Source organism: Streptomyces sp. NPDC089424 (assembly GCF_044749345.1).
Lineage (GTDB): Bacteria > Actinomycetota > Actinomycetes > Streptomycetales > Streptomycetaceae > Streptomyces.
Map to the genome: position 1 here is coordinate 1 of NZ_JBIVHU010000008.1, position 115,343 is coordinate 115,343.

The following is a 115,343-nucleotide window of genomic DNA, read 5'->3' on the forward strand; positions in this document are numbered from 1 at the left end:
GCCCGGTTACATTCCGAACCCGGAAGCTAAGCCTTTCAGCGCCGATGGTACTGCAGGGGGGACCCTGTGGGAGAGTAGGACGCCGCCGAACAATTCTTAGAAGAGTTGGACCCTGAACTTCGGTTCGGGGTCCAACTCTTTTTTGTTGTGCGTCACTTGAAGTTCACGTTGCGCAACCACGATCCGCAGCATGGGTACTGCTGCAATGCTCAGGGCCGCCGGCGTAGGAGTCGGTGACGAGGTCATCGTGTCGGCGTTCGGGAACGTCGAGGTCTGCGAAGCGGTGACCATGGCGGGCGCGCGCCCGGTGTTCGCCGACATAGACCCCCTGTCGTACGGCCTCGACGCGTCCGCGGTCGAGGCGGCCGTAAGTCCGCGGACATCGGCAGTCGTTGTGGTCCATCGGTTCGGCAGGCCCGCGGATGTCGCGGCGCTGCGTGGGGTGGGGCAGCGGCACGGGCTTCTGGTGCTGGAGCAGGGCGAGTCCGAGGCGCCGTGCGACGAGGTCGCGCAGCGCCGGCAGCGAGCCGCCTACCTGGACGCCAAGTTGCGCGGGGTGCACACGCCGGACGGCGGTGTCGGGCACACCTATCAGCAGTACGTGGTGCGGGTGCCCGGGAACGGGCGGCCCGACCGGGACGCGTTCGCGCGGTCCCTCCGGGCCAGGGGAGTCGAGTGCTGGGTGCCGGTGAAGACGCCGGTGCACCGACTGCCGGCCTTCCGTGAGTGTGTGGCGCTGCCGGAGACCGAGCGGGCCGCCGAGGAGACGCTCGCGCTGCCCGTGGACGGCGCTCTGACGAAGCGTGACATGCAGCGGACGGTGTCCGCGTGCAATGCGCTGGGCGGGCTGTTGCAGCCGGCTTTCTGATCGTCCCCTGGGCGGGACGGCGGTGGTTGGGAGCAGCGGTCTGTTCGGGGTATGATCTATTCCGTCGCCGCGAGGGAGACCTCAAGACGGTGACCGGCCCCTATAGCTCAGTCGGTAGAGCGTCTCCATGGTAAGGAGAAGGTCAACGGTTCGATTCCGTTTGGGGGCTCCGACGCAGAAGGCCCCCGCCCATTCGGGCGGGGGCCTTCTTGCTTTTCAGGCGTTGCTCAGGCCGTTGTGGAGGCCCGGGACACGCATCGCCAGGATCGCCATGTCGTCGGACGGGGCGTCCGAGGCGAAGCGCTCCACCGCGCGCATGATGCGTGCCGCCACCGCGCCCGCTGTGAGGCCGGTGCAGGTGGTGAGGACGTCGGCGAGGCCGTCGTCGCCCAGCATGCGGTTGCCCTCGCGGCGCTCGGTGACGCCGTCCGTGACGCACAGCAGGACGTCCCCGGGGTCGAGGGTGACGGTCTGCTCGTAGAGGTCCAGGTCCTCCAGGACGCCGAGGAGCGGCTGGGGTTCGGCCGCGGCTTCCACCGTGCCGTCCTGGCGCAGACGCAGGGGGAGCGGGTGGCCCGCGCAGACGACCTTCAGCTCGGCGCTGCCGTCCTCCTGCGGGCGCATCTCGCCGTAGAGGAGGGTGAGGAAGCGGCTGCGGGCGCCCTCGTCGAGGATGGCGGAGTTGAGGCGCTGGAGGACCGCAGGGCCGCTGAGGCCCTCGCGGGCCAGCAGGCGCAGGGCGTGCCGGGCGAGGCCCGTGACGGCCGCCGCGTTCGGGCCGGTGCCGCAGACGTCACCGATGGCGAAGCCGTAGGCGCCGTCGCGGATGGGGAACAGGTCGTAGAAGTCGCCGCCGACCTCGTTGCCCTCGCCGGCCGCGCGGTAGATGACCTCGACCTCGACGCCGTCGATCACGGGGAGTTCGGGCGGCAGGAGGCTGCGCTGGAGGGCCTGGCTGATGGCCGTGCGCTCGGAGTAGAGGCGGGCGTTGTCCAGGGCCAGGGCGGCTCGGCGGGAGAGGTCCTCCGCCAGCTCCAGAATCTCCTGGCGGAAGTGCTCGTCGGTGGGTTTGCCGAGGGTGAGCATGCCGATGACGCGGTTGCGGGCGACCAGGGGCAGGACGACGGTCTCGCCGCCGACCGCGGACGCCGTCGCGAGCGTCGTACCGATGCCGGAGCTGACCGTGGCGGGTTCGCCGAGGCCCAGGCTGCGCATGGAGGTGCGCAGGGCGGCCTGGTGGGCGGCGTCCGCCGGCGCGGACCAGACGCGCGCGCCGGGCGTCGGTACCGGGTCGGGCGGGTCGATCTTGGACAGCAGGGACTTGATGCCGTCGATCAGTTCCTCGTCCTCGTGCAGGACGTACGAGAGGTAGGGCTCCGAGGCCTGGTCGGCGATCGTGTAGACCGCGCACCAGGTGGCCAGCGTCGGGACCGTCATCTGCGCCATGAGGGCGAGTGTCTGGTCCCGGTCCAGGGTGCCGGCGAGCAGGTCGGAGGCCTCGACGAGGAAGCTGAGCGAGCCGCGGCGCAGGCGTTCGAGCTCGCCGAGGCGGGCGGACTCGACGGCCAGGGCGATGCGGTCGGCGGCGAACTGGAGGCGCAGGGCCTCCTCGTTGGAGTACCTGCCGGCGCCCTCCGCGGCGACGCCGAGGGAGCCGGTGAGGCGGCCCTCGACCTTGAGCGGGACGGTGACGACCGAGCGCATGCCGGTGCCGTTGAGGAGGGGCACGGCGCCGGGGACGGCGGTGAGGTCGTCGTGGACGGCCGGCATGCGGGCCGAGCCGTAGCGGCCGGGGCCCGCCTCGACGGGGACGCGGGCGAAGCGCTGGCGGGCGGAGGGCAGGCCCGTGGAGGCGCGGACCTCCAGCTCCGTCTCGTCGTCGGTGGCGAGGAGGAGGAACGCGGAGTCGCCGTCGAGCATGTCGCGGGCGCGTTCGACCGTGCGCTGGAGCAGGCCGTCGAGGTCGTCCGGGGCCGGGGAGCCGATGAAGACCTCGAAGGGGTCGGTGCTCTGGCCCTCGGAGGAGGTGGCCGCGTCGGACGCCGCGATGCGCATGGGCGTCTGCAGGACGGCTCGTTCGTGGTCACGGACGAGGAGGCAGACGGTGGAGGGCTCGCCGTCGGTGTCGCGGACGCGGAGGTGGGAGGCGTACACCGGGACGACCCGGCCGCCGGCGTCGCGGATGCCGTAGCTGCCCTCCCAGCGGGAGAGTTGCAGCGCCTCGGCGATGCCGGTGCTGGTGCCCGGGGTGTGCGGCCAGGCGGCGAGGTCGGTGAGGGGCTTTCCGGTGACCTGTTCGCCCTGGTAGCCGAAGAGTTCCTCGGCGTCCTCGTTCCAGGCGGTGATGGCGCCGCTCCGGTCGATCTGGACGACGGCGACGCGGACCCGGCCGTCGGCCAGGGGGAGCAGGTCGGCGGGGAGGGACGGGCCGGCGGTGCGGGTGCCCACGGCGCGTTCGGGGAGGTCGAGTTGGAACCAGACCTGCTTGTGCGTGGGTGTGTAGTCGACGCCCCAGCGGCCGGCGAGGGCCGCGCACAGCTGGAGGCCCCGGCCGCCCTCGCGGTCGGGGCTGCCCATGTTGACGGCGGAGCCCTGAAGGGGGACTTCGCGTTCCGGGTAGTGGTCGGCGACCTCGATGCGGACGCCGCCGTCGAGGCGCAGGCACAGCACGTCGGCGGTGGTGCCCGCGTGGACGACGGCGTTGGTGACCAGTTCGCTGGTGAGCACCACGGCGTCGTCGACGACGTCGGCGTACCCCCAGCCCTGGAGCGTGTCGCGGACGAAGGAGCGTGCGGAGGCGACCGAGCGTCCGACGGGCTCGAAACTGGCGGCCGCGCGCGCGGTGATCACAAAACTCCTCGATCTGCTCTCGATGTGCTGGGCTGCCGTGCCGGCCGGCTCGCCGCGCGTCTGTGTCGGCAGGCCGCTCGTCGGCCCGGGGTCCGGGGGCTGTCCCCCGGGGATCAGTCCGGTGGTCATGTGTGCGGCCGCCCCTCCGATGCCCGCTCGTTCTCGTGCCACCGCCCAGGCCGGACGGAACCGGTGCGGCTGGACAGCCGCATGCAAGGTTACTTACCTTCGCGGTTCATGCGGATGCCGGTCTGCAGTGTTTCCGTCCGGAGGGTGTGCGGACGATGTGCGAAGCTGCCGAACTGTTATGGCCTGGTTCAGCCGGGGTGAAACACTGGGCAGGCTTGTGATGGAGGTACGGCCAGGGCGAGTGCGGTGCGCCTTCGGTGGGCAGCAGCCCCTGGTGCGGTCCGTCACCTCCTGGTGGGATCGACGGCTGGTGCCACCGGGTGCAGATACGCAGTAGTGATCGATACGTCGAGCAGCAGTGCACAGCAGTAATGGTCGACCCCTGCGGGAGGGACACAGTGGAGTCTGGCGCAGCGACGCGGGGCACGAAGCCGCGCGCCAAGGGCGGACAGTCCCCGAGCAGCCGGAACGGGACCACTGAGGTGGACACGGCTGCCCTGAACCGGCTGAAAGCGGCCCTGGTGTCGATGCGGGACGGCAACTTCCGCAAGCGGCTGACGGTGTCCGGGGACGGCGTGATGGCGGAGATCGCCGCCATCTTCAACGAGGTCGCCGACCGGAATCTGCACCTTACGGGTGAGCTGTCGCGGGTGCGGCGTGTCGTGGGGCGCGAGGGCAAGCTCACGGAGCGGCTGGAGACGGGCGCCTGTGAGGGGTCGTGGGCGGCCGCGATCGACGCGTCGAACGCGCTGGTCGACGATCTGGTGTGGCCGGTGTCCGAGGTCAGCCGGGTGCTGTTCGCGGTGGCCGAGGGTGATCTGGCGCCGCGGATGGAGCTGCGGACGAACGCGCCCGACGGGAGCGGGCACCCGCTGCGGGGCGAGTTCCTGAAGGTGGGGCGGACCGTCAACAACCTGGTCGACCAGCTGTCGACGTTCACCGACGAGGTCACGCGCGTGGCCGGTGAGGTGGGCACCGAGGGCAAGCTGGGCGGGCAGGCCCAGGTGCGCGGAATGTCCGGTTCGTGGAAGGATCTGACGGAGTCCGTCAACACGATGGCGGACCGGCTGACCGCGCAGGTGCGGGACATCGCGCTGGTGACGACCGCGGTCGCGAAGGGTGATCTGTCCCGGAAGGTCACGGTTCATGTGGCCGGCGAGATGCTGGAGCTGAAGGAAACCGTCAACACGATGGTGGACCAGCTCTCGGCGTTCTCCTCCGAGGTGACCAGGGTCGCGCGTGAGGTGGGCACGGAGGGCGAGCTGGGCGGACAGGCCCAGGTGCCCGGGGTGGCCGGGGTGTGGAAGGAGCTCACCGACTCCGTCAACACCATGGCAGGCAACCTCACCGCGCAGGTGCGCGGTATCGCCGAGGTGACGACGGCCGTGGCCAACGGTGATCTGTCCCGCAAGGTGACCGTGCAGGCGCGCGGCGAGGTGGCGCAGCTGGCCGAGACGATCAACCAGATGACCGAGACGCTGCGGATCTTCGCGGACGAGGTCACCCGCGTGGCCAACGAGGTCGGCGGGGAGGGGCGGCTCGGCGGGCAGGCGAACGTGCCGGGCGCGGCGGGGACCTGGAAGGACCTGACGGACTCCGTCAACACGGTGTTCCGGAACCTGACGACCCAGGTACGGGACATCGCCGCGGTGACGACGGCGGTCGCCAGCGGTGACCTGTCGCAGAAGGTCACGGTCGACGTGGCCGGCGAGATGCTGGAGCTGAAGAACACCGTCAACGGCATGGTGGACCAGCTGTCCGCCTTCGGTTCCGAGGTCACGCGCGTGGCTCGGGAGATCGGCGACGAGGGTGAGCTGGGCGGCCAGGCGCAGGTGCCGGGGGCGGCGGGGACCTGGAAGGACCTGACGGACTCCGTCAACACGGCGTTCCGCAACCTCACCGGACAGGTGAGGAACATCGCGCAGGTGACGACGGCGGTCGCCAACGGTGACCTCTCGCAGAAGGTCACCGTGGACGTCTCCGGCGAGATGCTCGCGCTGAAGAACACCGTGAACACGATGGTGGACCAGCTGTCGTCGTTCGCCGACCAGGTCACGACGATGGCCCGGGAGGTCGGCACCGAGGGACGGCTCGGCGGCCAGGCGCGCGTGGACGGCGTGTCGGGCACGTGGAAGGAGCTGACCGACTCCGTCAACTCCATCACCGGCAACCTGACTGCTCAGGTGCGCCAGATCGCCCAGGTGACGACGGCGGTGGCGCGGGGTGACCTGTCGCAGAAGATCACCGTGGACGCGCGCGGGGAGATCCTGGAGCTGAAGAACACCGTCAACACGATGGTCGACCAGCTCTCCGCCTTCGCCGACCAGGTGACACGGGTGGCCCGTGAGGTGGGTACGGAGGGCCGGCTGGGCGGTCAGGCGCAGGTGCCCGGCGTCGCCGGTGTGTGGCGCGACCTGACCGACTCCGTGAACGGCATGGCCGGCAACCTGACGGCTCAGGTGCGCCAGATCGCGCAGGTCGCGACGGCGGTGGCGCGGGGTGACCTGTCGCAGAAGATCACCGTGGACGCGCGGGGGGAGATCCTGGAGCTGAAGAACACCCTGAACACGATGGTGGACCAGCTGTCCTCGTTCGCCGAGGAGGTCACCAGGGTGGCCCGAGAGGTGGGCACCGAGGGCAAGCTGGGCGGCCAGGCCGAGGTGCAGGGCGTCTCCGGCACCTGGAAGGACCTCACGCAGTCCGTCAACTTCATGGCGAACAACCTCACCGTGCAGGTGCGCAGCATCGCCCACGTCACCACCGCCGTCGCCAAGGGCGATCTCTCGAAGAAGATCACCGTCGACGCCAAGGGCGAGATCCTCGAACTCGTCACCACCGTGAACACGATGGTCGACCAGCTGTCGTCGTTCGCCGACCAGGTGACGCGGGTGGCGCGCGAGGTGGGCACCGAGGGCATCCTGGGCGGTCAGGCGCATGTGCCGGGTGTCACCGGCATCTGGAAGGACCTCAGCGACAACGTCAACCTGATGGCCAAGAACCTGACCGTCCAGGTGCGCAACATCTCGCAGGTGGCGGCGGCGGTCGCCAACGGCGACCTGACGCGCACGGTGACGATCGAGGCGCGCGGCGAGGTGGCGCAGCTCGCCGACACCTTCAACACCATGGTGAAGACGCTGAGTTCGTTCGCCGAACAGGTCACCAAGGTGGCCCGCGAGGTGGGCACGGACGGCATCCTGGGCGGTCAAGCGCATGTGCCGGGTGTGGCCGGTACGTGGAAGGACCTCACCGAGTCGGTGAACCAGATGGCGTCCAACCTGACCGGCCAGGTGCGCAACATCGCGATGGTGACGACGGCCATCGCCAAGGGTGACCTGACGAAGAAGATCGACATCGATGCCCGCGGTGAGATCCTCGAACTGAAGACGACCATCAACACGATGGTCGACCAGCTGTCCTCCTTCGCCGAGGAGGTCACGCGGGTGGCCCGCGAGGTGGGCACGGAGGGGCAGCTGGGCGGTCAGGCGCGGGTGCGCGACGTCGACGGCACCTGGCGGGACCTGACGGAGTCCGTGAACGAGATGGCCGGGAACCTGACCCGGCAGGTGCGCGCCATCGCGCGCGTGGCGACCGCGGTGACCCGCGGCGACCTGAACCTGAAGATCGACGTGGACGCCTCCGGCGAGATCCAGGAGCTTCAGGACTACATCAACAAGATGATCGCCAACCTGCGCGACACCACGATCGCCAACAAGGAGCAGGACTGGCTCAAGGGCAACCTCGCACGTATCTCCGCGCTGATGCAGGGCCGCCGGGACCTGGAGGACGTCGCCTCGCTGATCATGAGCGAGCTGACGCCGGTGGTCTCCGCGCAGCACGGCGCGTTCTTCCTGGCGCTGCCGCCGGCCGACACCACCGGCAAGGACGACCAGTACGAGCTGCGGATGCTGGGCTCGTACGGCTACTCGATGGGCTCCATGCCGACGTCGTTCCGGCCCGGTGAGGCGCTGGTCGGCACGGCCGCGCAGGAGAAGCGCACGATCCTCGTGGAGAACGCGCCCAGCGGCTATCTGAAGATCTCCTCCGGGCTCGGGGAGGCGCCGCCCGCCCAGGTGATCGTGTTGCCGGTGCTGTTCGAGGGCAAGGTGCTCGGCGTTATCGAACTGGCCTCGTTCACACCGTTCACGCAGATCCAGAAGGACTTCCTCAACCAGATCGCCGAGATGATCGCGACCAGCGTCAACACCATCTCCGTCAACACCAAGACGGAGGTGCTGCTGAAGCAGTCGCAGGAGCTGACCGAGCAACTGCGCGAGCGCTCCGCCGAGTTGGAGAACCGGCAGAAGGCCCTCCAGGCGTCCAACGCCGAACTGGAGGAGAAGGCCGAGCTGCTGGCCCAGCAGAACCGGGACATCGAGGTGAAGAACACCGAGATCGAGGAGGCGCGCCAGGTCCTGGAGGAGCGCGCCGAGCAGCTCGCGGTGTCGATGCGCTACAAGAGCGAGTTCCTCGCCAACATGTCGCACGAGCTGCGTACGCCGCTGAACTCGCTGCTCATCCTGGCCAAGCTGCTCGCCGACAACGCGGACGGCAACCTCACCCCGAAGCAGGTCGAGTTCGCCGAGACGATCCACGGGGCCGGCTCCGACCTGCTCCAGCTGATCAACGACATCCTGGACCTGTCGAAGGTCGAGGCGGGCAAGATGGACGTCTCCCCGACGCGGATCGCGCTCGTCCAGCTCGTCGACTACGTGGAGGCCACCTTCCGGCCGCTGACGGCGGAGAAGGGCCTGGACCTGTCCGTGCGGGTCTCCCCGGAGCTGCCGGCCACGCTGCACACCGATGAGCAGCGGCTGCTCCAGGTGCTGCGCAACCTGCTCTCGAACGCGGTGAAGTTCACCGACTCGGGCTCGGTGGAGCTGGTCATCCGCCCCGCGCGCGACGACGTGCCGAAGGCGATCCGGGAGCAGTTGCTGGAGGCCGGGTCGCTGACCGGTCCGGAGGCCGGGCTGATCGCGTTCTCGGTGACCGACACCGGCATCGGGATCGCGGCGAGCAAGATGCGGGTGATCTTCGAGGCGTTCAAGCAGGCGGACGGCACGACCAGCCGCAAGTACGGCGGCACGGGCCTCGGCCTGTCGATCTCCCGCGAGATCGCGCAGTTGCTCGGCGGTGAGATCCACGCGCAGAGCGAGCCGGGCCGCGGCTCGACGTTCACGCTGTACCTGCCGCTGTACCCGAGCGAACTGCCCCCGAACGGCTACCAGCAGCTGCCGCCCGCCCCGCCCGTGGCGGAGCTCACCGAGTGGCCGGAGCCGGCCGAGGTGGCGGTCGAGAGGCCGGCCGAGACGCCGGCCGAGGTGAAGTCGTACCGCGAGACCCAGAACGGCGCCGCGGCGCTCTTCCGGCGGCGCCGCCGGAGCATGCCGGGGATCGAGCGGCGGGCGCTGCCGCAGGAGCCGTGGCAGGGCGGTGAGACGGTGGCGGAGGCGCACCCGCGCGCGGGCATCCGGTTCGGGGGTGAGAAGGTACTCATCGTCGACGACGACATCCGTAACGTGTTCGCGCTCACCAGCGTCCTGGAGCAGCACGGGCTGTCGGTGCTGTACGCCGAGAACGGCCGTGAGGGCATCGAGGTGCTGGAGCAGCACGACGACGTGGCGGTCGTCCTGATGGACATCATGATGCCCGAGATGGACGGCTATGCGACGACGACGGCGATTCGCCGGATGCCGCAGTTCGCCGGGCTGCCGATCATCGCGCTGACGGCGAAGGCGATGAAGGGTGACCGGGAGAAGGCGATCGAATCGGGTGCGTCGGACTATGTGACGAAGCCGGTCGACCCCGATCATCTGCTGGCGGTGATGGAGCAGTGGATGCAGGGCGAATGAACGGTGGATGTCGTTGGGGAGTTGCTGACTCAGAGTGCGCGTAGCCGTGTACGAGCGCGGGATTCGGGGAACCTTCTGGTCCCTTGCTGCGTTTCTGCTACGTGCACAGTGACATCGCGGTGACAGGGTGTGGCGACAAGCGGGGTGCGGCTACGATGACCGGCACGAGGATGGGCGGCGCAACGGAGTCGTCCCACGGGGCGGCGCCCGGTGCACTGCCGGGGCGAGGAGGGCGGGCCATGGTGCAGAAGGCCAAGATCCTCCTGGTCGATGACCGGCCGGAGAATCTGCTGGCGCTGGAGGCGATCCTCTCTGCGCTCGATCAGACGCTGGTGCGGGCATCGTCCGGGGAGGAAGCGCTCAAAGCACTACTCACGGACGACTTCGCGGTCATTCTGCTGGACGTCCAGATGCCGGGAATGGACGGTTTCGAAACCGCCGCGCACATCAAGCGGCGCGAGCGGACCAGAGACATCCCGATCATCTTCCTCACCGCGATCAACCACGGGCCCCATCACACCTTCCGGGGCTACGCGGCCGGCGCGGTGGACTACATCTCCAAGCCGTTCGACCCGTGGGTGCTGCGCGCGAAGGTCTCCGTCTTCGTCGAGCTCTACATGAAGAACTGCCAGCTGCGCGAGCAGGCCGCGCTGCTGCGCCTCCAGTTGGAGGGCGGCGGCAAGGGCGCGGTCGGCGGCAAGGAGGCCGCCGGGCTGCTCGCCGAGCTGTCGGCGCGCCTCGCGGCCGTCGAGGAGCAGGCCGAGGCGCTCTCCAAGCAGCTCGACGACGAGGCCGCGGACGCGGCGGCGGTGGCCACGGCCGCCCATCTCGAACGCAAGCTCACCGGACTGCGGCGGGCGCTGGACGCGCTGGAGCCGGGTACCGGCGGGTCTCCTTCCGTGCCCTCGCAGAACTGACGGCGGGCCGGGCAGAGTTGCCCGCCCGCCCACCGGAGTTCACGTCACCGTCCCGCCGTGGCTCTTCCAGGTCCCCCGCTCGTGAGCCCGCGTCAGTTTCGTGCCTGCGCAAGGGCGACACGAACGGGTGAACCGGTAGGCGCGCGTGTCCACCGGCGACTCCACCGGTAATCTCACACCTATGGCCTCACGTCCCTCCGCAGCCAAGAAGCAGCCCGTCAAGAAGGCTGCCGCTTCCGCGAAGGCCCCGGCGAAGAAGGCCGCTGCGAAAAGGCCCCCCGCGAAGAAGGCGCCCGCGAGGAAGGCACCGGCCAAGAAGGTCGCGCCCAAGCCCGCGCCGAGCCCGACCGGGGGCGTCTACCGGCTGGTGCGGGCCCTCTGGCTCGGCCTCGCGCACGCCGTGGGAGCCGTCTTCCGCGGCATAGGGCAGGGCGCCAAGAACCTCGACCCCGCCCACCGCAAGGACGGCGTCGCGCTGCTGCTGCTCGCGCTCGCGCTGATCGTCGCCGCCGGCACCTGGTCCAACCTGCGCGGTCCCGTCGGCGACCTCGTCGAGATCCTGGTCACCGGTGCCTTCGGCAGGCTGGACCTGCTCACCCCGATCCTGCTCGCGGTCGTCGCCGTGCGCTTCATCCGCCACCCCGAGCAGCCCGAGGCCAACGGCCGCATCGTCATCGGGCTGTCCGCGCTGCTCATCGGCGTGCTCGGCCAGGTCCACATCGCCTGCGGCTCCCCCGCGCGCAGCGCCGGCATGCAGGCCATACGGGACGCCGGCGGCCTGATCGGCTGGGGCACGGCGACCCCGCTGACGTACGCCCTGGGCGAGGTGCTCGCCGTACCGCTGCTGGTGCTGCTCACGGTCTTCGGGCTGCTGGTCGTCACGGCCACACCCGTCAACGCCATCCCGCAGCGGCTGCGGCTGCTCGGCGTGAAGCTCGGTGTCGTCCGTGACGCCGAGGCCTACGAGGACGAGTACTCCGACGACGACGAGCGCTACGACGAGCAGTGGCGGGAGGCGATCCCCGCCCGCCCGCGCGGACGCGCGCAGGCCCCGGCGGCCTACGACCCCGACGGTGCCGAGCAGGAGGCCCTGTCCCGACGCCGGGGCCGCACCAGGCGCTCGTCGGTGCCGCAGCCCGAGGGGGAGCGGCAGCCGGACGCCGTGGACGTCGCGGCGGCGGCCGCCGCCGCGCTCGACGGCGCGGTGCTGCACGGCATGCCGCCGTCGCCGATCGTCGCCGACCTCACCCAGGGCGTCAGCGTGGGCGACCGCGCGGAGACCACCCCGACCCCCACGCCGGTACCGGCCGCGCGTCCCCAGCGGGAGAAGATCGACACCGGCGTCCCCGACCTCACCAAGTCGCCGCCCGCGCAGACCCGCGACCTGCCACCGCGCGCCGAGCAGCTCCAGCTGTCCGGCGACATCACCTACGCGCTGCCCCAGCTCGACCTCCTCACGCGCGGGGGCCCCGGCAAGGCGCGCAGCGCCGCGAACGACGCCGTGGTGGCCTCGCTGACCACGGTGTTCACCGAGTTCAAGGTCGACGCGGCCGTCACCGGCTTCACGCGCGGTCCGACGGTGACGCGCTACGAGGTCGAGCTCGGCCCCGCCGTGAAGGTCGAGCGGATCACCGCGCTCACCAAGAACATCGCGTACGCCGTCGCCAGCCCCGACGTGCGGATCATCAGCCCCATCCCCGGCAAGTCCGCGGTCGGCATCGAGATCCCGAACACGGACCGCGAGATGGTCAACCTCGGCGACGTGCTGCGGCTCGCGGAGTCCGCCGAGGACGACGACCCGATGCTGGTGGCGTTCGGCAAGGACGTCGAGGGCGGGTACGTCATGCACTCGCTGGCGAAGATGCCGCACATGCTGGTCGCCGGAGCCACCGGTTCCGGCAAGTCGTCCTGCATCAACTGCCTGATCACCTCGATCATGATGCGGGCGACCCCGGAGGACGTCCGGATGATCCTGGTAGACCCCAAGCGCGTCGAGCTGACCGCCTACGAGGGCATCCCGCACCTGATCACGCCGATCATCACCAACCCGAAGCGGGCCGCCGAGGCGCTCCAGTGGGTCGTGCGGGAGATGGACCTGCGCTACGACGACCTGGCCGCGTACGGATACCGGCACATCGACGACTTCAACCGTGCCGTGCGCGAGGGCAAGGTCAAATCGCCCGAGGGCAGCGAGCGGGAACTCCAGCCGTACCCCTATCTGCTGGTGATCGTCGACGAGCTCGCCGACCTGATGATGGTGGCGCCGCGGGACGTCGAGGACTCGATCGTGCGTATCACGCAGCTCGCGCGCGCGGCCGGCATCCACCTGGTGCTGGCGACGCAGCGGCCCTCCGTGGACGTGGTCACGGGTCTGATCAAGGCCAACGTGCCCTCACGGCTGGCGTTCGCCACGTCGTCGCTCGCGGACTCGCGCGTCATCCTCGACCAGCCCGGCGCCGAGAAGCTGATCGGCAAGGGTGACGGGCTCTTCCTGCCCATGGGCGCGAACAAGCCGACGCGTATGCAGGGCGCGTTCGTGACCGAGGAGGAGGTCGCGCTCGTCGTCCAGCACTGCAAGGACCAGATGGCGCCGGTCTTCCGGGACGACGTCACCGTGGGGACCAAGCAGAAGAAGGAGATCGACGAGGACATCGGCGACGACCTCGACCTGCTGTGCCAGGCGGCCGAGCTGGTCGTCTCCACGCAGTTCGGGTCGACCTCCATGCTCCAGCGCAAGCTGCGGGTCGGTTTCGCCAAGGCGGGGCGCCTGATGGACCTGATGGAGTCGCGGAACATCGTCGGGCCGAGTGAGGGGTCCAAGGCACGTGATGTTCTTGTGAAAGCCGATGAGCTGGATGGCGTGCTCGCCGTCATCCGTGGGGAGTCTGAAGGGTAGGCAAGTGGGTCACGCTCGTCGGCTCGCCGCACATGGTTGTTCGATCGTGACTCACCCGTAAGGGATCATTGAGCAACCGTTTCCCCGCCCCGCACGTCAAGTTGAGGGAAGCGACAAGCACCCGCCCCATCATTCGTCAAGCACCACCCCCGTCATCGGGACGTAAGGCCATTCGGATGGCGTACAAAGTCCCTCCGCCGGGTTGCCCCACCCTTTTGCACCCCCCCTAGACTGAACCTCCAGCACAGGTGGCTACACGCTCGAAAGGCGCCCCCGTGTCCATCGGCAACTCCCCTGAAGACGAGCGTCCGTTCGAAGACGTTTCCGAGGAAGCCCGCACCTCCATCGGCCGTGCCCTGCAGCAGGCGCGTATCGCCGCAGGGCTGACCGTCGATGACGTCAGTACCGCCACCCGGGTCCGCATCGGCATCGTGCACGCCATCGAGTCGGACGACTTCGCGCCCTGCGGCGGCGACGTCTACGCGCGCGGGCACATCAGGACCCTGGCCAAGCACGTCCACCTGGATCCTGGTCCCCTTCTCGCGCAGTACGACGCCGAGCGCGGCGGGAGCCCGGCGCCGACGCCGGCGGCGCCGCTGTTCGAGGCAGAGCGCATCCGTCCGGAGCGGCGGGGGCCCAACTGGACCGCCGCGATGGTCGCCGCCATCGTCGCCGTGATCGGCTTCGTCGGCTTCACCCTGTTCAAGGGCGACTCCGAGGACGGCTCCAAGGCGCCGGTCGCGGAAGGCGCCAAGCCCTCCGACGGCAAGACCGCCTCGCCGTCCGCGGACGCGCCGAAGCCCACCGACCCCAAGCCCGACCCCACCGAGAGCGCCATCGCGGCCGCGCCCCGGGACAAGGTCACCGTCCAGGTCAGCGCCACCGACGGCCGCAGCTGGATCTCCGCCAAGGACCACAACGGCCGGCTCCTGTTCGACGGTCTGCTCAAGCAGGGCCAGTCCAAGACCTTCCAGGACAGCTCCAAGATCAACCTGGTGCTCGGTGACGCGGGCGCCATCCAGCTCTACGTGAACGGCAAGAAGATCGACGACGACTTCCAGCCCGGCGCCGTGGAGCGTCTCACCTACACGAAGGGCGACCCGCAGGCCGGCTGACGGCCCATGCGGGGGCGCGGTGCGTACGGGGTTGGCCGTGATCGGCCAACCCCGTCGACATGGGGTGTCCGCGGGACGAAGTAGTCTAGAGCCCATGCCTGAACGCCGTACCGTCGCACTTGTCACCCTTGGCTGCGCCCGTAACGAGGTGGACTCGGAGGAGCTCGCAGGCCGCTTGGAGGCGGACGGCTGGGAACTCGTCGAGGACGCCGGGGACGCGGACGTCGCCGTCGTGAACACGTGCGGCTTCGTCGACGCCGCCAAGAAGGACTCCGTCGACGCCCTCCTGGAGGCCAACGACCTCAAGGGACACGGCAGAACCCAGGCCGTCGTGGCGGTGGGCTGCATGGCCGAGCGGTACGGCAAGGAACTCGCCGAGGCCCTCCCCGAGGCCGACGGCGTGCTCGGCTTCGACGACTACTCGAACATCTCCGACCGCCTGCAGACCATCCTGAACGGCGGCATCCACGCCGCGCACACCCCCCGCGACCGGCGCAAACTGCTGCCGATCAGCCCCGCCGAGCGGCAGTCCGCGCCCGACGTGGCGCTGCCCGGTCACGGCGCCCCCTCGGACCTCCCGCAGGGCCTCGCCCCGGCCTCGGGCCCCCGCGCGCCGCTGCGGCGCCGGCTCGACGGCAGCCCCGTCGCCTCGGTGAAGCTCGCCTCCGGCTGCGACCGGCGCTGCACCTTCTGCGCCATCCCGTCCTTCCGCGGCTCCTTCATCTCCCGCCGCCCCAGCGACGTGCTGAACGAGACGCGGTGGCTGGCCGAGCAGGGCGTCAAGGAGATCATGCTGGTCTCCGAGAACAACACCTCCTACGGCAAGGACCTGGGCGACATCCGCCTCCTGGAGTCGCTGCTGCCGGAGCTGGCGGACGTCGACGGCATCGAGCGGGTGCGGGTCAGCTACCTCCAGCCCGCGGAGATGCGGCCCGGCCTGATCGACGTGCTCACCTCGACGCCCAAGGTCGCGCCCTACTTCGACCTGTCCTTCCAGCACTCCGCGCCCGCCGTGCTGCGCTCCATGCGCCGGTTCGGTGACACCGACCGCTTCCTGGAGCTGCTCGACACCATCCGCGGCAAGGCGCCGGAGGCCGGCGTGCGCTCCAACTTCATCGTGGGCTTCCCCGGCGAGACCGAGGCGGACCTGGCCGAGCTGAAGCGTTTCCTGAACGGCGCGCGGCTCGACGCGATCGGCGTCTTCGGCTACTCCGACGAGGAGGGGACCGAGGCGGCGACCTACGACGGCAAGCTCGACCAGGACGTCGTCGCCGAGCGGCTCGCCCACATCTCCCAGCTCGCCGAGGAGCTCGTCTCCCAGCGGGCCGAGGACCGCGTCGGGCAGACCCTGAGCGTCCTCGTGGAGTCGGTCGGCGGTGAGGACGGCACCTACGGCCGTGCCGCGCACCAGGCGCCCGAGACCGACGGACAGGTGCTGCTCAGCGGCGGCGAGACGCTGAGCGTCGGTCGTATGGTCGAGGCGAAGGTGGTCGGCACGGAAGGTGTCGACCTGGTGGCCGAGCCGCTGATGTTCGCCGCGACCGGCGCCGACGGCAGGGCCGGCAGTGAGGAGGCGGGCAGATGACCGGAGTACCGGCGTCCGCCGCGGGTGGCCCCGCCCCGGCGAACGGCACCGCCGCGGCCTCGAAAGGGACCACCTCGCAGCGCGCACCCCTGAAGGGCTCCGCACCGGGCCCGGAGAGCATGGGCGGGCCCGGCCCGGTCGGCGCGGTCGGTGCGGAGGCGGGTGTCACGGGGGCGGGTGTCACGGGGGCCGGCGCGACCAGCGCGCAGCCGGAGACCAGGCCGGCCCGCGGCGGGAAGATCGCGGCCGCCGCGGTCAACCAGGCCAGCGTCTGGAACGTCGCCAATCTCCTGACCATGCTCCGGCTGCTCCTGGTCCCCGGCTTCGTCGCGCTGATGCTGGCCGACGGCGGATACGACCCCGCCTGGCGCTCGCTCGCCTGGGCGGCGTTCGCCATCGCCATGATCACCGACCTGTTCGACGGCCATCTGGCCCGCACGTACAACCTCGTCACCGACTTCGGGAAGATCGCCGACCCCATCGCCGACAAGGCGATCATGGGTGCGGCGCTGATCTGTCTCTCGGCGCTGGGCGATCTGCCCTGGTGGGTGACGGCGGTGATCCTCGGGCGGGAACTGGGGATCACCCTGCTGCGTTTCCTGGTCATCCGCTACGGCGTCATCCCCGCCAGCCGCGGCGGAAAGCTGAAGACGCTCACCCAGGGCGTGGCCGTGGGAATGTACGTGCTGGCGCTCACGGGCTGGCTGGCCACCCTGCGGTTCTGGGTCATGGCCGCGGCGGTCGTCCTGACCGTGGTGACCGGGCTGGACTATGTGAGACAGGCCATGGTGCTGCGCAGGCAGGGAATCGCCGAGCGCAAGGCCGCGTTGGAGGAGACGCAAGGGTGAGTGTCCCGGCCGGTTCGTCGGCCACCGAAGTCGTACGGCTACTCACGGTGAGGGGCGAGACCGTCGCCGTCGCCGAGTCGCTGACGGGCGGACTGGTCGCCGCGGAGCTGACGGCGGTGCCCGGGGCCTCGAAGGCCTTCCGGGGATCGGTGACGGCGTACGCGACCGAGCTCAAGCACGAGGTGCTGGGCGTCGACGCCACCCTGCTGGCTCAGCGTGGAGCGGTGGATCCGCAGGTGGCGGCCCAGATGGCGGCCGGAGTGCGGAAGGTGCTGGGCGCCGACTGGGGTCTCGCGACCACCGGTGTCGCAGGCCCGGACCCACAGGACGGACAGCCCGTCGGAACCGTTTTCGTCGCCCTGGACGGCCCGTTCGGGGCGGGTGCGGGTTCTGCCGGTGGCGGAAAAGTGGAGGCCCTGAGGTTGAACGGCCGGCGGGCGGAAATTCGTATGGAGAGTGTACGGAGCGTACTCGCGCTTCTTCTGAGGGAGCTTGCGAGCGAACAGACTGGGAATGAGCGGGCACAGGATACGGAACGGAACGGGGGGTTTTGATGTTTGCAGCCCTGAGTGAACACGACATCGCTCCCCGCACGGCCGCAGCGCAAGGCGGTACGGTGGGGCGTGAAGGATGCGGCTACGCGGTCCGAGGAGGGAGCCACCGATGATTCTGCTCCGTCGCCTGCTGGGTGACGTGCTGCGTCGGCAGCGCCAGCGCCAGGGCCGTACTCTGCGCGAAGTCTCCTCGTCCGCCCGAGTCTCGCTCGGCTATCTCTCCGAGGTGGAGCGGGGGCAGAAGGAGGCTTCCTCCGAGCTGCTCTCCGCCATCTGCGACGCGTTGGACGTACGGATGTCCGAGCTCATGCGGGAAGTGAGCGACGAGCTCGCCCTCGCCGAGCTGGCACAGTCTGCAGCGGCCACCCCCAGTGAGCCTGTTCCCACGCCGGTTCGCCCGATGCTGGGTTCCGTGTCGGTGGCCGGTGTGCCACCGGAACGGGTCACCATCAAGGCGCCCGCCGAGGCGGTGGACGTGGTTGCCGCCTGAGGCGAGGCTCGCGTGCGCGGCACACCGCCGCGTCGCACGGGCTTTGTGACAGTCAGGAACGTGTGAGGCCCCGGCCGGGGCTTTTCCGGGGAGACCCGGGGGAGCGGTCGGGGTTTTCGCGTGTTGGGGAATCCTTTACGTTCCGTTTGGGTGCGTTTGCCGGTCCGGGGTGTCGCGGTCATCGTGGAGGGAGATGACGGGGCCAGCCAACGGAGGTGCGATGTACGTCGTGAAAAGTCCGCTGTCCGACGCGGATCTGAAGACCGTCGCCGAGGCGCTCCAGGGCGCCCTCGTCGATCTCATCGACCTCGCGCTCGTGGCCAAGCAGGTCCACTGGAACGTCGTCGGCCCCCGCTTCCGCAGCGTGCACCTCCAGCTCGACGACGTGGTGACCAGCGCGCGCACCCATTCCGACACGGTCGCCGAGCGCGCCTCGGCGCTGGGTGTCTCACCCGACGGGCGTGCCTCGACGGTGGCCGTGGGCAGCGGCATCGCGGCGACGGCCGGCGGCTGGATCAGGGACGCGGAGGCGGTCGGGGTGCTCGTGGACGCGCTGGGCGCGGTGATCGGGCGCATGCGTGAGCGGGTGGCGGCCACCGAGGCGCCGGATCCCGTCTCGCAGGACCTCCTGATCGGGATCACCGCGGATCTGGAGAAGCACCACTGGATGTTCCAGGCCGAGAACGGCTGACGTGGTGCGACACGGCTGACGGACGTTCTGAGGAACGGCCGGCGGGCGTGGTGAGGAACGGATGACCTGGCGTGCACGCCGGTCGCGCGTGCGCCTGGTCGGTCAGTGGCTGCCGCGCCTGTGCGCCCCTGTGCCGTTGGTGCGCCCTCCCGTGGCGCGAGGGCACGCGACTAGCGTCGTCGGCGTCGCCCCGGAGATGAGGACGGCGTTTCTGGCGCCGAGCTGGAGGTGACGGCCATGGCGGGGCGAATAGTGCGCTGGGGGGCCGTACTGGGGCTCGGCGTGGTCTGGTGGTGGGCCGTGCTGCGACTGGCGACGGCGCCCGACGCGGGGGCGCTGGAGGGGGCGGTCGTGGCCGGGGGGTGGGGGCTGAGCCTGCTGCCGGTGCACTGTGTGCCCGGGGGGCGTGCGGCAGGCTCGCTCGGGGCGGCGGCCTGGCGGATGGTCCGGGGGGCCGCTACCAGGGCATTGCCACACCCCCGTTCGGACGCAGGATCTGGCCCGTCGTGAAGGCCGACGCGTCCGAGGCCAGGTACAGGACCGCGTGAGCGACCTCCTCCGCCTCTCCGACCCGGCCCAGTGGGGACATCCGCGCCATCAGTGACTCCGTGTGCGCCTGGGCCGCGCTGTCGTGGCGGTCCGTCATCGGCGTGCGGATCCAGCCCGGTGCGACGGCGTTCACCCGGATGCCGTACCGGCCCATCTCGGTGGCCAGCGTCTTCGTCAGCTGTACGACGGCCGCCTTGGCCGCGCCGTAGCACAGCAGTCCCGGGCCGCCGGTGTCGACGGCTCCGGAGGCCATCGTCACGATGCTGCCCCGCACGCCGTGCGCGAGCATCAGGCGGGCGGCTTCCTGGCAGGCGTGCAGGACACCCTTGAAGTTGACGTCCAGGACCCGGTCGAGATCCTCGTCGCGGGTCTCCAGGACCGGGCTGCTGTGCATGATGCCGGCGATCGCGGCCAGTACGTCCAGACGTTCGCAGGACTCGACGGCTCGCCTGACCTGGTCGCGGTCGGTGACGTCGAGGTGGTGGGTGCGGGCGGCGCCGCCCCGGTCCTTGATGAGCGTGGCCGTCTCGTGCAGGCCTGGGGCGTCGCGGTCCGCGCAGTGCACGGTGGCGCCCGCCTGGGCGAGCAGGACCGCCGAGGCGCGGCCGATGCCGCCCGCGGCGCCGGTGATGAACGCGGTGCGACCGGTGAGGTCGTATGCCGGTACGGCCATGCAGGGACGGTACGAGATTTTCTGACGGGTCGTCAATTGTGCGGGCGTCACTGGGCCTTGTCGGGCGGTACGGGGGCCTTGCCGGGAGGTGTGGGGGCCTGCCCCGGGTGCCGCCGCGCGGCGGGGCTGCCCGGTGCCGGGGCAGGGCCCGTCTGGCAATGGGGGCACCAGTAGGTGGGGCGTTCGCGGGAGCCGTCGCCCTGGTCGGCCACGCGGATGGAGGTGCGGCAGCGCAGACAGGGCCGGGGCGCGCGGCCGTACACGAACAGGTCCTGGCCGCGGCGGCCCGTCGTGCTGCGGATCGGGCGGTCGCGGTTGGCCTCCAGGAGCTTCTTCGCGACGGCGGGCAGCTTGGCGGCGCGGTCGGCCGGCAGGGCGCCCATCGGGAGCCAGGGGGTCGCGCCGAGCAGGAAGCAGAGCTCGCTCTTGTAGACGTTGCCGATGCCGGCGAGATTGCGCTGGTCCAGGAGCGCCTCGCCGAGCGGGCGTGCCGGGTCGCCGAGGAGGTTGGCGAGGGCCTGGTCGGGGTCCCAGTCCGGGCCCAGGAGATCGGGGCCGAGGTGGCCCACCACTCGGTCCTCGTCGGCGGTGCGGAGCAGTTCGAGGACCGGGAGGCGGTAGCCGACGGCGGTGTGCTCGGGGTTGCCGAGGATGGCGCGGATCTGGTGGGCGGGGCCGCCGGTCCAGCGCGCGCCGGCCGCGAACACCCTCCAGGAGCCGTCCATCCTGAGATGGGAGTGCAGCGTGAGGCCGCCTTCGATGCGGGTCAGGAAGTGCTTGCCGCGGGGGGTGACGTCCAGGACGGCGCGGCCGGTGAGGTCGGCCGTCGCGAACTTCGGTACGCGCAGGTCGGAGCGGGTCAGGACCTTGCCCGCGAGCGCCGCGTGCAGGCGTTTCGCGGACTGCCAGACCGTGTCTCCTTCGGGCATGGGTTCAGGGTGGCACGTTCCGCCGGGGGACACTCGTGGGGCGTCGGGTGGCGGCGAATCCTGAGTGTCGGGAGCCGGGAGCCGGGGGCCGGGGGCCGGGGGCCGGGAGCCGTGAGCCGGGGTTGGGCGTCGGGTCGGCGGTCTTGGTTCACGCCCGGAGGCGCAGGCCTCTCGGGGTGGCGATGAAGCCGGCCGATTCCAGGAGTGTGCCCACGGGGGACGTGAGGGCGGCCGCGCCGTTGATGCGTTCCACCGTGACCGTGCCGAGGGAGCCCGCGCGCGCGGCAGCCGCGAGGGCCTCGGCGGCGGCACCCAGGCGGGGGTCGTCGGTGGGGGTGGCGTCCTGGTCGGTGGGCCAGGCCAGCAGGGTCTTGCCGCCGCGTTCCATGTACAGCGCCGGTTCGCCGTCGACCAGGACGATCAGTGAACCCGCCTTGCGTCCCGGCTTGTGTCCGGCACCCGTCGGGGGCTCGGGCCAGGGCAGGGCGGCGCCGTACGCGTTCGCCGGGTCGGCGGCGGCGAGGACGACCGCGCGGGAGGCGGCGGTCGCGCGACCACCCCGTGCGGGGGAGCCGCGGTCGTACGGCGAGGGGCCGCCGTTGTGCCAGGGGGGTGCCTGGGCGGCTGCCGCCGCGGCGTAGTCCTTGGGCGACACGTACTCGCCCGGCGCGGGGTGGGCCAGCGGGGGCTCGCCGTCCGGGCCGCCGTACGCCCCGTCGCCCTGGTAGGCGTGGTCGTCGAAGGGGCCGAGAGCGTCAGCCGGGGAGAAGAAGCCGTCGGGGGCGCTGCCGAAGGCGGCGGCGCCGGGCATGCCGTCGCCGTGGGGGGAGCCGAGCGCGTGCGCGGCATCCGGGCCGGGCGGGGCTTCGCCCCGGTCGCGGGCGTTGGCCACGGCGCGCAGGCGGTCGACCGCGCCGTCCATCGCGAACTGCGCGGCCCCGAGGCCCTCCACGACATAGCCGCGCCGGGCCTGTCCGCTGTCCTCGAAGGCGGACAGGATGCGGTACGTCGCCGAGAAGCCGCCCTCGACGCCTTCCGCGGCGACCGCGCCGCGGGTGACCACGCCGTGCCGGTCGAGCAGGGTGCGGGCCAGGGCGTGCGCACGGACCGTGGGGTCGGGTTCATGGGCCGGCAGCAGGGACCAGCGACCGGCCACGGTCGGCGGGCCGCTGCGGGACGCCGTACGCGCGGCGGCGGTCAGCGAACCGTAGCGGCCGCGCGGGACCGTGCGCTTGGCGCGGTGGGCCGTGGAGCCTGCGGTCCGGCCCGAGCCGAGCACGGACCGCAGCGGGGTGAGGGTGTCGTTGGTCAGCCGCCCGGACCACGCCAGGTCCCAGAGGGCGTCGGCCAGTTGGGGATCGGTGGCCTCGGGGTGCGTGGTGGCGCGCACCTGGTCGGCGATCTGGCGGAAGAACAGTCCGTAGCCCCCGGACAGGGTGGCGAGCACGGACTCGTGGAGGGCCGTCGACTCCAGGGGGTGCGGGGGCGGCAGCAGCAGTGGGGCGGCGTCGGCCATGTACAGGGAGACCCAGCCGTCCTTGCCGGGGAGCGCGCCCGCCCCGGCCCACACCACCTCGCCGGCGGCCGTGAGCTCGTCGAGCATGGCGGGGCTGTAGTTGGCGACTCGGGACGGCAGAACGAGCTTCTCCAGGGCGGACGCGGGCACCGAGGCGCCCTGCAACTGCTCGACGGCGCGCACCAGTCCGTCGACGCCCCGCAGTGTGTGGCCCCGGCCGATGTGCTGCCACTGCGGGAGGAACTGGGCCAGGGCCGCGGGCGGCACCGGCTCCAGCTCGTGCCGCAGGGCGGCCAGGGAACGGCGGCGCAGCCGGCGCAGGACCGCCGCGTCGCACCACTCCTGGCCGATGCCGGCCGGATGGAACTCGCCCTGGACGACCCTTCCGGACGCCCCGAGCCGCTGGAGCGCGCCCTCGGTGACCGCCACGCCCAGGCCGAACCGGGCGGCGGCCGTGGCCGACGTGAAGGGGCCGTGGGTGCGGGCGTAGCGCGCGAGGAGGTCGCCGAGCGGGTCCTTCACCGGTTCCATGAAGGCTTCCGGGACGCCGACCGGCAGGGCCGTGCCCAGCGCGTCGCGCAGGCGGCCGGCGTCCTCGATCGCCGCCCAGTGGTCGGCGCCCGCGATACGGACCCGGATCGCGCGACGGGCCCGGGCCAGCTCCTCGGCCCACTGCGGCTCGGCGCCCCGCTCGGCCAGCTCGGCGGCCGTGAGCGGGCCGAGGAGGCGGAGCAGGTCGGCGACGCCTTCGGCGTCCTTGACGCGGCGGTCCTCGGTGAGCCACTGAAGCTCCTGCTCCAGCTCGGTCAGCACCTCCGCGTCGAGCAGTTCGCGCAGCTCCGCCTGGCCGAGCAGCTCGGCCAGGAGGCGCGAGTCCAGGGACAGCGCGGCGGCGCGGCGCTCGGCGAGCGGGGAGTCCCCCTCGTACAGGAACTGGGCGACGTATCCGAAGAGGAGGGAGCGGGCGAAGGGGGACGGCTCGGGGGTGGTGACCTCGACCAGGCGGACCTTGCGGGACTCCAGGTCGCCCATCAGCTCGACCAGGCCCGGGACGTCGAAGACGTCCTGCAGGCATTCGCGGACCGCCTCAAGGACGATCGGGAACGAGCCGAACTCGCCCGCCACCTGGAGCAGTTGCGAGGCCCGCTGGCGCTGCTGCCACAGCGGCGTGCGCCTGCCCGGGTTGCGGCGGGGCAGCAGCAGCGCGCGGGCGGCGCATTCGCGGAAGCGGGACGCGAACAGGGCCGATCCGCCGACCTGGTCGGTGACGACCTGGTCGACCTCGCCCTTGTCGAAGACCACGTCCCCGGCGCCGACGGGAGCCTGCTCGGCGTCGTACTCCGTGCCCAGCTTCACCGGCTCCTGGTCCAGCAGGTCCAGGCCCATGAGGTCGGCGTCGGGCAGGCGCAGCACGATGCCGTCGTCGGCGTGCATGACCTGGGCGTCCATGCCGTACCGCTCGGACAGGCGGGCGCCGAGCGCCAGCGCCCACGGGGCGTGCACCTGGGCGCCGAAGGGCGAGTGGACGACGACGCGCCAGTCGCCGAGCTCGTCGCGGAAGCGCTCGACGACGATGGTGCGGTCGTCCGGGATGTGGCCGCACGCCTCGCGCTGCTCGTCGAGGTAGGACAGCACGTTGTCGGCGGCCCAGGCGTCGAGGCCCGCGGCGAGCAGCCGCAGGCGGGCGTCCTCCTTGCCGAGGGAGCCGACCTCGCGCAGGAACGCGCCCACCGCGCGGCCCAGTTCGAGCGGGCGGCCGAGCTGGTCGCCCTTCCAGAAGGGCAGGCGGCCCGGGACGCCCGGGGCCGGCGAGACCAGCACCCGGTCGCGGGTGATGTCCTCGATCCGCCAGGAGCTGGTGCCGAGCGTGAAGACGTCCCCGACGCGGGACTCGTAGACCATCTCCTCGTCGAGCTCGCCGACCCGGCCGCCGCCCTTCTTCGGGTCGGCGCCGGCCAGGAAGACGCCGAAGAGGCCGCGGTCGGGGATGGTGCCGCCGGAGGTGACGGCGAGGCGCTGGGCGCCGGGGCGGCCCGTGACGGTGCCCGTGACGCGGTCCCACACCACGCGCGGGCGCAGCTCCGCGAAGGCGTCGGACGGGTAGCGGCCGGCCAGCATGTCGAGGACCGCGGTGAACGCCGACTCGGGGAGCGAGGCGAAGGGTGCGGCCCGGCGGACCGTGGTGAGCAGGTCGTCGACCTGCCAGGTGTCCATCGACGTCATCGCGACGAGCTGCTGGGCCAGGACGTCGAGGGGGTTGGCGGGCACCCTCAGGGACTCGATCTCGCCGGTGCGCATCCGCTCGGTGACCACCGCCGCCTGGACCAGGTCGCCGCGGTACTTGGGGAAGACCACGCCGGTCGAGATCGCGCCGACCTGGTGTCCCGCGCGGCCGACGCGCTGGAGGCCGGAGGCGACCGAGGGCGGGGACTCGACCTGGACGACGAGGTCGACCGCGCCCATGTCGATGCCGAGTTCCAGACTGGACGTGGCGACGACGGCCGGGAGCCGGCCGGCCTTCAGGTCCTCCTCGACCAGGGAGCGCTGCTCCTTGGAGACCGAGCCGTGGTGGGCGCGGGCGATGACGGCCGGGGCGCCCTGGGCGGCGCCGGAGCCGCCCATGAGCTCGGCCGGGGAGTGGTGCTCGTCCAGGGACTCGCCGGTCGCGCGCTCGTACGCGATCTCGTTGAGCCGGTTGCAGAGGCGCTCCGCGAGACGGCGGGAGTTCGCGAAGACGATGGTGGAGCGGTGGGACTGGACGAGGTCCGCGATGCGCTCCTCCACGTGCGGCCAGATCGAGGGGCGGTCGCCGCCCTCTGGACCGCTGTCGGTGGCCGGGGAGCCGCCCAGCTCGCCCATGTCCTCGACCGGGACCACGACGGAGAGGTCGAACTCCTTGCCGGACTTCGGCTGGACGATCTCCACCTTGCGGCGCGGCGAGAGGAAGCGGGCGATCTCGTCGACCGGGCGGACGGTGGCGGAGAGGCCGATGCGGCGGGCCGGCTTCGGCAGCAGCTCGTCCAGGCGCTCCAGGGAGAGGGCGAGGTGGGCGCCGCGCTTGGTGCCGGCGACCGCGTGCACCTCGTCGAGGATCACCGTCTCCACGCCGGTCAGGGCCTCACGGGTGGCCGACGTGAGCATCAGGAAGAGGGACTCGGGGGTGGTGATCAGGATGTCCGGCGGACGGGTGGACAGGGCCCGGCGCTCCGCGGCCGGGGTGTCGCCGGAGCGGATGCCCACCTTGACGTCGGGCTCGGGCATGCCGAGGCGGACCGATTCCTGGCGGATGCCGGTGAGGGGGCTGCGGAGGTTGCGCTCCACGTCGACGGCCAGGGCCTTGAGCGGCGAGACGTACAGGACACGGCAGCGCTTCTTGGGGTCGGCCGGGTGGGGGGTGGAGGCGAGCTGGTCGAGGGCCGCGAGGAAGGCGGCCAGCGTCTTGCCCGAGCCGGTGGGGGCCACGACCAGGACGTCCGACCCCTCGCCGATGGCCTGCCACGCGCCGGCCTGGGCCGCCGTGGGCGCGGAAAAGGCCCCCGTGAACCAGCCGCGGGTCGCGGGGGAGAAGCCGTCGAGGGCTCGGTGCGTGGAGCTCGCCATGCGTCCATCCTGCACCTCGGCACTGACAATGGGGCTGAGCTGCGGATCTGGGCGGATGTGCGAGGTGCCGGCGGCCGTGACGGAGAATGAGGGCATGGGGTCGGGTGAGCGTGCGCGGCACTGGCAGTACCCGGAGCTGCCCGGTGTGGACCTGCTCCGGGCGCGCTACGTGCGCAAGACGTTCGTGCGGCACACCCACGAGCACTTCGTGATCGCGGCCATCGCGGACGGGGTGGAGGTCTTTCACCACGGCGGGGCCGATCAGTACGCGGGGGCCGGGGCGCTGGCGCTGGTCAATCCCGACACGCCGCACACCGGGCGGGCCGGGGTGCCCGAGGGGTGGCGCTACGGGGCCGTCTATCCCTCGCCCGACCTGGTGGCGGAGATCGCCGCCGAGACGACGGTGATTCGTGGGACGCCTGGCTTCGTGCGGCCGGTGCTGGAGGATCCGTACGCGGTGGGACTGGTGCACCAGGTGCTGCGTGCCGCCGACGAGGGGAACGCCCTCGCCGCCGACACGCTCCTGCGGGTCGCCGTGACGCGGCTGCTGCGGCTCAACGGCGGGGTGCTGCCGCGGCGCGAGGTGCGGACGGCGGGAGCGCGCGTCGCGGCACGCGCGCGGGAGGTCCTTGAGGTGCGGATGGCCGAGCCGCCGAGTCTGGAGAGGCTCGCCGAGGAGCTCGGGACGGGTCCGTTCGCCTTGCTGCGCGCGTTCCGGGAGTCGTACGGGATGCCGCCCCACACCTGGCTGACCGATGCCCGGGTGCGGCGGGTGCGGCAGCTGCTGGACGGCGGGACGGCGCCCGCGGAGGCCGCGGCGCTGGTGGGGTTCACCGATCAGCCGCACCTCAATCGTCACTTCAGCCGGATCGTGGGGGTCCCGCCGGGGGCGTACCAGCGCGAGCGCAAGAACGTACAAGACGAGGGCCGGGGAGTGCGCCTACCGTCCGGGGCGTGGCAGATCGGACAGCACTCGCAGACATACGAACCGACGGACGGCCGGATGCCGCCGTCGTACGGGACGCCCTCGGCGTCGGAGTAGCCGTAGGACTGTCGGGGTTCGCCTTCGGGGTGACCTCGGCGGGCAGCGGGCTCACCTTGTGGCAGACGTGTGCGCTCAGTCTGCTGGTGTTCACCGGCGCCTCCCAGTTCGCGCTGGTGGGCGCCCTCGCCGCGGGCGGCAATCCGTTCACCGCGGCGGCCGGCGCCTTCTTCCTGGGCGTGCGCAACGCCTTCTACGGGCTGCGGCTGTCGCAGTTGCTGGCCCTCCCGCGCGCGGTGCGCCCGTTCGCCGCGCAGTGGGTGATCGACGAGACGGCGGCGGTCGCGCTGGCCCAGCCCACGCGGCGCGGCGTCCGGATCGGGTTCACGGTGACCGGGCTCAGCCTCTACGTGCTGTGGAACCTGACCACGCTGCTCGGCGCGCTGGGGGCGGAAGCCATCGGCGACACCGCCGCATGGGGGCTCGACGCGGCCGGCCCGGCGGTCTTCCTGGCGCTGCTGGCGCCGATGCTGACGAGCGGCACCGAGCGGGCGGTCGCCGGGCTCGCGGTCCTTCTGGGGCTGGGGCTGCTGCCGGTGCTGCCCGCGGGGCTGCCGGTGCTGGTGGCCGCGCTCGCGGCACCGGCGGTGCTGTGGGCGCGTGGGCGCCGAGCCGGATCGGAGGAGAGCCGGTGAACGTCTGGATCGCGATCGGTGTCACCGCCGTCAGCTGTTACGCCGTGAAGCTCGCCGGGCTGCTGGTGCCGGCCGGCGTACTGGAGCGACCTCTCGTCAAGCGCCTCGCCGCGTTGCTCCCCGTCGCCCTGCTCGCCGCGCTCACGGCCCAGCAGACGTTCGCGGACGGGCGGGTCCTGGCGCTGGACGCCCGGGCCGCGGGCGTCGCCGCGGCCGCCGTGGCACTGCTCCTGCGCGCACCCTTCCTGCTGGTCGTCGCGGCGGCCGTGGTGGTGACGGCGGGGGTGCGGGCGATCAGCGGCTGACGCGCGAGGTCGGCCGACGGCGTGGAGTCGGCCCTCGTTACGGAGCCAACCGGTCGCGCGGAGTCAGCCGATGGCGCGGGCGTAGGACCTGAGGGTGCGCAGGGCCTGGATCGTCACCAGCGGGCGGGCCTCCAGTGCGGGGGCGGGGGCCCACCGGCGCCAGCGGATCGGCCAGCCGCCGTCCTCCTCCTGTTCGGCCGCCAGGAAGTCCAGGGAACGTTCCATCTCGTCATCGGTGAACCACCCGCGCGCGAGGGAGCGCGGCGTTCTGGCGTAGTCGTGCGGGAAGTGGTGCTCGCCCGGGGCGTACCCGGGAGCGACGGGCTGGGTGTTTCGACCGGCGGGATCGAGGGCGACGAGACGGTGCTCGCGCACCAGGCGGCCCAGACGCGCGGCGGCCGCCTCCGCGCGCGGGCGGTCGGGTGCGGAGTCGAGGAACGTCACCGCCGCCTGGATCTCGTAGGGATGGGACCGCTCCAGCGACTCGATCGCCTGCCAGCAGAAGTCGGTCGCCCTGAACAGCCAGGCGTGCCATACCTCGTTGCGGTGCAGGACGCCCACCACCGGCCCGGTGGCGAGGAGTTCGCTGGGCGGTTCCTCGACGACGGGCACGAACGGGGCCGTCGGATAACCGAGCTGACTGGGATGGACCGCGGGCAGAGCACCGTCCGGCGTGGAGACGGCGGTCAGATAGCGGCACACCCGCTCCACGCGCTGGCCGCCGCAGCGCCCGATGGCGTCCAGCACATGCAGGGCGTGCGCGGTGTGCAGCGGCTGGCTGACCGGACCGCGCAGATCGGGCTCCAGGGCGTGGCCGTATCCGCCGTCCTGGTTGCGGTACGCGTCCAGCGCCGTCTCCACAGGGTCGGCGCCGCCGTGGAGGAAGTGGTACGCGAAGAGGCGCTGCTCCAGCACGCGCGCGGTGAGCCAGACGAACTGCTCGGCGCGGAACAGCGGGGAGTGCGCCGGGGGCGTCGGGGGGAGTGATGAAGCTCCTGTTTCGGCCATGGCTCAGACCGTAGGACGGAAAGCGGTCTCGGCACGTGCTCCCGGCTCGGGCCCACTCTCAGGGGCGGGATACTGATGTCATGAGGTTGACGGTCTTCTGGGAGCGGATGGCGGAGCACTTCGGCACGGGGTACGCCGACACCTTCGCGCGCGATCACGTGATGTCGGAGCTCGGTGAACGCACCGTGTACCAGGCGCTCGACGCAGGCTGGGAGGCCAAGGACGTGTGGCGTGTGGTCTGCGCGGTCATGAACGTGCCGCAGGAAAGGCGCTGACCGGACAGGAAGATCGCACGACGTCACCCGATTGTCGGTGACGTGGGCGAGACTTGCATCGTGGCAGACGAGACAGGGCAGGCAGCAGCACCGCACGCATCCCCCACCGGCACGACGCCGCCGCCCCGGCCCCCGGCCGGCGGTCGCGTCACGGCCGGCGGGCGCATGCCGCGTTGGCTGCCGCGCGCCATGGTGCTGGCGCTCACCCTGGTCGCCGTCTTCCAGCTGGGCAGTTGGGCCTTCCACCAGCTCACCGGCCTGCTGATCAACATCCTGATCGCCTTCTTCCTCGCCCTCGCGATCGAGCCCGCCGTGAGCTGGATGGCCTCGCGTGGAATGCGCCGGGGGCTGGGCACCGGCCTGGTCTTCCTCGCCGTGATGATCGCCTCGGCGGGGTTCGTCACCCTGCTCGGCTCGATGCTCGCGGGGCAGATCATCACGATGGTCGAGGGCTTCCCCGGCTACCTCGACTCCGTCATCAACTGGATCAACGCCCACTTCAAGACCGAACTGCGGCGCGTGGACATCCAGGAGGGCGTGCTCCGCTCCGACTGGCTGCGCAACTACGTGCAGAACAGCGCGACCGGCGTCCTCGACGTGTCCGCGCAGGTCCTCGGGGGCCTGTTCCAGCTGCTGACGATCACCCTGTTCGCGTTCTACTTCGCCGCCGACGGCCCGAGGCTGCGCCGCGCGCTGTGCTCGGTGCTGCCGCCCGCCCGGCAGGCCGAGGTGCTGCGCGCGTGGGAGATCGCGGTCGACAAGACCGGCGGCTATCTGTACTCCCGCGGTCTGATGGCGCTCATCTCCGGGGTGGCGCACTACATATTGCTGGAGTTCCTGGGCGTGCCGTACGCGCCCGTGCTGGCCGTCTGGGTGGGGCTGGTCTCGCAGTTCATCCCCACCATCGGCACGTATCTCGCCGGCGCCCTGCCCATGCTGATCGCGTTCACGGTCGATCCCTGGTACGCGCTGTGGGTGCTGATCTTCGTCGTGATCTACCAGCAGTTCGAGAACTACGTGCTGCAGCCCAAGCTCACCGCCAAGACCGTGGACATCCACCCGGCCGTCGCGTTCGGGTCGGTCGTCGCGGGGACCGCCCTGCTCGGTGCGGTCGGCGCGCTGATCGCCATCCCGGCGGTCGCGACGCTCCAGGCGTTCCTCGGCGCGTATGTGAGGCGGTACGACGTGACGGACGACCCTCGGGTGCACGGGCACCGGAGGCAGGCCCCGGGAACGGGGCTGATCACGCGTGCGCGGCAGGTGTGGGGGCGGCTGCGGGAGGCGGAGTCCGGGGACACGCGGGGCCTGGGTGAGTGGGACGGCTCGGGCGAGTCGGGGGAAGGCTCCGCGGGCGGGCGTTCGTGACCTGAGTGCCCTTCCCGTACGGCCGGGGAGGCCGTCGCACCCCCGGGAAGCGGGGTGGGTTTCGGGGCGGTGGGGTGGAAACCGAGCCCGGTGTCGGTGCGCGGTCGTAGTCTCGGAGGTGCCGCGTGGTGAGCTTGACACCAAAATCGAACATCCATTCTTATGGAGGCTCCGGTGAGGCTCTCGGCGGGGATTTCCCCAGGGATTTGACACAGAAGTGCCCGAGTTATCCACAGGCCGGACCGGCGTCGGGGCGCATTGTCAGTGGCAGGCGTTAGCGTCTTTGACGTGAAGCGATCGACTCAAGCAAACCGGGTGGAACCCATGGCAGGTACCGACCGCGAGAAGGCACTCGATGCCGCCCTCGCACAGATTGAACGGCAATTCGGCAAGGGCGCGGTCATGCGCATGGGCGACCGGACGAAGGAGCCCATCGAGGTCATCTCGACCGGGTCGACCGCGCTCGACGTGGCCCTCGGTGTGGGCGGCCTGCCGCGCGGCCGAGTCGTGGAGATCTACGGCCCGGAGTCCTCGGGCAAGACGACCCTGACCCTGCACGCCGTGGCGAACGCGCAGAAGGCCGGCGGTCAGGTCGCCTTCGTGGACGCGGAGCACGCCCTCGACCCCGAGTACGCGCAGAAGCTCGGCGTCGACATCGACAACCTGATCCTCTCCCAGCCGGACAACGGCGAGCAGGCCCTGGAGATCGTGGACATGCTGGTCCGCTCCGGTGCCCTCGACCTCATCGTCATCGACTCCGTCGCCGCGCTCGTCCCGCGTGCGGAGATCGAGGGCGAGATGGGCGACAGCCACGTGGGTCTGCAGGCCCGGCTGATGAGTCAGGCTCTGCGGAAGATCACCAGCGCGCTCAACCAGTCCAAGACCACCGCGATCTTCATCAACCAGCTCCGCGAGAAGATCGGCGTGATGTTCGGCTCGCCGGAGACCACGACCGGTGGCCGCGCGCTGAAGTTCTACGCCTCGGTGCGACTCGACATCCGCCGCATCGAGACCCTGAAGGACGGCACGGACGCGGTCGGCAACCGCACGCGCGTCAAGGTCGTCAAGAACAAGGTTGCCCCGCCCTTCAAGCAGGCCGAGTTCGACATCCTCTACGGCCAGGGCATCAGCCGCGAGGGCGGCCTGATCGACATGGGCGTGGAGCACGGCTTCGTCCGCAAGGCCGGCGCCTGGTACACCTACGAGGGCGACCAGCTCGGCCAGGGCAAGGAGAACGCGCGCAACTTCCTGAAGGACAACCCCGACCTGGCCAACGAGATCGAGAAGAAGATCAAGGAGAAGCTGGGCGTGGGCGTTCGGCCGGAACAGCCGGCGGTCGAGCCGGGCACGGACGCCGCCGTCTCCGCCCCCGCGGACGACCCGGCCAAGGCGGTGCCTGCCCCGGCGGCGGCGAAGACCGCCAAGACCAAGGCCGCGGCTGCCAAGAGCTGATCCGTGACACGGCGAACCGACTGGGCCGAGTACGCATACCCCGACCCCGGCGTCCCGAGGGAGCCGGATCCGGGAAGCGCGGACGAGGGGGGCTTTGCCGGGGCCGGGCACGGTGAGGACGGGCAGGACGGCGGCTCGCGCGCCGCTGGGGGTGCGAGCGGTGGCGGTCGCTCTCGCGGGGGACGTGGCGAGGCCGGCGCACGGCGGGGGCGGGGGCGTCGCCGACGGGGCTTCGCGGAGTCGTCCGCAGAGGACGGGGGCACCTCCTCCTTGTCGAGGGCCGAGCAGGAGGAGTCCTCAGGGGACCCGGCTGAGCGGGCACGGGCGATCTGCCTGCGCCTGCTCACCGGGACCCCGCGTACCCGCAAGCAGCTGGCGGACGCCCTGCGCAAGCGGGAGATCCCGGACGACGTGGCCGAGGAGGTGCTGTCGCGGTTCGAGGAGGTCGGGCTGATCAACGACAGTGCCTTCGCCGACGCCTGGGTGGAGTCCCGGCATCACGGCCGTGGGCTGGCCCGGCGGGCGTTGGCGCAGGAGCTGCGGACCAAGGGGGTCGACTCCACGCTGATCGAGGAGGCCGTCGCCCAGCTCGACACCGAGCAGGAGGAGGCCACCGCGCGCGAGCTGGTCGCCCGCAAGCTGCGCTCCACGCGTGGCCTGGACCGCGACAAACGGCTCCGGCGGCTGGCGGGGATGCTCGCGCGGAAGGGGTATCCCGAGGGGATGGCCTTGCGGGTGGTCAGACGGGCGTTGGAGGAAGAGGGGGAGGACACGGAGTTCTTGGGCGAGGACGGGTTCTAGGCGCGCAGGACTCCCGGGTGTTGCGCGCACCGCGCGCCCCCGCCGCCTGCTGCCCAGTGGACCACCGGGTCTTGGTCGTGAGTCATGGGCGGGCGGTCGCGGGTGTGCCGGTCACGGAGGGCGGTCGCGGGTGTGCCGGTCATGGGTATGCCGGTCACGGGTGTGCCGTCACGGGGAGCCCCGCACTCCGCCAAGCCTGGAAGCCCCCCGTCAGGTCGGTCGCCCGCTTCAACCCCAGGCGGTGCAGGGACTCCACCGCGAGGCTGGACGCGTACCCCTCGTTGCAGACGACCACGACACGCAGGTCGTGGCCGGTGGCCTCGGGTACGCGATGGCTGCCGAGCGGGTCGAGGCGCCACTCGAGTTCGTTGCGCTCGACCACCAGGGCACCGGGGATCAGACCGTCGCGTTCGCGGAGGGCTTCGTACCGGATGTCCACGAGGAGGGCCTCGCCGGCCCGGGCGGCCTCGTAGGCCTCCCGCGCTTCGATCCGTACGTACCCCTCGCGCACCCGCTCCAGCAACTCGTCGATGCCGACCGGCACTTCACGCTCGCCGCTCATCGTTCCTCCTCAACGCCCTTGTGTGGCCCGCGCGTCCAGCGGTGCCCTGACGCACCGGCCGAGATCTCACTGCCAGTCCTCCGGCCGTTCGACCTGCTCCAGCCGCAGCACGTTCCCGGACCGGCTGTACCGGCGGATGCGTGGCAGCGGCGGGTAGTAGGCGTGCACGGAGACGGCGTGCCGGTCGGAGGACTCGTTGAGCACCTCGTGGACGTGGTGGTGACCGAAGGAGCGGCCCCGGCCCGCCGGCAGGTGGCGCGACCGGTCGACGTCCTCGGTGAGTTCGAGGGTCTTCCAGCCGTCGGTGGGCAGCCGGGCGGCGAGGGAGTTCTCCTGGAGTGCGCCGCGGGCGGTGAGGAAGGCGCCGACCGAGTCGGCGTGGTCGTGCCAGCCGGTGCCGGTGCCGGGCGGCCAGCCGATGAGCCAGGCCTCGCTGCCGCCGGGCCCTTCCAGCCGTACCCAGGTACGGCCCTGCGGGTCGAGCGGAAGCGAGTCGATCAGCGCGTCGTCCGCGGCCGTGCGGCGGACGAAGTCGAGAAGGTCGGCCTGCGTCGGCGCGCCGACGGATCCCGCGGCGGAGGCGATTGCGGTGGAGGCAGTTGCGGTGGAGCCGGACACGGCGATGGACTCCGCGGCGGAAGCGGATGCGGAAGCGGAAGGGGAGACAGACAACGTGCACCGTCCTGATGAGCGTTCGCGTGAGCGCGCGGCGAGGAGTCAGCGGCGCGCGGAGAGAGGCGAGGTCAGCAGGAGGGGCGACACACGCAGCCCGCATAGCGGACGAGGTCCATATGGACCCTCCGCCACAGGCGCACACAGGTGTCGGTCACGATCCGGAGTACACCACGCCGGTCCGGACCGGTCAACTCTCCGCCACCCTGTGGACAAGGAGGCGGGCGGCGGAGAGGACATGGCGGGTGCGGTGCCCGGCAGGAGCGGCGTCAGCGTGATCCCGCCGTGGCTTCCGCCGTCGCCTGGGCCGGGCCGCCCAGCGCCGCCTCGGCGGCCGCGTACAGGTCGGCCGGTCGAACGCCGTTCAGGGCGGTGACCAGATGTCCGTCGGGACGGATCAGGAGCACGGTGTGGGCGGAGGCGCCCGGGTAGCGCTCGGCGACCAGCAGCTCGGCCGGGTGCGGCAGCGCCATGACGGCGGCCGCGAGCCGGGGCATGATCCCGGCGGTCACCCAGTGCTTGCGCTCCCAGACGCCGGTGCCCGGGGCGATCAGCACGACGAGGAGCGCACCGCGTCCGAGCCGGTCGCGCAGTCGTACGAAGGAACCATCCTCCGCAGTGACCCGCACATCCGTCACCGGCGCCCCCGGGGGTGTCTCGACGGGGACCTCCGCCTCGATGGGCGGGGGCGCGAGGGGCGAGTCGGCGTAGGCGGCCGTCTGGCCCAGCGGCCCGCGCCCCAGGTGGCCGTCGGTGAGCAGCGCGTCGTGGCCGCGGCTCGTGCCGGGGACGTAGGCGCGCAGGGCGCCGCCGCCGCGGAGCAGGGGCAGCACCTGGTCGGCGGCGCGCAGCCGGGCGGCGACGATGGCGCGGCGCTCGGCCTGGTAGCTGTCGAGAAGCGCTTCGCGAGGTCCGTGGTGCCAGGACAGGGACAGTTTCCAGGCGAGGTTGTCGGCGTCCTTGAGCCCCTCCTCCAGTCCCTGGGTGCCGAGCGCGCCGAGCAGGTGGGCGGCGTCCCCGGCGAGGAAGACCCGGCCGACGCGCCAACGGCGGGCGAGGCGATGGTGGACGGTGTGGACGCCGGTGTCCAGCAGTTCGTACGGCGGGGTGGAGCCGCCCTTCCAGCCGGCGAGGGTCTCCCGGATGCGGGTCACCAGCAGCTCGGGCGTGACCAGGTCCTTGCCGGGGGGCAGCAGCCAGTCGATGCGCCAGACGCTGTCGGGGAGCGGGCGGGCGGTGATCTCGCCGACCGAGGGGCCCGACGTCCGCCACGGAGGCGTGCGATGGAGCAACGCCTGGCCGGGCCAGGGGAGTTCCGTGCGCAGTGCGGCGACGGCGTATCGTTCCACCGCCGTACGGCCGGGGAAGCGGATGTCCTGGAGCTTGCGCACGGTCGAGCGGGGGCCGTCGCAGCCGACCAGATAACTGCCGCGCCACCAGGTGCCGTTGGGGCCGCGGGTGTGTGCGGTGACGCCGGAGGCCTCCTGCTCGACGGTGTCGAGCCTGCTGTCCACGGCGATCCTGGTGAGGGGCTCGTGCTCGACGGCCGCGCGCAGGGCGTCGGTGAGGACGTGCTGGGCGAGGTGCAAGGGCGGCTGCTCGGGGGCGGCGCCGGTGGTCACGGCGTAGTCCGAGCCGAGTTGGCGTGCCGGGTCCGCAGGGCGCGGGCGGTCGGGCTCGGTGGTGTTCGGGCGGGGGCCCGCGCCGACGACGCCGCCGGAGGCACCGGCGTGGCCGGGGTCCTCGAAAGTGACCTCGCGAACCACCTGCTTGCGCCGCATCGACCGCCATCCGGCCCAACGGGTTCCGACCTCGTCGAGCGGCACGCCGGTCAGTCGTTCCATGAGCGCGGCGGTGTCCTCGCGCAGGACGAGGGTGCGGGCGAGCCGTGGTTCGTCCTTGCCCGGGCCCTCGTCGAGGACGACGGAGGGCACTTCCTGGCGTGCCAGCGCCAGGGCGAGCGTGAGCCCGACGGGCCCCGCTCCGACGATGATCACCGGATCCACGCGGCGCTCCCTGTCCGCGGCGGTGCCTTCGGAGACGTGTGTGAACAGGAGGTTGGAGCAGGGTGCACGATCACAGAACGTATGCAACCCATTGCCGGTGCTTGCGTCAAGTGACGAGGGGCAGTGGCGATCATGCCACTGCCCCTCATGTCACGGAAGGCCCTGACGTGCCCTCAGGTGTGAGCCCCGGAACCAGCCCTCAGGTGGTGCCTCCGGTGTCGACGCGGGAGGCACCGCCGACCTCGCCCGCGTTGAGCTCTTCCACCTGTTCGGCTCCGAGCACCGTGCCGGTGCTCTTCTTGCTGCGCCTGAGCCTGGCCTCGAGCCACGCCGCGAAGCTGGTCAGGGCGAAGTTCAGGACGATGAAGAGGATCGCCACGACGATGAAGCTCGGGATGACGTTCGCGTAGTTGGCCGCGAGCGTGCCGCGCGCGCTGACCAGTTCGCTGAAGTTCAGCAGCACGCCGCCGAGCGCGGTGTCCTTCACGATGACGACCAGCTGGCTGACGATGGCCGGGAGCATCACCGTGACGGCCTGCGGCAGCAGGATGGTCCTCATCGTCTGGCTCTTGCGCAGCCCGATGGCCTGGGCCGCCTCCGTCTGCCCCTTGGGCAGGGCGAGGATGCCGGCCCGGACGACCTCGGCGAGGACCGAGGCGTTGTAGAGCACCAGGCCGGTGACGACCGCGTACAGGGGCCGGTCATCGCTGCTGACGTCCGTGGAACGGGCGTAGAACTCGTTGGCGAACAGCATCAGCAGCAGCACCGGGATGGCCCGGAAGAACTCCACGACCGCGCCGGCCGGAACGCGCACCCACCGGTGGTCGGACATGCGTGCTATGCCGAATATGGCGCCCAGCGGCAATGCGATCACCATGGCCAGCGCCGCGGCCTTCAGGGTGCTGCCGAGCCCCGGCAGCAGATACGTCGTCCAGGCCTCGCCCTCGGTGAAGGGCTTCCACAGGGCCCATTCCAACTGGCCCTTCTCGTCCAGGACCTGCCAGACCCACCACGCGAGCAGCGCGAGCAGGACGATGAAGACCACCGTGAAGATGAGGTTGCGCCGCTTGGCCTTGGGGCCGGGGGCGTCGTACAGAACCGAGGTCACCGCTTCACCGCCAGTCGCTTGCTCAGCCAGCCGAGGAACAGGCCGGTGGGCAGGGTCAGTACCACGAAACCGAAGGCGAAGACCGCGCCGATGAGCAGGGTTTGGGCCTCGTTCTCGATCATTTCCTTCATCAGCAGCGCGGCTTCCCCGACGCCGATCGCCGCCGCCACGGTCGTGTTCTTGGTCAGCGCGATGAGGACGTTGGCCAGCGGGCCGATGACCGCGCGGAACGCCTGGGGCAGCACGATCAGCCGCAGCACCTGGCTGAAGCTCAGCCCGAGTGCGCGGGCCGCTTCGGCCTGCCCGACGGGCACGGTGTTGATGCCGGACCGCAGCGCCTCACAGACGAAGGCGGCGGTGTAGGCGACCAGGCCGAGGATCGCCAGCCGGAAGCCCTGGAGGTCGAAGTTGTCCGGCGCCCCCATCGTCACCCCGAAGATGTCGGCGAGGCCGAGCGAGGTGAAGATGATGATGACCGTGAGGGGGATGTTCCGGACGATGTTCACATAGGCGGTGGCGAAACCGCGCATCAGCGGGACCGGGCTGACCCGCATCGCGGTCAGCAAGGTGCCCCAGACCAGCGAGCCGATGCCGGAGAACACGGTGAGCTGCACCGTCACCCAGAAGGCGCCCAACAGGCTCGGGTCGTCATAGTCAGAAAGAAAGTCGAACACGATCTCCCGCGCTTCCGGGTGGTGTGTGACGAACGTTGCGGGCAGGGCACGCCACCGCCGCCGGGACGGCGGCCGGCGGCGACGCGCCCGCGTAGCACTCCGCTAGATGCGGAATCCCGCGTTACGAAACGATGGTGCCGATCTTCGGCGCGGGCTCGTTCTGGTAGTTGGCCGGGCCGAAGTTGTCCGCGACGGCCTTGTCCCAGGCCTTCTCGCTGACCATCTTCTCGAGCGCTTCGTTGATCTTGTTCAGGGTCTCGGAGTCGCCCTTCTTGATGCCGATCCCGTAGTTCTCGTTGCTCAGCTTCAGGCCCGCGAGCTTGAACTTGCCCTTGTACTGGTCCTGCGCGGCGAAGCCCGCAAGGATCGAGTCGTCGGTGGTGACCGCGTCGACGGCGCCGCTCTGCAGGCCGGCGATGCACTCCGAGTAGGTGCCGTTCTGCTTCAGCTGGGCGTCGGGGGCGATCTCGTCCTTGACGTTCTGCGCGGAGGTGGAGCCGGTCACCGAGCACAGCTTCTTGCCGTTGAGGTCGGTGCCCTCCTTGATGTCGGAGTCCGCCTTGACCAGCAGGTCCTGATGGGCCAGCAGGTACGGGCCGGCGAAGTCGACCTTCTCCTTGCGCTCGTCCGTGATCGAGTAGGTGGCGGTGATGAACTTCACGTCGCCGCGGGCAAGGGCGTTCTCACGGTCGGCGCTCTTGGTCTCGACCCACTCGATCTGGTCGGCCTCGTAGCCCAGCTCCTTGGCCACGTAGGTGGCCACGTCCACGTCGAAGCCGGAGAACGAGCCGCCCGGCTCCTTCAGGCCGAGACCCGGCTGGTCGTACTTGATGCCGATCTTGATCTTGTCGCCGCCACCCGAGCCCGAGTCCGAGTCGCCGTCGCCGCCGCCGCACGCGGTGGCGGTCAGGGACAGGACAAGTGCGGTGGTCGCCGCGGCGGTGGCCTTGCGGAGCTTCATGTGAACATCCTTTGCGTGGTGAAGTGGAGGGCCGTCCGGTGCTGGAATCGCGGCTCGTCGCGAAAGTGCGAAAAGGCGCGACGAGTGACGGTCAGTGGTGGAGGATCTTCGACAGGAAGTCCTTGGCGCGGTCACTGCGCGGGTTGCTGAAGAACTGGTCCGGCACCGCCTCTTCGACGATGCGGCCGTCCGCCATGAACACCACGCGGTTCGCCGCGGATCGGGCGAAGCCCATCTCGTGCGTCACGACGATCATGGTCATGCCGTCGCGGGCGAGCTGCTGCATGACCTCCAGCACCTCGTTGATCATCTCCGGGTCGAGGGCCGAGGTCGGCTCGTCGAAGAGCATCACCTTCGGGTCCATGGCCAGCGCCCGCGCGATCGCGACGCGCTGCTGCTGGCCACCGGAGAGCTGTGCGGGGTACTTGTCCGCCTGCGAGGCCACGCCGACGCGGTCGAGCAGGGCCCGGGCCTTGGCCTCGGCCTGCTGCTTGTCGGTCCTGCGGACCTTGATCTGGCCCAGCATCACGTTCTCGAGCACGGTCTTGTGCGCGAAGAGGTTGAACGACTGGAAAACCATGCCGACATCGGCGCGCAGCCGCGCCAGCGCCTTGCCCTCCGCGGGCAGCGGCTTGCCGTCGATGGCGATCGAGCCGGAGTCGATCGTCTCCAGCCGGTTGATGGTGCGGCACAAGGTGGACTTTCCGGACCCGGAGGGTCCGATGACCACGACGACCTCGCCGCGTGCGATCGTCAGATCGATGTCCTGGAGTACGTGCAACGCGCCGAAGTGCTTGTTGACGCTCTTCAGGACGACCAGTTCGCCGGTCGCGGCCACATCTTCCTTGGCCACCGATACTTCGGTCATCGCTCTCGGGCTCCGTCCTCCTCGGTTTCGGAGGACAGTAGCTACCCTTTGCGACCTGCGTCATTACATCTGAGGCGAATTTGAGTATCACGATCCGGTAGCAGCTGGACACGGGTGGTAGTACGGAGGCCCGAGCGCGTATCGGCCGGATAACGGAAGGCCCGCGCAACCGGAACCCTCTTGACGCCGTCCTCTTCCATCAGCGTGACTGCCTTGGTGCACGCGCGCGCGTGCACACCTTTTTGTGCCCAGCGACCTGTGTACCCGCCGAGTCCGTACCGCCGATGAACCGAAGGAGGCCGGGATGAGACTGCTCCTCGTCGAGGACGACAACCACGTCGCCGCCGCCCTGTCCGCGGTTCTCGCGCGGCACGGGTTCGACGTCACGCACGCGCGCAGCGGCGAGGAGGCCCTGCAGGCGCTGGTCCCGGAAGGCGCGGGCTTCGGCGTCGTCCTGCTCGACCTCGGCCTGCCGGACCAGGACGGCTACGAGGTGTGCAGCAAGATACGCAAGCGCACCAGCATCCCGGTGATCATGGTCACCGCGCGTTCCGACGTCCGCTCCCGCATACACGGCCTCAACCTCGGCGCCGACGACTACGTCGTGAAGCCGTACGACACGGGGGAACTGCTCGCCCGGATCCACGCCGTCAGCCGGCGCACCGTCCACGAGGACCCCGCGTCCGGCGGGGAGAGCGCGCTGCTCCTGGGCGCAGTACGTATCGAACTGCACACCCGGCAGGTCACGGTGGACGGATCGGCCGTCCAGCTGACCCGCAAGGAGTTCGATCTGCTCGCCCTGCTCGCGCAGCGCCCCGGGGTGGTGTTCCGGCGGGAGCAGATCATCAGTGAGGTGTGGCGCACCAGCTGGGAGGGGACCGGACGCACCCTGGAGGTGCATGTCGCGTCCCTGCGCGCCAAGCTGCGCATGCCCGCCCTGATCGAGACCGTGCGCGGCGTCGGCTACCGGCTCGTCGCCCCGGCCACCTAGCGGGGCAGGGTGCACACACGTCTGCTGCCGCTGCTCATCGTCCTGATGGCGGCCGTACTGCTGGCGCTCGGCGTCCCGCTGGCCGTCAGCGTGGCCGCCGCCCAGCAGCAGAAGGTGGTCGTCGACCGCATCGACGACACGGCGTTCTTCGCGGCCCTCGCCCAGTTCGTCACCGCCTCGCCCACCGGATCCCGCCGCACCGAGCCGGACGAGCGCCTGGAGACGCTCAGCCGCGAACTCGACAGCTACTACGAGGTCTACGGCATCCGCGTCGGCGTCTTCTACGCCGACGACACCCCGATGGCTCATGCGCCGGCGGAGTGGTTCCTCCCCCGGGAGGGCGAGGTGCGCGCAGCCGTCGACGAGGCTCTGCTGAGCCGCCGCAGCGACGACCCGAAACAGGTGTGGCCCTGGCAGGACGGGCGCCTCGTCGTGGCCTCACCGGTCATCCGGGACGGCGACGTCGTCGCGGCCGTGGTCACCGACTCGCCCACGGACCAGATGCGTTCGAAGATCATGTACGGCTGGCTGGTCATCGCCGCGGGGGAGACGGCCGCCATGCTGCTCGCCGTCGGCGCCGCGCTGCGCCTGACCGGCTGGGTGCTGCGACCCGTTCGCGTCCTGGACGCCACCACGCACGAGATCGCGACCGGACGGCTCAAGTCCCGGGTCGCGGTGGCCAGCGGACCCCCGGAACTGCGACGCCTGGCCCGGTCGTTCAACGAGATGGTGGACAACGTCGAGGACGTGCTGGAGCAGCAGCGCGCCTTCGTCGCCGACGCCTCGCACCAGTTGCGCAACCCGCTCGCCGCGCTGCTGTTGCGCATCGAGCTGCTCGCCCTGGAACTGCCCGAGGGCAACGAGGAGATCGCCTCGGTCCAGGCCGAGGGCAAGCGCCTGGCCCGGGTGCTGGACGACCTGCTCGACCTGGCGCTCGCCGAACACGCCGGGGCCGACCTCCGGCTCACCGACGTGGGCGCGCTGACCGCCGAGCGGGTCGCCGCATGGTCACCGACCGCCGAGGCCAAGGGCGTACGGCTGGTGGCGGACTGCCCGGCGACGACGGCCTGGGCCGACCCGGTGACCCTGTCCAGCGCGCTGGACGCGGTGATCGACAACGCGGTGAAGTTCACGCCCGAGGGCGAGTGCGTGCAGGTCACCGTCGCCTCCAACGGCGCCACCTCCACCGTGGTGGTCGCCGACCGGGGTCCCGGCCTGACCGACGAGGAGCTGACCCGGGTCGGTGACCGCTTCTGGCGCAGCGGACGGCACCAGAACGTGAAGGGTTCGGGGCTCGGGCTGTCCATCACGCGCGCGCTGCTCGCGGCGGCCGACGGCTCGATCGCCTACGAGCACCACGCGCCGCACGGGCTGAAGGTGACGCTGACCGTGCCCCGCAACAGCCCTACGGCTTGACGGACCGGTAGTAGCGCCGGGCGCCGTCGTGCAGGGGAAGCGGGTCGGTGTAGATGGCGGTGCGCAGATCGACCAGCTGGGCGGAGTGGACGTGCGCCCCGATCTCGTCACGGCTCTTGATCACCGTGCGGGTCACCCACTCGGTGAGCTCGGGATCCATGTCCTTGCGGGTGATCAGCACGTTCGACACCGCCATCGTCGGCACGGTGCCGCCACCGCGGGCCCCGTAGGCCGACTCGGGCAGGTTGGTCGCGCGGTAGTGGTGGGTCGCCGGGCCCTGCCGGTGCAGTGCGGAGACGAAGTCCGCGTCGATCGGCACGAAGCGGAACTTGAACTTCTTGGCCAGCTGGAGCAGCCCGTCCGTGGGCAGCCCGCCGGACCAGAAGAACGCCTCGATCTCGCCCCGCCTGAGCCGGGCCGGGCCGGTGTCTATCCCGTCGGACAGCGGCGTGATGTCCTCCCGCGCGTCGATGCCCGCCGCCTTCAGGACCCGGGTCGCGATCAGCCGCACGCCCGAGTGGGGCAGCCCTATGGCGACCCGCCTGCCGCGCAGGTCCTCGACCGACTGGACGTCCGAGTCGCGCGGGACGACCAGGTGCACGTAGTCGTCGTACAGCCGTGCGACGCCGCGCAGCCGGTCCGCGCCCGGCCCCTTGTTCAGCTCGTACGTCTCCACCGCGTCGGCCGCCGCGATGGTGAAGTCGGCCTCGCCGGTCGCCACGCGCGCGACGTTCTCCTGGGAGCCGTCACTGGTCAGCAGCCGCACCTTGAGGTTCGGCATGTCCCGGGACAACTCGGTGCGCAGCAGGGTGCCGTACTCCTGGTAGACACCGCGCGGGGTGCCGGTGCTGAACGTGATCGAGCCCTTCGGCGGCTCCTCGCCCAGCGGCAGCAGCCACCACAGCAGCAGGCCGAGGGCGACGGCACCGGCTGCCGTGCTCTGCAGGGCACGGCGGGTGCCGATACGGGGGAGCGCTCTGGACATGCGCGCGATCCTGCCAGTCCGTACGGCTGCTGACCAGGGCGGGAATCACAGGGGGCTGTCAGTGGGGGCGGCTAGGGTTCCCGGTATGAGTTCCTCGCCCGCCGACCTGGTCCGTGCGTTCCACCTCGCCTTCGGTCTGGACGCCCGCAGCGTTCCGAGCGAGGTGTCGCCGAGGCTTGCGGGCCACCGGGGCGAGTTGCTGGCCGAGGAGGCCGCGGAGGTCGCCGAGGTGTCGGTGACGGGCCCCCTCGACAAGCTGGCGCACGAACTGGCCGACGTCGTCTATGTGGCGTACGGCACGGCCCTGGTGCACGGCATCGACCTCGACGCGGTGATCGCCGAGATCCACCGCTCCAACATGACCAAGCTGGGCCCCGACGGCCAGGTGATGCGGCGGGCGGACGGCAAGGTGCTGAAGGGGGAGCACTACGAGGCTCCGGACGTGGCGGCGGTGCTGCGCCGGCAGGGGTGGCGGCCGGACGGGGTGTGAAGCGGTTGTCCCGGTAGTGGGCGACCCCGCCCGACCTGCCTCGTGTGTGCGGGGGCGTCTCAGTCGCCTACCGGCGCCTCCGTCACCGGTGCCTCCGCCCGGGCGTCCTCCTCGCGTCGGACCGGTCCGGACGACTTCTTGGAGCGGTGGCGCATCCAGCGCATCGCGATCGGCTCGGTGTAACGGGCCGTGAGAGGGCCGATGATGACGAGGATCAGGACGTACGCGGTGGCCAAGGGGCCCAGGGACGGTTCGATGCCCGCCGTCACCGCCAGGCCCGCGATCACGATCGAGAACTCGCCGCGAGCCACCAGCGCCCCGCCCGTACGCCAGCGGCCCTTGAGGGAGATCCCGGCGCGCCGCGCCGCCCAGTAGCCGGTGGCGATCTTGGTGAGGGCGGTGACGAAGGCCAGGCCGAGGGCGGGCAGCAGGACCGGCGGGATGCTCGCCGGGTCGGTGTGCAGACCGAAGAAGACGAAGAACACCGCGGCGAACAGGTCACGCAAGGGGCTCAGCAGCGTGTGCGCGCCCTCCGCGACCTCCCCCGACAGCGCGATGCCGACCAGGAACGCGCCCACCGCCGCCGACACCTGGAGCTGCTGGGCGATGCCCGCGACCAGGATGGTCAGCCCGAGGACGACCAGCAGCAGCTTCTCCGGGTCGTCGCTGGAGACGAACCGCGAGATGACCCGGCCGTAGCGGACCGCCGCGAAGAGGACGAGGCCCGCCACGCCCAGGGCGATCGCCAGCGTCACGCTGCCCGCCGCCAGGCTGACCCCCGCGAGCAGCGCGGTGATGATGGGCAGGTACACGGCCATCGCGAGGTCCTCCAGGACCAGCACGCTGAGGATCACGGGTGTCTCGCGGTTGCCGATCCGGCCCAGTTCGCCGAGTACCTTCGCGATGACACCGGAGGACGAGATCCAGGTGACGCCGGCCAGGACCACGGCGGCCACCGGGCCCCAGCCGAGGAGCAGCGCGACGGCCGCGCCCGGCAGCGCGTTGAGCGCGCAGTCGACCAGGCCCGCCGGGTAGTGGGCCTTGAGGTTGGTGACGAGGTCGCTGGCCGTGTACTCCAGTCCGAGCATGAGCAGCAGCAGGATGACGCCGATCTCGGCGCCGATGGCGACGAACTCCTCGCTCGCGCCGAGGGGCAGCAGACCGCCCTCGCCGAAGGCCAGTCCGGCGAGCAGATAGAGGGGAATGGGGGAGAAGCCCAGCCGGCCGGCCATCCGGCCGAGCAGGCCGAGGCCGAGGAGGATCGAACCGAACTCGATCAGCAGAACAGCGGAGTGCACCGGCTCACTCCCGCCCGAGTATCGCCGCGGCGGCGTCGACGCCCTCGCGGGTGCCGATGACGATCAGTGTGTCGCCGCCCGCGAGCCGGAAGTCGGGGGTCGGGGACGGAATGGCCTCGGCCCGCCGCAGCACGGCCACGACGGACGCGCCGGTCTCGGTCCGCAGCCGGGTGTCGCCGAGCACGCGGCCGTTCCAGCGCGAGGTCGCGCCCACCTCGATCCGCTCGGCGACCAGGCCGAGGTCGGTGGTGGAGAGCAGGTTGTTGCTGTGGTGCGAGGGCTGCAGCGCGTCGATCAGCGCGCCGGCCTCGGCGGTGGTCAGGTGCAGCGACTGGGCGCAGGAGTCGGGGTCGTCGGTCCGGTAGACGTTGACCGTCCGGGTGCCGTCGCGGTGGGCAACCACGGACAGGTGGCGGTGTTCCCGGGTGACGAGGTCGTACTGGACCCCGATGCCCGGCAGCGGCGTCGCCCTGAGGCGTGGAGCGGACACGATGGTTCCCCTTGCTGATCGTCGTGCGGATGCCGTGTGGTGTCGTACGGATGCGTGGATGCCGTGCGGTGTCGTACGCATGCCGTGTCGTGCGCATGCCGTGTGGTGCGGTGCGGTGCAGTGCAGGGCAGTGCACGGTGCCGTGCGGAAAGCGGTGCTGATCCCGGTGGCGCCGGAAGCGCTGCCTGCCTGCCGACGGTCGCGCGGAGGCCGTCGGCCCCGCCATGCTGCCATCCGCCCGTACCGTGGCGACATGGGTGTCAGCACGGATGGACAGCGGCGGCGGGGAGCGGAGAGGCTGGTCAGGGCGGTGCTGTCGGCCAGGGCAGGGAGAGGAGTCGGTACAGGCGTGTCGTTGTTCTGGCGGATCTTCTCCCTGAACGCCCTCGGCCTGCTCGTGGCCACCGCCCTGCTGCTCGGCCCGGTCACGGTGTCGACCCCGGTGCTGCCGGGCGAGGCGCTGGTCGTCGTCTGCGGCCTCGCGGCGCTGCTCGCGGTCAACGCCGCCGTCCTGCGCGTGGGTCTGGCCCCGCTGGGCCGTCTGGGCCGGGCCATGGCCACCGCGGATCTGCTGCGGCCCGGCGCCCGTGCCGAGGTCTCCGGGCCGGTGGAGACCGCGGTGCTCATCACGACGTACAACACGATGCTGGACCGGCTGGAGACCGAACGCGCCGCCAGCGCGGCACGCGCCCTCTCCGCGCAGGAGCGGGAACGCCATCGCATCGCGCGCGAGCTCCACGACGAGGTCGGGCAGACCCTCACCGCCGTTCTGCTCCAGCTCAAGCGGGTCGCCGACCGCGCGCCACGGGAGTTGAGGGACGAGGTCGGCCAGGCGCAGGACGCGACCCGGGCCGGACTCGACGAGATCCGGCGTATCGCGCGCCGGCTGCGGCCCGGGGTGCTGGAGGAGCTGGGGCTGGCCAGTGCGCTGCGGGCGCTGGCCGGTGAGTTCACCGGCCATGGGCTGACGGTGCGCCACGACGTGCGGGGCGAGCTGCCCGCACTGGACCAGGAGACCGAACTGGTGGTCTACCGGGTGGCCCAGGAAGCGCTCACCAACACCGCGCGGCACTCCGGTGCCGACCGTGCGGAACTCCGGTTCGGACCGGTCGCGGGAGGCGTCGAGCTGTACGTCCGCGACAACGGCCGGGGTCTGGGAGAGGCGCCGGAAGGAGCCGGTATGGGCGGGATGCGGGAACGGGCGTTGCTGGTCGGGGCGGCGCTGACACTGGGGCGGGCACCGGGGCGGGGCGCGGAGGTACGGCTGCTCGTTCCCACGGCCGGCGGGGAACGGTGAGCTCACGTGGGGCGCGATCCGGGCAGGGCCGACCGCGTGTGTACCGGGAAGGCGCTGATCGGCGTTCTACCGTGTGCGGATGCGAACGGTTCCCAGGTGGGCCTTGGTCTCGTCGGGATGCCCGCCCGTCCTGCTGATCTCGGGCTGGACGGTCGCGGCACGGCTGGAGGGGCCGGCGTACGACCCCGTCACCCAGACGATCAGCGTCCTGGCGGCGTACGGGGCGGCGGGATTCTGGGTGATGACCGTCGCGATGCTCGCCCTCGGCGCCTGCCACCTGCTGACCGCCTGGGCACTGCGCGCGGCTGCGCTCGCCGGACGGCTGGCGCTGGCGGCCGGGGGAGTGGCGGCGCTCATGGTTGCGCTGCTCCCGACCCCGAGCAGCGGGGGTTCCTTGCGTCACGGGTCCGTCGCCACGTTGGCCTTCACGCTCCTCGCGGTGTGGCCGGTGCTGGCCACCGAGCGCGGCGGGGGCGCTCCGTGGGCCCTGCGCCCCGCACCCTGCGTCGCGGCCACCGCCGTGATGTGCGCCGGCGCGGCCTGGTTCCTGGTCGAGGCGAGCCGGCAGGGCTCCGCCGGAGCCGTCGAGCGCCTGGTGACCGGCTTCCAGTCGGTGTGGCCCTTCGTGGTCGTCGTGTCCTGCGTCCTCGCCTCCCCACCGGCGACACCGCCGTCGTCACCGCGGACACCACCCCTGCCGCCGTCCGGCGGGTGACGTCCCCGTTTGCCCGTGTGACCCTGCGACGGGGGCCCGTCCTGGACCGGGAGGGCGCCCTTCCAGGACGGGGACGCCCCCCTCGCGGGACCGCCTACCCTTGACGCATGACCAGCAGCAGCGACCGGAGCCCGGCAGTGGACGTTCAAGCACCCAAGAGCTACGAGATCCGCACCTACGGGTGCCAGATGAACGTCCACGACTCCGAGCGATTGGCCGGCCTGCTGGAGGACGCCGGTTACGTCCGCGCCCCGGAAGGGGCGGACGGCGAGGCGGACGTCGTCGTCTTCAACACCTGCGCGGTACGGGAGAACGCCGACAACCGGCTCTACGGCAACCTCGGCCACCTCGCGCCGAAGAAGGCCCAGCGGCCCGGCATGCAGATCGCCGTCGGCGGCTGCCTCGCGCAGAAGGACCGCGACACCATCGTGAAGCGTGCGCCCTGGGTGGACGTCGTCTTCGGCACGCACAACATCGGCAAGCTGCCCGTCCTGCTGGAACGCGCGCGCGTGCAGGAAGAGGCCCAGGTCGAGATCGCCGAGTCGCTGGAGGCGTTCCCCTCGACGCTGCCGACGCGCCGCGAGAGCGCGTACGCGGCATGGGTGTCGATCTCGGTCGGCTGCAACAACACCTGCACCTTCTGCATCGTCCCGGCGCTGCGCGGCAAGGAGAAGGACCGCCGCCCCGGCGACATCCTCGCCGAGGTCGAGGCCCTGGTCGCCGAGGGCGTCTCCGAGATCACGCTGCTCGGCCAGAACGTCAACGCCTACGGCTCCGACATCGGTGACCGCGAGGCCTTCGGCAAGCTGCTGCGGGCCTGCGGCGGGATCGAGGGCCTGGAGCGCGTCCGCTTCACCTCGCCGCACCCGCGTGACTTCACGGACGACGTCATCGCCGCGATGGCGGAGACGCCGAACGCGATGCCGCAGCTGCACATGCCGCTCCAGTCCGGCTCGGACACGGTCCTGAAGGCCATGCGCCGCTCGTACCGCCAGGAGCGCTACCTCGGCATCATCGAGAAGGTCCGCGCCGCCATCCCGCACGCGGCGATCACCACGGACATCATCGTGGGCTTCCCCGGCGAGACCGAGGAGGACTTCGAGCAGACCCTGCACGTGGTGCGCGAGGCCCGATTCGCGCAGGCGTTCACGTTCCAGTACTCGAAGCGTCCCGGTACCCCGGCCGCCGAGATGGAGGGGCAGATCCCCAAGCAGGTCGTCCAGGCGCGCTACGAGCGTCTCGTCGCCCTCCAGGAGGAGATCTCCTGGGACGAGAACAAGAAGCAGGTCGGCCGCACCCTGGAGCTGATGGTCGCCGAGGGCGAGGGCCGCAAGGACGGCGCCACCCACCGCCTCTCGGGCCGCGCCCCCGACAACCGCCTGGTCCACTTCACCAAGCCGGACGAGGAGGTGCGCCCCGGCGACGTGGTCACGGTCGAGGTGACCTACGCCGCCCCGCACCACCTCCTCGCCGAGGGACCCGTCCTCGCCGTGCGCCGCACGCGCGCGGGCGACGCCTGGGAGAAGCGGAACACGGCGGAGGCCGCCAAGCCGGCGGGCGTGCTGCTGGGCCTGCCGTCGGTGGGCGTCCCGGAGCCGCTGCCGGTGGCCACGGGCGGCGGTTGCGCCCTCGACTGAGGCCGGGCCGACGTAGCGGGCGGCATCCGCGGGGTCGGCCTCCGCGGGGGCGGGCGCTTGAGCACGGGGGGCGGCGGAGCGGCTTCCGTGGATGACGTCCGCGGGGGCGACGACGGTGGGGGTTACGCTGCCGATCATGCTTGTCGCCGCCGCCGTGTGCCCCTGCCCGCCGCTCCTCGTCCCCGCGGTCGCCGCGGGTGCCGCTCCCGAGATGGACCTCGCCCGCACCGCGTGCACGGACGCGCTCGGCGTCCTCGCCGCCGCACGGCCCGACAGGCTGATCGTCGTCGGGCCCGCCCGCGAGGGCGGGACCGAGTCGTACCCGGAGGGCACGCACGGCTCGTTCCGCGGCTTCGGTGTCGACGTCGGCGTGCGGCTGGGCCGGGCCGGCGCGGCCGACGGTGCCGGGACGACCGTGCCGGCCACGCTGCCGCCCTCGCTCGCGGTCGCCGCGTGGCTGCTGGAGCGAACGGCCTGGGCGGACGCGCCGATCGAGGGGCTCGCCGTGGCGGAAGATCTCGCACCCGAGCGGTGCAGGGACATCGGCGGGGAGATCGCCGCCGGGGACGAGCGGGTCGCGCTGCTGGTGATGGGCGACGCGAGCGCGTGCCGCACGCTGAAGGCGCCGGGCTATCTCGACGAGCGGGCGGAGCCGTTCGACGCGGCGGTGGGCCGTGCGCTCGGGTCGGCGGACCTCGCGGCCCTGGCGGCGCTGGACGTGGAGCTCGCGCGTCAGCTCATGGTGTCGGGGCGTGCGCCGTGGCAGGTCCTCGCGGGCGCGGCCGAGGGCACGCTGCTCGGCGGGGCGCTGCTGTACGAGGACGCACCGTACGGAGTCGGGTACGTGGTGGCGTCCTGGTCGTAGGGCCCGATACGGCGGACGGCCGGGAGCGTGGTGCTCCGCGGCCGCCCGTCGGTCGTGCCGTATTACCGGTTACCGGTTCGCTGGTACGCGCTCGCCTCAGGAGGTCGGCGGCGGGCCGCTCGGCGGCGTGGTCGTACCGCCTCCCGTACCCCTGTCGTCCTTGTGCGCGAGCCGGTCCATGGCACCCTTCGCCTTGTCGGTGCCGTGGTGGATCTTGTCGCTGTACTTGCCCTTGGTCCGGTCGTCGACGGCCTTGGCGGCCTTGTCGATGCCGTGCTGGATCTTGCCCCCGTGCTGCTGCGCGAGGTCGGAGACCTTGCCCTTGGCCGGGCCCAGCCTGGCCTTCAGATTGTCCAAAAGACCCATGGGTTCACCTTCCCTCGCGGGACCGTCACGTGCGGGCGCCCTCGTCGGCCTCGCTGTCGGCCGCCTGGCCGGGCGACTGCTGCTGCGGGATCTCGACGGACTCCGGAGCGTCGCCCTCGCCGCCCGTCTTGGCCGCCGCGTCCGTCCCGGCCCCGGCTTCGGTCCCACCGGATGCCTTGGCCTCCGTGACCTCGTCCGTCGCCGGCCGGGCCGACGGCTGGTCGGTCCCCGCCTCGGCGGGCGACGTCTCGGCGGTCGACGTCTCCTCCGTGGTCTTCTCCTCCGTCGTCTTCGACTTGCGGAAAAGTCGCGCAAAAACGCCCATATCAACTCCATACGTTACTCGCGCGGGCAAAATCCCGCGTCGCCGTGGGGTCCCCCTGCCCGGGCGAGGCCGAGGAGGCCGGGAAGCGTCCGTGTGTCGCCCGGGTCGCCGCCCCGGTGAACCGGCGGCGCGAACCCCGCAACGGGCAACGACTCCGGGAAGCCTCCGTCACGTAACTCGTTCGAGAGCGGCCTCGAAGGTTTGCGAGACTGGTGCGGTGAGCAGCGCACTTCCCGCCCCCCGAGTCATCGCCGTCGTCGGACCGACCGCGGCCGGAAAGTCCGATCTGGGCGTCCACCTCGCCCAGCAGCTCGGTGGGGAGGTCGTCAACGCCGACTCCATGCAGCTCTACCAGGGGATGGACATCGGCACCGCCAAGCTGACGCCCGAGGAACGCGGCGGGGTCCCGCACCACCTCCTCGACATCTGGGACGTCACGGTCACGGCTTCCGTCGCCGAGTACCAGCGGCTGGCCCGCGAGCACATCGAGGGACTGCTGGCCGAGGGGCGCTGGCCGATCCTCGTCGGCGGCTCCGGCCTGTACATCCGCGGGGCGGTCGACAACCTGGAGTTCCCCGGCACCGACCCCGAGGTCAGGGCCCGGCTGGAGGAGGAGCTGACGCTGCGCGGCTCGGGAGCGCTGCACGCCCGACTGGCCGCCGCCGACCCCGACGCCGCGCGCGCGATCCTGCCGAGCAACGGCCGCCGTATCGTCCGGGCGCTCGAGGTGATCGAGATCACCGGGATGCCCTTCACGGCCAACCTGCCGGGTCACGACTCGGTGTACGACACCGTGCAGATCGGCGTCGACGTGGCGCGGCCCGAGCTCGACGAGCGCATCGCGCTGCGCGTCGACCGGATGTGGGAGTGCGGGCTCGTCGAGGAAGTGCGCGCACTGGAGGCGCGGGGCTTGCGCCAGGGGCGCACGGCGTCGCGCGCACTCGGCTACCAGCAGGTGCTCGCCGCGCTGGCCGGCGAGTGCACGGTGGAGGAGGCCCGGGCCGAGACCGTACGGGCCACCAAACGCTTCGCGCGCCGCCAGGATTCATGGTTCAGGCGCGACCCCCGGGTGCATTGGCTCAGTGGGGCCGCGGCGGATCGCGGGGAACTTCCACAGCGCGCCCTGGCGTTGGTCGAACGACCGGTCACAGCCTGATCACGTGATGGCATCGGGACGCCCCGGCCGTCATCCGGGCCTCCGGCGCCGTGCCATCATCGAGCTTCGATCGACCAAGTGGAGTCCTAGTTGGGAGGGCGCGTGGCGATGGAGGCCGGCCCTCGCAACACGGCACAAGCCGCCGAGCACGCCGCCACCGGGAGTGGTGAAGCGGAGCGCGACGACCACGGGCGTCCGGGCGTCGAGGTGGGGGGACTGACCGCGGGCGGGCATGTCCGTCCCGGCGCCGACCCGGACGGGCCGGCCGGCGCCCACGGGGACGATCCGCTCGGCATCGACGGTGAGGCACCCGGCTCCGGCGCCGAGGCCACCCCCGGACTCGGCGGTGAGAGCCCTCTCGCCTCGGACGAGGACGTCCGTCTCACTCCGGACGGCGACGTCCGCCTCGCCGGGGACGGGCTCGACGAGACGCCGGACGGTGTCAGCGACGACGGCCCCGAGCCGGACGAGCTGTTCGTGGGCGGTCCCGAGGTCGAGGTCGAGCTGCGCCCGCAGCGCCGCCTGCGCCTGTGGCAGCTCGCGCCGATCGTCGGCCTGGCCGCGGTGGGCTCCCTGATGTTCGCCTTCCCGCTCGCCTTCGACTTCGGCGACAGCGGCGCCGTGATCGCCATGCTGGGGCTGCTGATCTGCTCCTGCGCCGCCGGCTGGGGCATGATGGCCGCTCGCAAGGTCGGCCACACCTGGCCGGGGCTGCCGCAGCGCGGCTCCGGACGGCGACCGGACTGGCGGGTGGTGCTCGCGTACGTGGTCGTGGTGGCCGCGGTGGTGGTGCTCGCGGTCTGGCGGGTCGCGCGGCTGCGCTGAGCGGGCGCTCGACCGTGCCCCGGGCGCGACCGGGTGTCGTGGTCACCCCGTACGATCGAGGAATGAGCACGCGGATCGCCTTCCTCAAGGGGCACGGCACCGAGAACGACTTCGTGATCGTCCCGGACCCCGAGAACGCCCTCGACCTGGCGGCCACCGCCGTGGCCGCCCTGTGCGACCGCCGCGCGGGCGTCGGCGGCGACGGCCTGCTGCACGTCGTGCGGTCCGCGGCGCACCCCGAGGCCAAGGAGATGGCGGCCGAGGCGGAGTGGTTCATGGACTACCGCAACGGCGACGGCTCGATCGCGGAGATGTGCGGCAACGGCGTGCGCGTGTTCGCGCGCTACCTCCAGCGGGCCGGTCACGTGACCGAGGGTGACATCGCCGTCGCCACGCGCGGGGGCGTGAAGACCGTGCACCTCGCCAAGGACGGTGACGTGACCGTCGGCATGGGCAGCGCACGGCTCCCCGAGGGCGAGGTCACGGTGAGCGTGGGCGAGCGCAGCTGGCCCGCGCGGAACGTGAACATGGGCAACCCGCACGCCGTGGCGTTCGTGGACGACCTCACCGACGCCGGCGACCTGCTCTCCCCGCCGCCGTTCAGCCCGGCCGCCGCCTACCCGGACGGCGTGAACGTCGAATTCGTCGTCGACCGCGGCCCCCGGCACGTCGCCATGCGCGTGCACGAGCGCGGCTCCGGCGAGACCCGCTCCTGCGGCACCGGGGCGTGCGCCGTCGCCGTGGCGACCGCCCGCCGCGACGGCGCCGACCCCGCCGTCACCGGGACTCCGGTGACGTACACCGTCGACGTCCCCGGCGGACGCCTCGTCATCACCGAACAGCCGGACGGCGCGGTCGAGATGACGGGCCCGGCGGTGATCGTCGCCGAGGGCGAGATCGACATGGAGTGGCTCGCGGGCGCGACGGGCTGACGGGGCATCCGCTTCTCCGGGCCTTCGTGATCCGCTGACACCCCGCCAGGAAGCGGTCGCCGTACGGCGAATGGCCGCCGATCCTCCGCTCGGACGTTCGACACCTGGCAGCCCAGTTCATGCCGTGCCCGGCCATAAACATCCAAACCATCGCTCGAATGGGTGATCCGTTTCACGCTGGCCGAGAGGCGGTCAGGTGGGCGTGGTGGGCTCGATAGCATCAAGCACCGGCCCGGACGGGGGAGATGTCCGCCACCCCTGAGCCGTGTCCGCCATGGGGCACCCCGTCCGCCGGTCCACGCAGCCGGAGGTGCCCATGAGTGCGGAGGCCACGAACCCTGCGAGCCCAGGTGCCGTAGCGGGCCCGATGACAGGCCCCGTGCCCTCGCCGGCGCCCCGCAGAAGGTCGCTCCCGCGACTCGACCTGCGGCGCCTCGGCCGCGCCGCTCTGCTCGGGCCCGCCGCCCGCGACCGGTTGCCCGACGCGATCGGCCATGTCGTCGAGGCGCATCGCGCCCACCATCCCGACGCCGACCTCGAACCGCTGCGCCGCGCCTACCTCCTGGCCGAGTCCTCGCACCGCGGCCAGATGCGCAAGAGCGGTGAGCCCTACATCACGCACCCGCTCGCCGTCACCCTGATCCTCGCCGAACTCGGTGCCGAGACCACCACTTTGACGGCATCTCTGCTCCACGACACCGTCGAGGACACCGACGTGACCCTCGCTCAGGTGCGCGAGCAGTTCGGCGAGGAGGTGCGCTACCTCGTCGACGGCGTCACCAAACTCGAGAAGGTCGACTACGGTGCCGCCGCCGAACCCGAGACGTTCCGCAAGATGCTCGTCGCCACCGGCAGCGACGTCCGGGTGATGTCGATCAAACTCGCCGACCGGCTGCACAACATGCGCACCCTCGGCGTGATGCGTCCCGAGAAACAGGCCAGGATCGCCAAGGTCACCCGGGACGTCCTCATCCCGCTCGCCGAACGCCTCGGCGTCCAGGCCCTCAAGACCGAACTGGAGGACCTGGTCTTCGCGATCCTGCACCCCGAGGAGTACGAGCACACCCGCGCCCTGCTCGTCGAGAACGCCGCCCGCGGCGACGACCCGCTCGCCGAGATCGCCGCCGAGATGCGCACCGTGCTGAACGAGGCCGACATCGCCTCCGAAGTCCTCATCCGCCCCCGCCACTTCGTCTCCCTGCACCGCGTCTCCCGCAAACGCGGCCGGCTGCGCGGCTGCGACTTCGGCCGGCTGCTGGTGCTGGTGAACGAGGACGCGGACTGTTACGGCGTCCTCGGCGAACTGCACACCTGCATGAAGCCCGTGGTCTCGGAGTTCAAGGACTTCATCGCCGTACCGAAGTTCAACCTCTACCAGTCGCTGCACACCGCCCTCGCCCGCGCGGACGGCCAGGTCGCCGAGGTGCTCATCCGCACCCACCAGATGCACAAGGTCGCCGAGGCCGGCGTCATCGCGCTCGGCAACCCCTATGCGGCGCCCGCCTCCCCCGAGGACCCGGCCGACGGCGAGCGCGCCGACCCGACCCGCCCCGGCTGGCTCTCCCGCCTCCTCGAGTGGCAGCGGGCCGCACCCGACCCGGACACCTTCTGGTCCACCCTGCGCGAGGACCTCGCCCAGGACCGTGAGATCACCGTCTTCCGCCCCGACGGCGGCACCCTCGGACTGCCGGAGGGCGCCTCCTGCGTGGACGCCGCGTACGCCCAGTACGGCGAGGACGCGCACGCCTGCATCGGGGCCCGCGTCAACGGCCGCCTGGCGACGCTGAGCACCGTCCTGCGCGACGGCGACACGGTCCAGCTGCTCATGGGGCAGGACCCCGCTTCCGAGCCCTCCCGGGAGTGGCTGGACCACGCCCACACGCCGGCCGCCCGGATCGCCATCCAGCGGTGGCTGACCGCGCATCCCACACCCACGGACGCGGGCGGGACGGCGACGACGGAGACGAGCCGCGAGCCACGCGCCGACGAGACCGCCGTACGCCCCACGTCACCCGCGCCCGCCACGGTCGCGGCCGCGGTCGTCGACCGCCCGGGCGCGAGCGTCCGGCTCGCCCGCTGCTGCACCCCCGTACCGCCCGACGAGGTCACCGGCTTCGCCGTACGCGGCGGAGTCGTGACCGTCCACCGCGTCGGGTGCGCCGCGGTGGCGCGGATGAAGGGCACGGGACGTGCCGAGGTGGGCGTGAACTGGGGGGACGGCGCGGAGTGCCGGGTGACGCTGGTCGCCGAATCGTTCGGTCGCCCCCACCTCCTCGCGGACCTGACCGAGGCCATCGCCCTTCAGGGCGCCGAGATCGTCTCGGCCACCGTGGAACCCCCGACGCAGCAACGGGTCCGCCACACCTACACACTCCAACTGACCGACGCCGCCCACCTGCCCGGCCTGATGCGCGCGATGCGCAACGTGGCCGGTGTGTACGACGTGAGCCGGGCGCAGCACCCGGTGTCGACCTGGTGACCCGGGCCTGAACCGGGCATCAGCGTCCCGCGCGCACGCGGGACCCACTCGGTCCCCCTGCGCCGCCCCCGTCCGCACTGCGCGCCTTGGCCCCCACCCCGCACCCCGTTCGGGTGCGCCCGACGCGCGTCGCCGTGGCGCCGCAGGCGCGCGCTGATAGCCGTAGCCCATGCTGCTCACCCCCCGTGACAGGGCTCACCGGCCCGCCACCGACGGCGCCCGAGCCCGCACCCACCGCCCCAGGATCAACCGCCGGCTGAAGGCCGCCCTGACCGCCTCCGCCGCCTCCGTCTGTCTCGTCGCCGCGAGCGCCTCGCCCATCCCGCTGGGCGTCGGCGACCGCCTCTTCCCGTACCTCGGCAACCCGGGCTACGACGTGGCGGCCTACGACCTCTCCCTCACGTATCCCGGCAGCAACGACAAGCCGCTCCAGGGCGTCACCACCATCGACGCCCGCACCACCGCCCCCCTCTCGCGCGTCAACCTCGACTTCGCCCGCGGCAAGGTCTCCTCCGTGGAGATGGACGGTGAGCCGGTCTCCTTCGCCGCGGCGGGCGAGGACCTGGTGATCACGCCGGAGGAGTCGCTGCCCCAGGGGCAGCGGATGCGCATCACCGTGCGGCACACCAGCGACCCCGTGCCCGCAGGCGGCCGCGAGGGCGGCTGGGTCCGCACCTCCGACGGCCTGGCGATGGCCAACCAGGCCGACGCGGCCCACCTGGTGTTCCCCTGCAACGACCACCCCTCCGACAAGGCCGGCTTCACCTTCCGCATCACCGCCCCCGAGGGCTACACGGCCGTCGCCAACGGACTCCAGGCCGACGTACGCCGCGCCGGCACCGCGACCCAGTGGACGTACCGCACTCGGCACCCCATGGCCACCGAGCTCGCCCAGGTCTCGATCGGCCGCTCCACAGTGCTCCGCCGCACCGGGCCGCACGGGCTCCCGCTGCGGGACGTCGTTCCCACCCGGCACAAGGCCGCGCTCGAGCCGTGGCTCGCGAAGACGCCCGAGCAGATCTCCTGGATGGAGGGCAAGATCGGGCGGTACCCCCTGGAGACGTACGGCCTGCTCGTCGCGGACGCCTCCACCGGCTTCGAACTGGAGACGCAGACCCTCTCCCTCTTCGAGAGGGAGCTCTTCACCGACCGCGCGTTCCCCGAGTGGTACGTCGACTCGGTCATGGTCCACGAGCTGGCCCACCAGTGGTTCGGCAACAGCGTCAGCCCCCGCACCTGGTCCGACCTGTGGCTCAACGAGGGACACGCGACCTGGTACGAGGCGCTCTACGCGCAGGAGAAGTCCAACCGGTCCCTGGAGTCGCGGATGCGCGCCGCCTACGGCGCCTCCGACCGCTGGCGCGCCGCCGGCGGCCCGCCCGCCGCACCCAAGGTGCCCGAGTCCGACAGCCGCCTCGGCATCTTCCGCCCCAACGTCTACGACGGCGCCGCCCTGGTGCTGTACGCCCTGCGCCAGGAGATCGGGCAGCGGGTCTTCGAGGGCCTGGAGCGGGCCTGGGTGAGCCAGTACAGGGACGGCACGGCGACCACGGCCGACTTCGTCTCCCTCGCCTCCCAGCTGTCCGGACGCGACCTGGACAGCTTCTTCCAGGCCTGGCTGTACGGCGAGAAGACCCCGCCGATGCCCGGGCACCCCGACTGGAAGCCGGAGACGGCCCGCCGGACACCGGAGAAGCCGGCCACACCCGAGGTCAAGACGCCGAGGAAGGCTACGGCGGGGCACGGCGGGGAATAACACGGTGACGAGACGGGGCGTTGCGTGCGACCATTTTCAGGTCGGCGGCGCAGGCGACGGGAATCTCCCCGGAGCCTCGCGCGTTGAGAACAGTGACGGACCAGCTACGCACAGGGGTCCGACAGGCTCTTCCGGCGCGGCGCCCCGCCGCCGCACCACGGTATCCCCAACGACGTAAGGACCCAATGACCTCCTCTTCTTCCCCTTCCCAGGACACCAAGCGCCTCGCGCACGACTTTCCCGAAGGTCTTCGGGCCGATGCCCTGATGGAAGAGGACGTCGCCTGGAGCCACGAGATCGACGGAGAGCGGGACGGCGACCAGCTCGACCGTTCCGAGCGTGCGGCGCTGCGCCGCGTCGCCGGCCTCTCCACCGAGCTCGAGGACGTCACCGAGGTCGAGTACCGCCAGCTCCGTCTGGAGCGGGTCGTCCTCGTCGGCGTCTGGACCTCGGGGACCGTGCAGGACGCCGACAACTCCCTCGCGGAGCTCGCCGCCCTCGCGGAGACCGCGGGCGCACTCGTGCTCGACGGTGTGACGCAGCGCCGCGACAAGCCCGACGCCGCGACCTACATCGGCTCCGGCAAGGCCGAGGAGCTGCGCGACATCGTGGTCGACGTGGGCGCGGACACCGTCATCTGCGACGGTGAGCTCAGCCCCGGCCAGCTGATCCACCTCGAGGACGTCGTCAAGGTCAAGGTCATCGACCGTACGGCGCTGATCCTGGACATCTTCGCTCAGCACGCCAAGTCCCGAGAGGGCAAGGCGCAGGTCGCCCTCGCGCAGATGCAGTACATGCTGCCGAGGCTGCGAGGCTGGGGTCAGTCGCTGTCCCGTCAGATGGGCGGCGGCAAGGGCGGCGGTCTCGCCACCCGTGGTCCCGGTGAGACCAAGATCGAGACGGACCGGCGCCGGATCCGCGAGAAGATGGCGAAGATGCGCCGGGAGATCGCGGAGATGAAGACCGGCCGCGACATCAAGCGCCAGGAGCGCAAGCGCCACAAGGTGCCCTCCGTCGCCATCGCCGGCTACACCAACGCGGGCAAGTCCTCCCTGCTCAACCGCCTCACGGGCGCCGGTGTCCTGGTCGAGAACGCCCTGTTCGCGACCCTGGACCCGACCGTCCGCCGGGCGGAGACCCCGAGCGGCCGGCTGTACACGCTGGCCGACACCGTCGGCTTCGTCCGGCACCTGCCGCACCACCTGGTCGAGGCGTTCCGCTCCACGATGGAGGAGGTCGGCGAGTCCGACCTGATCCTGCACGTGGTCGACGGTTCGCACCCGACCCCGGAGGAGCAGCTGGCCGCGGTGCGCGAGGTGATCCGGGACGTCGGCGCCACCGACGTACCCGAGATCGTCGTGATCAACAAGGCCGACGCCGCCGACCCGCTGGTCCTCCAGCGGCTGATGCGGATCGAGAAGCGTTCGATCGCCGTCTCGGCCCGTACCGGCCGCGGCATCGACGAACTGCTCGCGCTGATCGACAACGAGCTGCCCCGCCCCTCCGTCGAGGTCGAGGTGCTCGTGCCGTACACCCAGGGCAAGCTGGTCGCCCGCGCCCACGACGAGGGCGATGTCGTCTCCGAGGAGCACACCCCGGAGGGCACGCTGCTTAAGGTCCGGGTGCACGAGGAACTCGCGGCGGAACTGGCGCCGTACGTTCCGAGCCCGGCCGCCTAGCCGATCGACGGATCCGCCCGGCGCCTCCGACGGAAAAGGCCCGCCCCTGGTGTGAGGGGCGGGCCTTCGTCATCGGCGCGTCACCGACCGCCGTACGTCCGGCTCATGTTGTCGTACAGCGCCTGTGCGTCCTGCCCGAGCTGCGGCCCCGCGAGCCAGGTGCTGTCGGCCGGTCCGATCGAGGTGTTGGAGACCAGCACGGTCTCGCCGTCCACCACCCGGAACCAGCCGCCGCCCGACGAACCGCCCGTCATGGTGCAGCCGATCCGGTACATCGTCGGCAGCGCCGGGCTGAGCGAGAACCGCCCCGGCCGGTCGATGCACTTGAACATCTGCAACCCGTTGTACGGCGGACCCGCCGGATACCCCCACGCGCCCATCTCGCCGGACTCCGCCGCGGACGGTGCCGAGAAGTCCACGTCCAGCGCCGCGCCGACCGTCTCCTCCAGGGACTTGGCCCCCTGCTCGGGCTGCACGTGCAGCACGGCGTAGTCGTACGCCGCCCCCGCACCGCCGGTCGCCGAGCCGCCCTGCAGCCAGCCGCTGGAGGTGGAGGCCCAGTCCGCCCACCAGTTGCCGTACGGCGCCATCTCGCTGCTGGAGGCGTTGCCCAGCTCCGCCTGGGACTTGCCGAGGTCGTTGTAGGCCGGGGCGAACATGATGTTCCGGTACCAGCCGCCGCTCTGCCCCGCGTGCACGCAGTGGCCCGCCGTCCAGACGAGGTTGGACTTCCCCGGATGGTTCACGTCCTTGATGACCGTGCCCGAGCAGACCATCGAGCCCTCGGGGGAGTCGAAGAAGACCTTGCCGACCGGAGCGGCGTTGCGGTGGTACGGCGTCTTCTCCGCCTCGGCCCGGACCGGCGCCGGCTCCGGATCACTGACGCCCGGATCGGCCGACGCGTCCTTCGTCGACAGGGTCTTGTCGGCCACCTGCGCGGACTGCATCCGCTCCGGCTTCCACAGGCCCTCGATCACCGGATTGGCGAAGTCCTCGGCCTCGCTGAGCCACTTGTCCTTGTCCCAGTCCCGCCAGCCGCCGTCCTTCCAGGCGTCCACGTCGATGCCCGCCTCGGCGAGGCGGTCCGCGATGTCCGCCGGTATCCCGGCCTTGCCGTCACCGCCGTCGGCCTCCCGCGACGCCGTGGCGCCCGCCCGGTCGGCCCCCTCGTCCGCGCTGCCGCCGCCGCACGCGGTGGCGGTGAGGGCGAGGGCGATGAGCAGGGAGGAAGCGGCGAGGGAAGTGCGGGTGGCTTTGGTGGTGCGAGTGGCGATGGTGGTGCTGGTGGCTCTGGTCGTGCTGGTGGTGCGGCGCTCGAATAGGGAACGCATGGTGGTGTGACCCCCGTTGAGATGTCGTCAGAATGTGCTGGGCCGCGGTGTCACCTGTGCGTGGCGCGGCCCAGCATGATCACTGGCCGGCGAACTTGCCGCTCACGGCCTGGAACACACCCTCGGCCTCTTCACCCAGTCGCGGTCCCGCCAGCCAGCCCGAAGTCACCGGCCCTATCGAGGTGTTGGACACGAGCGCGGGCTTCCCGTCCGAGCCCGTCGAGACCCAGCCGCCCCCGGACGAGCCACCGGTCATCGTGCAGCCGATCCGGTACATCGTCGGGTCCGAGGCATTGATCGACAGACGACCCGGCTTGTCCTCGCACCGGTACAGCTTCTGCCCGTCGTACGGCGGCGCCGCCGGGTAGCCCGTCGCCGTCATGCTCTCCATCTCGGGCACGGCCGGAGCGGCGAAGTCGACCGGCAGCGCCGCGCCCACCATCTCCTCCAGCGACTTGCCCCCACTGCCGTCCTCCGGCGTCACATGCAGCACGGCGAAGTCGTACGCCGCCCCCTGGCCGCCGGTCGCACTGCCCTGCTCGATCCACTGGTCCGAGGTCTGCACCCAGTCGCCCCACCAGACGCCGTACGGAGCGACCTCCTCCTTGGTGGCGTTCTGCAACTCCGCAGCCGACATGCCCGCGTCGTTGTACGACGGCACGAACGCGATGTTGCGGTACCAGCCGCCGCTCTTGCCCGCGTGCACACAGTGCCCCGCCGTCCACACGAGGTTGGACTTGCCGGGGTTGGCCGGGTCCTTCACGACCGTTCCCGAGCAGACCATCGTGCCCTCGGGGGAGTCGAAGAGCACCTTGCCCGCCTCGGGGGCGTTGTCGTGGTACGACGCCGGCACGGCCTCCGCCTCCACCGGCTCGGGCGTCGGGTCGGTCACCCCCTGGTCACCGGAGATGTCACCCTCGTCGACCGCCTTGTCCGGCTCCTCGGCCTCCCGCATCCGGTCCGGGTCCCACAGGTCCTCGATGATCGGGTTGATGTAGTCCTCGGCCTCGCGCAGCCAGTCGTCCTTGTCCCAGTTCTTCCAGGCGCCGTTCCGCCAGTTGTCCAGATCGATCCCGTGCTCCTTGAGCTGGTCCTTGATGTCGTCCGGGATCTTGAACTCGCCGTCGGTCCCCGCAGTGGCCGAGGCCGACGCCTTGGCATCCACGGCGGAGTCACCCGAGTCGCACGCGGTGACGGTGAGCGCGAGCGTGGAGGCCAGCGCGACGGCGGCAAGCGCCGGGGAGGTTCCGCGGCGGGCGCGCCCCTCCCGGCGAGCGGTGAACGACGGCCGTATGGATCGCATGGTGTTACTCCCCCTGGTGGTGAAAGGACTCGGCGCCGCGGCCGCGATCCTGGCCGAACTCACCTGCGGTTCAGGCCGATCTCACGGCTTTCCGGGAACGGCACACCACACTATGCGCTCGCTGTGGGGGACTTCCGACGGAACGGCAACGGTTCCGTCACGGCAAGGATCTTGAAGCAACCCGTAACCCGGTGGCGGGACCGCGGTTGGTAGCGGTGGGGGCGGGGACCGGGGCCGGTCCTGTGTGCCCATGTACCACGTGGATCGCCTCGGGAGGTGTGCCGTCGACAGTGACCGTCCCGGGGTGCCGCGTGGGCGCGAGTCCTGCGACGGGCGCGTCGGATGTGTGGACGTCGTCGACGTCATCGAGGACACGCTTGGACGAGGCCCATCGGCATGGGTGACCCCATGGCCGTCTCGTGACGCTCCGGGCTCCGAGGGCGGCGTGCGCGCAGAGCACGTTCGGGCAAAGCACGTTCGGGCGGAGCAGTTGGGCGACGGGCGCGCGCATGCCGTGCGGCCCACCCGCACGTGAGCGCGCCGCCGGCGGAGGTGGGCGAGACGCCGCCGCCCGCCGGGAGCGTGAGACCAACTAGCCGCCCCACAGAGGCCGGAGGGTGCCCAAGAACGGGAGGACGAGGAGTCGTGCCAGTGACCGAGGGTGCCCCGCGCCGACAGCAGTCGCGCGAGACGGCGGCGCGGACCTACGCACGCGCCCTGCCGATCGTGCCGGTACGCGCACGCGGCATGACCGTCGAGGGCGCGGACGGACGCCGCTACCTGGACTGCCTCTCGGGCTCCGGAACCCTCGCTCTCGGCCACAACCACCCCGCCGTACTCGCAGCGATCCGCAAGGTCCTCGATTCGGGCGCCCCTCTCGACGTCCCCGACCTCGCCACCCCCGTCGAGGACTCCTTCGTCAGGGAGCTGAGGCGCACCCTGCCGCCCGGGCTCGCCGAACACGCCCGCGTGCAGTTCTGCGGCCCCTCGGCGACGGAAGCCGTCGAGACCGCCGTCGCGCTCGTACGCGCGGCCACCGGACGCTCCGGAATCGTCGCGCTGACGGGCACCGAGCGGGGACCGCTCGCGCCGGGCGGGTCGGGGAGCGGTTCTCGCTGCCCCTTCGGGGCCGCCGACGCGGGCCACGGCGAACTGGCGGCTCAACGGAGCGAGTCGGCTCAACGAGGCGAGTCGGCTCGTTCCGCCACGTCTGCGGCGACCGATCCCGCCGGAATCGTCGTCGAACCCGTCCACGGCGACTGTGGGGTCTTCCCCCTGTCCGACGCCTGGATGCGGGCGACACGGCGGTTCACCGCCGCCCGCTCCATCCCCCTGATCGCCGACGAGACGCGGACCGGCGTCGGCAGGACCGGTGCCTTCTGGGCCGTCGAGCACAGCGGGGTCACGCCCGACGTGATGATCCTCTCCGATGCCATCGGCGGCAGCCTTCCGCTGGCCGCGGTGATCCACCACGAAGCCCTCGCGCCTCCCCGGCCCATCGCCTCGTCCGGCCCCTTCCGCGGCAACCAACTCGCCCTCGCCGCGGGTGCCGCGACCCTCGCCCATGTCCGCGAACACCGACTCGCCCAACGAGCAGCGACCATCGGCTCTCGCCTCCTCTCCCAACTCGACTACCTGGCTGCTGAGTTCGCCTGCATCGGCGAGGTACGCGGACGTGGGTTGATGATCGGAGTCGAGTTGGTGGGGGATCGGGAAGCGGTTCATGACCGTGCGCCCCGCGATGAGTTCGGCACCGCGTGGACTGGCCGCGCTGCCGATTCGCCGGCGTCCGGGGAAGTACATGCCTACGGCGCGTATTCCGCCGCCCCCGGCCTGGCCGCCGCCGTGCAACGGGAGTGTCTCCGGCGCGGCTTGATCGTGGGCATCGCCCCTGGCCGACCGAGCGTCGTCCGGTTGCTTCCCCCGCTCACCATCACCGACGAACAGGCCTCGGCCGTGCTCGACCGGCTGGCCGACGCCCTGACGTCGGCCGCCCGAGCCCACCCCGCCTAGGGCCGCCAGACATCGCCACGCCCGCTTCGCCGCCCTTACGGCAACACCGCCCAGGGCGAACACTCCGGCGACACCGATCGACCCACCCCCTCCCACAGGTCGCGATAGCGGGAGCGCGGATGCAGATCTCCCCCACACCCCACGGCGCGCGCTGCCGCCCGAGCCGGATCGACCCCCCGAGGACCCGTCTTGACCACCGCCCCCACACCTGACGACTGTCTCCGCACCCCCGCGCAACGCCGCGACGGCTACGGGACCGAACCCGTACCCACGGCAGCGACGGTCCCCGGACAGCACAGAGATCGGCAGGAGCCGGCGCGCCTCGACGGCACCGTCACCGACCTCCTGGACCACCCCGACGCCCACACCGCCGCCGAGGCGGCCACCGTGGAGAACCTGCTGCGCTGCTGGGTACGCGAGACGAACCACCCCGCCCCCGCCCATGACACCCTCCTCATTCCGCTCCCCGCCACTGGCACCGCTCTCCTCGCCCCCGTGCGTTACTGGTCCCGCACGGGCTGGCACCGCTTCGGCCCACCCCGTCCGGCCGACGCCCCGGCGGACTCCCCGCCCCTCGACGCGGTCACCGTCGCCGCACTGCTCGCCCGGGAGACGCCCGGCGACTCGCACGCGAGCGCGCACGGACACCGCGACGATCGCGACGACCTCCACAACCGCGACGCCCGCGATGATCGCAACGACCACGACGACCACGACGACCACGACGACTACGACGACTACGACGATCGCGATGACCGTCGCGGCCGGGACGACCGATACGGCCACTGCAACACCGACCTCGTCGCGCGCGTGGCCGACTCCGTCCGCCGCGTCGCCACCTTCATCGGCGAGCGCGGACAGCCCCCCACCGACGAGGCGGACCTCTTCCTCGCAGCCGAGCAGGCACTGCTGCTCGGGCATCCCCTGCACCCGACCCCGAAGAGTCGCGAAGGCCTGACCGAGACGGAAGCGCGCCTCTGGTCACCCGAGCAGCACGGTGCCTTCTCCCTGCACTGGATGGCCGTGGCCCCCTCCCTGCTCGCCACCGACTCCGCCTGGACGGAACGCGGCCGCGTCGTCCCCGCAGCCCGGCTCGCCGCTCACCTGGCCGGGGCCGAGCTGCCCCTGCCCGACGGGTACACAGCCCTTCCCCTGCACCCCTGGCAGGCGCGCGAACTCCGGCACCGCGACGACGTCGGCACTCTGCTCGACGCCGGACTGCTCCGTGACCTCGGGGTACACGGGCCGGCCTGGCACCCCACCTCCTCCGTCCGCACCGTCTACCGGGGCCACGCCCCCGCCATGCTCAAGCTCTCCCTGGGCCTGCACATCACCAACTCCCGTCGTGAAAACCTCCGCAAGGAACTGCACCGTGGTGCCGAGGTCCACCGACTGTTGCGCACCGGGCTGGCCCAGCAGTGGCAAGCCGCGCACCCCGGCTTCGACGTGGTGCGGGACCCGGCCTGGCTCGCCGTCGACGGGCCGGACGGCAATCCGGTGAACGGTCTCGACGTCGTGATCCGGCACAACCCGTTCACGCCGACGGACGACGTCTCCTGCCTCGCCGGGCTCACGGCACCCCTTCCCCAGCCCTACCGCATGCCCCGATCCGACCGCCCGCAGCAGTCCGACCGGCTGTCCCACCGGTCCCGGCTGGCCGGGATCGTCACCGGACTCGCCGCCCGGACCGGTCGTCTGCGCGCGGCCGTCGCCGCCGAGTGGTTCCTGCGCTACCTCGAACACGTCGTCCGACCCGTGCTCTGGCTGGACGGCGAGGCCGGGATCGCCCTGGAGGCCCACCAGCAGAACACGCTGGTCCTGCTCGACAGCGACGGCTGGCCGGCAGGCGGCCGATACCGCGACAACCAGGGCTTCTACTTCCGCGAATCCCGGCGTGCCGAACTGGCTTCCCGGCTCCCGGGCATCGGCGAGCGCAGCGACACCTTCGTGGCCGACGAGGTCGCCGACGAGCGCTTCGCCTATTACCTGGCGATCAACAACGTGTTCGGTCTCATCGGCGCGTTCGGATCGCAACGTCTGGCTGACGAGGGGCTGCTGCTCGCCGCCTTCCGCCGCTTCCTCGAACGCGCCGCCTCCGGCCCCGTCCGGCTGCGCACCTCGCTTCCCTCCCGTCTCCTCGACTCACCCGTCCTGCGCTGCAAGGCCAACCTCCTGACCCGGCTGCACGGCCTGGACGAACTCGCGGGCCCCGTGGACACCCAGTCCGTCTACGTCACCATCGCCAACCCCCTCCGTCCCTGACCGACATCAACTCCCGCCACCCACAAGGAAGACGCCCCGACGCCGCCTTCTGAGAGGAGCCTCAAGTGCCTCCGACCGACGCGAGCACCGACGCGAGCACCGACGCCGCTGCCGACACGCCCCAGGACACCGACGCCGAGGACACGCTGGACCTGCGTCTGCCCAAGGAGTTCCTCGCCTTCCTGGCCGAGCAGGAACAGGAGGCGGACCGGTCCGAGCCTGCCGCGGAGCAAGGTCCAGCACCGGAACCAGGTCCAGCACCGGCCCGGCGCGCCCCTGACGACCTCCTCGACCAGGTCGGCGACTGGGGCCCCACCGACACGTCCGCAGGCGTTTTCCAGCTCGTCCCCGTGCGTGTGGAACGGGATCTGCCCCTCCTCGGCCGGTGGATGAACGACCCGGCCGTGGCCGCGTTCTGGGAGCTGGACGGATCCCAGGAGAGGACCGAGGGCCACCTGCACGCCCAGTTGAGCGGCGACGGACGCAGCGTCCCCTGCCTCGGCGTCCTGGACGGCACTCCGATGAGCTACTGGGAGATCTACCGGGCCGACCTCGACCCACTGGCCCGTCACTACCCGGCCCGTCCGCACGACACCGGCCTCCACCTCCTGATCGGCGATATCGCCAGGCGAGGACGAGGACTCGGCAGTCTGCTCCTCAGAACCGTGGCGGACCTCGTCCTCGACAGACGCCCCGCCTGCGCCCGCGTCGTGGCCGAACCCGACATTCGCAACACCCCCTCCGTGGCCGCCTTCCTCAGCGCCGGTTTCCGGTTCGCCGCCGAGGTCGACCTGCCTGGTAAACGGTCCGCCCTCATGGTGCGAGACCGGTCCCTCCGTCATCTGCTGTAGCGCTGAGCGACAACGTCATCACTTTTGGTACACCGCTCACGGCGATCCGGTTCCCACTCAATTTCTTCGCGTCGGCGAGGGAGTTCGACGAGGAGGTTCGCGACCCGACCAATCGAGCCGCTCTCGATCACTCGTCGCTCCCATCCATCCAGGCCCGATCCTCAGTGGTCCGTACCGATCCTGTGCCGCACCCAACCGATCCACAGGCCGGCCGGACCCTCGGCCCGCACCCCGTCACCGCGGGTCTTGATCTCACCTCCGTCCCACCCCCCACCTCCCCGTGATCACCCCTTTGTCAGTGCAGCGCCGTAGGGTGGTCGGGCTATGACGAAGCCCTCACTCCCCGAACTCCTGCATGCCGCCGTCACAGCCGTCGGCGGCACGGAGCGCCCAGGCCAGGTGACCATGGCCGAATCCGTCGCGGAGGCGATCGACGACGGCTCCCATCTGCTGGTCCAGGCCGGCACCGGCACCGGCAAGTCGCTGGGCTATCTGGTGCCCGCGCTCGCGCACGGGGAGCGGGTCGTCGTAGCGACCGCCACGCTCGCCCTTCAGCGTCAGCTGGTGGAGCGGGACCTGCCCCGCACGGTCGAGGCGCTGCACCCGCTGCTGCGCCGGCGCCCGGAGTTCGCGATGCTGAAGGGCCGGTCCAACTACCTGTGCCTGCATCGCCTGCACGAAGGCGTTCCGCAGGACGAGGAGGAGGGCCTCTTCGACCAGTTCGAGGCGGCCGCGCCCACCAGCAAGCTGGGTCAGGACCTGCTGCGGCTGCGGGACTGGTCCGACGAGACCGAGACCGGCGACCGTGACGACCTGACGCCGGGCGTGTCGGACCGCGCGTGGGCCCAGGTGTCGGTCTCGTCGCGGGAGTGCCTGGGCGCGTCGAAGTGCGCGTACGGCGCCGAGTGCTTCGCGGAGATGGCACGGGAGCGCGCCAAGCTGTCCGAGGTCGTCGTCACCAACCACGCATTGCTCGCGATCGACGCCATCGAGGGTGCCCCGGTTCTTCCACAGCACGAGGTGCTGATCGTGGACGAGGCCCACGAGCTGGTCTCCCGGGTCACCGGCGTCGCCACCGGCGAGCTGACCCCCGGCCAGGTCAACCGCGCCGTCCGTCGCGCCGCGAAGCTCGTCAACGAGAAGGCCGCCGACCAGCTCCAGACCGCCGCCGAGGGCTTCGAGCGGCTGATGGAGCTGGCCCTGCCCGGCCGGCTGGAGGAGATTCCGGAGGATCTCGGCTACGCGCTGACGGCACTGCGCGACGCCTGTCGCACGGTTATTTCCGCGATCGGCGCGACCCGCGACAAGTCCGTCCAGGACGAGGACGCGGTCCGCAAGCAGGCGCTGGCGTCCGTGGAGTCGGTGCACGACGTGGCGGAGCGCATCACGCAGGGCTCGGAGTGGGACGTCGTCTGGTACGAGCGCCACGACCGCTTCGGCGCCTCTCTTCGCGTCGCCCCCATGTCGGTCTCGGGCCTGCTCCGGGAGAAGCTCTTCGCGGACCGGTCGGTGACCCTGACCTCGGCGACCTTGAAGCTCGGCGGCGACTTCAACGGCGTCGGTGCCTCCCTGGGGCTCGCACCCGAGGGCACCGAGGGCGACGACCTCCCGCAGTGGAAGGGGGTCGACGTCGGCTCGCCCTTCGACTACCCCCGGCAGGGCATCCTCTACGTCGCCAAGCACCTGTCGCGTCCCGCGCGTGACGGTGATCGCGCGGACATGCTCGACGAGCTGACGGAGCTGATCCAGGCTGCGGGCGGGCGCACCCTCGGGCTGTTCTCCTCGATGCGGGGCGCCCAACTGGCCGCCGAGGAGCTGCGCGCACGCATCCCCGAGTTCCCGATCCTCCTCCAGGGCGAGGAGACCCTCGGCGAGCTCATCAAGAACTTCGCGGCCGACCCCAGGACGTGCCTGTTCGGCACGCTGTCGCTGTGGCAGGGCGTGGACGTGCCCGGGCCCAGCTGCCAGCTGGTCGTCATGGACAAGATCCCGTTCCCGCGCCCCGACGACCCGCTGATGAGCGCGCGCCAGAAGGCGGTGGAGGACGCCGGAGGCAATGGCTTCATGGCGGTGGCCGCCACTCACGCGGCCCTGCTGATGGCCCAGGGCGCCGGTCGCCTGGTGCGGGCCTCGGGGGACCGCGGTGTGGTCGCCGTGCTCGACCAGCGTCTGGCCACCGCCCGCTACGGGAGTTATCTGAAGGCGTCACTGCCCGACTTCTGGTACACCACGGACCGTAACCAGGTCCGGAAGTCGCTGTCCGCCATCGACGCGGCGGCGAAGAAGGCGGAGGCCGAGGCGGCCCACTAGCGGAGCTCGCGTCGTGGGCGGGTTCCGGACCGGGCTCGGCGGTCATGGGCCGGACACCCGGCTTTCCGGCCCAACGGCTCGCAGGTCCCGGACGACTCGCCTTCGGGCCATCGGTCATCAGGTTCCGGACGATCTACCTTCGGGCCCATCGGTCCTCAGGTTCCGGACGATCTGCCTTCGGGCACGTCGGTCCTCAGGTTCCGGACGGTCGGTCTTCGGGGCATCGGCCATCGGGTCCGGGGCGACGCGCCTCCCGGGCCCATCCGCCCTCGGAGCCCGGACGGCGGCCCGCCCTCCGGCCCCCTCGGCATGTGCGCCGGACAGCACAGGACCCCGGAACCGGCGCAGAGGTCCCGGGGCCCGGTCAGGGAGGGCGGCGGTCTCGAAAGGGCCGCCCGCGGCGGGCGTCAGACTCGACGCAGAACTGCGACCACCTTGCCGAGGATCGTCGCGTCGTCGCCCGGAATCGGCTCGTAGGCCGCGTTGTGGGGCAGCAGCCAGACGTGGCCGTCCTCGCGCTTGAAGCGCTTGACGGTGGCCTCGCCGTCGAGCATCGCAGCCACGATGTCACCGTTCTCGGCGACCGGCTGACGGCGGACGGTGACCCAGTCGCCGTCACAGATCGCGGCCTCGATCATCGAGTCGCCCACGACCTTGAGCACGAACAGCTCACCGTCACCGACGAGCTGCCGGGGGAGCGGGAAGACGTCCTCGACCGACTCCTCGGCGAGGATCGGGCCACCGGCGGCGATGCGGCCGACCAGCGGAACGTAGGAAGCGGCCGGCTTGCCCGCGGTGTCCGTCGGCTGCACCGACGCGGCCTGGTCGGAGCCGCGCACCTCGTAGGCGCGGGGGCGGTGCGGGTCGCGGCGCAGGAAGCCCTTGCGCTCCAGTGCCATCAGCTGGTGGGCCACGGAGGACGTGCTGGACAGGCCGACCGCCTGGCCGATCTCCCGCATCGACGGCGGGTAGCCGCGGCGCTGCACCGAGTCCCTGATGACCTCGATCACCCGGCGTTGCCGGTCGGTCAGCCCGGAGCTGTCCGCCCGGATGCCTGGAGGTCGGCCCGGCAGGGAGCGCTTTTGCCCCTCTGGGTTCGTGGCTTCGTTCATCGCATGCACCGGCTCGAGTCGGCCCTGGGAGCGGTCCTGGGCAGTGATGGTGGCACTGTCTGCGGTGGTGGTCACGTCGGCCCCTCTCGATGGTCTCCCTGCTGGACAACGGTAGTTGCTTTCGAAAGGTTGCGCCAAACACACGTTCGAGTGAAAAAGCGCGAATCACGGGGTGTGATCGTGCGCCTGGGTGTATGGCTGACGCGGAGTCCCGCGGACAAAAGCGTCGATTGTTGTACCCTTCACCGCCGAGGTGATCCCTCGTGGAGCGCGGCCCAGTCTGCCATCCGGTGCCCTCCGGGCCGGGTATCGGCCCCCTCGGACGCGGGAAGTCGTACGTCTTCTCCGTGTGGCGCCCACGGTATCTCCCCACCTGCGACCTTGATACGGCCGTGCGCCCAGGTCACCCGAGCGCCGCACGTGCGCGGGGAGCCGGATGGTGCCGCCGTCGACACGCGAGTCTGGGTGGATGTGCGAGCCAATCCCCACATGTAGTGGTTGGATGGCTACAGCAGCCCAGAAGTTGTGGTCCCCCCGGTCTTGGCTCGCACGATCATCGCCTATGCTTGTGCTCGCTTCGAGGGGCCCAAGGGTCTGTTGAGGCTATTGAGTCTGCTTGTGAGGAGGGATGGGAATCCATGCACTGCCCCTTCTGCAGGCACCCCGACAGCCGTGTGGTCGACAGTCGTACGACCGACGACGGCACGTCGATCCGCAGGCGCCGCCAGTGCCCTGACTGCTCCCGTCGTTTCACGACCGTGGAGACGTGCTCGCTCATGGTGGTGAAGCGCTCCGGAGTCACCGAGCCCTTCAGTCGCACCAAGGTCATCAACGGGGTGCGCAAGGCGTGCCAGGGGCGACCCGTCACCGAGGACGCGCTCGCGCAGCTCGGCCAGCGGGTCGAGGAGGCGGTGCGGGCCACCGGGAGTGCCGAGCTGACCACCCATGACGTGGGGCTGGCCATACTCGGTCCGCTGCAGGAGCTGGACCTCGTCGCCTATCTGCGCTTCGCCTCCGTCTACCGGGCGTTCGAGTCGCTGGAGGACTTCGAGGCGGCCATCGCGGAACTCAGGCACCAGCGGGAACACCCCGCCGCGGACAACGGCGCCGGCGGCGTGGGGAGCCAGGAAGACGACCGCGGGTCCGGAGGGGCTGCTCAGCTCCCCGAGCCCGCGCGCTCCGCCGACTGACAGGTGGGCCGGGCCCGGGGGCGGCATCCGGACCGGCCGGTCGGCGGCGACAGAAGACCTGTTGCGGGTGGCAGTGGCAGGGCCCCGCAACACCAGACAGAACACGTGCCACGGGAACATCGTGGCACTTCAGGGCGTTTTCGCCCGTAGAGGGAGGCGGCATGACAGAGACGGCGAGCGGTCCGGCACGGAGTTCCCGCGCCAAGGGCACCAAGGCGACCAAGGGACTGCGTATCGAGCGCATCCACACCACCCCCGGCGTGCACCCGTACGACGAGGTGGCCTGGGAGCGCCGTGACGTCGTCATGACCAACTGGCGCGACGGCTCGGTCAATTTCGAGCAGCGTGGCGTCGAGTTCCCCGACTTCTGGTCGGTGAACGCGGTCAACATCGTCACCAGCAAGTACTTCCGCGGTGCCGTGGGCACCCCGCAGCGCGAGACCGGCCTCCGGCAGCTGATCGACCGCATCGTGAAGACGTACCGGAAGGCCGGCGAGGACTACAACTACTTCGCCTCGCCCGCCGACGCGGAGATCTTCGAGCACGAGCTGGCCTACGCCCTCCTGCACCAGATCTTCAGCTTCAACAGCCCCGTCTGGTTCAACGTCGGCACGCCCCAGCCCCAGCAGGTCTCCGCCTGCTTCATCCTGTCCGTCGACGACTCCATGGAGTCGATCCTCGACTGGTACAAGGAAGAGGGCATGATCTTCAAGGGCGGCTCCGGCGCCGGCCTGAACCTCTCCCGCATCCGCTCCTCCAAGGAGCTGCTCTCCTCCGGCGGCAACGCCTCCGGTCCGGTCTCCTTCATGCGTGGTGCCGACGCCTCCGCAGGAACGATCAAGTCCGGTGGCGCCACCCGCCGCGCCGCCAAGATGGTCATCCTCGACGTCGACCACCCCGACATCGAGGACTTCATCGAGACCAAGGTGAAGGAAGAGGAGAAGATCCGCGCCCTGCGCGACGCGGGCTTCGACATGGACCTGGGCGGCGACGACATCACGTCCGTCCAGTACCAGAACGCCAACAACTCGGTCCGCGTGAACGACGAGTTCATGAAGGCGGTCGAGCAGGGCGGGAAGTTCGGTCTGCGTGCGCGGATGACCGGCGAGGTCATCGAGGAGGTCGACGCCAAGGCCCTGTTCCGCAAGATGGCCGAGGCCGCGTGGGCCTGCGCCGACCCGGGCATCCAGTACGACGACACGATCAACCACTGGCACACCTGCCCGGAGTCCGGCCGCATCAACGGCTCGAACCCCTGCAGCGAGTACATGCACCTGGACAACACGTCCTGCAACCTCGCCTCGCTGAACCTGATGAAGTTCCTCAAGGACGACGGCAAGGGCAACCAGTCCTTCGACGTCGAGCGCTTCGCCAAGGTCGTCGAGCTCGTCATCACCGCGATGGACATCTCCATCTGCTTCGCGGACTTCCCGACGCAGAAGATCGGCGAGAACACGCGCGCGTTCCGCCAGCTCGGCATCGGCTACGCCAACCTCGGCGCCCTGCTGATGGCGACCGGCCACGCCTACGACTCCGACGGCGGCCGTGCCCTGGCCGGCGCCATCACCTCCCTGATGACCGGCACGTCGTACCGGCGCTCCGCCGAACTCGCCGCGGTCGTCGGCCCGTACGACGGCTACGCCCGCAACGCCCAGCCGCACCTGCGGGTCATGAAGCAGCACTCCGACGAGAACACCAAGGCCGTCCGCATGGACGACCTGGACACGCCGATCTGGGCCGCCGCCACGGAGGCCTGGCAGGACGTGCTGCGCCTCGGCGAGAAGAACGGTTTCCGTAACGCCCAGGCGTCCGTCATCGCCCCGACCGGCACCATCGGTCTGGCGATGTCCTGCGACACCACCGGCCTGGAGCCCGACCTCGCGCTGGTCAAGTTCAAGAAGCTGGTCGGCGGCGGCTCGATGCAGATCGTCAACGGCACCGTCCCGCAGGCCCTGCGCCGCCTGGGCTACCAGGAGGAGCAGATCGAGGCGATCGTCGCCCACATCGCCGACCACGGCAATGTCGTCGACGCCCCGGGCCTCAAGCACGAGCACTACGAGGTGTTCGACTGCGCCATGGGCGAGCGTTCCATCTCCGCGATGGGCCACGTCCGCATGATGGCCGCGATCCAGCCCTGGATCTCCGGCGCCCTGTCCAAGACGGTCAACATGCCGGAGTCGGCGACCGTCGAGGAGGTCGAGGAGATCTACTTCGAGGCCTGGAAGATGGGCGTCAAGGCGCTCGCCATCTACCGCGACAACTGCAAGGTCGGCCAGCCCCTCTCCGCCAAGACCAAGGAGAAGGAGAAGACGGAGATCACGGAGAAGGCCGAGGCCGCCATCCGTGAGACGGTCGAGAAGGTCGTCGAGTACCGCCCGGTCCGCAAGCGCCTCCCGAAGGGACGTCCCGGCATCACCACGTCCTTCACCGTCGGCGGAGCCGAGGGCTACATGACCGCCAACTCCTACCCGGACGACGGTCTCGGCGAGGTCTTCCTGAAGATGTCCAAGCAGGGCTCGACCCTCGCGGGCATGATGGACGCCTTCTCGATCGCCGTCTCGGTGGGCCTGCAGTACGGCGTGCCGCTGGAGACGTACGTCTCGAAGTTCACCAACATGCGCTTCGAGCCGGCCGGTATGACGGACGACCCGGACGTGCGGATGGCGCAGTCGATCGTCGACTACATCTTCCGCCGCTTGGCGCTGGACTTCCTGCCCTTCGAGACGCGCTCCGCGCTCGGCATCCACTCCGCCGACGAGCGTCAGCGTCACCTGGAGACGGGTTCGTACGAGCCGTCCGACGAGGACGTCGACGTCGAGGGCCTGGCCCAGTCGGCGCCGCGCGCCCAGGAGCTCAAGGCCGTCGTCACGCCGAAGGCCGAGGTCGAGGTGGCCGAGCCCGCCCCGAGGCAGGTGCACACCAGCGCCGAGCTGGTGGAGATGCAGCTGGGCATCCAGGCCGACGCCCCGCTGTGCTTCTCCTGCGGTACGAAGATGCAGCGCGCCGGCTCCTGCTACATCTGCGAGGGCTGCGGCTCGACGAGCGGTTGCAGCTGACGTCTGAGTGACACTCCCTGACGGCGAGGGGCGCCGGCTTCGTGCCGGCGCCCCTGGTCGTGTGCGCTCAGGTCCCGCTCGGTCGGCGGGATGTCGACATGTGGTCACGACATGTGGTCGCGACCCGTGATCACGCCATCTGGTCACGACATGTGCGGGCGGCCCATCGTGCTGGTGAAGGCGACGGGGTCGTCCTCGAAGCCGTGGACACCGGAGTGGAAGTCCCACGCCCCGGAATCGCCGCGGACGAACTCCGCGACCCTGGCGGCCGTAGAGCCGAGGACGCCGCCGAAGTCGTCCGTGGCGAGATCCGCGTAGCCCTCGCGGATCCGCAGGGACGGCTTGATCACGCTGACGAACGTGCGCCGGTCGGGCCTCTGCTGGATGACGACGCCGACCACCACGCGCCCGTAGCGGGCGTCCAGCCGGTCGAGTTCCACCGTCATGACCTCGTCCCACCCGAAGCCCTTGCCGTCCTTGCTGTCCCGGTTGAGCGTGATGGTGCCGTCAGGGGAGCGGCTGTCGAAGTGGACCGTGTAGGCGGGATCGCCGTACGGATCCTCCGCCAGGTAGGTGGCGGCCACTATGTCCAGATCGCTCGGCGGCTGCCCCGGTCCACTCGGGTCCCACTTGACCGCGATCTCGACCTTGCGGATCCCCTTGCTGATGCCGCTCATCGGACGTCGTCCCCCTTCTCCTGCGCCCGCAGCCCGAACTGCCGGGCGATTGAAGCCGGTTGTCCATCCTGCCACGCGCGTGGGCGGGTGTGCGCGGGTGCGCCTCGGCCGAACGTGACCGGCGCCACGCCCGTGGCCGTACGATGGCGCGGTGCTGGTCAAGTGGATTCGCTGCACCGTGGTGGACCGCCGCGGCTTCGAGCGGGGGCAGCGAAAATGGGCGGGGCTTCCGGGGGAGCCGGGATTTCGGGGACAGGGCGGAGGCTGGAGCCGGAGCCGGCCCTCGGTGGCGCACATCTTCGCCTTCTGGGAGAGCCGTGCGTTCTACGACTCCTTCATGGCCCGCTCCCATGACCGGCTGGCGGCGGCACAGGCCGGAACCTTCAAGGACGCCCAGGTCAGGCTGTTCGACTACCGCTTCGACGTGAAGACGGGCTTCGAACCGCGCTTCACGGACGCCGACCTCGTCCGCGTCGCGCTGTGCCGCGTCCACGAGCAGCGCGTCGACAACTTCACGCTGATGCAGGAGAAGGTCTGGAACCCCGCCATGGCGGGTTCTCCGGGGATGATCCGGGGCCTCTTCGCCGAGGCGCCGGGGCACGAGTTCATGGTCCTGTCGATGTGGCGGTCGGCCGCCGAGCACGGAAAGTACCGCACCGAACGCGTGGAGAGGCTGGCTCTGCGGGCCCAGACGGAGGCGGACGTCGCGGCGCTGACGGGCGACATCGTGGAGCTGGAACCCAGCTGGATCGTCTGAATCCCGGCTCCGCGGAGCGTGCGCCTTATGTGGCGTATGGTGCGGGAAGTGTGTGACCTACGCCGTATGGAGCCCGTACGAGTGCTCGATACGGCCTCGCCCGAACTAGGGTTTTGGCATGGCACGACCACGGCGCATCGTCCTTGTCCGGCACGGCGAGTCAACGGGCAATGTTGATGACTCCGTGTACGAACGCGAACCCGATCACTCACTGGCACTGACCGAACGCGGATGGCGACAGGCCGAGGAGGCCGGCAAGCGGCTCCGTGATCTCTTCGGACGCGAACAGGTGAGCGTCTACGTCTCGCCCTACCGCCGCACCCACGAGACGCTCCGCGCCTTCCACCTCGACCCCGACCTGATACGCGTACGCGAGGAGCCCCGGCTGCGCGAGCAGGACTGGGGGAACTGGCAGGACTGCGACGACGTCCGGCTGCAGAAGGCCTACCGCGACGCGTACGGGCACTTCTTCTACCGCTTCGCGCAGGGCGAGAGCGGCGCCGACGTGTACGACCGGGTCGGCGGCTTCCTGGAGAGCCTGTACCGCAGCTTCGAGGCGCCGGATCATCCGTCCAACGTGCTGCTGGTGACGCACGGCCTGGCCATGCGGCTGTTCTGCATGCGCTGGTTCCACTGGACGGTCGCCGAGTTCGAGTCGCTGTCGAACCCCGGGAACGGCGAGATACGGATGCTCGTTCTGGGGGAGGACGGCAAGTACACGCTGGACCGGCCGTTCGAACGCTGGCGAGACCCGGAACCGTACGGGATCACCGAATAGAGTGGCAGAGCAATGACTGACTCCTCTCCCGGCGGGCGCCTGGATCGCGCCTTGGCCAGCCTGCGCGGACTCGCCGTCGGTGACGCGCTCGGCTCCCAGTTCTTCGTGCCCGCGAACTATCCGCTGCTCAAGTGCCGCGAGCTGCCACCCGGCCCCTGGCAGTGGACCGACGACACGGAGATGGCCTGCTCCGTGGTCGCCGTCCTCGCCGCCCACCACCGGATCGACCAGGACGCCCTCGCCCGCTCCTTCGCCGAGCGTCACGACTTCGACCGCGGCTACGGCCCGGCGGTCAACCGGATGCTCCGGCTGATCCGCGAAGGCGGCGACTGGCGGGAGCTGTCCTCCGCGCTCTTCAACGGCCAGGGATCCTGGGGCAACGGCGCCGCGATGCGCATCGCCCCGCTGGGCGCCTGGTACGCCGACGACCCCGAGCAGGCCACGCACCAGGCGGAGATCTCCGCCTATCCGACGCATCAGCACCGTGAGGCGGTGGTCGGCGCCATGGCCGTCGCGGCGGCCGCCGCTCTGGTCGCGGCCCCCGGCGGACCGCCGAGCCCCGAGTCGCTGCTCGACGGCGTCGTCGCCCTCGTGCCGAAGAGTGCCGTCGGGGCGGGCCTGCGCCGCGCCCGGGACATGCTCGACTACGGCGACCCGGGAACGGTCGCGGCGGTACTGGGCTGCGGGCGGCGGACGTCCGCCCATGACACGGTGCCCTTCGCCCTCTGGTCGGCCGCCCGCTCCCTCGGCGCGTACGAGCAGGCCTTCTGGACGACCGCACAGGCCGGCGGCGACGTGGACACCACCTGCGCCATCGTGGGCGGCGTGCTCGCGGCGGGGGAGGCCGGGGCACCGCCCGCGGAGTGGTCGGAGCAGACGGAGGCGCTGCCCGACTGGACGGGGGTACGGGTCTAGAGCCGGCCGTCTTTCCGGTTCGGTTCACGAGTGCGACGGTGTCGGCGCGGAGCGCTTCCGTGACGGCATGCCGAACGACCTGTGCACGCGCCGTGCCCCTGGCGGCGTCTTGGGGGACCGGGGTGTCGGAGTCGGTCGCGGGCGGCGTAATCTAAGGGCGCCATGCCGTACGAACCACCTACTCACACCGTCGAGCGCTCCCTCCGCGCAACGACCGGAGCGAAGATCATTGCCGGTGTCGACGAGGTGGGGCGTGGCGCTTGGGCCGGCCCCGTGACCGTCTGCGCGGCGGTCACCGGACTCCGTCGGCCTCCCCTGGGTCTCACCGACTCCAAGCTGCTCACCGTGAAACGACGGACCGAGCTGGCCGAGTTGTTGCGGACCTGGGTGACGTCGTACGCCTTGGGGCATGCCTCTCCGGAGGAGATCGACGACCTCGGGATGACGGCGGCACTGCGGATCGCGGCCGTGCGTGCTCTGGACGCGCTGCCGATCCGTCCCGACGCGGTGATCCTCGACGGAAAGCACAACTACCTCGGGGCGCCCTGGCAGGTCCGCACGGTGATCAAGGGTGATCAGTCGTGCGTGGCCGTCGCGGCTGCCTCGGTGATCGCCAAGGTTCAGCGCGACAAAATGATGGCCGAACTGGGTATCGACCATGCAGACTTCGGTTTTGCGGACAACGCCGGGTATCCCTCACCCGTGCACAAGGCCGCACTGGCGGAGCGGGGCCCCACCCCCTACCACCGGTTGACGTGGGCGTATCTTGATGCGCTGCCGCAATGGCGGCACCTCAAGAAGGCCCGCAGCTGGGCGGACGGAAACGTTCCGGAGATCGACGGCCAGCTCGGCTTCGACTTCTGACGCTTCCGGTCGCACGTATGTGCCACCCGCTGGCGCGACCCGTACCAACGTTTGATAGACATCAACTCATGCCTCTCATCCCCGAGGAGCCTCAGATTCACGAGAGTGCCCAGGGTCCCCGCGCTGCTTCGGCCACCGGCCGTACCGCGCCGACCCCTCGTCCCGTACCCGGCCCCCGCCCCGCGGCCCCGCCGCGTCCTGGTCGTCCCGGCTCTCTCCGGCCCTCGCCGCCGGCGCAGCGTTCGGGTGCGGTCGGGTCTGCCAAGCCCGGCCCCGCGGGTCCGGCCGCAACTGTCACCCCTGCCGCGCCCGCTCCGGCCTCGGCCCCGGCGACCCCGCAGATCCAGCTGATCCCGGCCCCGGCCGAGGGCGCGCTGGACGCTGCCGAGGAAGCCGTGGACCTGCTGCTGGACTCCGGCCGCGCCCCCAGCGACGTGCTGGTGGTCACCACCGGCGAGCCGCACCCCTGGGCCGCTCACGAGCTGTCCTTCGGTGAGGCGTCGTACTGGGCGCAGCACGACGCGGGCGACGACGTCTTCTACACGGACGCCGCCGTGGCCGAGCGTGCCGCGTCCCGGCCTGTGGTCGTGGTCGCCGTCAACGGTGGGTCCGACACCGCTGCCGCCACCGCACTGCCCCTGGCTCTGGCCCGGGCCGGCGCCCTGCTGATCGTCTGCGGTGACCCGCAGCAGATCAACTCGGTGCTGGGCGCCGGCGTCTGAGCCGGTTCCAGCAGGTCGGGGGCGTCGGGTCGGCGTCAGCGTCGGACCGGCGGCAAGCGCACGGCGGGGTCTTCGGCGTGCTCGCCTGCAGGCCTTGCCGGGTGAGCTGCGGGCCGGCGTCCAGGCCGTACCGGGTAACCGGCGGGTCGGCGTCAAGGCCGTGCCGGGCAACCGGCGGACCGGCGCTCAGGTCGTGTGGGTGCCCGGTGTGCCGGCGTGCGGATCGCCGGGCTTGGGTGAACGGCGTGCTCGCGTGCGCAGCGCCGGGCCTGGGCGACCGGCGTGCCCGACGGCCGGGCGGGTGCGAGCTGGCGGTTCGTGCAGGCGTCCGGTGCCGTGCGGGTGCGTTGGTGCCGTCGCCTTGGCCCGTGGCCCTCAGCGGGCAGCCACGCGGCTCAGGATGTCGGAGGCGGCGCCTCCGGTGCGCGGCAGTGGGGGCGGAGCCTCCGACGTCGCGAACGGCTCGGGCGTCGACACGGAGCTCGGGCGGCGTCCGCCCCGGCCCTCACCGAGGACCTGCCAGCCGTCGCGGGTCAGCGTGATGTACGCCCCGCAGCGCAGTCCGTGCAGTGTGCAGGCGTCACGCAGGCCCCACATCCACGCGCCGTCCTCCTCCGTCCAACGCGCGTCGCCCTCCCGGCAGTAGAGCAGGACGGCGGTCCGTACCGGTGTGCGGCGGCGCAGGTCGTGCGGGATGACCCGGCGCAGTTGGTCGAGCAGCGCGTTACGGAACATCCAGCCGTCGGCGCCCGCGGGACGCCTGGTGAACGAGGCACTCGCGCACAGCCGATCGTCCATGTCGAGGACGGCCACGACCGCCGTCGAAGGGCCGGGGCGGTGCCGCGTGTGCAGCCCGCTGACGACTTCGCGAGGGTTGCGCAGCAGCGGGATGCCGGCGGCGGCCCACTCCGCGGGTTCCAGCAGTCGCGTCCCGGCGTTGACTGATGCGGCGGAAGTCGACGTGGATGCCGCGGAGGACGGAGCGAATCCGAAGGTCACGTTCCTCCCTTCGGCTACGCGCCCACACTGCGGGCGGGGTCTGGATCGGGGGAGCGCACGCCGCAGCAGAGCCCTACCTGGTCACGGGGTGAGCCGTGCGGGGAGCGGACCTCAATTCTTCCCGCCGAACTGGGATGCGGCAACGAGCAATTGGGGCGCCCGACCCTTATCGAATGGTCCGTGGCTTATATCCGTACCCGGCGGCGTGCCGAGTGATGCGAAGAGGGACGGCGCAGGTGGCCGCTTCGATCAGCCCTGTACGGCAAGGACGAGAGGCAACACCCCCTGCGCACCCGCGCGCCGGAGCAGGCGGGCCGTGACAGCGAGGGTCCAGCCCGTCTCCGTGAAGTCGTCGACCAGGAGCACGGCGCCGGGTGTCTCGGCCAGCGCGGCGCCCAGGGCGGGCGGGACGGTCAGGGCTCCGTCGAGCGCTTTGAGGCGCTGAGCGCTGTTGCTCCGCGAGACCGGTGGCACGTCGGCCGCGTACTCCAGCGACCCCAGCAACGGCAGCCGGCCGATCTCCGCGATGCGCGCGCCGAGTGAGCTGATCAGCCGCGGCCGGGTACGTGAGGCGACCGTGACCACGCCCACGGGACGTGGCTGGGCGTCCGCCGCGCCCGGAGCCCAGCCCCCGGGGCCCTTGGCCCAGTCGGCCAGGACGCCGACCACCGCCTTCGCCACGTCGTCCGGCACCTGACCGTCCGGGGCGTGCGGGGCGAGCATCGGCCGCAGCCGGTTGCCCCAGCCGATGTCCGACAAGCGTCCCAGCGCGCGGCCCGGCGAGGCCTGTTCACCGGCCGGAATGCGGCCCTTGAGGTCCACACCGATCGCCGGCAGGCCGGTCGGCCACATACGCCGGGGTTCCACCTCGACGCCCGCCCGGCCCAGATCGACGCGGGCGGCGTCCAGCGCGGCCATGGAGGTGTCCGCGGTGAAGCGCGCACCCGCGCAGTTGTCACAGCGACCGCAGGGCTTGGCGCCCTCGTCGTCCAACTGGCGTTGCAGGAACTCCATGCGGCATTCCGTGGTCGCCGCGTACTCCCGCATCGCCTGCTGCTCCGCCTTGCGCTGGCGGGCCACCCAGTCGTAACGCTCCGCGTCGTACGTCCACGGCTGTCCGGTCGCGATCCAGCCGCCCTTGACCCGGTGCACCGCACCGTCGACGTCCAGAACCTTGAGCATCGTCTCCAGCCGGGAGCGCCGCAGCTCCACCAGCGGTTCCAGGGCGGGCAGCGACATGGGTCGCTCGGCGCGTGCGAGCACGTCGAGCGTGCGGCGCACCAGCTCCTCCGACGGGAAGGCGAGGGAGGCGAAATACTCCCAGATCGCCTCGTCCTCCTTGCCCGGCAGCAGGAGGACCTCGGCGTGCTGGACGCCACGACCGGCGCGGCCGACCTGCTGGTAGTAGGCGATGGGGGACGAGGGCGAGCCGAGGTGGACCACGAAACCGAGGTCGGGCTTGTCGAAGCCCATTCCGAGTGCCGACGTGGCCACCAGGGCCTTGACCTTGTTCCCGAGCAGGTCGTCCTCGGCCTGCTGGCGGTCGGCGTTCTCCGTCTTCCCGGTGTACGACGCGACCACGTGCCCCCGATGGCGCAGGAACGCGGTGACCTCCTCGGCGGCGGCCACGGTCAGCGTGTAGATGATCCCGGAACCCGGCAGGCCGTCGAGGTGGTCGGCGAGCCAGGCCATGCGGTGCGCGGCGTCGGGCAGCGGCACCACAGCGAGGCTCAGGCTCTCCCGGTCCAGCGGGCCGCGCAGCACGAGGGCGTCCGACGTGCCGCCGGTACCGAGCTGCTCCGCGACGTCAGCGGTCACGCGCGCGTTGGCGGTGGCGGTGGTCGCGAGCACGGGCACGCCCGCGGGCAGATCGGTGAGCATCGTGCGCAGCCGCCGGTAGTCCGGGCGGAAGTCGTGGCCCCAGTCGGAGATGCAGTGGGCCTCGTCCACGACCAGGAGTCCGGTCGCGGCCGAGAGCGCGGGGAGCACCTGGTCGCGGAAGTCCGGGTTGTTGAGGCGCTCCGGGCTGACGAGCAGGACGTCTACCTCGCCCGCGGCGATCTCGGCCTGGACCGCGTCCCACTCCTCCGTGTTCGCGGAGTTGATCGTCCTGGCGTGGATCCCGGCGCGGGCAGCGGCCTCGACCTGGTTGCGCATCAGCGCGAGCAACGGGGAGACGATCACGGTGGGACCGCTGCCGCGGGCGCGCAGCAGCGAGGTCGCCACGAAGTACACCGCGGATTTGCCCCACCCCGTGCGCTGCACGACCAGGGCCCGGCGCTTCTCGGCGACCAGCGCCTCGATCGCGCGCCACTGGTCCTCGCGCAGCCGGGCCGTGCCCGTGGCGTCGCCGACCAGGCGGGCGAGGACGGCGTCGGCGTCCGCGCGGAGTTCCGCGTTGCTCGTGTGCTCCATGCGTCCATACAACAGGACGGCACTGACAGACGGGCGACTCGGCCGGGGTCGGCGCACCCGCCAGGAGCCCGCCACCACGAGGTGTCGTGTCCCTGATCGGACTTATCCACAGGTCTGAGCGGAGTTTTGGATTCCGCGAGATCGTCGGCGCATGACGCATCACGGCGAATCGACTGAATCCTTCGAAAACGACAACGCGTCCGGGAGGGGTCGGGGGCGGCGCCGACCCCGTGCCCGCGGACGCCGAATGAACGGTGAGGGGCTCCCCGCCACCCACCAGGTCACCTTGCGCACCCCGGCCGAACTGGCCGACGCCCTCCCATACCTGCTCGGTTACCGCCCGGAGGACAGCATCGTCCTCGTCGCCCTCCATGGCGGGCGCGGGCGGTTCGGCGGCCGGGCGCGACTGGGTATCCCGGCGAATCCGGACGACTGGGAGTCCGTAGCGGGACAGCTGGCGCACGGCCTGATCCGGGGAGGCGAGCGCAGGGGAGCACGACCGGAACAGATCGTGGCCTACGTCTGCCAGGAACCGGGTGTCGGCGAGACGGGCCGGCAGGTCATGGAGCGACTCCGTCCGCTGGCCCACCAGCTGCGCTACCAGTGCGGCCAGCTCGACGTGCCGGTGATCGAGGCCCTGTGCATCTCGGGCAGCCGCTTCTGGTCGTACTGCTGCGACATCAAGGGATGCTGCCCGGACGAGGGCGAGCCCATGGGGTTGCCGGGCACATCGGTACTGGCCGCCGCGGCCACCTACGCGGGTCTTCAGGTGCGCGGCACGCTGCGGGAGCTCAGGGCGCGGCTCCAGCCCTGGGAGACGGCCGCGGCACTGGAGCAGGAGGGCGCGCTGGACACCGCGAGCATGGCCCTGGTCCCCAGGATGCTCGACGGCACCCGTCGCGCGTGTGTGGCCGAGGAGACGGTGGACCTGGCCCGGCAGGTCATGAGCCGCCTGGCCGACGCACCGCCCGCTTCCGGCGCGTTCATGGCGGACCTGCAGGACGACGGCATTCTCCAGTGCGAGGAAGCGGCGACCCTGATTCTCGGCCTACAGGATCGCACCACCCGCGACCGGGTCGCCGAGTGGATGGAAGGCGACGAGGCCGCCCCCGCGCTCCGGCTCTGGCGCGCCCTGTCCCGCCGGTGCGTCGGTCCCTACGGCGAGCACGCGGCAGCGCCCCTCACTCTCGCGGGCTGGGTGGCCTGGTCGACCGGTGACGACCTCGAAGCACGGGAGGCGCTGGCCATGGCTTTGGGCGCCGATCCCAGCTATCTCTTCGCCCGCCTCCTCCACCAGGCGGTCAACGAGGGCCTCGATCCCGAATCGATCCGCCGCTGCCTGCGCGCCGAGCGGGACGACCGGGCCCGTATCACCTCCGGGGAGCCCACAGCGGCGCGGGGAGGAGAGGGCGTCGACACGACGCAGGGCACTGACGACGCCGATGGCCAGAGCAAGGGCAAGGGCAGTGGCGGTGAGGCAGGAGAGGAGTCGCGAGAGAAGTCGTTGCCGCGACGCAGGGTGTCCGCGGGAGGGACCGGTCCGGGGAGCGGGCGCAGCGGCGGTACGCGTCCGCCGGTGGCCGGGAAGGGCGGCGTGCGGCGTCGCACGTCCCGGCGCGGCGTTCTTCCTGCTCGCAGGCACGGCGAGGGGGACGCGGCAAGGGTGGTCGAGTGAGTTGCCGGATCACTCCGAGCCCTGGCGCCCGCCACCGTTCGATCGCCGGAAGGGTGTCCGCACGGCCGGCGGTGGCTCGCGTTCCGCCTCCCCATCCCCTGGGCGGGCCCGGTTAGTGCGTGACCCGAAGGAGCCCCGGTGCGTTCACCTGAGTGGCGGAACGCCTGGACGAGTGGCACCGCCGCGACGCCATGTCCCGACGGAGCTTCGCACCCGGTCCCGAACCAGTCCGAGGCGCACAGAGCGCAGAGGAAGCAGCCCGATGCAGCAGACGACTCCGCCCTTCGCCGATCGCGCGATCCGTGGCCGGCATGCGCCACGGCCCGGTCCCGGCACCGGCCCGCCGCAGCGGACCGACGGTCTCGGCCACCGGGAGTCCTCCATGAACGGCGGGGGACCCCTGTCTCGCGCGACGAGTCAGGACGCGGCACCTCCGGCCAGGCCGAAGGGGGAGGTCACGGCGGCACCACCGACCCGGCTCCGCCCCGCGTCCCCGCTCCCACCCCGCCCCGGCGACCTGCCGCCCACCCACAACGTCATGGTCTGCGTCGCCCTTCCGGGCCTCGTCATCTCCACCGGGCAGGGGCAGTTGACGGGGGAGGGGCTGGAGGGCTTCTACCGCGCGGGCCGGCGGCTGCTCTCCCGGTGCCAGGTCCGCGTGGCCGGACGCGAACCACTCGCGGTGCAGGCCCGGACGACGGGCGCCGATCGCGCGCGCTTCGTCGGCACGCTGCGCGCCTCGCCGCACACCGGACCGGACCCGGACGTCATGGTCGAGCGCACCCGGTGCGCGGACGGCACGGAGCGGATCACCCTGCGCAGCGCGGCCTCCCGCCCCCTGCGCCTGCCCGTGGAGGTCGCCCTGGGGACGGACCTCGCCACTTTGGGTGCCATCGCCTCCGGCAGCGCGGGGCCGGAGGTGCCCGCCAGCGTTCATGACGCGGGGCTGCGCTGGACCGACGGGAAGGAGACCTCGTCGGTCACGGCGGACCCGCCGCCCACCGACGCGCTGGCCTCGGCGGGCCTGCTGCGCTGGGAGGTCGAACTGGCCCCGGGCGGCAGCACGACCCTGGAGTTGAGGGTCCGCACGGCCGGCGCGGGACCCGTCCGGGCGGTCGGCCGTTCGGCGGCGAGTCCGTTCGCCCCGGCGTCGGTGTCGGGCGACGACCCCTGCGTGCAGCCGTTCCTGCGGACCTGCGTCGACGACCTGCACGCGCTGCTGCTGCGCGATCCCGCGCATCCGGCGGACGTGTATCTCGCCGCCGGGGCACCCTGGCGCTGCGGCCTCGCGCCGGCCGACGCCCTCGCGGCCGCGAGGATGGCACTCCCACTCGGAACGCGGCTCGCCACGGGCACCCTGCGCACGCTCGCCCGGAGCCAACTCGCCGGTCCCGGGCAGCAGTCCGGCATGATCCCCGGGCCACGCCGGGACGCCGGCGGTCATCTGCCGCCCGCCTGCACGGGCACCGAGGCCACGCTGCTGTTCCCGGTGCTCCTCGCGGAGGCCCGCCGTTGGGGGATGCCGGAGCACGAGGTGGAGGAACTGCTGCCGGCCGCCGAGCACTGCCTCACCTGGTTGCGGACGGCGGTGGGCGACGGCACGTACGTGTCCGACCCCCAGCCCGGCGGCCCCTTCCGGTGCGAGACGCAGGCCCATGCCCATCGCGCGGCGCTGCTCGGCGCCGATCTCCTCGACGCCTGCGGCAGGCCGGGGGGCGCCGGACTGAGGGAGTGGGCCGGGGAACTGAGGTCCGCGTTCAGGACCGCCTTCTGGATCGAGGACCCGGGAGGCGGACGACCGGCGGCGGCCCGTTCCCGCGAGGGCCGCCTCGTGCCGCAGCTCGGGGCGAGCGTCGTCCACCTGCTCGACACCGGACTGCTGGGCGGGGGCGAACTGGCGCCGGGGCTGCTCGACCGGACGCAGGCCGACCAGGTCGCCCGGCTTCTCGGCAGTCCGGCGATGGACTCGGGGTGGGGACTGCGCGGCCTGGGCGTCAAGGAGACGGGTTACAGCCCCTTCGGGCACCGCAGTGGTGCCGTACGGGTCCAGGAGACGGCGACAGCGGTCGCGGGCCTGGCCGCCGCCGGGTACGAGAAGGAGGCGAGTGCGCTGCTGCGGGGCGTCCTGGCGGCCGCCGTGGCATTCGAACACCGACTGCCCGAGATGTACGCGGGCGAGCCGCGTGGCGACGGGGGTGCCCCGCTTCCCCACCCGGCGGCCTGTCGTCCCGCCGCCACCACGGCCGCCGCCGGGATCCTGCTGCTCACCACCCTCGTCGGCATGCGTCCGGACGCCCCTGCCGGCACGGTCACGTTGCGTCCCGTGCGCAGCGCGCCCCTGGGAGAGATCACCCTGAACGGAATACGGGTCGCGGGCGCACCCTTCTCCGTACGGGTCAGCCGACTGGGCCTCGCCATGGTGGAGGAGGCCGCGGAGGGACTGCAGCTCGGGGTGTGACGCCACAGCGGGGCGAAGGCTCGGTCGAGCAGGTCCACGGCCGAGAGGCGACAGCCGGGAGCCGCAGGTGAAAGCCGCACCGCCAGGACGCGGAACGGCTGCCGACGGAGGCGACGAGGGGAGTGTTTATCGTCAGGCAGACGACTATGATCGCGGCATGCCCTACGACCCGTCAGCCTTCCCACCCTTCGCCGTGACCGTGGACCTGGTCGTGCTGACCGTGCGTCGCCATGCGCTGTGCGCGCTGGCCGTGCGCAGGGGCGAGCAGCCGTTCCAGGGGCGCTGGGCGCTCCCGGGCGGCTTCGTGCGGGACGACGAGGACCTCTCCCAGGCCGCGGCGCGCGAACTGGTCGAGGAGACCGGGCTCTGTGTGCACGACCCCGCTGCCCCCACCCAGGACAACGGCGCGCACCTGGAGCAGCTCGCCACCTACGGCGACCCCAAGCGGGACCCCCGCATGCGCGTCGTCAGCGTCGCGCATCTGGCCCTCGCCCCCGACCTGCCGGCCCCCCGCGCGGGCGGCGACGCCAGCAACGCGCGCTGGGCGCCGGTCGAGGAACTGCTGCAGCAGGGCGGCTACGGCCGGGACGGCGAGCCCGTGATGCCGCTGGCCTTCGACCACGCGCAGATCCTCGCGGACGGGGTGGAGCGCGCCCGCTCCAAGATCGAGTACTCCTCACTGGCCACGGCGTTCTGCCCGCAGGAGTTCACCGTGGGGGAGCTGCGCCGCGTCTACGAGGCGGTCTGGGGGGTGGCGCTGGACCCGCGGAACTTCCACCGCAAGGTGACGGGCACGCCGGGCTTCCTGGTGCCCACGGGTGGTACCACGACCCGGCAGGGCGGCCGTCCCGCACAGCTCTTTCGCGCGGGCGGGGCGACGCTCCTGAACCCGCCGATGCTGCGCCCGGAGGTGTGACCCCGCCCGCGTCGGGCACGGGGCGTCCGGTCGCGCTCCGCGGGGCCACGTGTTAGCTACCCGAAAAAACGGACATAGCACGCTATCTTGCTACGGGTGATCCAGGCCTTCGGACTGACCAGCAACTCCCGCAAGGACCTTCCGCCTGCCGTCGACGACGTCTCCTTCGAAGCGCCCGCGGGCCGCGTCACCGCGCTGCTCGGAGATCCGGGTGCAGGCAAGACGACGGCCCTCAGGCTGATGCTCGAACTCCAACCGGGCCGCGGCATTACTCACTTCAGGGGTCGCCCCCTGCACCGCATCGACCATCCGTCCCACGAGGTCGGCGTCCTGCTGGGCGACGTGCCGGGGCACCCCGGCCGGACGGTTCGGGGACATCTGCGCATGCTGTGCGCCGCCGCGGGCATCTCCGCCCGCCGGGCCGACGAGGTCCTGGAAGTGGTGGGCCTCGTCAGCCTCCGCGACGAGTGCCTCGGCACCCTCTCGCGCGGGATGGACCGGCGCATGGGTCTGGCCTGCGCACTGTTGCCCGACCCCCACACGCTCGTCCTGGACGAATCCGCGGCCGGGCTCTCGACCCGGGAGAGCCACTGGCTGTACGGCATGCTGCGCGCCCACGCCGCGCAGGGCGGCACGGTCCTGGTCACCACGTCGGACCCCAAGGAGGCAGCCCGCACCGCCGACCGCGTCGTCACCCTGGAACGGGGCAGGGTCGTCGCGGACCAGGAGGCCAAGGAGTTCGCCCGCACCCGGCTGCGGCCGCGCGTCGTCGTCCACAGCCCGCACGCCGCCCGCCTCGCGGCCGTCCTCACCAAGGAGGCGCGCACCGCGCACCGCTCCGTCGAGGTCGTCATGGAGAGCGGCAACCGGCTCTCCGTGTACGGCAGTAGTTGCGCCGACGTCGGCGAGGCGGCGTTCCGCCACAGCGTCCTCGTGCTCAAACTCGCCGACGAGGTGGGAGACATGGGGCCGGGGGCCGGGACGGGGAAGACGTCCCCGGAACCGCAGCACGCGGAGCGGACGCGGGCGCAACTCGAGCGGTCCCAGGCCGAGGAGGGACCCGAAGCGGACCCGCGTCGCACGGGAGCGGGGCTGCCGCGCCAGAGCGACAGCGGGTCGCACAAGGACGCGGCTCCCTCAGCGGGAGCGGTCGACAGGGAGACCGCCGGAGGGGCGGCAGTCGGCAAGGCCGCCACCGGCAGGCCCGCCAACGGCAAGGCGGCCACCGGCGGAGAGGCGGCCGACGAGGCCGCTGCCAGCAAACCCACCCCACGGCCGATGCCGGCCCCGCTCGACACCCCGCCCGCGGCCGCGCCACTCGCCTCGGAGCAGAACGTCCCCGCAGAGGCGGACGGCACGCGCCCCAGCACGCCGGGCAACTCCGTCACGGCCGGCAACCCTCAGGCCGCCCCGGCCCCCTTCCCGGACCGCGCCCCCCTGGCCGGTCGCATCGCCCTCGCGGAGCACGACACCCCCACCAGCCACACCACACCCGACGGCAAGAACTCCGACCGCACGGTCCCCGACCTCGAGACCTCCGACGGCAAGCCCCTCAACCGCAAGACCCCCGATCGCGCCCAGGCCCCTGATCGCGCCCCGGCCGCCGATCGCGTCACCCCCGACGACAGGACCCGCGCCACCGAATCCCTGCCCGCGCTCCCACCCCCCATCTCCGTCCACCCCGCACCCACCCCCCTCCGCCCCCTCCGCTACGAGCTGCGCCGGGCCACCGGCATCAGCACCGGATTCGTCACCAGCGCCGCCGTACTGGTCGTGTCCGCGCTCACCGCCCTCGTGCTCGCGCGGATCGGGCACACCCCGCAGGCGCGGCTGCTCGCCGCGTGGCCGCAGCAGCTGCCGTTGCCGCCCGCAGCGCTCGGCGCGGGCCTGCTGGGGGCGCTGGCCTTCGGGGAGGAGTTCCGCCACCCCGCCCTGGCGGCGGACCGGGGCACCGTCCCCCGTCGCCTCGGGCTGCTCACCGCCAAGCTCCTCGTCTCCGCGGCCACCGCGCTCGCCCTGGCCGTCCTCACGGTGGGCTGCGACGCCGAGGTGCTCTATCTCGTCTACGGGCAGGACCTCGCGCAGATCCCCGGCGACTGGCTGTCGCTGAGCGCGAGTTGGTTCGGGCTCATGGTCGGGTGCGCCTGGGCGGGCGTGCTGGCGGCCGGTGTCTTCCGGTCCACCACGGCCGGGCTGGCCGCCGTTCTCGCCGTACCGGTCCTCGTCGTACCGCTCGTACAGAAGGTCGTCGAGGGATCATCCGTGCGAGCCGCCGCGGGGCTGCCGATGCGGATGAGGCAGATGTTTCTGCTGCAGTGGCCGTTCGGCGGGGAGCGATATCTGGAGGCCGCGGCGCGGGTCGTCGCCCAACCCGTCGGCAGCGCGCTGACGTTGTCGCTCACCGCGCTGCTCTGCGCGTATCTGTTCACGACCCTGCGCAGCAGGGTCCGATGACAGGCTTCTGACTACCCTCCGTGCCCTTCCGATCCGGTGCTGCGCACAACTCCCTCGGGAAAGCCCATTTCTTTCCGATAAGGCGTCAATTGCGACGGGGTGAGCGATCACCCTTTCGTGTGCTTTTCACCAAAGACCTCAAGGGAGTTGGAGACAGCGCCGACAAAGGACTCGTGAGTACCCTTGCGCACACCATGATGACCTCCGCCCGTTCCACCGACTCCGGTCTCGTCGGTCCGGGCGAACTCGACCGCTACCCCTACGCCGAGGCCCACGGCCCCGACCGTGTGAGCGCCCCCGTCTGGGAGGGCGCGGACCCCGAGCTGGGCCGTGTGGGCCGCCGAGCCGCGGGCAGCCGCGGCCGCGGCCTGCACGGCCAACTCGTGCAGCAGCTGGGACAGATGATCGTCTCCGGCGACCTGGGGGCCGACCGCCCCCTGGTTCCCGAGGAGATCGGCCAGCGCTTCGAGGTCTCCCGCACCGTCGTCCGCGAGTCGCTTCGCGTTCTGGAGGCCAAGGGCCTGGTCAGTGCCCGCCCGAACGTCGGCACGCGCGTGCGTCCCGTCAGTGACTGGAACCTGCTCGACCCCGACATCATCGAATGGCGGGCGTTCGGTCCGCAGCGTGACGACCAGCGCCGCGAGCTGAGTGAGCTGCGCTGGACCATCGAACCGCTCGCCGCCCGCCTGGCGGCCGGCCACGGCCGTGAGGACGTCCAGCAGCGGCTGTCCGACATGGTCGAGATCATGGGGCACGCGATGGGGCAGGGCGACGCGATCACCTTCTCCCGCGCCGACGCCGAGTTCCACTCGCTGCTGATCCAGGTCGCGGGCAACCGCATGCTGGAGCACCTCTCCGGCATCGTCTCCGCCGCCCTCCAGGTCTCGGGTGGCCCGGTGACCGGTTGTGACCGGCCGAACGAGACGTCCCTCGCGCATCACGCCCGGATCGCCGACGCCCTCGCGGCCGGTGACGGCGGGGCCGCCGAGGCGGCCATGCGCCAACTGCTGACCGTCCACCCCGAGGTGGAGCGCGTGGTGCCCGCACCGCGCGAGCACTGACCGCGGACCGCGGTGTGCCGCGGCCGGTAGGTGTCCGAGGTGTCCTCCTCCCCGGTGCCGCTGGGCTTCCCCGGTAACGCTCGGCCGGACGTGCAGTGCGTCCCCCTCGGACCCCGCAGGTTTCCCCAAGATCTGCGGGGTCCGACGACGCGAGGCGCTGGACGGGCGCTGGACGGGCGCTGGACGGGCTCCGGACGGGCGGACGGGCGGACGGTGGGCGGATGGGCAGTCGGGCGAACGGATGGACGGACCGGCGGGGCGCACGGATGGCGGGGCGCACGGATGGCTGGGCGGACGGATGGTGGGTAGACGGACGGTGGGTCGACGTGGGCCCGCAGGACGTTCCGAACGGAACGAATCAGAGTTCCCGGTGACCCCCTCTGGCCGTGTCTGACCGTTTTTGAGCGCTTACGGGGTGTGACTCGGGCCACGCAGATTGGGCGTAACACTCGTGGAAACAGCGCGATGACCTAAGAGGTGACAGCCGAGAAGGGAACACGAACGCCGGACATGGCGTTGTGGTTCCTCCCGGCCCCCGCCCGCGCCGTCGGCCCATCCCCAAGCCGGCGGTCGGCTCCTGTCCGCCGTGGACGGGGCCGGAAGTCGTTTTCCAACGTTCCGAGAGGTTGTTCGTGTCGGCCAGCACATCCCGTACGCTCCCGCCGGAGATCGCCGAGTCCGTCTCTGTCATGGCGCTCATCGAGCGGGGAAAGGCTGAGGGGCAGATCGCCGGCGACGACGTGCGTCGGGCCTTCGAAGCTGACCAGATTCCGGCCACTCAGTGGAAGAACGTACTGCGCAGCCTCAACCAGATCCTCGAGGAAGAGGGTGTGACGCTGATGGTCAGTGCCGCAGAACCCAAGCGCACCCGCAAGAGCGTCGCAGCGAAGAGTCCGGCCAAGCGCACCGCCACCAAGACGGTCGCAGCGAAGACGGTGGAGGCCCGTAAGCCCTCCGCCGCCGGTGCTGCCCCGGCCGCGCCCGCCGTCGACGATCCGGCCGAGGAAACCGCGCCCACGAAGAAGGCCGCCGCCAAGAAGACTGCCGTCAAGAAGGCGACCGCGAAGAAGACGGTCGCGGCGAAGAAGACGGCCGCACCCAAGAAGTCCGCCGACGGCAAGAAGGACGACGCCGAGCTCCTCGAAGAGGAGACTCTGGAGGAGCCCAAGGGAGCCACCGAGGAGCCCGAGGGCACCGAGAGCGCCGGGTTCGTGCTGTCCGACGAGGACGAGGACGACGCGCCCGCTCAGCAGGTCGCCGCCGCCGGTGCCACGGCCGACCCGGTCAAGGACTACCTGAAGCAGATCGGCAAGGTCCCCCTGCTCAACGCCGAGCAGGAGGTGGAGCTGGCCAAGCGCATCGAGGCCGGTCTGTTCGCCGAGGACAAGCTCGCGAACTCCGACAAGCTGGCGCCGAAGCTCAAGCGCGAGCTGGAGATCATCGCCGAGGACGGCCGCCGCGCCAAGAACCACCTGCTGGAGGCCAACCTCCGTCTGGTGGTCTCCCTGGCCAAGCGCTACACGGGCCGCGGCATGCTCTTCCTGGACCTGATCCAGGAGGGCAACCTCGGTCTGATCCGCGCGGTCGAGAAGTTCGACTACACCAAGGGCTACAAGTTCTCCACGTACGCCACCTGGTGGATTCGTCAGGCGATCACCCGCGCGATGGCCGACCAGGCCCGCACCATCCGTATCCCGGTGCACATGGTCGAGGTCATCAACAAGCTCGCGCGCGTGCAGCGCCAGATGCTCCAGGACCTGGGCCGCGAGCCCACCCCGGAGGAGCTGGCCAAGGAACTCGACATGACCCCCGAGAAGGTCATCGAGGTCCAGAAGTACGGCCGTGAGCCGATCTCGCTGCACACCCCGCTGGGCGAGGACGGCGACAGCGAGTTCGGTGACCTCATCGAGGACTCCGAGGCCGTCGTCCCGGCCGACGCGGTCAGCTTCACGCTGCTCCAGGAGCAGCTGCACTCGGTGCTCGACACCCTGTCCGAGCGCGAGGCGGGCGTCGTCTCGATGCGCTTCGGTCTCACCGACGGTCAGCCGAAGACCCTCGACGAGATCGGCAAGGTGTACGGCGTCACGCGCGAGCGTATCCGCCAGATCGAGTCGAAGACCATGTCGAAGCTGCGCCACCCGTCGCGTTCGCAGGTGCTGCGCGACTACCTCGACTAGGTCGTCCGCGCGGGTTCCGAACGAAGAACGACAGGAAGGCCCGGCCACCCGAAGGGGTTGCCGGGCCTTCGTACTGGGCTGAGCGGGTGCGGGCCGTAGCGGCCTGAATCACTCTGGGTGTCTCACGAACCTCCCAGAGTGAGGAGCACACATGCGTCGTCCCACTGTCCGGGCCCTGACCCGGCCGCTGGTACTGGCGGCCGCGGCCACTGCGATACCCCTGGCCACCGCCGTTCCCGCGGCCTCGGACGGCATAGTCGTCGGCGGCTTCCCGATCGACGCCGCCGACAGTCCCTACACGGTCGCGCTGTCCAGCCGTGACCGGTTCGGAGGTACGCGGTCGGGCCAGTTCTGCGGTGCGGTCGCGGTGGGCCGGACCACCGTCCTCACGGCGGCGCACTGCCTGGGCGAGGACGTCCTGGGGAAGCCGCCGGGCAAGGTGCGCGACCTCAAGGTCATCGCTGGCCGCACCGACCTGCGCACGGACGAGGGGCAGGAGATCCCCGTCAGTGAGGCATGGGTGAATCCCGCGTACGACAACATCAGCAACGCCGGCGACTTCGCGGTCCTCACGCTCGCCGAGGAGCTTCCGGAGAAAGCGGTGATCCCGATGGCCGCGGCGGGTGACTCCGCCTACGCGGCCGAGACGAGCGCCACGGTCTACGGCTGGGGCGACATCACCGGCGCCGGCGACTACCCGTCCGGCCTGCGGGCCGCACGCGTGCGCGTACTGCCGGACGCGCTGTGCGAGAGGGCGTATCCGGGCAGTAGCGACGGCACGTATCGCGCGGACGCCATGCTGTGCGCGGGGCAGCGGGTGGGAGGCCGGGACGCCTGCCAGGGGGACAGCGGAGGGCCACTGGTCGCCGAGGGGCGGCTGGTCGGCCTGGTGTCATGGGGCAGCGGCTGCGGACGTCCGGGCAGCCCGGGTGTCTACACGCGGGTGTCGGACGTCCTCAAGAAACTGGGCTGGGACCGGCCTGCCGAGGAAGCGAAGCAGCGCGTGCCGGGCGAGGGCCGCGGCAAGGTGCCCGGGAAGCCCGTACGGCTTCCCTGAGGGGCCTTGAGGATCCTGGGCCTGGCCCTGGGCCGGGGAGGCCCGGACAGGGGTTCCGCCAGGACCGCCGAGAGTGAGTGGACGAGGACGGGCGGCCGCCCTGAGCAAGGGCGGCCGCCCGTTCACCGGTCTGAACCGGAGCTCGTCGTGGACGCTAGGCGTCAGCGCTCATCTTCGGGAGCGGTCGCAGGAGCGGCCGTGAGTCGCTCCGTCTCGTCCTGTATCTCAGCGGCGATCTTCTTGAGTTCCGGCTCGAACTTGCGGCCATGGTGCGCGCAGAAGAGCAGCTCTCCGCCGCTGAGCAGCACGACGCGCAGGTATGCCTGGGCGCCGCAGCGGTCGCAGCGATCAGCCGCCGTCAGCGGGCTCGCGGGGGTCAGAACAGTAGTCACGTCGCCTCTTCTCTAGCTCGACGAGCTGTCGTACCAGGGTCAACATCCAACCAGCCCGAAAACGTTCCCGCTCGTGGCGTTTCCTCGAAAAAAATCTTCGAGGTGGCTGTCTGCTGCCGGTTGGCGGCGAATGTGCCGTATTACGTGTCTATGTGTCTTACGGGTTCGCTCAGTCTGTCGGTGTCGGTGTCCTCCCCGGCCGGCTTGCCGGTTGTTCATGAGGACGTGCCCGGAGCCTAAATGGTTCATGCCTCGAAGGGAACGTGATATGTGCTTCACTCCAACGAGGGATCGAACACGCATGCGACCGTGGACTAGTCTGAGTTCCGGACGAGGGTGGCGTTACAACGGCTCTACCAGGCCTCGGTACCCTCTGAACGGCTACCGGAGCCGCGCCCTTACCCCAATGGGCCCCATATGAAATTCAGCGAGGAGCGAACCGCGTGACCGCCGAAACGTCCGTGCCGTCCACAGCGCTGCTGGCAGGAGCAGACCGGGACGGTTCCAACTACACCGCGCGGCACCTGCTCGTCCTGGAGGGACTCGAGGCCGTCCGCAAGCGCCCTGGCATGTACATCGGGTCGACGGACAGCCGTGGCCTGATGCACTGCCTCTGGGAGATCATCGACAACTCCGTGGACGAGGCCCTGGGCGGCTACTGCGACCACATCGACGTGATCCTGCACGACGACGGCTCGGTCGAGGTGCGGGACAACGGCCGCGGCATCCCGGTCGACGTCGAGCCCAAGACCGGTCTGTCCGGCGTCGAGGTCGTGATGACCAAGCTGCACGCCGGCGGCAAGTTCGGCGGTGGCTCCTACGCCGCGTCGGGCGGTCTGCACGGTGTGGGCGCCTCCGTGGTGAACGCCCTGTCCGCCCGGCTGGACGTCGAGGTCGACCGCGGCGGCCACACCCATGCCGTCAGCTTCCGCCGGGGCGTCCCCGGCGCCTTCGCCGCCCTCGGGCCCGACGCGAAGTTCGAGGCCGGCAGCGGCCTGCGCAAGGCCAAGAAGATCCCCAAGACCCGCACCGGCACGCGCGTGCGCTACTGGGCCGACCGCCAGATCTTCCTCAAGGACGCCAAGCTCTCCCTGGACAACCTGCACCAGCGGGCCCGCCAGACCGCGTTCCTCGTCCCCGGCCTGACCATCGTCGTCCGCGACGAGTACGGCCTCGGCGAGGGCGGCAGCAAGGGGGAGGAGTCCTTCCGCTTCGACGGCGGCATCAGCGAGTTCTGCGAGTTCCTGGCCACCGACAAGCCGGTCTGCGACGTCCTGAGGCTCTCCGGCCAGGGCACCTTCCGGGAGACCGTCCCGGTCCTGGACGAGCACGGCCAGATGACTCCCACCCAGGTCACCCGCGAACTCGACGTCGATGTCGCGCTGCGCTGGGGCACGGGCTACGACACGACCCTCAAGTCGTTCGTGAACATCATCGCCACCCCCAAGGGCGGCACCCATGTCGCGGGCTTCGAACAGGCCGTGACCAGCACGCTCAACGAGGTGCTCCGCACCAAGAAGATGCTGCGGGTCGCCGAGGACGACATCGTCAAGGACGACGCCCTGGAGGGGCTGACGGCGGTCGTGACCGTCCGTCTCGCCGAGCCGCAGTTCGAGGGCCAGACCAAGGAGGTCCTCGGCACCTCGGCCGCCCGGCGCATCGTGAGCACCGTGATCGCCAAGGAGCTCAAGGCGTTCCTGACCTCCGCGAAGCGGGACGCCGCCGCACAGGCCCGGGTCGTCCTGGAGAAGGCGGTCGCCGCGGCCCGTACGCGTATCGCGGCCCGCCAGCACAAGGACGCGCAGCGCCGGAAGACGGCCCTGGAGTCCTCGTCGCTGCCGGCCAAGCTCGCCGACTGCCGCAGTGACGACGTGGACCGCAGCGAGCTGTTCATCGTCGAGGGCGACTCCGCGCTCGGCACCGCCAAGCTCGCCCGGAACTCCGAGTTCCAGGCGCTGCTGCCGATCCGCGGCAAGATCCTCAACGTCCAGAAGTCGTCCGTCACGGACATGCTCAAGAACGCCGAGTGCGGCGCGATCATCCAGGTCATAGGGGCGGGCTCCGGCCGGACCTTCGACCTCGACGCGGCCCGCTACGGCAAGATCATCATGATGACCGACGCCGACGTCGACGGCTCCCACATCCGCTGCCTGCTCCTGACGCTCTTCCAGCGCTACATGCGCCCCATGGTCGAGGCCGGCCGGGTGTTCGCCGCGGTGCCGCCGCTGCACCGGATCGAGATCGTCCAGCCCAAGAAGGGCCAGGACAAGTACGTCTACACGTACTCGGACCGCGAGTTGCGCGACAAGCTCATGGAGTTCCAGAGCAAGGGCATCCGCTACAAGGACTCGATCCAGCGCTACAAGGGTCTCGGTGAGATGGACGCCGACCAGCTGGCCGAGACCACCATGGACCCGCGCCACCGCACCCTGCGCCGCATCAACCTCGCCGACCTGGAGGCCGCGGAGCAGGTCTTCGACCTCCTCATGGGCAACGACGTCGCGCCCCGCAAGGAGTTCATCTCCAACTCGGCGGCGACCCTGGACCGGTCCCGCATCGACGCATAGCGCAGACCGGGGCCACCAGCGGCCCCGGTCACCTGATGGGGTGAAGAGCGGGAAGAAGAATAGTCAGGGATCTTCCCGCTCTGTCCATGCTTGGGCATGCCCTCTAGCAACGGTCGCCCCGAGCACTACGACGACCCCTGGTACGACTCCCTGGCCTCCGGCTGGGGCGAGCAGGCCGGCCCCGCCGCATCCGTGCCCGCCGCGCGCGAAGAGGCCCCGGCCGCCGGTGACGTCTACCTCGAGGTGCAGCGCAGCGCGGCCTTCCAGGAGGTGCGCAGCCGCTACCTGAGGTTCGTCATCCCCGCGGTGACCGGATTCCTCCTCTGGTACGTGGCGTACGTCGTGGCCGCCACGACCGCGCCCGGGCTGATGGCGCGGCCCGTGGTCGGCGCGGTCAACGTGGCGATGCTGGCCGGGCTCGGCCAGTTCCTCAGCACTTTCCTGCTCACCTGGGCCTACGCGCGGCACGCCCGGCTGCGCCGGGACCGGGCCGCGCTCGAACTGCGCTGGGACACCCAGGAACTGACGCGTGGCATGCGTGGCGGTGCCCTGTGACGGGCGATCACCAGACGCTGGCCCTGCTGCTGTTCAGCGCGTTCGTCGCCGTCACCCTCGGGATCACGACCTGGGTGAGCCGTGACCGACAGGGTTCGGCGGAGGAGTTCTACGTCGGCGGGCGTCTCTTCTCGCCCATGGAGAATGGTTTTGCCATCGCCGGCGACTACATGTCCGCCGCCTCCTTCCTGGGCATCTCCGGACTCATCGCGCTGTTCGGGTACGACGGGATGCTCTACTCCGTGGGCTTCCTGGTGGCCTGGCTCGTCGTCCTGCTGCTGGTCGCCGAACTGGTCCGCAACTGCGGCCGGTTCACCCTCGCCGACGTGGTGGCTGCGCGGATGCGGGAGCGGCCGGTGCGGATCGCGGCGGGAACCTCCTCGGTGACCGTGTCCGTGCTCTACCTGGTGGCGCAGATGGTGGGGGCGGGCAGCCTGGTCGCGCTGCTGCTGGGCGGGACCAGCGAGGCGGCGCGGTCCTGGACGGTCATCGGCGTCGGCGCGCTGATGGTGATCTACGTGTCGTTGGGAGGGATGCGGGCCACCACCTGGATCCAGATCGTGAAGGCGGTCCTGCTGATGGGCGGCACGATCGCCCTGACCGTGCTCGTCCTGGCCCGCTTCCACGGGGACTTCGACCAACTGCTGCGCACCGCGGCCGCGCGCAGCGGCCACGGGGAGGCGTTCCTCGCTCCCGGGCTCAGGTACGGAGGGGACTGGACCGCCCGGTTCGACTTCATCAGCCTCGGGCTCGCCCTGGTGCTGGGCACGGCCGGGCTGCCGCACATCCTGTCCCGGTTCTACACCGTGCCCACCGCACGGGCGGCCCGGCGCTCGGTGGTGTGGGCGATCGGGCTGATCGGCGGCTTCTACCTGATGACGATCGTCCTCGGCTTCGGCGCGGCGGCCATCGTCGGGCCGGACGCCGTCCACGCGTCGAACGCCGCCGGGAACACGGCGGTTCCGCTGCTGGCCCTGGACCTGGGCGGCGGGGCGGGCTCCACCGGGGGGACGGTGCTCTTCGCGATCGTCGCCGCCATCGCGTTCGCGACCATCCTCGCGGTGGTCGCGGGCATCACCCTGGCCTCCTCGGCGTCCGTGGCGCACGACTTGTACGCGTCGTTGCGGCGCCACAGGTCCGTGCCGCGCAGCGAGGTGGCCGTGGCCCGCACGGCCGCGGTCGGCATCGGCGTCGTGGCCATCGCCCTCGGGCTGCTCGCGCGGGACCTCAACGTCGCCTTCCTGGTCGGCCTCGCCTTCGCCGTCGCCGCGTCGGCCAACCTTCCCGTGCTGCTCTACTCGCTGTTCTGGCGGGGCTTCACCACCCGCGGCGCCGTGTGGTCCGTGTACGGCGGGCTCATCCCGGCCGTGGTGCTGGTGGCGCTGTCGCCCGTCGTGTCGGGCAGTCCCGAATCACTGTTCCCCGGCGTCGACTTCCAGTACTTCCCGCTGCAGAACCCGGGCCTGGTCTCGATCCCCCTGGGCTTCCTGGCGGGCTGGCTCGGCACGGTCACCTCGCCGGAGACGCCGGACCCCGCGAAGCACGCGGAGACGCAGGTGCGGGCGCTGACGGGCGCGGGGGCCGCCTGAGGGGACGGGGCTCAGGTGCGGGTCGTCACCTGAGGAGCCGGGGCTCAGGTGCGGGTCGCCCACATGTAACGGTGTTCCGGGCGGCCCGCGTCGCCGTACTTGAGGGTCAGCGTGGCCCGCCCCGTGCGTTCCAGGAGCTTCAGATAGCGCTGGGCGGTCTGGCGGCTCACCCCGGTGCGTTCGGCGATCTCCTGGGCGGACAGGGGGCTTTCCGCGTGCATCAGGGCCTGCCGTACGAGCTCGGCGGTGGTGGGGGAGTGCCCCTTGGGCAGATCCGGCTCCGACGTCGCGGACAGCGCGCCGAAGATGCGGTCCACCTCGGCCTGTTCCGCCTCGCCGCCGCCGTCGAGGGTGCGGCGCAGCGCGGCGTAGGCCTCCAGCTTCGCCCGCAGACCCGCGAACGCGAACGGCTTCACGAGGTACTGCAGCGCGCCCTGGCGCATCGCCGCCCGCACCGTCGAGACGTCGCGTGCCGCCGTCACCATGATCACGTCGGTCTGATGGCCGCGCCGGCGCATCTCCTGCACCGCCGCGAGGCCCGTCCCGTCGGGCAGGTAGTGGTCCATCAGCACCAGGTCCACCCGCGGCAGCGCATCCAGCCGGCGCAGCGCCCCGGCAGCGCTGTGCGCCTCCCCGGCGACACGGAAGCCCGGCACCTTCCCGACGTACGCGGCGTTCACGCGCGCGACCCTGGTGTCGTCGTCCACGACCAGGACCTCGATCATCACGCCTCCTCGCCGTCGGCCCGCCGGGTGGACGGGACGGCGAGCGCGGGTTCCGCGCCCGGTTCGGACAGCGCCTCGGGCAGGACGACGGTGAACTCCGCGCCGCCGCCCGCGGCTTCGCCGGCCGTCGCGGAACCGCCCTGCCGCTCCGCCAGCCTGCGCACCATGGAGAGGCCTATGCCGCGCTCCCGGTGCGCGGGCGGCTCCTTGGTGGACCAGCCCTCCGTGAAGATCAACTCCCGTAGCTCCGCCGGGATTCCGGGACCGGTGTCCCGTACCACGAGCACGGCGGTACGGCCCTCGCTGTACACCTCGACCTCCACGCGCGCGTGCGGGGTGCCCGCCGCGGCGTCCAGCGCGTTGTCCACCAGGTTGCCGACGACCGTGACCAGCCCCCGGGCGTCGACCAGGCGGTCCGCGAGACGGGTACGGCCCGACAGCCGCAGGGCGACGCCCCGCTCCGCCGCCACGGTGGCCTTGCCGACCAGCAGCGCGGCGAGCAGCGGGTCCTCGATCCGCTCGGTGACCTGCTCCGCGGTGGCCCGGTGGTCACCGACCACCTCGCCCACGAACTCGACCGCGTCGTCGTACATCTCCAGCTCCAGCAGCCCCAGAAGCGTGTGCATCCGGTTGGCGTGCTCGTGGTCCTGCGCGCGCAGGGCGTCGATCAGGCCGCGGGTGGAGTCCAGTTCGCGGCCGAGCTGCTCCAGCTCCGTGCGGTCGCGCAGGGTGGCGACGGCGCCTCCGTCGCCGGTGGGCATCCGGTTGGCGACCAGGACACGCGGGCCGCGCACCGTGAGCAGATCGGTGCCGGGCACCCGGCCGGCCAGCACATCCGCCGTGCGTCCCTCGCCGAGGGCCTCGTCGGGGGAACGGCCCACGGACTCGTGCCCGATGCCCAGCAGGCGCTGCGCCTCGTCGTTGAGGAGCCGGACACGGCCCGTGCGGTCCAGCGCGACGACGCCCTCCCGGATGCCGTGCAGCATCGCCTCACGCTCCGCGAGCAGCCCCGCGATGTCGGAGAACGCCAGGTCCCGGGTCTGCCGCTGCACCCGCCGGGAGATCAGCCAGGCGGCCAGCGCGCCCACGGCCAGGGCGCCGCCCGCGTACGCCAGCAACTCCGGGATGGCGTGGACCAGCAGGGCCCGGACACTGTCGTAGGCGATCCCGACCGACACCGCGCCGACGATCTCCCCGTCCGCGTCCCGCAGCGGCACCTTCCCGCGCGCGGAGCGGCCCAGGGTGCCCTCGTCGATCTCCATGACCTCACGGCCGGCGAGCGCGTCGCCGGGATCCGTGGAGACGTGTCTGCCGATCTGCGAGGGCTCGGTGTGCGACCAGCGCACGCCCCGGCGGTCCAGCACCACGACGTACTCCGCCTGCGTGGCCCGGCGGATCCGCTCCGCCTCCCGCTGGACGGGCCCGTCGGGCGTCGCGGGCGTCGCACGGAGCTCCTCGGCGAGCCGCGGTTGCGCCGCGGTGGTCTGCGCGATGGCGAGCGCGCGCCGCATCGCCTGGTCGTCGAGCTGGTCACTGAGGGGCGCGAGGAACAGCCCGGTCGCGAGCACCGCGACTCCCGCCGCGATCGCCACCTGCATCATCAGCACCTGCGAGAACACCCGGCGGGGGAGTCCCAGGCGCAGGCGTCGGGTGGGGGGAGTGGGGCGCATACCCACGAAGGTACGTGGGGGAACGCGCGGTGCCGCAGAGGGGTGGCGCGGCTCACCTCGGGGCGGCAGGGAGCGCCGAAGGCCGCCGGTCAGCTCGCGAGTGCCGAGGCCTCGAGCGCGTGGACCGCGACCACGTCCATGCGTGCCGGGGAGCCCAGGACCGACGTACCGCAGCTCTCCGCGCGCGGGGGGAGCGAAGCGCCCTGGGCGACGATCACCCGCCACTGGCGTCCGTCCGTGTGGGCGACGACCACCTCCCAGCGCGCTGCCGCACCGTCCACACGTACCGCGTTCTCCGTCCGTACGACGCTCAGCGCGTCCGCCGCGTACTCGCCGGCGGACGTCCGCACGGCCAGCTCCGCCGCCTGGCCGGGCCGTTCCCAGGCCGAACGGCCACGGCAGCCCTCGGGGACCACGCGGCCCTCCTGGACGCCGTGCAGGACGTCCTTGACGGTGTGGGCCTCGACCCGGCCGTACGCGTAGCCGTGGGGCAGCACGAGCACGGTCGGGGAGAAGCGATGACCGCCCAGATGGGTGACCTCCCAGATGCCGTTCATGCCGGAGGCGACGAGTTCGTTGGCCAGGGGGCGGCCGAGGAGTGCGCAGCAGCGGTCGCGCTTGCCGTTGGTGCAGACGAGGGCGAGCGGGGCGCCGGTGTGGGGCCGGCCCTGCAGCGTGGCGTCGAAGGAGCGGTGGTCGCCCGCGCCGAGGGCGGTGAGGTCGAGGTCGAGCAGCCGCGCCGGGTCGTCGATGGTGGCGGCCCGCAGCCAGGCGTTGCCGGGCAGGGTGTGCGCCGCGTACACGTGGCGTACGGCGGGAGCGCCGAAGTCGGCGTGGCGGCCGGGGCGGCGGATGAGCGCGACCCGCACGCCGGTGCCTTTCGCGGCCGCTTCCAGGGCCCGGCCCAGCGCGGGATCCAGGTGGCTCGAAGTGAGCGCCCGCGCGCCCCAGGGACCCGGCTGTTCCACCAGGAGCCAGGTCCTGGCGGTCGCGGCGGTTCCGGAAACGGGCTCGTCGAAGTCCCGCGAGACGGTTGCACACCTACTCACACAGGTGAGCCTAACCTGACTTCGTCCAGGGTGACTTCCGGACCTCCCCGTGTCCTGTCCCGACGGCGACAGCGACGGCGGCTGCGGCAGCGACGTCGACTCCAGCAGCGGCAGTGACCGTGGTCCTCTCGGGCCGGCACCGCGGTCCTACTCGGGCAGGGGCTGCGGAGGGCGCGAGCCCACGTACTGGCCGCTGGGGCGCATCCGCAGGGGCCGTTCGCCGTACTCCTCCAGCGCGTGGGCGATCCAGCCCGCGGTCCGGGCCACCGCGAAGATCGTCTCGCCCGCGGTGGGCAGCATGCCGCCGGCCACGGTGAGCACGGCGAGGGCCAGGTCGACGTTCGCGTGCAACGGCGTGTGCCGTGCGGCGGTGGCCACGACGTCGCGGGCGGCGGCCAGGGCCGGCTCGGCGTCGGGCATCTGCTCCAGGGCGGCGAAGAGTGCCCGCGCCCGGGGGTCCTCGCCCGGGTACAACTGGTGGCCGAGCCCCGGGATGCGGCGGCCGGCCCGGAGTTCGTCCGCGACCACGGGCGCCGGGTCACCCTGGTCGAGGACCTCCACGAGCATCCGGTGGGCAAGGCCACTGGCCGCGCCGTGCAGGGGGCCCTCCAGCACGCCGAGCCCGGCGGAAACGGCCGCGTAGGCGTGCGCACGGGCCGACGCGGCGACCCGCACCGCGAGCGTCGAGGCGGCGAGATCGTGGTCGACGAGCAGGCCGAGCGCCATGTCCAGGGCGCGCAGCGAGGTCTCGTCCGGGTCGCGCGGGCTGAGCCGTCGCCACAGGCGCTGGGCCAGGGAGCCCTCGTCGCGCTGTGTGGGGCGGCGCGGCGGGAGGGCGGCGACGAGCGTGGGGATCAGCACGCGCGCGGTGCCGAGGACGGCGTCCTCGGACAGGTCGAACCGCAGCGGATCCGCGCAGGCGGCGGCGACGACGGCGACGCGCAGCCGGTCGGTCGGTCCGCTGTGCTCGGGCAGCGAGTCGACCGCGCGCCGGGCCACGGCGACGGAGGCCAGGGGCGCGGCGAAGGTGATCCCGGAGCGCAGTCGCCCCGTCCACAGCCACTCGGCGATCTCCTCGTAGCTGTGACGTGCGGCGAGCTCGGTCGCGTCGACTCCCCGGAAGTAGTACCGGTCGCCGTCGATCAACGTGATCCGGGTGCGGACGGACAGGTCGGTGGCGGTGCCGGGACTCCCGCTGCTCTCACGTCTGTTGCGCCGGGCGAGCGCCGCCACCTCCTCGGCGTCGAACGTGCTGCCCCGGCCGCCCGGCGTGCGGTGGCTGGTCAGCTGGCCGCGGCTCACGTAGGCGTACACCGTCTCCGCCTTCACGCCGAGCAGCTCGGCGGCCTCCTTGGTGCTCAGCCGCCGGCCCGGTGGGACGGGGCCGGGTTCTTGATCGCGCATGGGGGTCACCGTAGCGGCCTGGGCGACACATTGACTCCAGTATTGATTCAATCAATATTGACAGAGTTTGAGTCAACCATGGACAGTCGCATCAAGTCCAGGGAGGAAAACATGTCCGTCAACAGGTCCGCATCCAGTGCTGTCGACGTGCCGCGGGGGCTCGCGGGCGTCGTCGTGACCGACACCGAGATCGGTGACGTACGGGGTCTTGAGGGCTTCTACCACTACCGGCAGTACTCGGCCGTCGACCTCGCGCAGACCCGCTCGTTCGAGGACGTCTGGCATCTCCTGGTGCACGGAGAGTTGCCGGACGGCCCGGGCGCGGCGGCCTTCGCCGCCCGGACCGCGGCGCTGCGGCAGCTGCCCGACGAGGTGTCGGCGGCGCTGCCAGCCATCGCGGCGGCCGGTGGGCGCTCCGGTCCGCTCGCCGGCCTGCGCACCGCGTTGTCCCTGCTGGGCGCGGCGCACGGCTTCCGTCCGCTGTACGACATCGACGCGGACCGGCGGCGCGAGGACGCGCTCGTGGCGACGGCGGCCGTGCCGACCGTGCTCACGGCGCTGCATCGGCTCGGTCGAGGGCTCGCGCCGGTGCCGCCCCGGGAGGACCTGTCGTACGCGGCGAACTACCTGTACATGTTGACGGGCGAGGAACCGGATCGGCGGCGGGCCCGTGCGGTCGAGCAATACCTGATCTCAACCATTGATCACGGATTCAACGCGTCAACCTTCACCGCGCGGGTGATCGCGTCCACCGGTGCCGACGTGGGCGCGTGCCTGGTCGGCGCGGTCGGCGCGCTCTCGGGGCCACTGCACGGAGGTGCCCCGAGCCGGGCGCTGGACACCCTGGACGCCATCGGCACGGTGGATCGCATCGACCCCTGGATCCGGGAGCGGGTCCTCGCCGGCGACCGCATCATGGGCTTCGGGCACCCCGTCTACCGCACGGAGGACCCGCGTTCCCGCATGCTGCGGGGCATCGCGCAGGAGTTCGGCGGGCCGCTGGTCGACTTCGCGGTGGAGGTGGAACGCCGCGTCGAGGCGATCCTCGCCGAACTCAAACCCGGCCGTGAACTGCACACCAACGTCGAGTTCTACGCCGGAGTGGTCATGGAACTCTGCGGCCTGCCCCGCGAGATGTTCACCCCGACCTTCGCCGCGGCCCGCGTGGTCGGCTGGAGCGCCAACATCCTGGAACAGTCCCAGGACTCGAAGATCATCCGCCCGGCGGCACGCTACGTGGGGCCCGGGGCGCCGGTGAAGGTGCCACAGGCGGCGTGAGGCCGGGCCCGGGAACGAACGAGGTCCGGCACCGTTTTGGTGCCGGACCTGAAGGCGGTGGTCCCGGGTCGGGCCCGCAGCGGATTACTTACACATCAGGAATGTCGCGCTTTGCGCGAATAAGGGTTTCGCGGGTGATGACGACGATGCGCTCGTAATCCGCCCGCGAGGCGTCGGAGGGCAGATCCGGGTCGAGTGAGTCCGTGGCGTCCCTGCCGATGACGGCGAAGTTTCCGTCGGCCAATTCGAAGATGTCAGGGCAATTGCCTCCTCCAGTGCTTCCGCGCTGGCTTGGAGGTACACCGATCCGACGGATGATCTGACTCACTGTTTGTTCCCTTTGGTCCACGACTGAAGAGGGGTGCACGACGGCAGCTGGTGCGAAGGCGCCTTGTGGGTGCACTCGTCGTCCGGCAGCGTGAGCGACGCTTGTGGGGTCACTCGGCACGGTCAGGCGAGAGTCAACCCCAGTGGCGACTGGGACAACTGACGTATTCACCCGTTCGTTATGGCCCGAGGGTGTGATTTCTGCGCGAGCGTGTTCCTACTCGGCCGGCGGCTCGCCCACCACCCACCATTCCTCGGTGTCCGCCTCCTCCAACTGCCGAAGAAGGTCGTCCACCATGCGTCCCAACTCGGCCTCGTCGGAGTCCTCCGGAAGGGTGGCGCGCTGGCCGCGCGTAGCGATCCAGTACTCCCGGACGACCGGGTTCTGCAGCAGGCCGCGCATCCGCCCGAAGACCTCCTCACGGCTGAGGTTGCCGATCCGGTAGTAGAAGAGGAGGTTCGTGTAAAGGGCATTGGCGAAGAGGTACTGCCTGCGTTCCAGCGGTGACGCCGGTGCCTCGAAGATGTCCAGCACCTCCGCCAGTTCAGGACTGTCGATCGCCTTGCTGAGCAGCTCCCAGTGCAGATGCTGCTGATTGGCGAGGTTCGCGTGCCGGTGCGAATGGGCCACCTGTGCTTCCAGGCGGTCGAGTCGCGCTCGCATGGCGTGTGCCGTGCGGCGTTCCGCGGCCAGCGCGGCGAGGGCTCCTGTCAGCAGACCCAGGCCCGCTGCCGCAGCGGTGCCCAGCCCCCGTGTCCTTATTTTCCGTGTGGCCATGTCAACCCCCGATTCAGGCAGCCGCCCGCCGGTCGTCGGGGTGCGGGTCGACGGGTGGGGACCGGCGAGCGGTGGGCGGCGCTTGCCGTCTCCCAGGGTGCCGAGCGGCTCTGATCGGCGGGGAGGCGGAGAGGAGGCGCACGGAAGGAAGCGAGGGTCGCACAAACGGGCGCCATGCCCAACGTCTGCCCCGCCCGCGCTGCTAACAATCGTTCACTACGCGGAGATTCTGCGTGCTCGTATCCTGGCCCGGCATGCAAGTTCCGTAAGGTGCGCCCGGGTGTCAACCGGTGTGCGCGTCGGCGTGAGAGAGGTCGCACGGTGGGTCCGAGCCCGAGTTCCCGGCAGATCCCGGTCGTCGTACTCGCCGGATTCCTGGGTTCCGGCAAGACGACCTTGCTCAACCATCTCCTGCACCGCAGCAGGGGCAGCCGCATCGGCGCCCTCGTCAACGACTTCGGGTCCATCGAGATCGACGCCATGGCGGTGGCCGGCGCCCTCGGGGACTCCACCGTCTCCCTCGGCAACGGCTGCCTGTGCTGTGCCGTCGACGCCGGTGAGCTGGACGTCTACCTCGAACGGCTGGCGCACCCAGACGCCGGGATCGACGTCGTGGTCATCGAGGCCAGCGGACTCGCCGAACCCCAGGAACTGGTGCGGATGGTGCTGGCCAGCGAGCACCCGGGCATCGTCTACGGCGGGCTCGTGGAGGTCGTCGACGCCGCCGAGTTCGACGACACGCGCGCGAAGCACCCCGAGATCGACCGGCACCTCGCGCTCGCCGACCTCGTCGTCGTCAACAAGACCGACCGGGCGGCGGACTCCGAGCGCGTCCTCGCCCTCGTCCGTTCCCTCGCCGACCGTGCGGCCGTCGTCCCGGCGACCTACGGCCGTGTCGACCCCGAGTTCCTCTTCGACTGCCGGCCCTCGCGGGAGCGGGTGGGGCAGCTGTCCTTCGACGACCTGCGCGAGCACCACGGCGCGGGCGAGGAGCACGAGCACGCCGGGCATCTGCACGCCGCCTACGACAGCCTCTCCTTCGTCTCCGAAACGCCTCTGGACCCGCGCCGGTTGATGACGTTCCTCGACAGCAGGCCCGAGGGGCTCTACCGGATCAAGGGGTACGTCGACTTCGGCCCGCACGACCCGCGCAACCGGTACGCCGTGCACGCCGTCGGACGGTTCCTGCGGTTCTACCCGGAGCCGTGGGAGGCCGGCGCCGAGCGGCTCACCCAGCTCGTCCTCATCGGCTCCGGCATCGACGCCCCCGCCCTCGACAAGGAACTCTCGGCGTGCGGCAGCGACGCCCCGCACGCCGATGAGCACGGCATGTGGGGCGTCCTGCGCTACGTACCGGACGCACGGGATGCGGACCCTCGGGACCCCTACGCCATGAATCCCGAGGAGCCCCCGCTCTAGACCGGCCCCGCCACCGCCCCGACCGGCTTCGCCAGGGACACGCCCGAGCCGTCGCGGCGCGGGTCGATCTCGGGCAGCTCGGTGGGCGAGCCGTTCTTCTGCGCGGCGAGGGCCGGTGTGGCGCCCGCCCAGGCGAAGGACAGGCAGTCCTCGCCCTTCAGGAACCGCTGGCAGCGCACTCCGCCGGTGGCCCGGCCCTTGCGCGGGTACTGGTCGAACGGGGTCAGCTTGGCCGTCGTCTGCACGGAGTCGTCCAGCGTGCCGCGTGAACCCGCGACGGTGAAGACCACCGCGTCCACCGCCGGGTCCACGGCCGTGAAGGAGATGACCTTGGCGCCCTCGGTGAGCTTGATGCCCGTCATGCCGCCCGCCGGGCGTCCCTGCGGGCGCACCTGTGAGGCCTGGTAGCGCAGGAGCTGCGCGTCGTCCGTGACGAAGACCAGGTCCTCCTCGCCCGTGCGCAGCTCGATCGCGCCGACGATGCGGTCGCCCTCCTTGAGGGTGATGACCTCCAGCTCCTCCTTGTTGGCGGGGTAGTCCGGCACCACCCGCTTGACGACGCCCTGCTCCGTCCCGAGCGCGAGCCCCGGGGAGGACTCGTCGAGCGTGGCCAGGCAGACCACCGTCTCGTCGCCCTCCAGGGAGACGAACTCGGCGAGCGGCGCACCGCCGGAGACGTTCGGCGCCGCCGTCGCCTCCGGGAGCTGGGGGAGGTCGACCACGTTGATCCGCAGCAGCCGGCCCGCCGAGGTCACCGCGGCCACCTCGCCCCGGGCCGTGGCCGGGACCGCCGAGACGATCACGTCGTGCTTGGCGCGCTTGGCCGCGGCGGCCTCGGGGAACGGCTCGGCGTCGGCCGTACGGGCCAGCAGCCCCGTCGAGGACAGCAGGATGCGGCACGGGTCGTCGGCGACCTGGAGCGGAACCGCGGCCACCGCCGTGGCGTTCGAGTCCAGCAGGACCGTACGCCGGTCGGTGCCGAACTTCTTGGAGACGGCGGCCAGTTCGGTGGAGACCAGCTTGCGCAGCTCGGCGTCCGACTCCAGGATCCGGGTCAGCTCCTCGATCTCCGTGGTCAGCCGGTCCTTCTCGGCGTCCAGCTCGATGCGGTCGTACTTGGTCAGCCGGCGCAGCGGCGTGTCCAGGATGTACTGCGTCTGGATGTCGCTCAGCCCGAAGCGCTCGATCAGGCGCTCCTTGGCCTGCGCGGAGTTGTCGCTGGAGCGGATGAGGCGGATCACCTCGTCGATGTCCACCAGCGCCGTGAGCAGGCCCTCGACCAGGTGCAGGCGGTCGCGCCGCTTGCCGCGGCGGAACTCCGAGCGGCGGCGCACGACCTCGAAGCGGTGGTCGAGGTAGACCTCCAGGAGCTCCTTGAGGCCGAGCGTGAGGGGCTGGCCGTCGACCAGCGCGACGTTGTTGATGCCGAAGGACTCCTCCATCGGCGTGAGCTTGTAGAGCTGCTCCAGGACCGCCTCCGGCACGAAGCCGTTCTTGATCTCGATGACCAGGCGCAGCCCGTGCTCGCGGTCGGTGAGGTCCTTGACGTCGGCGATGCCCTGGAGCTTCTTGGAACCGACCAGGTCCTTGATTTTCGCAATCACCTTCTCCGGGCCGACCGCGAAGGGCAGCTCGGTGACGACCAGGCCCTTGCGGCGGGCCGTCACGTCCTCCACGGCGACCGTGGCGCGGATCTTGAACGTGCCGCGGCCCGTCTCGTAGGCGTCGTGGACCCCGGTGAGGCCGACGATCCGGCCGCCGGTGGGCAGGTCGGGGCCCGGGACGTGCCGCATCAGGGCGTCGAGGTCGGCGTTCGGATGCCTGATCAGGTGGCGGGCGGCCGCGATCACCTCGCGCAGGTTGTGCGGCGGCATGTTCGTGGCCATGCCGACCGCGATGCCGGAGGCGCCGTTGACCAGCAGGTTCGGGAAGGCGGCGGGCAGGGCCACCGGCTCCTGCTCCTGGCCGTCGTAGTTCGGCGCGAAGTCGACGGTGTCCTCTTCGATGGACTCCGTCATCAGGCTCGTGGCCTCGGCCATCCGGCACTCGGTGTACCGCATGGCGGCGGGCGGGTCGTCGTTGCCCAGCGAGCCGAAGTTGCCGTGGCCGTCCACCAGGGGCACCCGCATGGAGAACGGCTGGGCCATGCGCACCAGGGCGTCGTAGATCGACGCGTCGCCGTGCGGGTGCAGCTTGCCCATGACCTCGCCGACCACGCGGGCGCACTTCACGTACCCGCGGTCGGGGCGCACGCCCATCTCGTTCATCTGGTAGACGATGCGGCGGTGCACGGGCTTGAGACCGTCACGGGCGTCCGGCAGGGCCCGGGAGTAGATGACCGAGTACGCGTACTCGAGGAAGGAGCCCTGCATTTCGTCCACGACGTCGATGTCGAGGATCCGCTCCTCGTACGAGTCGTCGGGCGGCGGGGTCTTCGTGCTGCGGCGGGCCATCGCTGCCGGCTCCTCCTGTTTTCGGTCGTTCGCCCACGGGGCGCTCAGGTCCCTGCGGCTCACTCCAGCTGAGCGTGAACCACATCTGACGCGGACCATTGTGGACCGCGCCACTGACAGCGCGGACGCTGGACCCGACGTCGGCCACCCGGCCCCGCGCTGACCCGCAGGCTACGCCCTCGCGCCGCGCATCCGGATTCTCGCTGTGGGCGTACGCGCTCCGGGAACTTCACACCAGGTCCGCGCGCTTGCATACAGTGGCAGGACTGGCAGGAATTCCGCGGTTTCCCGACCGCACCGCGATCGAAGGGACGTACATGCCCATGGGTCACACGGCCACAGCCGAGGCAGGCTCCGGCGGGCTGACAGCGACAGAGCACCGCCTGGACAACGGCCTGCGTGTGGTGCTCTCCGAGGACCACCTGACCCCGGTCGCCGCGGTGTGCCTGTGGTACGACGTCGGCTCGCGCCACGAGGTCAAGGGGCGTACCGGCCTGGCTCACCTTTTCGAGCACCTGATGTTCCAGGGGTCCGCCCAGGTCAAGGGGAACGGCCACTTCGAGCTGGTGCAGGGTGCCGGTGGCTCCCTGAACGGCACGACCAGCTTCGAGCGCACCAACTACTTCGAGACCATGCCCACCCACCAGCTGGAGCTCGCCCTCTGGCTGGAGGCGGACCGCATGGGCTCGCTGCTCACCGCCCTGGACGACGAGTCCATGGAGAACCAGCGGGACGTCGTCAAGAACGAGCGCCGCCAGCGCTACGACAACGTCCCCTACGGGACCGCCTTCGAGCGGCTCACCGCCCTCGCCTACCCGGAGGGCCACCCGTACCACCACACGCCGATCGGCTCGATGGCCGACCTGGACGCGGCGACCCTGGAGGACGCGCGCCAGTTCTTCCGCACGTACTACGCGCCGAACAACGCGGTGCTGTCGGTCGTCGGCGACATCGATCCCGAGCGGACGCTCGAATGGATCAAGAAGTACTTCGGCTCCATCGCCGGCCACGACGGCAAGCCCGCCCCGCGTGACGGCTCGCTGCCCGAGGTCATGGGCAAGGAGTCGCGCGAGGTCATCGAGGAGGAGGTCCCGGCGCGTGCCCTGATGGGCGCCTACCGGCTCCCGCACGACGGCACGCGCGCGTGCGACGCGGCCGACGTCGCGCTCACCATCCTCGGCGGCGGCGAGTCGTCCCGCCTGTACAACCGGCTCGTCCGGCGCGACCGCACGGCGGTGGCGGCCGGGTTCGGCCTGTTGCGGCTGGCCGGAGCGCCTTCCCTCGGGTGGCTGGACGTGAAGACGTCCGGCGACGTCGAGGTGCCGGTCATCGAGGCCGCGATCGACGAGGAGCTCGCCCGGTTCGCCGAGGAGGGCCCCACGGCCGAGGAAATGGAGCGCGCGCAGGCCCTGTTGGAGCGCGAGTGGCTGGACCGGCTGGGCACGGTCGCCAGCCGCGCCGACGAACTCTGCCGCTACGCCGTGCTGTTCGGTGACCCGAAGCTCGCCTTCACCGCCGTGCAGCGGGTCCTGGAGGTGACGGCCGAGGAGGTCAGGGAGGTCGCCAAGGCCCGCCTGCGGCCCGACAACCGCGCGGTGCTCGTCTACGAGCCCACGGCTGCGGCAGACGCCGAGACCGACGCAGACGACGACACCGAGGAGGCGGCGAAGTGACCGAGCTCGCCACGATGGACTTCCACCCGCGGCCGCAGGCGGGCGCGGCTCGCCCCTGGGCGTTCCCGGCTCCCGCGCGCGGGACGCTCGACAACGGCCTCACGCTGCTGCGCTGCGACCGCCCCGGCCAGCAGGTCGTGGCCGTGGAGGTGCTGCTGGACGCGCCCCTGGAGGCCGAGCCGGCCGGACTCGACGGCGTCGCCACGATCATGGCGCGGGCCTTCTCCGAGGGCACCGACAAGCACTCCGCCGAGGAGTTCGCCGCCGAACTGGAGCGCTGCGGCGCCACCCTGGACTCGCACGCCGACCACCCCGGCGTGCGGCTGAGCCTGGAGGTGCCGGTCTCCCGCCTGCCCAAGGCGCTCGGGCTGCTGGCCGACGCGCTCAGGGCGCCCGCCTTCGCCGACAGCGAGGTGGAGCGGCTGGTCCGCAACCGCCTCGACGAGATCCCGCACGAGCTGGCCAACCCCGCCCGGCGGGCCGCCAAGGAGCTCTCCAAGGAGCTGTTCCCGGCCACCTCGCGCATGTCCCGCCCGCGTCAGGGCACCGAGGAGACGGTCGCGAAGATCGACTCCGCTGCCGTGCGCGCCTTCTACGAGCGGCACGTCCGCCCCGCCACCGCCACCGCCGTGGTCGTCGGCGACCTCACGGACATCGACGTGGAGGTGCTGCTCGGCGAGACCCTGGGCGCCTGGGCCGGCTCCCAGGCGCAGCCGCGCCCGGTGCCGCCGGTCACGGCCGACGACATGGGCCGCGTGGTGATCGTGGACCGTCCCGGCGCCGTCCAGACCCAGCTGCTCATCGGCCGCGTCGGCCCCGACCGGCACGACCGCGTGTGGGCGGCCCAGGTGCTCGGCACGTACTGCCTGGGCGGCACCCTCACCTCGCGTCTGGACCGCGTCCTGCGCGAGGAGAAGGGCTACACCTACGGGGTGCGCTCGTTCGGTCAGGTGCTGCGCTCCGCGCCCGACGGCAGCGGTGCCGCGATGCTCGCCATCAGCGGCTCCGTGGACACGCCGAACACCGGTCCCGCGCTCGAGGACCTCTGGACGGTGCTGCGCACGCTCGCCGCGGAGGGGCTCACGGACGCCGAGCGGGACGTCGCCGTGCAGAACCTCGTCGGGGTGGCACCGCTCAAGTACGAGACCGCCGCGGCCGTCGCGGGGACGCTGGCCGACCAGGTCGAGCAGCACCTCCCCGACGACTACCAGGCGACGCTGTACCAGCAGCTGGCGGCGACCGGCACCGTCGAGGCCACCGCGGCCGTCGTCAGCGCCTTCCCGGCGGACCGTCTGGTGACGATTCTTGTGGGCGACGCGGCGCAGATCAAGGAGCCCGTGGAGGCCCTCGGCATCGGCGAAGTCACGGTCGTGTCAGCCGAGTAGGGGCCTGCGCACGGCACGCGCGTGCAGGGGCCCTGGTGACGGATGCGTCACCAGGGCCCCTTTATGTCCCAATTGAGGGAGAGGTTGCCTGTCTGGCCTGTGGGATGCGCTACAAACGCCCGGTTGGGTTTGGGGATTGAAAGATGTCCCGCTTAGCGTCATCCGGGCTGTCCGTCAGGCAGTGCGCCGCACCCGCGGCACCGGACAGCCATCGCCGAGTCCCCGTACGGCGCGAGCCAGGGGAGCCGGGGACCCAACCATGAAGTCCCTGGGGTGAATCGGACGCCCGCGCACGGCGAGGGAGTCCGTAGGAGACCTTCCTGCTCCGAACCCGTCAGCTAACCCGGTAGGCGAGAGGGAAGGAAAGGACCAGCCACTACATGGCGTTCACGCGCGCCACCGGGAAGCACCGTCGTCCCAGCCGGATGAAGCGCACCACCGCCCGCGCGGCGGGGGTCGCGGCCCTGACCACCACCGGTGTCATCGGCACCCTGGCCGCTCCCGCGCTCGCCGCCGAGCCCGCGGCCGAGCAGACCGGCCTGCTCCCGGTCATCACCATCGGCGACTCGGTCGCCGAGCAGATCGACGCCCAGGCGGTCGCCCAGCAGCAGGCGGCCGCGGAGGCCGAGGCCGAGAAGAAGGCCGAGGCCGCCGCCAAGAAGCGCGCGGAGGAGCGGGCCGAGGAGGCCCGCGAGGCCAAGGAGCGCGCCGCCCGCGAGGCCGAGCGCAAGCGCCTCACCACCTATGTGTCGCCGATCAGCGGCTCCTACGTCTCCACCGGCTACCGGTCCGGCGGTGCCCTGTGGTCCTCCGGCAGCCACACCGGTGTCGACTTCCACGCGGCGAGCGGCACGCCCGTGTACGCGGTCGGGTCCGGCACCGTCGTCGAGGCCGGCTGGGGCGGGGCGTACGGCAATCAAGTGGTGATCAAGATGAACGACGGCACGTACACCCAGTACGGCCACCTGTCGTCGTTCTCGGTCTCGGTGGGCCAGACGGTCACCCCGGGGCAGCAGATCGCCCTGTCCGGTGCCACCGGCAACGTCACCGGAGCGCACCTCCACTTCGAGGCCCGGACGACGGCGGAGTACGGCACGGACATCGACCCGGTCGCCTACCTCCGCTCGCACGGCGTCGGCGTCTGACGGCGGATCGCCCGCTTCCCGTGGCCCCGGCTCCGTGAGCCGGGGCTTTCGGTGTTTCGCACGCCTGGTTTCGCACGCCTGTATGT

88 protein-coding genes, 1 tRNA gene, 1 rRNA gene and 1 riboswitch are annotated in these 115,343 nt (G+C 71.5%); of the genes, 58 read left to right on the forward strand and 32 right to left on the reverse strand.

Features of this window, described 5'->3' with window-relative positions:
- From rrf to ACIP2X_RS29205, 3 genes are all read left to right on the forward strand, one after another.
- Positions 1-91: ribosomal RNA gene (gene rrf / locus ACIP2X_RS29195) — 5S ribosomal RNA — on the forward strand; the annotation flags it as partial.
- Positions 92-205: 114 nt separating this feature from the next.
- Positions 206-868 (forward strand): DegT/DnrJ/EryC1/StrS family aminotransferase, encoded by a 663-nt coding sequence (locus tag ACIP2X_RS29200; RefSeq protein WP_401679215.1) that lies wholly within the window; start codon positions 206-208, stop codon positions 866-868.
- 96 nt (positions 869-964) lie between these two features.
- Positions 965-1,037, forward strand: a tRNA-Thr gene (locus tag ACIP2X_RS29205).
- Positions 1,038-1,084: 47 nt separating this feature from the next.
- On the opposite strand, the gene ACIP2X_RS29210 is transcribed toward ACIP2X_RS29205, so the two are convergent.
- Positions 1,085-3,847, reverse strand: a complete 2,763-nt coding sequence (locus ACIP2X_RS29210) for a SpoIIE family protein phosphatase (protein ID WP_401678326.1) — start codon at positions 3,845-3,847, stop codon at positions 1,085-1,087.
- 398 nt (positions 3,848-4,245) lie between these two features.
- On the opposite strand from ACIP2X_RS29210, the gene ACIP2X_RS29215 reads away from it, so the two are divergent.
- The 9 genes from ACIP2X_RS29215 to ACIP2X_RS29255 all read left to right on the forward strand — a co-directional run bounded on the left by ACIP2X_RS29215 (position 4,246) and on the right by ACIP2X_RS29255 (position 18,792).
- On the forward strand, positions 4,246-9,696 hold the full coding sequence (locus tag ACIP2X_RS29215; protein WP_401678329.1) for a HAMP domain-containing protein: 5,451 nt from the start codon (positions 4,246-4,248) through the stop codon (positions 9,694-9,696).
- Positions 9,697-9,935: 239 nt separating this feature from the next.
- A complete protein-coding gene (locus tag ACIP2X_RS29220; RefSeq protein WP_401678332.1) occupies positions 9,936-10,613 on the forward strand; it encodes a two-component system response regulator in 678 nt (225 codons plus the stop codon).
- Between the two features lie 181 nt (positions 10,614-10,794).
- Positions 10,795-13,509, forward strand: a complete 2,715-nt coding sequence (locus tag ACIP2X_RS29225) for a DNA translocase FtsK (protein ID WP_401678335.1) — start codon at positions 10,795-10,797, stop codon at positions 13,507-13,509.
- 275 nt (positions 13,510-13,784) lie between these two features.
- The gene (locus ACIP2X_RS29230; protein ID WP_401678338.1) at positions 13,785-14,624 is read left to right on the forward strand and encodes a helix-turn-helix domain-containing protein; all 840 of its coding nucleotides are present in this window, start codon (positions 13,785-13,787) and stop codon (positions 14,622-14,624) included.
- A gap of 94 nt (positions 14,625-14,718) precedes the next feature.
- Positions 14,719-16,209, forward strand: coding sequence for a 30S ribosomal protein S12 methylthiotransferase RimO (rimO, locus tag ACIP2X_RS29235; protein ID WP_401678341.1), 1,491 nt, complete (start codon positions 14,719-14,721; stop codon positions 16,207-16,209).
- Positions 16,206-17,057 carry a CDP-diacylglycerol--glycerol-3-phosphate 3-phosphatidyltransferase gene (gene pgsA / locus ACIP2X_RS29240; protein ID WP_401678344.1) on the forward strand — a complete coding sequence of 284 codons (852 nt, stop codon included), beginning with the start codon at positions 16,206-16,208 and terminating at the stop codon, positions 17,055-17,057. The genes rimO and pgsA overlap by 4 nt, the downstream gene beginning before the upstream one ends.
- A complete protein-coding gene (locus ACIP2X_RS29245) occupies positions 17,054-17,611 on the forward strand; it encodes a CinA family protein (RefSeq protein WP_401678347.1) in 558 nt (185 codons plus the stop codon). Before pgsA ends, ACIP2X_RS29245 begins: the two co-directional genes overlap by 4 nt.
- Positions 17,612-17,720: 109 nt before the next feature.
- A complete protein-coding gene (locus tag ACIP2X_RS29250; RefSeq protein ID WP_030044087.1) occupies positions 17,721-18,101 on the forward strand; it encodes a helix-turn-helix domain-containing protein in 381 nt (126 codons plus the stop codon).
- 220 nt (positions 18,102-18,321) lie between these two features.
- Complete coding sequence (locus ACIP2X_RS29255; RefSeq protein WP_401678350.1) at positions 18,322-18,792, forward strand: Dps family protein; 471 nt, start codon at positions 18,322-18,324, stop codon at positions 18,790-18,792.
- Between the two features lie 457 nt (positions 18,793-19,249).
- Here the strand turns inward: ACIP2X_RS29255 and ACIP2X_RS29260 are convergent, their stop codons facing one another.
- From ACIP2X_RS29260 to ACIP2X_RS29270, 3 genes are all read right to left on the reverse strand, one after another.
- Positions 19,250-20,014: an SDR family NAD(P)-dependent oxidoreductase gene (locus ACIP2X_RS29260; RefSeq protein ID WP_401678353.1), complete on the reverse strand. Its 765-nt coding sequence runs from the start codon at positions 20,012-20,014 to the stop codon at positions 19,250-19,252.
- A 47-nt stretch (positions 20,015-20,061) separates the two neighbouring features.
- Positions 20,062-20,943 carry an Fpg/Nei family DNA glycosylase gene (locus ACIP2X_RS29265; RefSeq protein ID WP_401678356.1) on the reverse strand — a complete coding sequence of 294 codons (882 nt, stop codon included), beginning with the start codon at positions 20,941-20,943 and terminating at the stop codon, positions 20,062-20,064.
- A 148-nt stretch (positions 20,944-21,091) separates the two neighbouring features.
- On the reverse strand, positions 21,092-26,059 hold the full coding sequence (locus tag ACIP2X_RS29270; RefSeq protein ID WP_401678358.1) for an ATP-dependent helicase: 4,968 nt from the start codon (positions 26,057-26,059) through the stop codon (positions 21,092-21,094).
- Between the two features lie 94 nt (positions 26,060-26,153).
- On the opposite strand from ACIP2X_RS29270, the gene ACIP2X_RS29275 reads away from it, so the two are divergent.
- Genes ACIP2X_RS29275 through ACIP2X_RS29285 form a run of 3 tightly spaced genes read left to right on the forward strand, consistent with a single transcriptional unit; the run spans position 26,154 to position 28,041 of the window.
- Positions 26,154-27,101 carry an AraC family transcriptional regulator gene (locus ACIP2X_RS29275; RefSeq protein ID WP_401679218.1) on the forward strand — a complete coding sequence of 316 codons (948 nt, stop codon included), beginning with the start codon at positions 26,154-26,156 and terminating at the stop codon, positions 27,099-27,101.
- Entirely contained in the window at positions 27,014-27,736 is a 723-nt protein-coding gene (locus ACIP2X_RS29280) for an AzlC family ABC transporter permease (protein WP_401678361.1), read from the forward strand. Before ACIP2X_RS29275 ends, ACIP2X_RS29280 begins: the two co-directional genes overlap by 88 nt.
- On the forward strand, positions 27,733-28,041 hold the full coding sequence (locus ACIP2X_RS29285; RefSeq protein WP_401678364.1) for an AzlD domain-containing protein: 309 nt from the start codon (positions 27,733-27,735) through the stop codon (positions 28,039-28,041). The genes ACIP2X_RS29280 and ACIP2X_RS29285 overlap by 4 nt, the downstream gene beginning before the upstream one ends.
- Before the next feature lie 63 nt (positions 28,042-28,104).
- Here the strand turns inward: ACIP2X_RS29285 and ACIP2X_RS29290 are convergent, their stop codons facing one another.
- Positions 28,105-29,049 (reverse strand): hypothetical protein, encoded by a 945-nt coding sequence (locus tag ACIP2X_RS29290; RefSeq protein WP_401678366.1) that lies wholly within the window; start codon positions 29,047-29,049, stop codon positions 28,105-28,107.
- A gap of 80 nt (positions 29,050-29,129) precedes the next feature.
- On the opposite strand from ACIP2X_RS29290, the gene ACIP2X_RS29295 reads away from it, so the two are divergent.
- From ACIP2X_RS29295 to recX, 4 genes are all read left to right on the forward strand, one after another.
- Positions 29,130-29,324, forward strand: coding sequence for a DUF3046 domain-containing protein (locus ACIP2X_RS29295; RefSeq protein WP_365445938.1), 195 nt, complete (start codon positions 29,130-29,132; stop codon positions 29,322-29,324).
- A 165-nt stretch (positions 29,325-29,489) separates the two neighbouring features.
- Positions 29,490-30,689, forward strand: a complete 1,200-nt coding sequence (locus tag ACIP2X_RS29300; protein WP_401679221.1) for an AI-2E family transporter — start codon at positions 29,490-29,492, stop codon at positions 30,687-30,689.
- Positions 30,690-31,013: 324 nt separating this feature from the next.
- Positions 31,014-32,141, forward strand: a complete 1,128-nt coding sequence (recA, locus tag ACIP2X_RS29305) for a recombinase RecA (protein WP_401678369.1) — start codon at positions 31,014-31,016, stop codon at positions 32,139-32,141.
- 3 nt (positions 32,142-32,144) lie between these two features.
- Complete coding sequence (gene recX, locus ACIP2X_RS29310) at positions 32,145-32,942, forward strand: recombination regulator RecX (protein ID WP_401678372.1); 798 nt, start codon at positions 32,145-32,147, stop codon at positions 32,940-32,942.
- Between the two features lie 154 nt (positions 32,943-33,096).
- Here recX and ACIP2X_RS29315 read toward each other — a convergent pair whose 3' ends face one another.
- The 8 genes from ACIP2X_RS29315 to ACIP2X_RS29350 all read right to left on the reverse strand — a co-directional run bounded on the left by ACIP2X_RS29315 (position 33,097) and on the right by ACIP2X_RS29350 (position 39,793).
- Positions 33,097-33,504, reverse strand: a complete 408-nt coding sequence (locus ACIP2X_RS29315; protein WP_401678375.1) for a rhodanese-like domain-containing protein — start codon at positions 33,502-33,504, stop codon at positions 33,097-33,099.
- Between the two features lie 66 nt (positions 33,505-33,570).
- Positions 33,571-34,122 carry a cysteine dioxygenase gene (locus ACIP2X_RS29320; RefSeq protein WP_401678378.1) on the reverse strand — a complete coding sequence of 184 codons (552 nt, stop codon included), beginning with the start codon at positions 34,120-34,122 and terminating at the stop codon, positions 33,571-33,573.
- A gap of 125 nt (positions 34,123-34,247) precedes the next feature.
- A complete protein-coding gene (locus ACIP2X_RS29325; RefSeq protein ID WP_313960178.1) occupies positions 34,248-34,334 on the reverse strand; it encodes a putative leader peptide in 87 nt (28 codons plus the stop codon).
- A 111-nt stretch (positions 34,335-34,445) separates the two neighbouring features.
- Positions 34,446-36,182: an FAD-dependent monooxygenase gene (locus ACIP2X_RS29330; protein ID WP_401678381.1), complete on the reverse strand. Its 1,737-nt coding sequence runs from the start codon at positions 36,180-36,182 to the stop codon at positions 34,446-34,448.
- 199 nt (positions 36,183-36,381) lie between these two features.
- On the reverse strand, positions 36,382-37,290 hold the full coding sequence (locus tag ACIP2X_RS29335; protein ID WP_401678384.1) for an amino acid ABC transporter permease: 909 nt from the start codon (positions 37,288-37,290) through the stop codon (positions 36,382-36,384).
- Entirely contained in the window at positions 37,287-37,964 is a 678-nt protein-coding gene (locus tag ACIP2X_RS29340; protein WP_401678387.1) for an amino acid ABC transporter permease, read from the reverse strand. Before ACIP2X_RS29340 ends, ACIP2X_RS29335 begins: the two co-directional genes overlap by 4 nt.
- Before the next feature lie 121 nt (positions 37,965-38,085).
- Positions 38,086-38,925, reverse strand: a complete 840-nt coding sequence (locus ACIP2X_RS29345) for a glutamate ABC transporter substrate-binding protein (protein ID WP_401678389.1) — start codon at positions 38,923-38,925, stop codon at positions 38,086-38,088.
- 91 nt (positions 38,926-39,016) lie between these two features.
- Positions 39,017-39,793, reverse strand: a complete 777-nt coding sequence (locus tag ACIP2X_RS29350) for an amino acid ABC transporter ATP-binding protein (protein WP_401678392.1) — start codon at positions 39,791-39,793, stop codon at positions 39,017-39,019.
- A gap of 304 nt (positions 39,794-40,097) precedes the next feature.
- Here ACIP2X_RS29350 and ACIP2X_RS29355 point away from each other — a divergent pair, with 304 nt between their 5' ends.
- Both ACIP2X_RS29355 and ACIP2X_RS29360 read left to right on the forward strand, forming a co-directional pair.
- Positions 40,098-40,784, forward strand: a complete 687-nt coding sequence (locus tag ACIP2X_RS29355; RefSeq protein WP_401678395.1) for a response regulator transcription factor — start codon at positions 40,098-40,100, stop codon at positions 40,782-40,784.
- A 9-nt stretch (positions 40,785-40,793) separates the two neighbouring features.
- The gene (locus ACIP2X_RS29360) at positions 40,794-42,200 is read left to right on the forward strand and encodes an ATP-binding protein (RefSeq protein ID WP_401678398.1); all 1,407 of its coding nucleotides are present in this window, start codon (positions 40,794-40,796) and stop codon (positions 42,198-42,200) included.
- Here the strand turns inward: ACIP2X_RS29360 and ACIP2X_RS29365 are convergent.
- A complete protein-coding gene (locus ACIP2X_RS29365; RefSeq protein ID WP_401678401.1) occupies positions 42,190-43,185 on the reverse strand; it encodes a TAXI family TRAP transporter solute-binding subunit in 996 nt (331 codons plus the stop codon). The two genes, ACIP2X_RS29360 and ACIP2X_RS29365, sit on opposite strands and share 11 nt — an antisense overlap.
- 85 nt (positions 43,186-43,270) lie before the next feature.
- Between ACIP2X_RS29365 and ACIP2X_RS29370 the strand changes: the two genes are divergently transcribed.
- On the forward strand, positions 43,271-43,675 hold the full coding sequence (locus tag ACIP2X_RS29370; protein WP_401678404.1) for a MazG nucleotide pyrophosphohydrolase domain-containing protein: 405 nt from the start codon (positions 43,271-43,273) through the stop codon (positions 43,673-43,675).
- 59 nt (positions 43,676-43,734) lie between these two features.
- Here ACIP2X_RS29370 and ACIP2X_RS29375 read toward each other — a convergent pair whose 3' ends face one another.
- Together ACIP2X_RS29375 and ACIP2X_RS29380 are read right to left on the reverse strand one after the other, a co-directional pair.
- The gene (locus tag ACIP2X_RS29375; protein ID WP_401678406.1) at positions 43,735-44,973 is read right to left on the reverse strand and encodes a cation:proton antiporter; all 1,239 of its coding nucleotides are present in this window, start codon (positions 44,971-44,973) and stop codon (positions 43,735-43,737) included.
- Between the two features lie 4 nt (positions 44,974-44,977).
- Entirely contained in the window at positions 44,978-45,463 is a 486-nt protein-coding gene (locus ACIP2X_RS29380) for a cation:proton antiporter regulatory subunit (protein ID WP_401678409.1), read from the reverse strand.
- A 349-nt stretch (positions 45,464-45,812) separates the two neighbouring features.
- Here ACIP2X_RS29380 and ACIP2X_RS29385 point away from each other — a divergent pair, with 349 nt between their 5' ends.
- The 4 genes from ACIP2X_RS29385 (at position 45,813) to ACIP2X_RS29400 (ending at position 49,977) form a co-directional block, all read left to right on the forward strand.
- Positions 45,813-46,760 (forward strand): sensor histidine kinase, encoded by a 948-nt coding sequence (locus tag ACIP2X_RS29385; protein ID WP_401678412.1) that lies wholly within the window; start codon positions 45,813-45,815, stop codon positions 46,758-46,760.
- 79 nt (positions 46,761-46,839) lie between these two features.
- Positions 46,840-47,475, forward strand: coding sequence for a DUF998 domain-containing protein (locus ACIP2X_RS29390; protein WP_401678415.1), 636 nt, complete (start codon positions 46,840-46,842; stop codon positions 47,473-47,475).
- Between the two features lie 107 nt (positions 47,476-47,582).
- Complete coding sequence (gene miaB, locus ACIP2X_RS29395; RefSeq protein ID WP_401678417.1) at positions 47,583-49,112, forward strand: tRNA (N6-isopentenyl adenosine(37)-C2)-methylthiotransferase MiaB; 1,530 nt, start codon at positions 47,583-47,585, stop codon at positions 49,110-49,112.
- Positions 49,113-49,248: 136 nt separating this feature from the next.
- Positions 49,249-49,977: a class III extradiol dioxygenase subunit B-like domain-containing protein gene (locus ACIP2X_RS29400; RefSeq protein WP_401678420.1), complete on the forward strand. Its 729-nt coding sequence runs from the start codon at positions 49,249-49,251 to the stop codon at positions 49,975-49,977.
- A 96-nt stretch (positions 49,978-50,073) separates the two neighbouring features.
- Here the strand turns inward: ACIP2X_RS29400 and ACIP2X_RS29405 are convergent, their stop codons facing one another.
- Positions 50,074-50,343: an antitoxin gene (locus ACIP2X_RS29405; protein WP_401678423.1), complete on the reverse strand. Its 270-nt coding sequence runs from the start codon at positions 50,341-50,343 to the stop codon at positions 50,074-50,076.
- A gap of 25 nt (positions 50,344-50,368) precedes the next feature.
- Positions 50,369-50,668: a hypothetical protein gene (locus tag ACIP2X_RS29410; protein ID WP_401678426.1), complete on the reverse strand. Its 300-nt coding sequence runs from the start codon at positions 50,666-50,668 to the stop codon at positions 50,369-50,371.
- A gap of 217 nt (positions 50,669-50,885) precedes the next feature.
- Between ACIP2X_RS29410 and miaA the strand changes: the two genes are divergently transcribed.
- The 6 genes from miaA to hflX all read left to right on the forward strand — a co-directional run bounded on the left by miaA (position 50,886) and on the right by hflX (position 59,495).
- Positions 50,886-51,824, forward strand: coding sequence for a tRNA (adenosine(37)-N6)-dimethylallyltransferase MiaA (miaA, locus tag ACIP2X_RS29415; protein ID WP_401678429.1), 939 nt, complete (start codon positions 50,886-50,888; stop codon positions 51,822-51,824).
- A 108-nt stretch (positions 51,825-51,932) separates the two neighbouring features.
- The gene (locus ACIP2X_RS29420) at positions 51,933-52,649 is read left to right on the forward strand and encodes a hypothetical protein (protein ID WP_401679225.1); all 717 of its coding nucleotides are present in this window, start codon (positions 51,933-51,935) and stop codon (positions 52,647-52,649) included.
- 62 nt (positions 52,650-52,711) lie between these two features.
- Positions 52,712-53,581, forward strand: a complete 870-nt coding sequence (dapF, locus tag ACIP2X_RS29425) for a diaminopimelate epimerase (RefSeq protein WP_401678432.1) — start codon at positions 52,712-52,714, stop codon at positions 53,579-53,581.
- Between the two features lie 316 nt (positions 53,582-53,897).
- Positions 53,898-56,060, forward strand: coding sequence for a RelA/SpoT family protein (locus tag ACIP2X_RS29430; protein WP_401678435.1), 2,163 nt, complete (start codon positions 53,898-53,900; stop codon positions 56,058-56,060).
- A 169-nt stretch (positions 56,061-56,229) separates the two neighbouring features.
- Positions 56,230-57,816: a M1 family metallopeptidase gene (locus tag ACIP2X_RS29435; protein WP_401678438.1), complete on the forward strand. Its 1,587-nt coding sequence runs from the start codon at positions 56,230-56,232 to the stop codon at positions 57,814-57,816.
- 185 nt (positions 57,817-58,001) lie between these two features.
- The gene (hflX, locus tag ACIP2X_RS29440) at positions 58,002-59,495 is read left to right on the forward strand and encodes a GTPase HflX (RefSeq protein ID WP_401678440.1); all 1,494 of its coding nucleotides are present in this window, start codon (positions 58,002-58,004) and stop codon (positions 59,493-59,495) included.
- A gap of 80 nt (positions 59,496-59,575) precedes the next feature.
- Here hflX and ACIP2X_RS29445 read toward each other — a convergent pair whose 3' ends face one another.
- Positions 59,576-60,826 (reverse strand): trypsin-like serine peptidase, encoded by a 1,251-nt coding sequence (locus tag ACIP2X_RS29445; RefSeq protein WP_401678443.1) that lies wholly within the window; start codon positions 60,824-60,826, stop codon positions 59,576-59,578.
- 79 nt (positions 60,827-60,905) lie between these two features.
- Entirely contained in the window at positions 60,906-62,129 is a 1,224-nt protein-coding gene (locus ACIP2X_RS29450) for a trypsin-like serine peptidase (protein ID WP_401678446.1), read from the reverse strand.
- Between the two features lie 651 nt (positions 62,130-62,780).
- Here ACIP2X_RS29450 and ACIP2X_RS29455 point away from each other — a divergent pair.
- The 4 genes from ACIP2X_RS29455 (at position 62,781) to ACIP2X_RS29470 (ending at position 69,565) form a co-directional block, all read left to right on the forward strand.
- Complete coding sequence (locus tag ACIP2X_RS29455; protein ID WP_401678448.1) at positions 62,781-64,142, forward strand: aminotransferase class III-fold pyridoxal phosphate-dependent enzyme; 1,362 nt, start codon at positions 62,781-62,783, stop codon at positions 64,140-64,142.
- Positions 64,143-64,331: 189 nt separating this feature from the next.
- The gene (locus ACIP2X_RS29460; RefSeq protein WP_401678451.1) at positions 64,332-66,404 is read left to right on the forward strand and encodes an IucA/IucC family protein; all 2,073 of its coding nucleotides are present in this window, start codon (positions 64,332-64,334) and stop codon (positions 66,402-66,404) included.
- A 65-nt stretch (positions 66,405-66,469) separates the two neighbouring features.
- Positions 66,470-67,255, forward strand: a complete 786-nt coding sequence (locus tag ACIP2X_RS29465) for a GNAT family N-acetyltransferase (protein WP_401678453.1) — start codon at positions 66,470-66,472, stop codon at positions 67,253-67,255.
- Positions 67,256-67,579: 324 nt separating this feature from the next.
- Positions 67,580-69,565 carry an ATP-dependent DNA helicase gene (locus tag ACIP2X_RS29470; protein WP_401678454.1) on the forward strand — a complete coding sequence of 662 codons (1,986 nt, stop codon included), beginning with the start codon at positions 67,580-67,582 and terminating at the stop codon, positions 69,563-69,565.
- Between the two features lie 407 nt (positions 69,566-69,972).
- On the opposite strand, the gene lexA is transcribed toward ACIP2X_RS29470, so the two are convergent.
- The gene (lexA, locus tag ACIP2X_RS29475) at positions 69,973-70,752 is read right to left on the reverse strand and encodes a transcriptional repressor LexA (RefSeq protein WP_356920975.1); all 780 of its coding nucleotides are present in this window, start codon (positions 70,750-70,752) and stop codon (positions 69,973-69,975) included.
- A 563-nt stretch (positions 70,753-71,315) separates the two neighbouring features.
- Here lexA and nrdR point away from each other — a divergent pair.
- Positions 71,316-71,867, forward strand: a complete 552-nt coding sequence (gene nrdR / locus ACIP2X_RS29480; RefSeq protein WP_401678457.1) for a transcriptional regulator NrdR — start codon at positions 71,316-71,318, stop codon at positions 71,865-71,867.
- A 161-nt stretch (positions 71,868-72,028) separates the two neighbouring features.
- A complete protein-coding gene (locus ACIP2X_RS29485; RefSeq protein ID WP_401678459.1) occupies positions 72,029-74,923 on the forward strand; it encodes a vitamin B12-dependent ribonucleotide reductase in 2,895 nt (964 codons plus the stop codon).
- A 143-nt stretch (positions 74,924-75,066) separates the two neighbouring features.
- Here ACIP2X_RS29485 and ACIP2X_RS29490 read toward each other — a convergent pair whose 3' ends face one another.
- A complete protein-coding gene (locus tag ACIP2X_RS29490) occupies positions 75,067-75,600 on the reverse strand; it encodes a TerD family protein (RefSeq protein ID WP_401678461.1) in 534 nt (177 codons plus the stop codon).
- 151 nt (positions 75,601-75,751) lie between these two features.
- On the opposite strand from ACIP2X_RS29490, the gene ACIP2X_RS29495 reads away from it, so the two are divergent.
- The 5 genes from ACIP2X_RS29495 to ACIP2X_RS29515 all read left to right on the forward strand — a co-directional run bounded on the left by ACIP2X_RS29495 (position 75,752) and on the right by ACIP2X_RS29515 (position 79,636).
- Positions 75,752-76,357 (forward strand): YdbC family protein, encoded by a 606-nt coding sequence (locus tag ACIP2X_RS29495; RefSeq protein ID WP_401678464.1) that lies wholly within the window; start codon positions 75,752-75,754, stop codon positions 76,355-76,357.
- A 118-nt stretch (positions 76,358-76,475) separates the two neighbouring features.
- Positions 76,476-77,135, forward strand: a complete 660-nt coding sequence (locus ACIP2X_RS29500; RefSeq protein WP_401678467.1) for a histidine phosphatase family protein — start codon at positions 76,476-76,478, stop codon at positions 77,133-77,135.
- Between the two features lie 12 nt (positions 77,136-77,147).
- On the forward strand, positions 77,148-78,050 hold the full coding sequence (locus ACIP2X_RS29505) for an ADP-ribosylglycohydrolase family protein (RefSeq protein ID WP_401678470.1): 903 nt from the start codon (positions 77,148-77,150) through the stop codon (positions 78,048-78,050).
- A gap of 162 nt (positions 78,051-78,212) precedes the next feature.
- Complete coding sequence (locus ACIP2X_RS29510; protein ID WP_401678473.1) at positions 78,213-78,914, forward strand: ribonuclease HII; 702 nt, start codon at positions 78,213-78,215, stop codon at positions 78,912-78,914.
- Between the two features lie 68 nt (positions 78,915-78,982).
- A complete protein-coding gene (locus ACIP2X_RS29515; protein ID WP_401678476.1) occupies positions 78,983-79,636 on the forward strand; it encodes a hypothetical protein in 654 nt (217 codons plus the stop codon).
- A gap of 375 nt (positions 79,637-80,011) precedes the next feature.
- Here ACIP2X_RS29515 and ACIP2X_RS29520 read toward each other — a convergent pair whose 3' ends face one another.
- Positions 80,012-80,635: a hypothetical protein gene (locus tag ACIP2X_RS29520; protein ID WP_401678479.1), complete on the reverse strand. Its 624-nt coding sequence runs from the start codon at positions 80,633-80,635 to the stop codon at positions 80,012-80,014.
- Between the two features lie 249 nt (positions 80,636-80,884).
- On the reverse strand, positions 80,885-83,050 hold the full coding sequence (locus ACIP2X_RS29525; RefSeq protein WP_401678482.1) for a RecQ family ATP-dependent DNA helicase: 2,166 nt from the start codon (positions 83,048-83,050) through the stop codon (positions 80,885-80,887).
- A gap of 247 nt (positions 83,051-83,297) precedes the next feature.
- Here ACIP2X_RS29525 and ACIP2X_RS29530 point away from each other — a divergent pair, with 247 nt between their 5' ends.
- The 7 genes from ACIP2X_RS29530 (at position 83,298) to ACIP2X_RS29560 (ending at position 94,848) form a co-directional block, all read left to right on the forward strand.
- Complete coding sequence (locus ACIP2X_RS29530; protein ID WP_401678485.1) at positions 83,298-84,725, forward strand: DUF4192 domain-containing protein; 1,428 nt, start codon at positions 83,298-83,300, stop codon at positions 84,723-84,725.
- Between the two features lie 538 nt (positions 84,726-85,263).
- Positions 85,264-87,183 carry a glycogen debranching N-terminal domain-containing protein gene (locus ACIP2X_RS29535; protein WP_401679228.1) on the forward strand — a complete coding sequence of 640 codons (1,920 nt, stop codon included), beginning with the start codon at positions 85,264-85,266 and terminating at the stop codon, positions 87,181-87,183.
- 157 nt (positions 87,184-87,340) lie between these two features.
- Positions 87,341-88,099 (forward strand): NUDIX domain-containing protein, encoded by a 759-nt coding sequence (locus ACIP2X_RS29540; protein WP_401678488.1) that lies wholly within the window; start codon positions 87,341-87,343, stop codon positions 88,097-88,099.
- Between the two features lie 96 nt (positions 88,100-88,195).
- Entirely contained in the window at positions 88,196-90,553 is a 2,358-nt protein-coding gene (locus ACIP2X_RS29545) for an ATP-binding cassette domain-containing protein (RefSeq protein WP_401678491.1), read from the forward strand.
- A 173-nt stretch (positions 90,554-90,726) separates the two neighbouring features.
- Positions 90,727-91,614 (forward strand): FadR/GntR family transcriptional regulator, encoded by an 888-nt coding sequence (locus ACIP2X_RS29550; protein ID WP_401678494.1) that lies wholly within the window; start codon positions 90,727-90,729, stop codon positions 91,612-91,614.
- A 632-nt stretch (positions 91,615-92,246) separates the two neighbouring features.
- The gene (locus ACIP2X_RS29555; RefSeq protein WP_401678497.1) at positions 92,247-93,791 is read left to right on the forward strand and encodes an RNA polymerase sigma factor; all 1,545 of its coding nucleotides are present in this window, start codon (positions 92,247-92,249) and stop codon (positions 93,789-93,791) included.
- A 151-nt stretch (positions 93,792-93,942) separates the two neighbouring features.
- Positions 93,943-94,848, forward strand: a complete 906-nt coding sequence (locus ACIP2X_RS29560; RefSeq protein ID WP_401678500.1) for a S1 family peptidase — start codon at positions 93,943-93,945, stop codon at positions 94,846-94,848.
- 161 nt (positions 94,849-95,009) lie between these two features.
- On the opposite strand, the gene ACIP2X_RS29565 is transcribed toward ACIP2X_RS29560, so the two are convergent.
- Positions 95,010-95,240: a hypothetical protein gene (locus tag ACIP2X_RS29565; RefSeq protein WP_401678502.1), complete on the reverse strand. Its 231-nt coding sequence runs from the start codon at positions 95,238-95,240 to the stop codon at positions 95,010-95,012.
- A 443-nt stretch (positions 95,241-95,683) separates the two neighbouring features.
- Between ACIP2X_RS29565 and ACIP2X_RS29570 the strand changes: the two genes are divergently transcribed.
- From ACIP2X_RS29570 to ACIP2X_RS29580, 3 genes are all read left to right on the forward strand, one after another.
- The gene (locus ACIP2X_RS29570; protein WP_401678505.1) at positions 95,684-97,807 is read left to right on the forward strand and encodes a type IIA DNA topoisomerase subunit B; all 2,124 of its coding nucleotides are present in this window, start codon (positions 95,684-95,686) and stop codon (positions 97,805-97,807) included.
- A gap of 96 nt (positions 97,808-97,903) precedes the next feature.
- Positions 97,904-98,362, forward strand: coding sequence for a DUF485 domain-containing protein (locus ACIP2X_RS29575; RefSeq protein WP_401678508.1), 459 nt, complete (start codon positions 97,904-97,906; stop codon positions 98,360-98,362).
- Positions 98,359-99,951, forward strand: coding sequence for a cation acetate symporter (locus ACIP2X_RS29580; protein WP_401678511.1), 1,593 nt, complete (start codon positions 98,359-98,361; stop codon positions 99,949-99,951). The genes ACIP2X_RS29575 and ACIP2X_RS29580 overlap by 4 nt, the downstream gene beginning before the upstream one ends.
- A 44-nt stretch (positions 99,952-99,995) precedes the next feature.
- Here the strand turns inward: ACIP2X_RS29580 and ACIP2X_RS29585 are convergent, their stop codons facing one another.
- The 4 genes from ACIP2X_RS29585 to ACIP2X_RS29600 form a co-directional block, all read right to left on the reverse strand.
- Complete coding sequence (locus ACIP2X_RS29585) at positions 99,996-100,676, reverse strand: response regulator (RefSeq protein ID WP_401678513.1); 681 nt, start codon at positions 100,674-100,676, stop codon at positions 99,996-99,998.
- Complete coding sequence (locus ACIP2X_RS29590; RefSeq protein ID WP_401678516.1) at positions 100,676-102,346, reverse strand: ATP-binding protein; 1,671 nt, start codon at positions 102,344-102,346, stop codon at positions 100,676-100,678. The genes ACIP2X_RS29585 and ACIP2X_RS29590 overlap by 1 nt, the downstream gene beginning before the upstream one ends.
- An 89-nt stretch (positions 102,347-102,435) precedes the next feature.
- Positions 102,436-103,395, reverse strand: a complete 960-nt coding sequence (locus ACIP2X_RS29595) for a sucrase ferredoxin (protein ID WP_401678519.1) — start codon at positions 103,393-103,395, stop codon at positions 102,436-102,438.
- 147 nt (positions 103,396-103,542) lie between these two features.
- Entirely contained in the window at positions 103,543-104,799 is a 1,257-nt protein-coding gene (locus ACIP2X_RS29600; RefSeq protein ID WP_401678521.1) for a citrate/2-methylcitrate synthase, read from the reverse strand.
- Between the two features lie 111 nt (positions 104,800-104,910).
- Here ACIP2X_RS29600 and ACIP2X_RS29605 point away from each other — a divergent pair, with 111 nt between their 5' ends.
- Entirely contained in the window at positions 104,911-106,077 is a 1,167-nt protein-coding gene (locus tag ACIP2X_RS29605; protein ID WP_401678524.1) for a citrate synthase/methylcitrate synthase, read from the forward strand.
- Between the two features lie 88 nt (positions 106,078-106,165).
- Here the strand turns inward: ACIP2X_RS29605 and ACIP2X_RS29610 are convergent, their stop codons facing one another.
- Together ACIP2X_RS29610 and ACIP2X_RS29615 are read right to left on the reverse strand one after the other, a co-directional pair.
- Positions 106,166-106,405: a hypothetical protein gene (locus ACIP2X_RS29610; protein ID WP_365446107.1), complete on the reverse strand. Its 240-nt coding sequence runs from the start codon at positions 106,403-106,405 to the stop codon at positions 106,166-106,168.
- A gap of 216 nt (positions 106,406-106,621) precedes the next feature.
- Complete coding sequence (locus tag ACIP2X_RS29615; protein WP_401678527.1) at positions 106,622-107,182, reverse strand: DUF6082 family protein; 561 nt, start codon at positions 107,180-107,182, stop codon at positions 106,622-106,624.
- Positions 107,183-107,503: 321 nt separating this feature from the next.
- Here ACIP2X_RS29615 and ACIP2X_RS29620 point away from each other — a divergent pair, with 321 nt between their 5' ends.
- On the forward strand, positions 107,504-108,601 hold the full coding sequence (locus ACIP2X_RS29620; protein WP_401678530.1) for a CobW family GTP-binding protein: 1,098 nt from the start codon (positions 107,504-107,506) through the stop codon (positions 108,599-108,601).
- Here the strand turns inward: ACIP2X_RS29620 and ACIP2X_RS29625 are convergent.
- Positions 108,598-111,054 (reverse strand): DNA topoisomerase (ATP-hydrolyzing) subunit A, encoded by a 2,457-nt coding sequence (locus ACIP2X_RS29625; protein ID WP_401678533.1) that lies wholly within the window; start codon positions 111,052-111,054, stop codon positions 108,598-108,600. The genes ACIP2X_RS29620 and ACIP2X_RS29625 overlap by 4 nt on opposite strands.
- Before the next feature lie 317 nt (positions 111,055-111,371).
- Between ACIP2X_RS29625 and ACIP2X_RS29630 the strand changes: the two genes are divergently transcribed.
- The 3 genes from ACIP2X_RS29630 to ACIP2X_RS29640 all read left to right on the forward strand — a co-directional run bounded on the left by ACIP2X_RS29630 (position 111,372) and on the right by ACIP2X_RS29640 (position 115,257).
- Complete coding sequence (locus tag ACIP2X_RS29630; protein WP_401678535.1) at positions 111,372-112,727, forward strand: M16 family metallopeptidase; 1,356 nt, start codon at positions 111,372-111,374, stop codon at positions 112,725-112,727.
- The gene (locus tag ACIP2X_RS29635) at positions 112,724-114,112 is read left to right on the forward strand and encodes a M16 family metallopeptidase (RefSeq protein WP_401678538.1); all 1,389 of its coding nucleotides are present in this window, start codon (positions 112,724-112,726) and stop codon (positions 114,110-114,112) included. Before ACIP2X_RS29630 ends, ACIP2X_RS29635 begins: the two co-directional genes overlap by 4 nt.
- A 202-nt stretch (positions 114,113-114,314) precedes the next feature.
- A riboswitch (cyclic di-AMP (ydaO/yuaA leader) is annotated at positions 114,315-114,480 on the forward strand.
- A 12-nt stretch (positions 114,481-114,492) separates the two neighbouring features.
- Positions 114,493-115,257, forward strand: coding sequence for a M23 family metallopeptidase (locus tag ACIP2X_RS29640; protein ID WP_401678540.1), 765 nt, complete (start codon positions 114,493-114,495; stop codon positions 115,255-115,257).
- Positions 115,258-115,343 lie beyond the last annotated feature (86 nt).

Coding starts and splice junctions, on each gene's coding strand:
- ACIP2X_RS29200 (WP_401679215.1), top strand. CDS start 206: ATGCTCAGGGCCGCCGGCGTAGGAGTCGGTGACGAGGTCATCGTGTCG.
- ACIP2X_RS29210 (WP_401678326.1), bottom strand. CDS start 3,847: ATGACCACCGGACTGATCCCCGGGGGACAGCCCCCGGACCCCGGGCCG.
- ACIP2X_RS29220 (WP_401678332.1), top strand. CDS start 9,936: ATGGTGCAGAAGGCCAAGATCCTCCTGGTCGATGACCGGCCGGAGAAT.
- ACIP2X_RS29225 (WP_401678335.1), top strand. CDS start 10,795: ATGGCCTCACGTCCCTCCGCAGCCAAGAAGCAGCCCGTCAAGAAGGCT.
- rimO (WP_401678341.1), top strand. CDS start 14,719: ATGCCTGAACGCCGTACCGTCGCACTTGTCACCCTTGGCTGCGCCCGT.
- pgsA (WP_401678344.1), top strand. CDS start 16,206: ATGACCGGAGTACCGGCGTCCGCCGCGGGTGGCCCCGCCCCGGCGAAC.
- ACIP2X_RS29250 (WP_030044087.1), top strand. CDS start 17,721: ATGATTCTGCTCCGTCGCCTGCTGGGTGACGTGCTGCGTCGGCAGCGC.
- ACIP2X_RS29255 (WP_401678350.1), top strand. CDS start 18,322: ATGTACGTCGTGAAAAGTCCGCTGTCCGACGCGGATCTGAAGACCGTC.
- ACIP2X_RS29260 (WP_401678353.1), bottom strand. CDS start 20,014: ATGGCCGTACCGGCATACGACCTCACCGGTCGCACCGCGTTCATCACC.
- ACIP2X_RS29265 (WP_401678356.1), bottom strand. CDS start 20,943: ATGCCCGAAGGAGACACGGTCTGGCAGTCCGCGAAACGCCTGCACGCG.
- ACIP2X_RS29270 (WP_401678358.1), bottom strand. CDS start 26,059: ATGGCGAGCTCCACGCACCGAGCCCTCGACGGCTTCTCCCCCGCGACC.
- ACIP2X_RS29275 (WP_401679218.1), top strand. CDS start 26,154: ATGGGGTCGGGTGAGCGTGCGCGGCACTGGCAGTACCCGGAGCTGCCC.
- ACIP2X_RS29290 (WP_401678366.1), bottom strand. CDS start 29,049: ATGGCCGAAACAGGAGCTTCATCACTCCCCCCGACGCCCCCGGCGCAC.
- ACIP2X_RS29295 (WP_365445938.1), top strand. CDS start 29,130: ATGAGGTTGACGGTCTTCTGGGAGCGGATGGCGGAGCACTTCGGCACG.
- ACIP2X_RS29300 (WP_401679221.1), top strand. CDS start 29,490: ATGCCGCGTTGGCTGCCGCGCGCCATGGTGCTGGCGCTCACCCTGGTC.
- recA (WP_401678369.1), top strand. CDS start 31,014: ATGGCAGGTACCGACCGCGAGAAGGCACTCGATGCCGCCCTCGCACAG.
- ACIP2X_RS29315 (WP_401678375.1), bottom strand. CDS start 33,504: ATGAGCGGCGAGCGTGAAGTGCCGGTCGGCATCGACGAGTTGCTGGAG.
- ACIP2X_RS29345 (WP_401678389.1), bottom strand. CDS start 38,925: ATGAAGCTCCGCAAGGCCACCGCCGCGGCGACCACCGCACTTGTCCTG.
- ACIP2X_RS29350 (WP_401678392.1), bottom strand. CDS start 39,793: ATGACCGAAGTATCGGTGGCCAAGGAAGATGTGGCCGCGACCGGCGAA.
- ACIP2X_RS29355 (WP_401678395.1), top strand. CDS start 40,098: ATGAGACTGCTCCTCGTCGAGGACGACAACCACGTCGCCGCCGCCCTG.
- ACIP2X_RS29365 (WP_401678401.1), bottom strand. CDS start 43,185: ATGTCCAGAGCGCTCCCCCGTATCGGCACCCGCCGTGCCCTGCAGAGC.
- ACIP2X_RS29370 (WP_401678404.1), top strand. CDS start 43,271: ATGAGTTCCTCGCCCGCCGACCTGGTCCGTGCGTTCCACCTCGCCTTC.
- ACIP2X_RS29390 (WP_401678415.1), top strand. CDS start 46,840: ATGCGAACGGTTCCCAGGTGGGCCTTGGTCTCGTCGGGATGCCCGCCC.
- miaB (WP_401678417.1), top strand. CDS start 47,583: ATGACCAGCAGCAGCGACCGGAGCCCGGCAGTGGACGTTCAAGCACCC.
- ACIP2X_RS29400 (WP_401678420.1), top strand. CDS start 49,249: ATGCTTGTCGCCGCCGCCGTGTGCCCCTGCCCGCCGCTCCTCGTCCCC.
- ACIP2X_RS29405 (WP_401678423.1), bottom strand. CDS start 50,343: ATGGGTCTTTTGGACAATCTGAAGGCCAGGCTGGGCCCGGCCAAGGGC.
- ACIP2X_RS29410 (WP_401678426.1), bottom strand. CDS start 50,668: ATGGGCGTTTTTGCGCGACTTTTCCGCAAGTCGAAGACGACGGAGGAG.
- ACIP2X_RS29420 (WP_401679225.1), top strand. CDS start 51,933: ATGGAGGCCGGCCCTCGCAACACGGCACAAGCCGCCGAGCACGCCGCC.
- dapF (WP_401678432.1), top strand. CDS start 52,712: ATGAGCACGCGGATCGCCTTCCTCAAGGGGCACGGCACCGAGAACGAC.
- ACIP2X_RS29430 (WP_401678435.1), top strand. CDS start 53,898: ATGAGTGCGGAGGCCACGAACCCTGCGAGCCCAGGTGCCGTAGCGGGC.
- ACIP2X_RS29435 (WP_401678438.1), top strand. CDS start 56,230: ATGCTGCTCACCCCCCGTGACAGGGCTCACCGGCCCGCCACCGACGGC.
- hflX (WP_401678440.1), top strand. CDS start 58,002: ATGACCTCCTCTTCTTCCCCTTCCCAGGACACCAAGCGCCTCGCGCAC.
- ACIP2X_RS29445 (WP_401678443.1), bottom strand. CDS start 60,826: ATGCGTTCCCTATTCGAGCGCCGCACCACCAGCACGACCAGAGCCACC.
- ACIP2X_RS29450 (WP_401678446.1), bottom strand. CDS start 62,129: ATGCGATCCATACGGCCGTCGTTCACCGCTCGCCGGGAGGGGCGCGCC.
- ACIP2X_RS29470 (WP_401678454.1), top strand. CDS start 67,580: ATGACGAAGCCCTCACTCCCCGAACTCCTGCATGCCGCCGTCACAGCC.
- nrdR (WP_401678457.1), top strand. CDS start 71,316: ATGCACTGCCCCTTCTGCAGGCACCCCGACAGCCGTGTGGTCGACAGT.
- ACIP2X_RS29485 (WP_401678459.1), top strand. CDS start 72,029: ATGACAGAGACGGCGAGCGGTCCGGCACGGAGTTCCCGCGCCAAGGGC.
- ACIP2X_RS29490 (WP_401678461.1), bottom strand. CDS start 75,600: ATGAGCGGCATCAGCAAGGGGATCCGCAAGGTCGAGATCGCGGTCAAG.
- ACIP2X_RS29500 (WP_401678467.1), top strand. CDS start 76,476: ATGGCACGACCACGGCGCATCGTCCTTGTCCGGCACGGCGAGTCAACG.
- ACIP2X_RS29505 (WP_401678470.1), top strand. CDS start 77,148: ATGACTGACTCCTCTCCCGGCGGGCGCCTGGATCGCGCCTTGGCCAGC.
- ACIP2X_RS29510 (WP_401678473.1), top strand. CDS start 78,213: ATGCCGTACGAACCACCTACTCACACCGTCGAGCGCTCCCTCCGCGCA.
- ACIP2X_RS29515 (WP_401678476.1), top strand. CDS start 78,983: ATGCCTCTCATCCCCGAGGAGCCTCAGATTCACGAGAGTGCCCAGGGT.
- ACIP2X_RS29525 (WP_401678482.1), bottom strand. CDS start 83,050: ATGGAGCACACGAGCAACGCGGAACTCCGCGCGGACGCCGACGCCGTC.
- ACIP2X_RS29530 (WP_401678485.1), top strand. CDS start 83,298: ATGAACGGTGAGGGGCTCCCCGCCACCCACCAGGTCACCTTGCGCACC.
- ACIP2X_RS29535 (WP_401679228.1), top strand. CDS start 85,264: ATGGTCTGCGTCGCCCTTCCGGGCCTCGTCATCTCCACCGGGCAGGGG.
- ACIP2X_RS29540 (WP_401678488.1), top strand. CDS start 87,341: ATGCCCTACGACCCGTCAGCCTTCCCACCCTTCGCCGTGACCGTGGAC.
- ACIP2X_RS29560 (WP_401678500.1), top strand. CDS start 93,943: ATGCGTCGTCCCACTGTCCGGGCCCTGACCCGGCCGCTGGTACTGGCG.
- ACIP2X_RS29575 (WP_401678508.1), top strand. CDS start 97,904: ATGCCCTCTAGCAACGGTCGCCCCGAGCACTACGACGACCCCTGGTAC.
- ACIP2X_RS29585 (WP_401678513.1), bottom strand. CDS start 100,676: ATGATCGAGGTCCTGGTCGTGGACGACGACACCAGGGTCGCGCGCGTG.
- ACIP2X_RS29590 (WP_401678516.1), bottom strand. CDS start 102,346: ATGCGCCCCACTCCCCCCACCCGACGCCTGCGCCTGGGACTCCCCCGC.
- ACIP2X_RS29600 (WP_401678521.1), bottom strand. CDS start 104,799: ATGCGCGATCAAGAACCCGGCCCCGTCCCACCGGGCCGGCGGCTGAGC.
- ACIP2X_RS29605 (WP_401678524.1), top strand. CDS start 104,911: ATGTCCGTCAACAGGTCCGCATCCAGTGCTGTCGACGTGCCGCGGGGG.
- ACIP2X_RS29615 (WP_401678527.1), bottom strand. CDS start 107,182: ATGGCCACACGGAAAATAAGGACACGGGGGCTGGGCACCGCTGCGGCA.
- ACIP2X_RS29625 (WP_401678533.1), bottom strand. CDS start 111,054: ATGGCCCGCCGCAGCACGAAGACCCCGCCGCCCGACGACTCGTACGAG.
- ACIP2X_RS29630 (WP_401678535.1), top strand. CDS start 111,372: ATGCCCATGGGTCACACGGCCACAGCCGAGGCAGGCTCCGGCGGGCTG.
- ACIP2X_RS29640 (WP_401678540.1), top strand. CDS start 114,493: ATGGCGTTCACGCGCGCCACCGGGAAGCACCGTCGTCCCAGCCGGATG.